The 111,857-nt window shown below is 70.2% G+C and carries 106 protein-coding genes and 2 CRISPR repeat arrays; of the genes, 47 read left to right on the top strand and 59 right to left on the bottom strand.

Features of this window, described 5'->3' with window-relative positions:
- Positions 1-91 precede the first annotated feature (91 nt).
- The 7 genes from ACYVIP_RS02690 to ACYVIP_RS02660 all read left to right on the top strand — a co-directional run bounded on the left by ACYVIP_RS02690 (position 92) and on the right by ACYVIP_RS02660 (position 7,466).
- The gene (locus ACYVIP_RS02690; protein WP_460391569.1) at positions 92-1,630 is read left to right on the top strand and encodes a PucR family transcriptional regulator; all 1,539 of its coding nucleotides are present in this window, start codon (positions 92-94) and stop codon (positions 1,628-1,630) included.
- Between the two features lie 108 nt (positions 1,631-1,738).
- Positions 1,739-2,998 carry an NAD(P)/FAD-dependent oxidoreductase gene (locus ACYVIP_RS02685; protein WP_460391567.1) on the top strand — a complete coding sequence of 420 codons (1,260 nt, stop codon included), beginning with the start codon at positions 1,739-1,741 and terminating at the stop codon, positions 2,996-2,998.
- Between the two features lie 28 nt (positions 2,999-3,026).
- Positions 3,027-3,458: a GreA/GreB family elongation factor gene (locus ACYVIP_RS02680; protein ID WP_460391565.1), complete on the top strand. Its 432-nt coding sequence runs from the start codon at positions 3,027-3,029 to the stop codon at positions 3,456-3,458.
- Between the two features lie 185 nt (positions 3,459-3,643).
- Positions 3,644-5,179 carry an amino acid adenylation domain-containing protein gene (locus ACYVIP_RS02675; protein WP_460391563.1) on the top strand — a complete coding sequence of 512 codons (1,536 nt, stop codon included), beginning with the start codon at positions 3,644-3,646 and terminating at the stop codon, positions 5,177-5,179.
- Positions 5,176-6,420, top strand: coding sequence for a ferredoxin reductase domain-containing protein (locus ACYVIP_RS02670; RefSeq protein ID WP_460391561.1), 1,245 nt, complete (start codon positions 5,176-5,178; stop codon positions 6,418-6,420). The genes ACYVIP_RS02675 and ACYVIP_RS02670 overlap by 4 nt, the downstream gene beginning before the upstream one ends.
- Positions 6,421-6,469: 49 nt before the next feature.
- Positions 6,470-7,237 (top strand): enoyl-CoA hydratase, encoded by a 768-nt coding sequence (locus ACYVIP_RS02665; protein WP_460391559.1) that lies wholly within the window; start codon positions 6,470-6,472, stop codon positions 7,235-7,237.
- 61 nt (positions 7,238-7,298) lie between these two features.
- The gene (locus ACYVIP_RS02660) at positions 7,299-7,466 is read left to right on the top strand and encodes a hypothetical protein (RefSeq protein ID WP_460391557.1); all 168 of its coding nucleotides are present in this window, start codon (positions 7,299-7,301) and stop codon (positions 7,464-7,466) included.
- 39 nt (positions 7,467-7,505) lie between these two features.
- On the opposite strand, the gene ACYVIP_RS02655 is transcribed toward ACYVIP_RS02660, so the two are convergent.
- The gene (locus ACYVIP_RS02655; protein ID WP_460391555.1) at positions 7,506-8,348 is read right to left on the bottom strand and encodes a hypothetical protein; all 843 of its coding nucleotides are present in this window, start codon (positions 8,346-8,348) and stop codon (positions 7,506-7,508) included.
- Between the two features lie 60 nt (positions 8,349-8,408).
- On the opposite strand from ACYVIP_RS02655, the gene ACYVIP_RS02650 reads away from it, so the two are divergent.
- The 5 genes from ACYVIP_RS02650 to ACYVIP_RS02630 all read left to right on the top strand — a co-directional run bounded on the left by ACYVIP_RS02650 (position 8,409) and on the right by ACYVIP_RS02630 (position 12,287).
- On the top strand, positions 8,409-9,233 hold the full coding sequence (locus ACYVIP_RS02650) for an enoyl-CoA hydratase-related protein (protein ID WP_460391553.1): 825 nt from the start codon (positions 8,409-8,411) through the stop codon (positions 9,231-9,233).
- Complete coding sequence (locus tag ACYVIP_RS02645) at positions 9,230-10,954, top strand: CoA-transferase (protein WP_460391551.1); 1,725 nt, start codon at positions 9,230-9,232, stop codon at positions 10,952-10,954. The genes ACYVIP_RS02650 and ACYVIP_RS02645 overlap by 4 nt, the downstream gene beginning before the upstream one ends.
- 16 nt (positions 10,955-10,970) lie before the next feature.
- Positions 10,971-11,270, top strand: a complete 300-nt coding sequence (locus tag ACYVIP_RS02640) for a carboxymuconolactone decarboxylase family protein (RefSeq protein WP_460391549.1) — start codon at positions 10,971-10,973, stop codon at positions 11,268-11,270.
- Between the two features lie 47 nt (positions 11,271-11,317).
- Positions 11,318-12,004 carry a GntR family transcriptional regulator gene (locus tag ACYVIP_RS02635; protein WP_460391547.1) on the top strand — a complete coding sequence of 229 codons (687 nt, stop codon included), beginning with the start codon at positions 11,318-11,320 and terminating at the stop codon, positions 12,002-12,004.
- Positions 12,005-12,131: 127 nt separating this feature from the next.
- Entirely contained in the window at positions 12,132-12,287 is a 156-nt protein-coding gene (locus tag ACYVIP_RS02630) for a DUF397 domain-containing protein (protein WP_460391649.1), read from the top strand.
- Positions 12,288-12,311: 24 nt separating this feature from the next.
- Here the strand turns inward: ACYVIP_RS02630 and ACYVIP_RS02625 are convergent, their stop codons facing one another.
- The 5 genes from ACYVIP_RS02625 to ACYVIP_RS02605 all read right to left on the bottom strand — a co-directional run bounded on the left by ACYVIP_RS02625 (position 12,312) and on the right by ACYVIP_RS02605 (position 17,630).
- On the bottom strand, positions 12,312-12,854 hold the full coding sequence (locus ACYVIP_RS02625; protein ID WP_460391545.1) for an HNH endonuclease signature motif containing protein: 543 nt from the start codon (positions 12,852-12,854) through the stop codon (positions 12,312-12,314).
- Between the two features lie 88 nt (positions 12,855-12,942).
- The gene (locus ACYVIP_RS02620) at positions 12,943-13,431 is read right to left on the bottom strand and encodes a DUF222 domain-containing protein (RefSeq protein ID WP_460391543.1); all 489 of its coding nucleotides are present in this window, start codon (positions 13,429-13,431) and stop codon (positions 12,943-12,945) included.
- Between the two features lie 67 nt (positions 13,432-13,498).
- A complete protein-coding gene (locus tag ACYVIP_RS02615) occupies positions 13,499-15,103 on the bottom strand; it encodes a class I adenylate-forming enzyme family protein (RefSeq protein WP_460391541.1) in 1,605 nt (534 codons plus the stop codon).
- Positions 15,100-16,290 (bottom strand): thiolase C-terminal domain-containing protein, encoded by a 1,191-nt coding sequence (locus ACYVIP_RS02610; protein WP_460391539.1) that lies wholly within the window; start codon positions 16,288-16,290, stop codon positions 15,100-15,102. The genes ACYVIP_RS02615 and ACYVIP_RS02610 overlap by 4 nt, the downstream gene beginning before the upstream one ends.
- Positions 16,287-17,630, bottom strand: coding sequence for a Zn-ribbon domain-containing OB-fold protein (locus ACYVIP_RS02605; protein WP_460391537.1), 1,344 nt, complete (start codon positions 17,628-17,630; stop codon positions 16,287-16,289). The genes ACYVIP_RS02610 and ACYVIP_RS02605 overlap by 4 nt, the downstream gene beginning before the upstream one ends.
- Before the next feature lie 99 nt (positions 17,631-17,729).
- Here ACYVIP_RS02605 and ACYVIP_RS02600 point away from each other — a divergent pair, with 99 nt between their 5' ends.
- Complete coding sequence (locus tag ACYVIP_RS02600) at positions 17,730-18,557, top strand: hypothetical protein (RefSeq protein ID WP_460391535.1); 828 nt, start codon at positions 17,730-17,732, stop codon at positions 18,555-18,557.
- 40 nt (positions 18,558-18,597) lie between these two features.
- A complete protein-coding gene (locus tag ACYVIP_RS02595; protein ID WP_460391533.1) occupies positions 18,598-19,899 on the top strand; it encodes an MFS transporter in 1,302 nt (433 codons plus the stop codon).
- A 56-nt stretch (positions 19,900-19,955) separates the two neighbouring features.
- On the opposite strand, the gene ACYVIP_RS02590 is transcribed toward ACYVIP_RS02595, so the two are convergent.
- The 3 genes from ACYVIP_RS02590 to ACYVIP_RS02580 all read right to left on the bottom strand — a co-directional run bounded on the left by ACYVIP_RS02590 (position 19,956) and on the right by ACYVIP_RS02580 (position 22,030).
- Entirely contained in the window at positions 19,956-20,837 is an 882-nt protein-coding gene (locus ACYVIP_RS02590) for an SAM-dependent methyltransferase (protein ID WP_460391531.1), read from the bottom strand.
- A 66-nt stretch (positions 20,838-20,903) separates the two neighbouring features.
- Positions 20,904-21,737, bottom strand: coding sequence for a Scr1 family TA system antitoxin-like transcriptional regulator (locus tag ACYVIP_RS02585; protein WP_460391529.1), 834 nt, complete (start codon positions 21,735-21,737; stop codon positions 20,904-20,906).
- Between the two features lie 89 nt (positions 21,738-21,826).
- On the bottom strand, positions 21,827-22,030 hold the full coding sequence (locus ACYVIP_RS02580; protein ID WP_460391527.1) for a DUF397 domain-containing protein: 204 nt from the start codon (positions 22,028-22,030) through the stop codon (positions 21,827-21,829).
- Positions 22,031-22,326: 296 nt separating this feature from the next.
- Here ACYVIP_RS02580 and ACYVIP_RS02575 point away from each other — a divergent pair, with 296 nt between their 5' ends.
- Positions 22,327-22,962 (top strand): hypothetical protein, encoded by a 636-nt coding sequence (locus ACYVIP_RS02575; protein ID WP_460391525.1) that lies wholly within the window; start codon positions 22,327-22,329, stop codon positions 22,960-22,962.
- Positions 22,963-23,017: 55 nt separating this feature from the next.
- Here ACYVIP_RS02575 and ACYVIP_RS02570 read toward each other — a convergent pair whose 3' ends face one another.
- Entirely contained in the window at positions 23,018-23,740 is a 723-nt protein-coding gene (locus tag ACYVIP_RS02570; protein WP_460391523.1) for a helix-turn-helix domain-containing protein, read from the bottom strand.
- A 130-nt stretch (positions 23,741-23,870) separates the two neighbouring features.
- On the opposite strand from ACYVIP_RS02570, the gene ACYVIP_RS02565 reads away from it, so the two are divergent.
- Positions 23,871-24,080: a hypothetical protein gene (locus ACYVIP_RS02565; protein ID WP_460391521.1), complete on the top strand. Its 210-nt coding sequence runs from the start codon at positions 23,871-23,873 to the stop codon at positions 24,078-24,080.
- A gap of 6 nt (positions 24,081-24,086) precedes the next feature.
- On the opposite strand, the gene sigJ is transcribed toward ACYVIP_RS02565, so the two are convergent.
- Positions 24,087-24,992, bottom strand: a complete 906-nt coding sequence (sigJ, locus tag ACYVIP_RS02560; protein ID WP_460391519.1) for an RNA polymerase sigma factor SigJ — start codon at positions 24,990-24,992, stop codon at positions 24,087-24,089.
- A gap of 148 nt (positions 24,993-25,140) precedes the next feature.
- Between sigJ and ACYVIP_RS02555 the strand changes: the two genes are divergently transcribed.
- Positions 25,141-25,521, top strand: coding sequence for a DoxX family protein (locus ACYVIP_RS02555; RefSeq protein ID WP_460391517.1), 381 nt, complete (start codon positions 25,141-25,143; stop codon positions 25,519-25,521).
- A 23-nt stretch (positions 25,522-25,544) separates the two neighbouring features.
- Positions 25,545-25,994, top strand: coding sequence for a nuclear transport factor 2 family protein (locus ACYVIP_RS02550; RefSeq protein ID WP_460391515.1), 450 nt, complete (start codon positions 25,545-25,547; stop codon positions 25,992-25,994).
- Positions 25,995-26,052: 58 nt separating this feature from the next.
- Here ACYVIP_RS02550 and ACYVIP_RS02545 read toward each other — a convergent pair whose 3' ends face one another.
- The 4 genes from ACYVIP_RS02545 to ACYVIP_RS02530 all read right to left on the bottom strand — a co-directional run bounded on the left by ACYVIP_RS02545 (position 26,053) and on the right by ACYVIP_RS02530 (position 31,185).
- Complete coding sequence (locus ACYVIP_RS02545) at positions 26,053-27,027, bottom strand: electron transfer flavoprotein subunit alpha/FixB family protein (RefSeq protein ID WP_460391513.1); 975 nt, start codon at positions 27,025-27,027, stop codon at positions 26,053-26,055.
- 2 nt (positions 27,028-27,029) lie between these two features.
- The gene (locus tag ACYVIP_RS02540; RefSeq protein WP_460391511.1) at positions 27,030-27,800 is read right to left on the bottom strand and encodes an electron transfer flavoprotein subunit beta/FixA family protein; all 771 of its coding nucleotides are present in this window, start codon (positions 27,798-27,800) and stop codon (positions 27,030-27,032) included.
- A 143-nt stretch (positions 27,801-27,943) separates the two neighbouring features.
- A complete protein-coding gene (locus ACYVIP_RS02535) occupies positions 27,944-30,463 on the bottom strand; it encodes a GcvT family protein (RefSeq protein WP_460391509.1) in 2,520 nt (839 codons plus the stop codon).
- Positions 30,464-30,483: 20 nt separating this feature from the next.
- Positions 30,484-31,185 carry a GntR family transcriptional regulator gene (locus ACYVIP_RS02530; protein ID WP_460391507.1) on the bottom strand — a complete coding sequence of 234 codons (702 nt, stop codon included), beginning with the start codon at positions 31,183-31,185 and terminating at the stop codon, positions 30,484-30,486.
- A 236-nt stretch (positions 31,186-31,421) separates the two neighbouring features.
- Between ACYVIP_RS02530 and ACYVIP_RS02525 the strand changes: the two genes are divergently transcribed.
- Genes ACYVIP_RS02525 through ACYVIP_RS02515 form a run of 3 tightly spaced genes read left to right on the top strand, consistent with a single transcriptional unit; the run spans position 31,422 to position 34,210 of the window.
- Entirely contained in the window at positions 31,422-31,868 is a 447-nt protein-coding gene (locus tag ACYVIP_RS02525) for a peptidase inhibitor family I36 protein (protein ID WP_460391505.1), read from the top strand.
- Between the two features lie 59 nt (positions 31,869-31,927).
- On the top strand, positions 31,928-32,821 hold the full coding sequence (locus ACYVIP_RS02520; protein WP_460391503.1) for a hypothetical protein: 894 nt from the start codon (positions 31,928-31,930) through the stop codon (positions 32,819-32,821).
- 21 nt (positions 32,822-32,842) lie between these two features.
- Positions 32,843-34,210 carry a BTAD domain-containing putative transcriptional regulator gene (locus ACYVIP_RS02515; protein ID WP_460391501.1) on the top strand — a complete coding sequence of 456 codons (1,368 nt, stop codon included), beginning with the start codon at positions 32,843-32,845 and terminating at the stop codon, positions 34,208-34,210.
- 29 nt (positions 34,211-34,239) lie between these two features.
- Here ACYVIP_RS02515 and ACYVIP_RS02510 read toward each other — a convergent pair whose 3' ends face one another.
- Together ACYVIP_RS02510 and ACYVIP_RS02505 are read right to left on the bottom strand one after the other, a co-directional pair.
- Positions 34,240-34,614 (bottom strand): type II toxin-antitoxin system death-on-curing family toxin, encoded by a 375-nt coding sequence (locus ACYVIP_RS02510; protein ID WP_460391499.1) that lies wholly within the window; start codon positions 34,612-34,614, stop codon positions 34,240-34,242.
- A gap of 26 nt (positions 34,615-34,640) precedes the next feature.
- Positions 34,641-34,814 carry a hypothetical protein gene (locus tag ACYVIP_RS02505; RefSeq protein ID WP_460391497.1) on the bottom strand — a complete coding sequence of 58 codons (174 nt, stop codon included), beginning with the start codon at positions 34,812-34,814 and terminating at the stop codon, positions 34,641-34,643.
- 236 nt (positions 34,815-35,050) lie between these two features.
- On the opposite strand from ACYVIP_RS02505, the gene ACYVIP_RS02500 reads away from it, so the two are divergent.
- From ACYVIP_RS02500 to ACYVIP_RS02480, 5 genes are all read left to right on the top strand, one after another.
- Positions 35,051-35,518 carry a hypothetical protein gene (locus ACYVIP_RS02500; protein ID WP_460391495.1) on the top strand — a complete coding sequence of 156 codons (468 nt, stop codon included), beginning with the start codon at positions 35,051-35,053 and terminating at the stop codon, positions 35,516-35,518.
- A 34-nt stretch (positions 35,519-35,552) separates the two neighbouring features.
- Positions 35,553-38,054: a protein kinase domain-containing protein gene (locus ACYVIP_RS02495; RefSeq protein ID WP_460391493.1), complete on the top strand. Its 2,502-nt coding sequence runs from the start codon at positions 35,553-35,555 to the stop codon at positions 38,052-38,054.
- Between the two features lie 116 nt (positions 38,055-38,170).
- The gene (locus ACYVIP_RS02490; RefSeq protein ID WP_460391491.1) at positions 38,171-38,575 is read left to right on the top strand and encodes a hypothetical protein; all 405 of its coding nucleotides are present in this window, start codon (positions 38,171-38,173) and stop codon (positions 38,573-38,575) included.
- A 99-nt stretch (positions 38,576-38,674) separates the two neighbouring features.
- Entirely contained in the window at positions 38,675-39,295 is a 621-nt protein-coding gene (locus tag ACYVIP_RS02485) for a class I SAM-dependent methyltransferase (protein WP_460391489.1), read from the top strand.
- Positions 39,296-39,611: 316 nt separating this feature from the next.
- Positions 39,612-41,213, top strand: a complete 1,602-nt coding sequence (locus ACYVIP_RS02480) for a carboxylesterase/lipase family protein (RefSeq protein ID WP_460391487.1) — start codon at positions 39,612-39,614, stop codon at positions 41,211-41,213.
- A 247-nt stretch (positions 41,214-41,460) separates the two neighbouring features.
- On the opposite strand, the gene ACYVIP_RS02475 is transcribed toward ACYVIP_RS02480, so the two are convergent.
- From ACYVIP_RS02475 to ACYVIP_RS02465, 3 genes are read right to left on the bottom strand one after another with little or no spacing between them, the layout of a single operon-like run.
- Positions 41,461-42,660, bottom strand: coding sequence for an NAD(P)/FAD-dependent oxidoreductase (locus ACYVIP_RS02475; protein WP_460391485.1), 1,200 nt, complete (start codon positions 42,658-42,660; stop codon positions 41,461-41,463).
- On the bottom strand, positions 42,657-42,851 hold the full coding sequence (locus tag ACYVIP_RS02470) for a ferredoxin (protein WP_460391483.1): 195 nt from the start codon (positions 42,849-42,851) through the stop codon (positions 42,657-42,659). Before ACYVIP_RS02470 ends, ACYVIP_RS02475 begins: the two co-directional genes overlap by 4 nt.
- 36 nt (positions 42,852-42,887) lie before the next feature.
- Positions 42,888-43,661: a DUF2306 domain-containing protein gene (locus tag ACYVIP_RS02465; RefSeq protein WP_460391481.1), complete on the bottom strand. Its 774-nt coding sequence runs from the start codon at positions 43,659-43,661 to the stop codon at positions 42,888-42,890.
- Between the two features lie 111 nt (positions 43,662-43,772).
- Between ACYVIP_RS02465 and ACYVIP_RS02460 the strand changes: the two genes are divergently transcribed.
- Entirely contained in the window at positions 43,773-44,561 is a 789-nt protein-coding gene (locus ACYVIP_RS02460; protein ID WP_460391479.1) for a TetR/AcrR family transcriptional regulator, read from the top strand.
- A 296-nt stretch (positions 44,562-44,857) separates the two neighbouring features.
- Here ACYVIP_RS02460 and ACYVIP_RS02455 read toward each other — a convergent pair whose 3' ends face one another.
- Entirely contained in the window at positions 44,858-45,250 is a 393-nt protein-coding gene (locus ACYVIP_RS02455) for a MerR family transcriptional regulator (RefSeq protein WP_460391477.1), read from the bottom strand.
- 63 nt (positions 45,251-45,313) lie between these two features.
- Between ACYVIP_RS02455 and ACYVIP_RS02450 the strand changes: the two genes are divergently transcribed.
- From ACYVIP_RS02450 to ACYVIP_RS02440, 3 genes are all read left to right on the top strand, one after another.
- Positions 45,314-45,874, top strand: a complete 561-nt coding sequence (locus ACYVIP_RS02450) for an NADPH-dependent FMN reductase (RefSeq protein ID WP_460391475.1) — start codon at positions 45,314-45,316, stop codon at positions 45,872-45,874.
- 12 nt (positions 45,875-45,886) lie between these two features.
- Positions 45,887-47,416: a DHA2 family efflux MFS transporter permease subunit gene (locus tag ACYVIP_RS02445; RefSeq protein ID WP_460391473.1), complete on the top strand. Its 1,530-nt coding sequence runs from the start codon at positions 45,887-45,889 to the stop codon at positions 47,414-47,416.
- Positions 47,417-47,962: 546 nt separating this feature from the next.
- A complete protein-coding gene (locus ACYVIP_RS02440) occupies positions 47,963-48,250 on the top strand; it encodes a hypothetical protein (RefSeq protein ID WP_460391471.1) in 288 nt (95 codons plus the stop codon).
- A 106-nt stretch (positions 48,251-48,356) separates the two neighbouring features.
- On the opposite strand, the gene ACYVIP_RS02435 is transcribed toward ACYVIP_RS02440, so the two are convergent.
- The gene (locus ACYVIP_RS02435; RefSeq protein ID WP_460391469.1) at positions 48,357-48,773 is read right to left on the bottom strand and encodes a hypothetical protein; all 417 of its coding nucleotides are present in this window, start codon (positions 48,771-48,773) and stop codon (positions 48,357-48,359) included.
- 1,217 nt (positions 48,774-49,990) lie between these two features.
- Between ACYVIP_RS02435 and ACYVIP_RS02430 the strand changes: the two genes are divergently transcribed.
- Entirely contained in the window at positions 49,991-51,253 is a 1,263-nt protein-coding gene (locus ACYVIP_RS02430) for a GNAT family N-acetyltransferase (protein ID WP_460391467.1), read from the top strand.
- A gap of 285 nt (positions 51,254-51,538) precedes the next feature.
- Here ACYVIP_RS02430 and ACYVIP_RS02425 read toward each other — a convergent pair whose 3' ends face one another.
- The gene (locus tag ACYVIP_RS02425; RefSeq protein ID WP_460391465.1) at positions 51,539-52,864 is read right to left on the bottom strand and encodes a helix-turn-helix domain-containing protein; all 1,326 of its coding nucleotides are present in this window, start codon (positions 52,862-52,864) and stop codon (positions 51,539-51,541) included.
- 122 nt (positions 52,865-52,986) lie between these two features.
- Here ACYVIP_RS02425 and ACYVIP_RS02420 point away from each other — a divergent pair, with 122 nt between their 5' ends.
- From ACYVIP_RS02420 to ACYVIP_RS02410, 3 genes are read left to right on the top strand one after another with little or no spacing between them, the layout of a single operon-like run.
- Positions 52,987-53,283 (top strand): hypothetical protein, encoded by a 297-nt coding sequence (locus ACYVIP_RS02420; RefSeq protein WP_460391463.1) that lies wholly within the window; start codon positions 52,987-52,989, stop codon positions 53,281-53,283.
- Positions 53,284-53,301: 18 nt separating this feature from the next.
- Positions 53,302-53,940, top strand: a complete 639-nt coding sequence (locus ACYVIP_RS02415; RefSeq protein ID WP_460391461.1) for a hypothetical protein — start codon at positions 53,302-53,304, stop codon at positions 53,938-53,940.
- Positions 53,916-54,167: a hypothetical protein gene (locus ACYVIP_RS02410; protein WP_460391459.1), complete on the top strand. Its 252-nt coding sequence runs from the start codon at positions 53,916-53,918 to the stop codon at positions 54,165-54,167. The genes ACYVIP_RS02415 and ACYVIP_RS02410 overlap by 25 nt, the downstream gene beginning before the upstream one ends.
- Before the next feature lie 228 nt (positions 54,168-54,395).
- Here the strand turns inward: ACYVIP_RS02410 and ACYVIP_RS02405 are convergent, their stop codons facing one another.
- Positions 54,396-55,196: an IclR family transcriptional regulator gene (locus ACYVIP_RS02405; RefSeq protein ID WP_460391457.1), complete on the bottom strand. Its 801-nt coding sequence runs from the start codon at positions 55,194-55,196 to the stop codon at positions 54,396-54,398.
- A gap of 146 nt (positions 55,197-55,342) precedes the next feature.
- Between ACYVIP_RS02405 and ACYVIP_RS02400 the strand changes: the two genes are divergently transcribed.
- Positions 55,343-56,158 (top strand): methylenetetrahydrofolate reductase, encoded by an 816-nt coding sequence (locus ACYVIP_RS02400; RefSeq protein ID WP_460391455.1) that lies wholly within the window; start codon positions 55,343-55,345, stop codon positions 56,156-56,158.
- Here ACYVIP_RS02400 and ACYVIP_RS02395 read toward each other — a convergent pair.
- From ACYVIP_RS02395 to ACYVIP_RS02375, 5 genes are read right to left on the bottom strand one after another with little or no spacing between them, the layout of a single operon-like run.
- Complete coding sequence (locus ACYVIP_RS02395) at positions 56,145-56,720, bottom strand: DUF1638 domain-containing protein (RefSeq protein WP_460391453.1); 576 nt, start codon at positions 56,718-56,720, stop codon at positions 56,145-56,147. The genes ACYVIP_RS02400 and ACYVIP_RS02395 overlap by 14 nt on opposite strands.
- A gap of 10 nt (positions 56,721-56,730) precedes the next feature.
- The gene (locus tag ACYVIP_RS02390) at positions 56,731-58,566 is read right to left on the bottom strand and encodes an ASKHA domain-containing protein (protein WP_460391451.1); all 1,836 of its coding nucleotides are present in this window, start codon (positions 58,564-58,566) and stop codon (positions 56,731-56,733) included.
- On the bottom strand, positions 58,563-59,426 hold the full coding sequence (locus ACYVIP_RS02385) for a dihydropteroate synthase (protein WP_460391449.1): 864 nt from the start codon (positions 59,424-59,426) through the stop codon (positions 58,563-58,565). Before ACYVIP_RS02385 ends, ACYVIP_RS02390 begins: the two co-directional genes overlap by 4 nt.
- 17 nt (positions 59,427-59,443) lie before the next feature.
- Positions 59,444-60,121 (bottom strand): corrinoid protein, encoded by a 678-nt coding sequence (locus tag ACYVIP_RS02380; RefSeq protein ID WP_460391447.1) that lies wholly within the window; start codon positions 60,119-60,121, stop codon positions 59,444-59,446.
- Between the two features lie 13 nt (positions 60,122-60,134).
- On the bottom strand, positions 60,135-60,887 hold the full coding sequence (locus tag ACYVIP_RS02375; protein WP_460391445.1) for an IclR family transcriptional regulator: 753 nt from the start codon (positions 60,885-60,887) through the stop codon (positions 60,135-60,137).
- A 102-nt stretch (positions 60,888-60,989) separates the two neighbouring features.
- On the opposite strand from ACYVIP_RS02375, the gene ACYVIP_RS02370 reads away from it, so the two are divergent.
- Positions 60,990-62,429: a trimethylamine methyltransferase family protein gene (locus tag ACYVIP_RS02370; RefSeq protein WP_460391443.1), complete on the top strand. Its 1,440-nt coding sequence runs from the start codon at positions 60,990-60,992 to the stop codon at positions 62,427-62,429.
- Between the two features lie 3 nt (positions 62,430-62,432).
- Here the strand turns inward: ACYVIP_RS02370 and ACYVIP_RS02365 are convergent, their stop codons facing one another.
- The 10 genes from ACYVIP_RS02365 to ACYVIP_RS02320 form a co-directional block, all read right to left on the bottom strand.
- Positions 62,433-62,837, bottom strand: a complete 405-nt coding sequence (locus ACYVIP_RS02365; RefSeq protein ID WP_460391441.1) for an arsenate reductase ArsC — start codon at positions 62,835-62,837, stop codon at positions 62,433-62,435.
- Between the two features lie 4 nt (positions 62,838-62,841).
- The gene (locus ACYVIP_RS02360; RefSeq protein WP_460391439.1) at positions 62,842-63,543 is read right to left on the bottom strand and encodes an arsenate reductase/protein-tyrosine-phosphatase family protein; all 702 of its coding nucleotides are present in this window, start codon (positions 63,541-63,543) and stop codon (positions 62,842-62,844) included.
- A 103-nt stretch (positions 63,544-63,646) separates the two neighbouring features.
- Entirely contained in the window at positions 63,647-63,910 is a 264-nt protein-coding gene (locus ACYVIP_RS02355) for an HAD family hydrolase (protein WP_460391437.1), read from the bottom strand.
- A 248-nt stretch (positions 63,911-64,158) separates the two neighbouring features.
- Positions 64,159-66,789 (bottom strand): caspase, EACC1-associated type, encoded by a 2,631-nt coding sequence (locus ACYVIP_RS02350; protein WP_460391435.1) that lies wholly within the window; start codon positions 66,787-66,789, stop codon positions 64,159-64,161.
- 1 nt (position 66,790) lies between these two features.
- Positions 66,791-67,123: an effector-associated constant component EACC1 gene (locus ACYVIP_RS02345; protein WP_460391433.1), complete on the bottom strand. Its 333-nt coding sequence runs from the start codon at positions 67,121-67,123 to the stop codon at positions 66,791-66,793.
- A gap of 77 nt (positions 67,124-67,200) precedes the next feature.
- Complete coding sequence (locus ACYVIP_RS02340; RefSeq protein WP_460391431.1) at positions 67,201-67,836, bottom strand: TetR/AcrR family transcriptional regulator; 636 nt, start codon at positions 67,834-67,836, stop codon at positions 67,201-67,203.
- 4 nt (positions 67,837-67,840) lie between these two features.
- On the bottom strand, positions 67,841-68,386 hold the full coding sequence (locus ACYVIP_RS02335) for a D-alanyl-D-alanine carboxypeptidase family protein (RefSeq protein ID WP_460391429.1): 546 nt from the start codon (positions 68,384-68,386) through the stop codon (positions 67,841-67,843).
- Positions 68,387-68,448: 62 nt separating this feature from the next.
- A complete protein-coding gene (locus ACYVIP_RS02330) occupies positions 68,449-69,645 on the bottom strand; it encodes an FAD-dependent monooxygenase (RefSeq protein ID WP_460391427.1) in 1,197 nt (398 codons plus the stop codon).
- Positions 69,642-70,217, bottom strand: a complete 576-nt coding sequence (locus tag ACYVIP_RS02325; RefSeq protein ID WP_460391425.1) for a TetR/AcrR family transcriptional regulator — start codon at positions 70,215-70,217, stop codon at positions 69,642-69,644. The genes ACYVIP_RS02330 and ACYVIP_RS02325 overlap by 4 nt, the downstream gene beginning before the upstream one ends.
- A 59-nt stretch (positions 70,218-70,276) precedes the next feature.
- A complete protein-coding gene (locus ACYVIP_RS02320; RefSeq protein ID WP_460391423.1) occupies positions 70,277-71,023 on the bottom strand; it encodes a VOC family protein in 747 nt (248 codons plus the stop codon).
- 108 nt (positions 71,024-71,131) lie between these two features.
- On the opposite strand from ACYVIP_RS02320, the gene ACYVIP_RS02315 reads away from it, so the two are divergent.
- The gene (locus tag ACYVIP_RS02315) at positions 71,132-71,434 is read left to right on the top strand and encodes an ArsR/SmtB family transcription factor (protein ID WP_460391421.1); all 303 of its coding nucleotides are present in this window, start codon (positions 71,132-71,134) and stop codon (positions 71,432-71,434) included.
- Positions 71,431-71,940, top strand: a complete 510-nt coding sequence (locus ACYVIP_RS02310) for an SRPBCC domain-containing protein (RefSeq protein WP_460391419.1) — start codon at positions 71,431-71,433, stop codon at positions 71,938-71,940. Before ACYVIP_RS02315 ends, ACYVIP_RS02310 begins: the two co-directional genes overlap by 4 nt.
- On the opposite strand, the gene ACYVIP_RS02305 is transcribed toward ACYVIP_RS02310, so the two are convergent.
- The 6 genes from ACYVIP_RS02305 to ACYVIP_RS02280 form a co-directional block, all read right to left on the bottom strand.
- The gene (locus tag ACYVIP_RS02305) at positions 71,937-72,191 is read right to left on the bottom strand and encodes a hypothetical protein (protein WP_460391417.1); all 255 of its coding nucleotides are present in this window, start codon (positions 72,189-72,191) and stop codon (positions 71,937-71,939) included. The two genes, ACYVIP_RS02310 and ACYVIP_RS02305, sit on opposite strands and share 4 nt — an antisense overlap.
- A 33-nt stretch (positions 72,192-72,224) precedes the next feature.
- Positions 72,225-74,591, bottom strand: coding sequence for a caspase family protein (locus tag ACYVIP_RS02300; protein ID WP_460391415.1), 2,367 nt, complete (start codon positions 74,589-74,591; stop codon positions 72,225-72,227).
- 93 nt (positions 74,592-74,684) lie between these two features.
- Positions 74,685-77,528, bottom strand: coding sequence for a helix-turn-helix transcriptional regulator (locus ACYVIP_RS02295; protein ID WP_460391413.1), 2,844 nt, complete (start codon positions 77,526-77,528; stop codon positions 74,685-74,687).
- A gap of 31 nt (positions 77,529-77,559) precedes the next feature.
- Positions 77,560-78,996, bottom strand: a complete 1,437-nt coding sequence (locus ACYVIP_RS02290; protein ID WP_460391411.1) for a hypothetical protein — start codon at positions 78,994-78,996, stop codon at positions 77,560-77,562.
- Positions 78,997-79,032: 36 nt separating this feature from the next.
- Positions 79,033-81,738, bottom strand: a complete 2,706-nt coding sequence (locus ACYVIP_RS02285; protein ID WP_460391409.1) for a CHAT domain-containing protein — start codon at positions 81,736-81,738, stop codon at positions 79,033-79,035.
- 180 nt (positions 81,739-81,918) lie between these two features.
- Positions 81,919-82,884, bottom strand: coding sequence for a hypothetical protein (locus tag ACYVIP_RS02280; protein WP_460391407.1), 966 nt, complete (start codon positions 82,882-82,884; stop codon positions 81,919-81,921).
- Between the two features lie 118 nt (positions 82,885-83,002).
- Between ACYVIP_RS02280 and ACYVIP_RS02275 the strand changes: the two genes are divergently transcribed.
- Both ACYVIP_RS02275 and ACYVIP_RS02270 read left to right on the top strand, forming a co-directional pair.
- Positions 83,003-83,422 (top strand): helix-turn-helix transcriptional regulator, encoded by a 420-nt coding sequence (locus ACYVIP_RS02275; protein WP_460391405.1) that lies wholly within the window; start codon positions 83,003-83,005, stop codon positions 83,420-83,422.
- The gene (locus ACYVIP_RS02270) at positions 83,419-83,604 is read left to right on the top strand and encodes a hypothetical protein (protein WP_460391403.1); all 186 of its coding nucleotides are present in this window, start codon (positions 83,419-83,421) and stop codon (positions 83,602-83,604) included. The genes ACYVIP_RS02275 and ACYVIP_RS02270 overlap by 4 nt, the downstream gene beginning before the upstream one ends.
- 2 nt (positions 83,605-83,606) lie before the next feature.
- On the opposite strand, the gene ACYVIP_RS02265 is transcribed toward ACYVIP_RS02270, so the two are convergent.
- From ACYVIP_RS02265 to ACYVIP_RS02245, 5 genes are read right to left on the bottom strand one after another with little or no spacing between them, the layout of a single operon-like run.
- Complete coding sequence (locus tag ACYVIP_RS02265; protein WP_460391401.1) at positions 83,607-84,554, bottom strand: protein phosphatase 2C domain-containing protein; 948 nt, start codon at positions 84,552-84,554, stop codon at positions 83,607-83,609.
- Positions 84,551-85,261 (bottom strand): vWA domain-containing protein, encoded by a 711-nt coding sequence (locus ACYVIP_RS02260; protein ID WP_460391399.1) that lies wholly within the window; start codon positions 85,259-85,261, stop codon positions 84,551-84,553. The genes ACYVIP_RS02265 and ACYVIP_RS02260 overlap by 4 nt, the downstream gene beginning before the upstream one ends.
- Before the next feature lie 14 nt (positions 85,262-85,275).
- Complete coding sequence (locus tag ACYVIP_RS02255) at positions 85,276-86,667, bottom strand: DUF4407 domain-containing protein (protein ID WP_460391397.1); 1,392 nt, start codon at positions 86,665-86,667, stop codon at positions 85,276-85,278.
- A 41-nt stretch (positions 86,668-86,708) separates the two neighbouring features.
- The gene (locus ACYVIP_RS02250; protein WP_460391395.1) at positions 86,709-88,154 is read right to left on the bottom strand and encodes a hypothetical protein; all 1,446 of its coding nucleotides are present in this window, start codon (positions 88,152-88,154) and stop codon (positions 86,709-86,711) included.
- Complete coding sequence (locus tag ACYVIP_RS02245; protein WP_460391393.1) at positions 88,151-89,572, bottom strand: hypothetical protein; 1,422 nt, start codon at positions 89,570-89,572, stop codon at positions 88,151-88,153. The genes ACYVIP_RS02250 and ACYVIP_RS02245 overlap by 4 nt, the downstream gene beginning before the upstream one ends.
- 149 nt (positions 89,573-89,721) lie before the next feature.
- On the opposite strand from ACYVIP_RS02245, the gene ACYVIP_RS02240 reads away from it, so the two are divergent.
- The 6 genes from ACYVIP_RS02240 to ACYVIP_RS02215 are packed head-to-tail and all read left to right on the top strand — an operon-like array spanning position 89,722 to position 96,955.
- Positions 89,722-91,941, top strand: coding sequence for a serine/threonine-protein kinase (locus tag ACYVIP_RS02240; RefSeq protein ID WP_460391391.1), 2,220 nt, complete (start codon positions 89,722-89,724; stop codon positions 91,939-91,941).
- 13 nt (positions 91,942-91,954) lie between these two features.
- On the top strand, positions 91,955-93,247 hold the full coding sequence (locus ACYVIP_RS02235; RefSeq protein WP_460391389.1) for a hypothetical protein: 1,293 nt from the start codon (positions 91,955-91,957) through the stop codon (positions 93,245-93,247).
- A complete protein-coding gene (locus ACYVIP_RS02230) occupies positions 93,248-95,095 on the top strand; it encodes an AAA family ATPase (protein ID WP_460391387.1) in 1,848 nt (615 codons plus the stop codon).
- A complete protein-coding gene (locus tag ACYVIP_RS02225; RefSeq protein WP_460391385.1) occupies positions 95,092-95,733 on the top strand; it encodes a 4Fe-4S cluster-binding domain-containing protein in 642 nt (213 codons plus the stop codon). The genes ACYVIP_RS02230 and ACYVIP_RS02225 overlap by 4 nt, the downstream gene beginning before the upstream one ends.
- Complete coding sequence (locus ACYVIP_RS02220; protein ID WP_460391383.1) at positions 95,721-96,233, top strand: FHA domain-containing protein; 513 nt, start codon at positions 95,721-95,723, stop codon at positions 96,231-96,233. Before ACYVIP_RS02225 ends, ACYVIP_RS02220 begins: the two co-directional genes overlap by 13 nt.
- Positions 96,230-96,955: a PP2C family protein-serine/threonine phosphatase gene (locus ACYVIP_RS02215; protein WP_460391381.1), complete on the top strand. Its 726-nt coding sequence runs from the start codon at positions 96,230-96,232 to the stop codon at positions 96,953-96,955. The genes ACYVIP_RS02220 and ACYVIP_RS02215 overlap by 4 nt, the downstream gene beginning before the upstream one ends.
- 4 nt (positions 96,956-96,959) lie before the next feature.
- Here the strand turns inward: ACYVIP_RS02215 and ACYVIP_RS02210 are convergent, their stop codons facing one another.
- Positions 96,960-97,487 (bottom strand): pyridoxamine 5'-phosphate oxidase family protein, encoded by a 528-nt coding sequence (locus tag ACYVIP_RS02210; RefSeq protein WP_460391379.1) that lies wholly within the window; start codon positions 97,485-97,487, stop codon positions 96,960-96,962.
- A gap of 128 nt (positions 97,488-97,615) precedes the next feature.
- Between ACYVIP_RS02210 and ACYVIP_RS02205 the strand changes: the two genes are divergently transcribed.
- Entirely contained in the window at positions 97,616-100,909 is a 3,294-nt protein-coding gene (locus tag ACYVIP_RS02205) for a S8 family serine peptidase (RefSeq protein WP_460391377.1), read from the top strand.
- Positions 100,910-101,139: 230 nt separating this feature from the next.
- Positions 101,140-101,788: a CRISPR direct-repeat array (repeat unit 28 nt; unit sequence GTCGTCCCCGCACGCGCGGGGCTGTTCC).
- Positions 101,789-101,864: 76 nt separating this feature from the next.
- Here ACYVIP_RS02205 and cas2e read toward each other — a convergent pair.
- The 8 genes from cas2e to cas3 are packed head-to-tail and all read right to left on the bottom strand — an operon-like array spanning position 101,865 to position 110,514.
- Positions 101,865-102,209, bottom strand: coding sequence for a type I-E CRISPR-associated endoribonuclease Cas2e (gene cas2e, locus ACYVIP_RS02200; protein WP_460391375.1), 345 nt, complete (start codon positions 102,207-102,209; stop codon positions 101,865-101,867).
- Positions 102,206-103,150 (bottom strand): type I-E CRISPR-associated endonuclease Cas1e, encoded by a 945-nt coding sequence (cas1e, locus tag ACYVIP_RS02195; protein WP_460391373.1) that lies wholly within the window; start codon positions 103,148-103,150, stop codon positions 102,206-102,208. Before cas1e ends, cas2e begins: the two co-directional genes overlap by 4 nt.
- Positions 103,150-103,803, bottom strand: a complete 654-nt coding sequence (gene cas6e / locus ACYVIP_RS02190) for a type I-E CRISPR-associated protein Cas6/Cse3/CasE (protein ID WP_460391371.1) — start codon at positions 103,801-103,803, stop codon at positions 103,150-103,152. The genes cas1e and cas6e overlap by 1 nt, the downstream gene beginning before the upstream one ends.
- Positions 103,803-104,507 carry a type I-E CRISPR-associated protein Cas5/CasD gene (gene cas5e / locus ACYVIP_RS02185; protein ID WP_460391369.1) on the bottom strand — a complete coding sequence of 235 codons (705 nt, stop codon included), beginning with the start codon at positions 104,505-104,507 and terminating at the stop codon, positions 103,803-103,805. Before cas5e ends, cas6e begins: the two co-directional genes overlap by 1 nt.
- Complete coding sequence (gene cas7e / locus ACYVIP_RS02180; RefSeq protein ID WP_460391367.1) at positions 104,504-105,628, bottom strand: type I-E CRISPR-associated protein Cas7/Cse4/CasC; 1,125 nt, start codon at positions 105,626-105,628, stop codon at positions 104,504-104,506. Before cas7e ends, cas5e begins: the two co-directional genes overlap by 4 nt.
- Entirely contained in the window at positions 105,625-106,197 is a 573-nt protein-coding gene (gene casB / locus ACYVIP_RS02175; RefSeq protein ID WP_460391365.1) for a type I-E CRISPR-associated protein Cse2/CasB, read from the bottom strand. Before casB ends, cas7e begins: the two co-directional genes overlap by 4 nt.
- Positions 106,194-107,810, bottom strand: a complete 1,617-nt coding sequence (gene casA, locus ACYVIP_RS02170) for a type I-E CRISPR-associated protein Cse1/CasA (RefSeq protein WP_460391363.1) — start codon at positions 107,808-107,810, stop codon at positions 106,194-106,196. Before casA ends, casB begins: the two co-directional genes overlap by 4 nt.
- Positions 107,797-110,514 carry a CRISPR-associated helicase Cas3' gene (cas3, locus tag ACYVIP_RS02165; RefSeq protein WP_460391361.1) on the bottom strand — a complete coding sequence of 906 codons (2,718 nt, stop codon included), beginning with the start codon at positions 110,512-110,514 and terminating at the stop codon, positions 107,797-107,799. Before cas3 ends, casA begins: the two co-directional genes overlap by 14 nt.
- 509 nt (positions 110,515-111,023) lie before the next feature.
- Positions 111,024-111,847: a CRISPR direct-repeat array (repeat unit 28 nt; unit sequence GTCGTCCCCGCGCGAGCGGGGCTGTTCC).
- Positions 111,848-111,857: the final 10 nt, after the last annotated feature.

The raw sequence follows: 111,857 nt of genomic DNA, 5'->3' as shown, positions 1-111,857 counted from the left end.
CCGGGCTGGGATCATCAGTGCCCGTCGCCGACGAAACAACCGGCCGGCCGCTCCCCCGGTGGTCGGCCACCCGGGCTGGGATCATGCGCAGATGGTGACCTTGGACCGGCTGGTGAACGTGCTCGGTGGGTACGGGGTCCGGCTCTGCGGCGGCCGGGTCCCCCGGTCGACCGAGCTGCGCGGCGTGGTGGTGCACGACGCGGTCGACGACCGGGCCGTCGCCGGCGAGGTCCACCTCGCCGTTGGCGCCGGGTCGGCGGCCGAGGCGGTGGGCTGGGCGGTGGCCGCGCGGGCGAGCGTGGTGCTGGTGCGCGGCGACGACGAGCTGGCCGAGCAGGCCGGCGCCCTCGGCGACGCCGAGGGCATCGCGGTGCTGGTCGTGGACCCGAGGGTGGCCTGGAGCGAGCTTGCCGGCGTGGTCTACGGCCTGGTGCTGGAGGGCCGCGAGACCGACTCCGGCCGCGGCCCGACCGACCTGTTCGCGCTGGCCGACAGCCTGGCCGCGGCGATCGGCTGCGCGGTGCTCATCGAGGACCGGTCCTCGTGGCTGCTGGCCTACTCGAGCTTGCGCCAGCACGAGGCCGATCCGGCGCGGGCGGCCACCATCCTGCGCCGGCGGGTGCCCGACGACATCCGGGAGCTGTTCGCGGCCCGGGGCGTGTTCGCCCATCTGGCCGCCGCCGACGAGCCGCTGTTCGTACCGGCCGCCGCCGAGTACGGGCTGGCCGGGCGGATGGTCGTGGCCGTGCGCGCCGGGCGTGAGCTGCGCGGGTCGGTGTGGGTGAGCTGCGACCGCCCGCTGACCGGCGCCCGGCGCGCCGCGCTGGTGGCCGGCGCGCGGACGGTGGCACTGCACCTGCTGCGCTCCCGGGCGAGCGCGGACCTGGAACGTCAGGTCGAGTCCGACCTGGTGATCCGACTGTTGGAGGGCACCCCGGACGCGGCGACGGCGGTCAGCAGGCTCGGCCTGCCGCCGGGACCGATGCGGCTGATCGCGGTCCATCCCCGTCTCGGCGACGAGCCGCACGCGGCGCTGTTGCTGGCCTTCGAGCTGGCCACCACCGGATTCGGCTGGTCGCGCCCCGGCCGCAGCGCGCTGCTCGGCGCCACCCTCTACACCCTGCTGCCCGGCGAGGACGTGACCGCGGCCAGGGAGTGGCTCGCGGCGCTGCGGGCCGCGCTGCCGAGCCAGACCACGGTGTGGGCGGGCATCGCCGCCGCGGCCACGGCCGCCGAGCTGCCCGCCGGGCGCCAGGAGGCCGACGAGTGTCTCGCGCTGCACGAGGCCAGGGACGCCGCCGCGCCCGCCCCGGCCTACGACGACGCGTGGCACGACATCCTGTTGCAGCGGCTGCGGGCCGCGGCCAGTGCCGGGCGGGTGCCGGCGCGCGGTCCGGTCGCCGAGCTGCGCCGGCACGACCGCGACCACGCCACCGACTACATCGCCACGTTGCGGGCGTGGCTGGCGGCCCAGGGGGACCTGGCGGCAGCCGGTGAGCGGCTGGGCGTGCACCAGAACACCGTGCGCAACCGTTTGCGCCGGATGTCCGAGCTGACCGCGCTCGGGCTGGACGACCCCGGCAGGCGGTTCGCCATGACCATCGATCTGGCGACCACCGAGGGCCTGTAGGAAGTCGCCATTTTCCCGCCCGCCGATTGTGCGGTCCGAACAACCGTCCAGGTCTCCGGTCGCGCCATCCTGGCCTTGTCGGTGTTGGTGCGTGGAGGTGGCGGAGAGATGGTCGGCATCGGGCGTGGCGGAAACGCGCCTCGGTCGGCGGTCGTGGTCGGCGCGGGAATCGTCGGCCTGTCGACCGCGTGGTTCCTGCAGGAGCGCGGGGTCGAGGTGACCGTGGTCGACCGCACGGGGGTCGCGGCCGGCGCCTCGTGGGGCAACGCCGGCTGGATCGCCCCCGGGCTCGCGATCCCGCTCAACGAACCCGCCGTGCTGCGCTTCGGCCTGCGGTCGATGTTCAACCCGGCGGCGCCGCTGCACATCCCGCTGCGGCCCGACCCCACGCTGCTGGCCTTCCTGGTGCGCTTCGCCGCGCACTGCCGGTGGCCGGCCTGGACCAGGGCGGTGCGGGCGAACCTGCCGCTCAACGAGGAGAGCGTCGAGGCCTACGACGTGCTCACCGGCAACGGCGTCACCGCACCCACCGTCGCTGCCCCGATCACGGCCGCGTTCGGGAGCCAACGGCAGGCCCAGGGTCTGCTGCGCGAGTTCGGCCGGCTGGCCGACGCCGGCCAGCCGGTCGAGCATCAGCCGGTGACCGGCGAGCAGCTGCGGGAGCTGGTCCCGCTGGCCTCCGGCGCGCTCACCACGGGCGTGCGGGTCGACGGGCAGCGCTACGTCGACCCCGGCGGCTTCGTCCAGGCACTCGGGCGCGCGGTCGTCGGCCGGGGCGCTGGCATGCTCGCCTTCGAGGTGGTCGACGTGCGCGCGGGCGAGCACGGGGTGACCGTGCGCGGCCGCGCCGACCAGGAGGTCACCGCGGACGTCGCGGTGCTGGCCACCGGCGCGTGGCTGTCGCGCCTGGCCGCCAGGTTCGGTGTGCGGACCCCGGTGCGGTCCGGGCGCGGGTACTCGTTCACCGTGCCGGTGGACCGCCCGGTCCCCGGCCCGATCTACCTGCCGGAGGTGCGGGTGGCCTGCACGCCCTACCACGGTGGGCTGCGGGTCGCGGGCACCATGGAGTTCCGCGACCCGGACAGTCCCGGCGTGCCGGCGCGGCTGGCCGCGGTCGTCGACTCGGTGCGGCCGCTGCTGGACGGTGTGCGGTGGACCGAGCGGCGCGACGTCTGGGTCGGGCCGCGCCCGGTCACGCCGGACGGGTGTCCGCTGGTCGGGGCGACCGGCGCGCCCGGGGTGTTCGTCGCGGGCGGGCACGGCATGTGGGGCCTGGCGCACGGGCCGGTCACCGGCCGGCTGCTGGCCGAGCGGATCACCACCGGCAAACAGCAAGACGCCCTGCGCGACCTCGATCCCCTGCGCTGAGCATCCCCTTTCACTGGAGGAAAAGAACATGACCAGCATCGAACGCGTCTGGTTGACGCAGGAGGCCGACCAGCGGCTGCGCGCCGAGCTCGCCGCACTGCAGGCCGCGCGCCCGGTCGGCGAGCCGGAGCGGGACGCGCGCGTGCGGGAGATCCAGGAGCTGCTGCGCACCGCCGTGGTCGGCCAGGACCCGCCGGACGACGGCATGGCCGAGCCGGGCATGGTGCTGACCGTCCGCTACGACGACGACGGCGACACCGAGACGTTCCTGCTCGGCGTGCGCGGCGCGGAACACGGCGAGGACCTGGACATCGAGGTCTACTCCCCCGGCTCCCCGCTGGGCACCGCACTGGCCGGCGCCCGCCGGGGCGAGCGGCGCGCCTACGAGGTGCCAAGCGGAGCCACCGTGCACATCACGCTCATCGACGCGGTGCCCTACAGCCACTACCGCGGCGCCTGAAACCGTTCCCCGCGAACGGGATTCGTCTGGTTGGCCGATCAAGGAGTGTAGAAATCTAACGAACAGATAAACGAGTGAGTTCATTTTGAACCATCCATGATCCGGACGCTTATGTACCTCCGGGCCGCCAGTGGCCCCCGTCACACGCGACGGTGTGGCGGCGACTCACCCGGAGGACTGATCCGATGGACGAGACAAGCAGATCGACATCGCACCGGCTGCCGCCCGCGGACCGGCAGCTGCTCCAGTTGTTCGGCCAGGGACCGCGGCGGCCGGTGCGCCACCGCGCCGTGCACCACGCCATCGAGGAACTGGCCGCGCGCCACCCCGACGCGGTGGCCGTCACCCACCACGACACCCGGCTCACCTACGGCGAGCTGAACCGGCAGGCCAACCAGCTGGCCACGGTGCTCGCGGCCAACGGCGTGGCGCCCGGCGACCACGTCGGCGTGTTCCTGCGCCGGTCGATCCCCATGGTGGTCGGCATCCTCGCCACGCTGAAGGCCGGCGCCGCCTACGTCCCGCAGGACGTGGTGATCGCCCCACCCGCACAGCTGCGGCACGTGCTCGACACGGCCGCGCCGAAGGTGGTTCTCACGCTGTCGGCCCTGGCCAACCGGGTGCCCCCGGGCCGGCCGACCATCGCGGTCGACACGCTCATGGCCACCTCACCCGGCGCGGACAGCTTCACCCCCGCCCGCGCCGCCCGCCCCGGCGACGGGTGCTACGTCCTGTTCACCTCCGGCACCACGGGCAGGCCCAACGGCGTCACCGTCACCCACGGCAACGTCACCAACCTGCTGCTCACCGAACCGGGTGACCTGGGCATCCGCCCCGGCCTGCGCGTCGGCCAACTGCTCAACATCGCCTTCGACATGGCCGCCTGGGAGATCCTCGGCTGTCTGTCCCACGGCGGCACGCTGGTGATCCGCGGCGACGACATCGCCGAGACCGTCCGGCGGGTGCACGTGGTGATCGCCACGCCCACCATCCTCAGCCGCGTCGACCCGGCCGACTGCCCGGACGTGCGGGTGGTGGCGGTCGCCGGCGAGCCGTGCCCCCGTGCCCTGGCCGACCGGTGGGCCAGGCACGCCACCTTCTACAACGGCTGCGGCCCCACCGAGGTCACCATCGTGAACACCATGCGCCGCCACGACCCGGCCGCGGCACTGCTCACCATCGGCCGGCCAACACCCAACAACACGGTCTACGTGCTCGACGAGCGCCTGCGGCCCTGCCGCGTCGGCGAGCCGGGCGAGATGTGGGCGGGCGGGGACTGCGTGTCCGCCGGCTACCTGGCCAACCCGGGGCTGACCGCGCGGCGTTACGCGCCCGACCCGTTCCTCGGCGGCGGGCGGCTCATGTTCCGCACCCGCGACCTCGGCCGGTGGACCCCGGACGGCGAGCTGGAGCACCTCGGGCGCACCGACGACCAGGTGAAGATCCGCGGCTTCCGGGTGGAGCTGGACTCGGTGTCCGCCGTGCTCGAGTCGGTGCCCGGGTGCACGCGCGCGGTCACGTTGAAACTCGACGAGCAGCGGCTGGTGTCGTTCGTGGCCGGCGTGGGGGTCGACCCCGACGAGGCGAAGTTCGCGGTGGCCGCGGCCCTGCCGTACTACTGCGTGCCGGCGGCGGTGCACCCGCTGCCCGTGCTGCCGCAGACCAGCCGCGGCAAGATCGACAAGGCGGCGCTGCTCGAGCTCGCGGAGGTCACCGCGTGACCGCCGTCCTCCCCGGCCCCCAGACGGCCCTGCCCGCGCCGACCGGGCTGGCCCGCCGGCTCGGCAAACACCCCCGGCTCATGCACTACAACCGGCTGATCGCGCTGGTCGTGGTGGTGAACCTGGCATTGCTGCCCGGCCTGACGCTGACGGCGACCACGGCCGCCGAACTCGCGCTCGGCAACTTCGCGCTGGCCGTGGTGATCCGTCAGCAGTACGTGATCAACCTGCTGTTCTGGCTGGCCACCCGGGCGCCGACCAGCTGGCCGCTCAAGCTCAGGTGGACGCTCGCGAAGGTCTACCACTTCGGCGGGCTGCACGTGGGCGGCGCGGTCGTCGGCTCGGTCTGGTTCGTCGTGTCGGTGGTGTCGCTGACCGGCACGGCCGGGCCCGCGGTGCTCGTCGTGTCCTACGCGCTGGTGGCGCTGCTGGCCGGCATGGTGGCGACCGCGCTGCCGGCGGTCCGGGCCAGGCGCCACAACGTGTTCGAGCGGGCGCACCGGTTCGGCGGCTGGGCGGCGCTCGCGCTGCTGTGGGCCCAGACGCTGCTGCTGGACGCGAGCGTGTGGGTGCTCGCGCTGATCACGGTCAGCGTGGCCCTGCCGTGGCTGCGGCTGCGGCGGGTGCGGGTGCGGATCGAGCGGCCGTCGAGTCACGTGGCGCTGGCGCGCTTCGACCACGGCGTCACCCCGTTCCCCGGCTCGTCCACGGCCATCAGCCGCCGCCCGCTCACCGAGTGGCACTCGTTCGCCAACGTGCCGGCACCCGGTCAGCCGGGTTTCCGGCTGACCATCTCCCGGGCGGGCGACTGGACCGGGTCGTTCATCGACGACGCCCCGTCACACGTCTGGGTCAAGGGCATCACCACGGCGGGGGTGGCCAACATCGAGGTGTTGTTCCGCAAGGTGGTCTACGTGGCCACCGGCAGCGGGATCGGGCCGTGCCTGCCGCACCTGCTCGCGCAGAAGGTGCCGGCGCGGCTCGTGTGGGCCACCCGCACGCCGAGGGTCACCTACGGCGACGGGCTGGTCGACGAGATCCTCGCCGTGCAGCCCGAAGCCGTCATCTGGGACACCGGTGCCCACGGCAAGCCGGACATGGTGGCGCTGGCCTACGAGGCCTACCGCGACTTCGGCGCCGAGGCGGTCATCTGCATCTCCAACAAGAAGCTCACCTGGCAGGTGGTGCACGGCCTGGAACGGCGCGGCATCCCTGCCTACGGCGCCATCTGGGACTCCTGAGAAAGGGAGTTTGCCTGATGGCGCACTCCCCCAATCGATAGGACAAGTCATGAGCAACCTGAAGATCGACCGCGACGGCCGCGTCGTCACCGTCACCCTGAACCGGCCGGAGGTGCTCAACGCGCTCAACAGCGAGCTGCTGGCCGAGCTGATCGCCGAGCTCACCCCGCTCGACGCCGACCCCGAGGTCGGCTGTTTCGTGCTCACCGGGTCGGCCAGGGCCTTCGCGGCCGGCGCGGACATCAAGGAGATGGCGCCGAAGTCGGCCATGGAGATGTTCACCGAGAACTTCTTCGCCGGCTGGGACGACTTCGCGGCGCTGCGCACCCCGAAGATCGCGGCGGTGGCCGGGTACGCGCTTGGCGGCGGCTGTGAGCTGGCCATGATGTGCGACTTCGTGATCGCCGCCGACACGGCGAAGTTCGGCCAGCCGGAGATCAAGCTGGGGGTGATTCCCGGCATCGGCGGCACGCAGCGGCTGACCAGCCTGGTCGGCAAGGCCAAGGCGATGGACCTGATCCTCACCGGCCGGCTGATGGACGCCACCGAGGCCGAACGCGCCGGCCTGGTGGCGCGGGTGGTGCCCGCCGAGTCGCTGCTGGCCGAGGCGGCGGCCGCGGCGGCGACCATCGCGTCCTACAGCAAGCCGGTGACCATGGTCGCCCGTGAGGCCGTCGAGCGGGCGCTGGAGGTGGGGCTGACTGAGGGCGTGCTGTTCGAGCGGCGGACCTTCCACGCCCTGTTCGCGGCCGACGACCAGAAGGAGGGCATGGCCGCCTTCCTGGAGAAGCGGCCACCGCGATTCACCGGACGCTGACCGCCGGCGTGCCACCCCGTCCTGGATGGGCGGGGTGGCACGCTGTACCCGGAGGTGCGCGATGCGGGCGGACGACGGGCCGGACAACGAGCGCGAGGTCTCCGGCGGAGACCCGGTGTGCTGGCTGGCCCAGGTGTGTCCGGAGTGTGGCCTGCTCGTCGAGCAGGAACTGCCCGCGGTCTGCGGCCGCTGCGGAGCCACGGTCACCGGCGAGGGTCAACTGCCCTGAATGCCCCATTCGGGACGGTGAACGTCGCGAATGCCCCATTCAGGGCATGACGCGGGCGAGCATGCGTTGGGCGGCTGTCGCGGCTGGCATGCCGGGGGTGATGCCGATGGCCTCGGCGACCTGGTTGACCTCGCTGACCACCCCGGTTTGGTAGGTGCCGCGCCCGTCGCCGACCGCGGCCGTCGTGCCGGCGACCACGGCGGCCGGGATGTCGCGCTCGGCGAGGCGGTCCATGCCGCGCACGGCCGAGCGCTCCAGCGGCTGCCCGGCGTCGTTGGTGATGGTGCCGCGCACCTGGTAGCCCTCCAGGTAGTCGGCCATCGCCACGCCGGAGTGCGACCCCATGCAGATCACCGTGCCGTTGATCCGCTCGTCACCGTGGGCGATGGTGTCCAGGCCGATCACCCGGCCGCTCGGCCCGTCGTGCAGCACGTGCTGCACCCGCTTGACCCCGACCGGCCCCAGCCGCCCGGTGGCCAGCAGCCGGGCGGCCTCCCTGGCCGGCATGCCGGCGACCACGCCGAGCGCGGCGGCACCCTCGTTCACCGCCAGGATCGTGCCGCGCTCGTACATCGCCACGCCGTCGGCGATCGGCGCGCTGCGGCCGTCGACCGCGGCGGCCGGCACGCCGGCGCGGTCGAGCACCGGCAGGCCGGAGATGCCGCCATCGTCGCGCCCTGGGCCGGCGGCGTGGCCGATCAGCCCGCGCAACCGCAGGTGTAGCACCAGTTCCACCGCGCAGACCGCGCTGTGTGAGCCGGCGACCGCCACGTCCAGCGGGGTCAGCCGGTGGTCGGCGTGCCCCATCGAGTCCATACACACGATCCGCGACCCGTCCTGCTCCCACACCACCGTGTGAGAGCTGCCGTCGCTCAACGCCATGTCACACCGCTCCTGACTCGGGCCTCGGTATCCCCGATAATGGTATACGGGATACCGGAGATGTTACGCTCTCTGGAGTACGGAAAGGACGGTGCGGTGGCCTACCAGGACATCATCTACGCGGCTGCGGACCACGTCGCGACGATCACGATCAACCGGCCGGAGAAGCGCAACGCCTTCCGCGAGGAGACGCTCGACGAGCTGATCGACGCGTTCCGCGCGGCGGAGGCGGACACCAGTATCGGCGTCATCGTGCTCACCGGCGCCGGGGACAAGGCCTTCTGCTCGGGCGGGGACATCGAGTGGGAACACGCCTCCACCCCGGCTGGCGCACACCAGCTCGCCCGGCGCACCACCATGCTCGCGATGATCATCCGCGGCTGTGGCAAGCCGGTGATCGCCAGAGTGCACGGCTTCGCCGTCGGTGGCGGCAACGAGCTCCAGCTGCTGTGCGATCTCACAGTGGCCACAGAGGACTCCCGGTTCGGCCAGTCCGGCCCGAAGATGGGCAGTGTGCCGATCTGGTGGGGCACCCAGCTGCTCCCCCGCCTGGTCGGCGAGAAGCGCGCCCGCGAGGTGGTGATGCTGTGCAAGCAGTACAGCGCCAAGGAAGCGCTGGACATGGACTGGATCAACCGCGTGGTGCCGGCAGCGGAGCTCGACGCCGCGGTCGCCGAATGGTGCGACACGTTGCTCAGCATGAGCCCGCAGGCGTTGCGGGTGGCCAAGCTGTCGCTGAACTTCGAGTCCGACCAGCTGTGGCCATCGGTGCTGCACGGCTACCAGATGATCTCGTTCATCCACGGCACCGAGGAGTTCCACGAGGGCACCTCGGCCTTCCTGGAGAAGCGCCCGGCCGACTTCTCCCGCTTCCGCTCGCCATGACGCCAGAGGACGTCCTGGCCAGGCTGACCATCCCGGCCGACGAGGGCCACGACCGGCGCACCACCCTGGCGCGCGCGGTCGCCGAGCACGTCCGTCCACATGACATGGTGCACGTCGCCTATGCCGACGCCCGGCCCAACGCGGCCCTGCACCAGATCGTGCGGCGCTTCGCCGGCACCGATCCCGGGCTGACGATCGTCACCGCGGGCCTGGTCAGCACCCAGCACGCGTTGCTGGAGACCGGCGTGGTGCGCAAGGTGATCGCCTCGTTCGCCGGAGAGAACCTGCCGACCCCACGGCCGAACCGGGCCTTCCAGCGCGCGCTCGCCGAGGGCCGGATCGAGCTGGAGAACTGGTCACTGTGGAGCCTGACCGCGCGGCTGATCGCCGGTGCGCTCGGCGTGCCGCACTTCCCGGTGCGCTCGCTCGCGGGCAGCGGCATGGCCGACGAACTACGGGACACCGCGTACACCGAACTGCCGGACGGCACCGGCATGGTCGCCGCGTTGCGCCCGGATGTCGTGGTGCTCCAGGCACTCGCCGCCGACGCGGCCGGCAACGTCGTGCTCTCCGCGCCCTACGGCGAGGGGCTGTGGGGCGCGCTGGCGGCGAGACGGGGCGTGATCGTGTGCGCGGAACGGGTGGTGTCCACCGCCCAGATCCGGGAGCACGCCTCGATGGTGCGTATCCCGGCGCACGCGGTGCTCGCGGTGTGTGAGGTGCCGTTCGGCTCGCACCCGTACGGGTCCTACAACCCCGGTTTCCCTGGCGTGGCGGACTATGTGGAGGACGAGGAGTTCGTCCGCGACGTGTTCACCGCCTCCCGTACGCCAGAGGGCTTCCGTGCCTGGATCGACGAGTGGCTGCTGGGCACCGCGGACCACGACGAGTACCTGGCCAAGCTCGGCGACGGCCGGCTGGCCGCGTTGCGCGCGGCGGCCGAGCCGTCGGCCTGGCTCGCCGAGCCAGCGCCGGGGCCTGCCGGCCACAACGCGACCGAGGCGATGGTGGTCACCGCCGCGCGCCGGATCGCCGCACGGGTGCGCGCGGGCGGGCACCACGCCGTGCTCGCCGGGGTCGGCCAGGCGAACCTGGCCGCCTGGCTCGCGGTCACCGAGCTCAAGGAGACCGGCGTCGAGGTCGAGCTGATGGCCGAGATCGGCATGTTCGGCTACCGGCCGCGCGCGGGCGAGCCGTTCATCTTCGCCAAGCGCAACCTGCCGACGTGCAAGCTGCTGACCGACGTGATGACCGTGCTCGGCGCGATGGTCGCCGGCCCGAGGACGCGCTCGTTCGGCGCCATCGGGGCCGCCCAGATCGACCAGCACGGCAACACGAACTCGACCTACGGCGACGACGGCCGGTTCCTGGTCGGCTCCGGCGGCGCCAACGACGTCGCGACCGCGGACGAGGTGCTGGTGACCGTCGACCACAAGCGGTCGCGGCTGGTGCGCCAGGTGCCGTTCGTCACCTGCCCCGGTGGCGCGGTGCGCACGGTGGTCACCTCGGCCGCGGTGTTCGAGCGCGACCGCGACCGGTTCGTGCTCACCTCGGTGCTCGGCGAGGGTGCCGAGTCCGACCTGGTCGCGGCGGTGACCGCCGAGTGCGCGTGGGAGTTCGACGTGGCCAGGAACCTGACCAGAGAGCCGGCGCCGAACGGCGAGGAACTGGCCATGCTGCGGGCGTTCGACCCGGCCAGGCGCTTTCTCGGCGCGGTCTAGACGAGTGGAGGACACGATGAACTGGCGGGACGAGGTGGCCCGGCACGACCAGGCCGGCCACGACGCGATGGTGGCCTACATCGGGCACGTGACCGGCAAGGACGACATCCCGGCGAAGTACCGGGAGCTGATCCTGTTCGCGGTGTCGGCGGGGTTGCGGTTCGCGCCGAGCATGCGCTCGCACGGCGCCAAGGCACTGGAGTCCGGTGCCAGCCAGGCGGAGTTGGTGCAGGCCCTGCAGCTGGCCGGCCTGTCCGGCGGGTTCACCTGCCTCATCGAGGGGATGGCGGTGCTGGCCGAGCTTGAGTCGGATTGACGCCGGTATACCGTGGATTCGTACACCAGGCGCGGAACGTGGGGATGATGGACGCTTCGATCGACGACTTCGACAGCTCGGTACGGCTGGAGCGGGCGACCCTCGGCTCCCAAATCGCCGACGTGATCCGCCGGGAGATCATCTTCGGCCGGCTCAAGCCGGGTGAGCGGCTGGGCCAGCGCGATCTGTGCGAGCGGTTCGGCACCAGCCGCATGCCGGTCCGGGATGCGTTGCGGCAGTTGATGTACGAGGGTTTCGTCGCCTCGGACGGCGGCCGGCACCTGGTGGTGCTGCGGATGCGCCGCGAGGACATCCGGGACACCTACGAGATCGAGGGCATGCTGCACGGCCTGGCGACCCGTCGGGTGGCGCTGCACGGGACGCCCGCCCAGCACGTCGAGCTGCGGGAGTTCCACGAGCAGATGACCGCCGCACCCGAGCAGCTGACCGAGATGGCCGACCTGAACTGGCGGTTTCACCGGCGGATCAACCAGCTGGCGGACTCGCAGAAGCTGATCGCCGCGTTGCGGGCGTTGGCGCTGCAGATCCCGCGGGACTACCTGGTGCAGTTCCCGGAGTGGGCCGCGCGCGCGAACACCGAGCACGCCGAGATCCTGGAGGCCATCCGCCGGCGGCGGGGACCGAAGGCCGAGTCGCTCATGCGCGACCACGTGCTCGCCGCGGGCGAGGACCTGATCCGCTTCCTGGAGTCCTCCGGCGTCGACCTCGGCTGAACCCCGGTGCGATGGCGGCGTTCTTCATCGCACCACCCGGCGACGCAACCTCCCGCATGGCGTAGACCAGCTTCTCCGACGCGGAGTCGGCCTCGGCCGAGGCGTCGTCGAATGCCCGGCCGTGTCCATGGCCTGTTGGCCGGCGGTTTCGGCTTTCGCGCAGCTGACCGCGTTACGCGACTCGAAGAGCCCAGCGAGTGGCGCGCTCGTTCTCTCCCCCCGCGTCTGGCACGCCTTCCGTACCGCGACCAAACAAGGCGGATGCGATCTGCCAGGAGCGTGATGTCATCGCGCAACCGAACATCGGTCAGAACGGCGGCGGGTGCGGGTCGGCGATGGGTTCTGGTCGGTGGGGGTAGCGGTAACCCGCCGGGGAGAACCAGACCAGGGCGCGTTCCTGGTTGCGGACTCGCCAGCCGCCAACGGTCTTCGCCCGGTGATGGCGCCGGCACGCGGGGTGGAGGTTGTCCCGATTGGTTGGCCCGTCAGGGAACGGTTGCCGATGATCGAGGTCGCATCTATACGCCGGCCGGACGCACCCGGGCGCCGTACACGTTGGTAGCTCGGCGCGGACCTGGTCACGCAACGCGGCTGGCGGGGTGTACCTACGGCGGCCGACATCAACAGCTTGACCGGTCGCGGGATCGGTGAGAATCCGCCGCCAGGTCGCGTCGGTCTGCCCGGCGAGCACCAATGCCCGCTGCGCGGGAAGGTCCCCGTAACCAGCCAACTGAGCAGGCGCCGTAGTGACGCCGAGTGCGGTGGTGGCGGGCAGGGTGAGTTGCACGGTGACTTTGGCGTGTTCAAAGTCTTTGCCTGCCAACAGATCCAACGCGACATCCGCACGCAACTGATCAAGACTACGACCCTCAGCCGCACCGGTCTCCTTGAGACGATGAGCGATCGCGTTTACCCGCTCATCAACGAGATGAACACGGTCAGCGGGACCGTGGNGCCATCCGCTGCTCGTGCCGGCGTTGGATGACGGAGGCGTCGACCCGGCGAATCACCCTACCCAGCAAACGATTCAACGGTGCCGGCGCCAGATCCTCAGCCTGGGGAACTACTTCCGCTTCGACGGTGGCCGCGTCCTGATCAGACAATGCTGCGACCGCGTCCGCGATCCTACTGGCCCGGTAGCTGTCGAACCGCCCCTGCTTCACCGCCTCCAGCGTCAACGGAAGCCGGGTAGCCAGAGTGACCGCCAGGTCAAGTCGGCGTTGCGCGGCACGAACCGACATCCCATACAGGGCCGCGACTTCCAACGCGGCGAATCTCTCGTCCGCGTTCGCGGCATAGGTCGCCAACTGCTCCAGCGAATGCCCCTCGGCCTGCCACGACACCCGCTGCAACCCAAGCGCCTTCGCCAGGGGCACCGCTTGCGCGGCATCCCCTGGTGGCACCTCGACGACAGCGGGAGCGAACATGCGTCCAGTTTACCCTCGAACTGGAGACTTTTCCTTGCCACAAAAGGGAATCACCTGATCGAGAACTTCATGACCCGGCGTAGTGTTGGGCCAGCTCGGTCAGGTCCGCCACCCGGATCTTGCCCGATGGCGTGCGGGGCAGGTCATCCGTTGCCACCAGCCAGACCCGGCGTGGCTGCTTCTGGCTGGACACCCGCTCCCGCATGAACGCCAGCACCGCGTCCGCGCTCACCTGCCCGTCCGGCACCACGAACGCCACCGGCACACTGCCCAGCCGCTCATCCGGCACGCCGACCACGAATGCCGCCGCAACCCCGGGACACGCCTGCAGATGCCGCTCGACCTCCGCCGGGTACACGTTGAACCCGCCAACGGTGATCATGTTCTTGCTACGACCGACGAAGTACAGATAACCATCGTCGTCGAACCGGCCGAGGTCACCGGAGCGGAACCAGCCAGCGGGGGTGATCGCCGCCGCGGTGGCGTCCGGGCTCGCCAGGTAGCCCTTGCCGACGCACGATCCCGGTGTCACGTCGCCGAACCAGATCTCGCCTACCGCACCGACCGGCTGTTCGTCGCCGGTTTCGGGGTCGACCACGCGTACGTCCGCGCTGGGCAGTGGGCGGCCGACGGAGTCCAGTCTGCGGGCCAACGGATCCCGCGCACTGGACACAGTGGACAGACCACCGCATTCGCTCATGCCGTAGGCCTGCATGGCGTTCGGTGCCAGCTCGTCGATGACCCGGCGCATCAGCTCCGGGTCGACCGCCGAGCCGGCGACGTGTGCGGCACGGACGGTCGACGTGTCCGTCTTCGGGAAGTCCTCGTGGGACAACAACATCCGGAACATCTCGGGCGCGCCGGGAATGTAGGTCACGCCGCGGGAGCCGATCAGGGCCAGGCTGGCACCGGCGTCGAAGGTCCTGGTCACCTCCAGCCGACAACCATTGTACAGCGCGAGTCCGTTGGTGTAGAGGCAGCCGAAGTTGGTGAACATCGGCACCTGCCCCAGAACCACGTCCTCCTGACCGAGGCCGGCGACCTCGCTCCAGTGCGTGATCGTCGCGAGGTTGTTGCTGTGCAAGGAAAGTCCGGCCTTGGGCAGGCCGGTCGTACCGGAGGTGTACATGATGTTCATGACGTCGGTCGGCGCGACGCGGGCGGCGATCCGGTCCAGGCCCGTGTGCTCGACCGGCACGCCGTCGGCGAAGTCGGCCATGGTGCGCACGCCGGGCAGGTCGAGCTGTTCCACCGAGATCACGGTGCGCAGGTCCGGCAGTCCGGCATAGCCGTCCTCGTCGGGCACGAGCAGGTTGCGCAGGATCGGCAGCGGGTCGGTCTTGCCGGCGAAGTCGCTGGTGGCGAACAGCACGCTGGCCCGCGACTCGGTCAGCGCGTGCCGCAGCTCCACCTCCCGGTAGTAGGAGTACAGCGGCAGCAGCGCGCAGCCGACCCGATACGTCGCCCACTGGGCCACCAGGAAATCGACGCTGTTGGTCATCCACACGGCCAGCACCTGACCGGGGCGCACCCCGTCGGCCAGCAGTGCGCTGGCCAGCTCGTCCACCGCGCGGCGCAGTTGGCCGTAGGTCAGCTCGCGCTCCCCCGACGCCGCGTACACCGCGTCCGCGCGTTCCTCTGTCCTGGCAACGAACAGGTCGACCCAGTTCACGCGGCCTCCTCGGCCACCGGGTCGGAGACCACCGCGACGCAGGCCAGCGAACCCGGCCCGCCAAGCGCGTGCGCGAGGCCCTGGCGCGCGCCGGGCACCTGCCGGTCGCCCGCCCGGCCCCACAGCTGGTCGCACACGTCGACCACCATCCGCACCCCGGTCGCGCCGATGGGGTGGCCGCAGGCCTTGAGCCCGCCGGAGGTGTTCACCGGCAGCACGCCACCCGGCCCGGTCGCGCCGGAGAGCACCAGGTCCCGGCCCTCGCCGGCGCCGCAGAAACCGAGGTCCTCGTAGTTGACGATCTCGGTGATGGTGAAGCAGTCGTGCAGTTCGACCACGTCCAGCTGGTCGATCGGCGCGGTCACCCCGGCCTGCGCGTAGGCGGCGGTGGCGGCGTTGCGAGTGGACTCGAAGCCGAGCATGTCGAAGCGGGTGGACAGGTTCGCGGTGAAGTAGCCGAGATCGTTGGACATGGCGATGCCGCTGATCGTGGCCCGCCGCCTGCCGCGCGCGTCCTGCGCGCGCACCAGCACCAGCGCGGCCGCGCCGTCGGTGGTCGGGCACGCGTCGAACAGGCCGATCGGGCCGGCCAGCCTTGGCGCGGCCTCCACCTGCGCGGCGCTCACCTCGGCGCGGAAGTGCGCCCTCGGGTTGTGCGCGCCGAAGGCGTGGTTCTTGGTGGCCACCGCGGTCATCGCCGGGCGCACCTCGCCGTACACCGCGCGGTAGCGCTCGGCGACGATGCCGAAGATCCCTGGCGCGGTGCGGCCCTTGCTGAGCATCGGATGCCCCCGGTCGACGTGCTGCATGACCAGGCTGCCGCGTGGGCCGACATCGCGCATCTTCTCCGCGCCGACCACCAGCGCCACGTCGCAGGTGCGCCCGCGCAGTGCGGCCACGGCCTGGCGGATGGCGTCCAAACCGGACGCGCAGTAGGCCGCGACCCGGCTCACCGGCCGGTTGTGCATGGCCAGCGGCTCGGCCAGCGAGGTGCCGGCGTTGCCGTCGTCGGAGTAGGTGTAGGCGAACGCGGTGCCCAGCCACGCGGCGTCCACATCGTCCAGGCCGATGCCGGCGTCGGCGAGCGCGCCGGCGGTCGCGTTCCTGGCCAGCTCGGCGAAACCGAGGTCGAAGAACTCACCGAACGGGGTACTGGCCGCCCCCAACACCACCACGTCGTCAGTCATGCCAGTTCCGCCTTCCAGAAGTAGTGCGGTAGGTCGCCGCCGTCGTGCAGGCGACGCAGGACGAGGTGGACCCGGTCGTCGACCGCGGCCCAGTGGGGGGCGCCGGCCGCGAGCTGGCCGAAGAACCGGCCGCCGCCGTCGAGGTCGACCACCACCATCTGCACGTCGCGGTCGGGGGCGGCGAACAGGCGGTCGAGGTTGTGGCTCAGCACGGTGCCGGTCCTGGCCAGCGGCACGGGGCGCAGGTCCGCGCCGCCGCACTGGTCGCAGACGAACCTCGGCGGGAACGCCACGTCCGCACAGGACTCACAGCGGGTGCCACCGAGTCCGACCAGCGCGGGCGCCTCCCGCCGCAGCTTGGCCGCCGAGGTCCACATCGCACTGTCCGACGTGGACAATGTGGACGACCACAGCCGGTAGCCGTACTCGTCGTTCGCCGCGGTGGCGCCCAGGCTGACGGCGGCGATGTCCTCGCCCGCGCGCAGCAGCAGGCCGTCGCCACCCCAGCCGAGTTCGAGCACCGCGACCAGCGCGCCCTGGCCGGCGTCGGCCAGGTGCTCGAACGCGGTGCGCAGCGTGGCCGCGGCCAGCCTGCCGGCCGCGTACTCCGGGCCGGCGGTCCACACCGCCGGCACCTGCCAGCGCGTGGCCCAGCGGGCGGCGCGCACCGGCACACAGGCCGACAGCACTACGCCGGCGAGGTCTCCCCTGGTGATGCCGGCGCGCTTGACCAGGCGGTCCAGCAGCTCACCGCCGTCGATGGCCAGCAGGGTCTCCTCGACGAAGCGCGGATCGGGCGGCCCGGTCTCCTCGGTGTCCCGCCACCGGTCGTAGGCCAGCACGGGCAGGGTCTCGGCGGCGAGCACCTCGGCCGCCCTCGGCTCGCCGAGGCGCAGGGCCACCGCGCCGTCCTGGCTCGGCGGGGCCACCGGGCCGGCCGGCCGGCCGTGGTCGGCGAGCACCGCGACGGCGCCGGCGCCGAGACCGGCGGCGGCGACCACCGTCGAGGTGGCGCCGGTGCGCCGGGACAACGGCAGCACGGTGCGTGGTGTCCGAAATGGACCCGCGGTGGCGAGGTGCGCGGCCAGTGCCCGTGGTTCCAGGTCGCCTGCCGGTACCCGGAGCACCAACGGTGAGTCGACTGTGGACTCATCTGTGGACCCATCTGCGGACTCAGTGGGAGTGAGGTGGCGCAGTGCTTCCCAGGCGAGGGTCAGGCCGTCCTCGTCGGGCGCGGCCAACGGCCGATCCGGCGGCACGGCCAGTTCGGCGGCGAGTCCCTGATTCAGCCGGTAACCAGGCGTGTACGCGCTGACCGAGTCGATCCCGATGGTGGGCATGAGCGTCCTCCGAGGTAGCGGGCTCGTCGCCGTAGTATTGCGCATCTCCACAAATACGGTATACCGTAGCCCCAACGTGGACAAGGAGGTGACGTTGCCGTGGAACGACATGTGGTGGTGCGGCACGCGCCGCCCAACCGCGCGATCGCGATGGACTCGATCACGCACGCGAACGACCACTTCGGACCGGGCGACGTCCTCATCGGAGCGAGTTTCGCCGGCATCGTCGCGGTCCAGTTCGCCGCGCGCTACCGCCCCAAGGCGGTGATCGCGCACGACTGCGGCATCGGCCGGGACGGCGCCGGCGTCACCGGCCTGTGGTTCCTCGATGGCGCCGGCATTCCGGCCGCCGCGGTCGACACCATGACCGCGCGCATCGCCGACGGGGTCGACATGTGGGACCGGGGCGTCATCTCGGTCACCAACCACTGGGCCGAAACCCTCGGCGTACGGCAAGGCGACTCGGTCGCCGACGCGGTGACCAAGTTGTTCGCCTGGGACGGATCCCCGTTCGCCGACGACCAACCACGTGAGCGGCGCGCCGTTGTGTCCGAAAAGGACGGACGAACGATCGCCGCGATGGACAGCATCCGCTTCGCACTCCCCGAGGATCGGGGCAACGTCGTCTGTGTCGGCTCGCACGGCGGGCGCACCGCGGCGGGATACGCGCTCGAGGTCGCGCCGGCCGGGTTCATCAGCTCGGACGGCGGCGTCGGCCGCGAGCACAGCGGAGTGGCAGGGCTCGAGATTCTCGAGCGGGCAGGCATTCCCGGAGCCTGTGTTTCGGTGACCAGCGCCCGGATCGGTGACGGCGCGAGCACCTATCACGACGGCGTCGTGTCGTTCGTCAACCAGTCGGCCAGCCGGCTCGGCATCGGCGTTGGCGACCCGGCGACCGCGGCCGCCGCGGCCATGCTGCGCGGCTGATCACACCGTCAGCGATGACATTCCCTCGAGAGGACCCGACATGACGGTGGACGCTGTCTCGTCGACGACCGGCGGTCACAACACCAAACGCGCCCCACTCGCCGCGATCATGGTGGGCAGTGCGATCGAGTGGTACGACTTCTACGTGTTCGGCACGGCGGCCGCACTCGTGTTCAGCAAGGTGTTCTTCCCGTCGGCGACCGACGCGACCGGGATCATGCTGTCCTTCGCCACCTTCGGGGTCGCGTTCGTCGCGCGCCCGTTCGGCGGCATCGTCCTTGGCCACCTCGGCGACCGGATCGGCCGCAAGAACGTCCTGCTCGCCACGCTCATCATGATGGGCACGGCCACCGTGGCGATCGGGTTGATCCCGAGCTACGACGCCATCGGCGTGCTCGCCCCGATCCTGTTGATCCTGTGCCGGTTCGTGCAGGGCATCGGGGCCAGCGGCGAGTGGGCCGGGGCGGCACTGATCGCGCTGGAGAGCGCGACGAACAAGAAACGGGCCTGGTACGGCAGTCTGCCCAACGTCGGCGTGCCGATCGGGTTGCTGCTCTCGTCGTTGGTGTCGCTGATCTTCTACGCGCTGCCGGAGGACCAGCTGCTGTCCTGGGGCTGGCGGGTGCCGTTCCTGATCAGCTTCGTGTTCGTGTTCGTCGGCGTCTACATCCGCCGTGGCCTGGCCGAGACCGAGGACTTCACGCAGGTTCGGTCGGAGAACGAGGTGCACAAGTTCCCGCTCGGCGAGGTGCTGCGCAAGTACTGGAAGCAGTCGCTGATCGTGTTCTTCGCGCAGGGCAGCCTGACCGTGGTCTTCTTCGTCGGCGCGACCTACATGCTCAGCTACGCCACGAAGGTCGCCGGGTTCACCCAGACCGAGGCGCTGCTCGCGGTCATCATGGCCGCCGCGGTGATGATCGTGACCATCCCGACCGTCGGCCGCTGGGCGGACAAGTTCGGCTACCGCAACGCCTTCCTGGTGTCGTGTGTCATCTCCATCCCGGTGTTCGCGGTCATCTTCCCCATGGTCGACTCGGGCAGCGTGGTACTGCTGCTGCTCGGCCTCGGTGTCCTCTTCGGACTCACCGCCGGTCTCGGCTTCGGCGCCCAGGCGTCGTTCTTCGGCGTGCTGTTCCCCACCAACGTCCGCTACACCGGCATGACGTTCGGCTTCCAGCTCTCCGGCGCGGTGTTCGGCGGCCCGCTGCCGCTGGTGGCCACCGCGCTGGTCACCTCCAACGGCGACAGCCCGTGGGTGCTGGTGCTGTGCATCGGGCTGGTCGCCGTCGTCGGCACCGGCGCCACGCTGTGCGCCCCGCGTCGGGAGGTCGACGCCTGGTAAGGCCCCGCCCTCCCGGCGTTGTCGGGAGGGCGGTTCAGGCGGCCCGGATCACCGAATCAGGCTTTTCGCGCGACACCCGCCCAGATGACCGCCTTGCTCGCGGCCGGCAGCGCGATGTGCGGCGCGTGCGGCCCGGTGTCCTCTGGGTGCCAGTCGACCGCCGAGGTCCAGCCGGGAGCGACGTCGCGCCAGTCGCCGAGCAGCGCCTGGACCTGCGCCCGGGACCGCCAGCTCACCGGTGCGCCGGTCTGGTCGTAGAGCCGTTTGAGACCGGTGAGCGTCCGCGCCACGGCGACCGGCACGCCGTCGTCGGTGACGTGCGAGACCGCGGCGTAGGAGCCGAAGGGCATCAGCTGGCACAGTTTCGCCACCGAGCTCGTGCCGACCTCGTTGCCGCACGCGTCGCGTTGCTCCAGGTGCAGCAGGCCGACCAACAGCAGGCCGACCGGCTGGTTGCGGTCGAGCAGGTCGGTATCCAGCGCCTGGGCCCACAGGTCCTCCGGGGCGCGCAGGTCGGCCTCGATCATGGCGTGCCGCCGCCGGTCGCCCTCCTCGGCCAGCAGCAGCTGCCCGTAGGCCGCGGCCAGCGGGTCGTGGTCGACGTAGACCACGCGCGCGTAGGGGCGCTGGTGGGCGTGGATCGCCCAGTTGTCGGCGGCCTCGTGGGTCGCGCCGGAGCTGGGCATCCCGGCGCCGATGTCGAGGAACTGGTTGATCCCCCGGCGCATGAGGTGACCGACGACCCGGTTGAGGAACAGCCGGTGGGCGAAGGCGATCCGCCGCACGATGGGGAACTGGTCGAGCACCTGGTCACCGAAGGTGCGGTCGACCTCCCAGTTGGTCGAGCCGCCGAGGTAGTAGTCGTAGACCCGCGCGACGCTGGGCGTCTCCAGCGCGACGACGACCGGAGGCAGTAATCCGGACGACCGTTGCGACACGATGTTGCGCCTCCCCGACTCGCCGAGTGACTACGCGGAAGGCTACCGCAATGACCTCGACGGATTTCAGCGAGTTTGCCCTGACCGGGCGATCTCGTGAATAAATTTCTGACTTTCCTCTTCGCTGAGCGCGACCCTGCGCATCTTCTCCCACTGGATCTCGACCTTGTCCGCCGTCGGCTGCCGGTGCAGTTTTCCGTAGCGGTCGTTCGGTAGATAGACGACATTCCGTCGGCGGTCGGCGAAGGACAACACGGTCATGTTGTTGAAATGCGCGAGGTCGGCGTCGAAGGTGACCACCTGAAGACAGAGCTGCTGATATTTCTCGACCAGGGACAACAGGTGGCGCGCCTGCTCCCGCCGCAGCTCCGGGGTTCCCCCTGGCACCCGGTAGAGCGACGACTCGCTCAGCAGCTGGAAGTACCTCGGCGGCTGGTCGCGGCTGAGCAGCCGTTCGCGTTGGCGCTTCTCGGCCAGCAGCCGGGCCTCGCTGGTCACGATCCCCGCCTTCGCGCTCTGTACGAGCATGTACTGGTCGGCCTGCAGCTGGCGCGGGATGCCCTCGCCGTAGGCCGACCGGATCTCCAGCGCGTCCTGCTCGGCCTGCTTCAGCGCCATGAAGTCCCGGTTGGGCGACGGGTGGTCGGTATCGTCCACGTCCGGCGGCGTGGCCAGCGACTCCAGCTCGGCCAACAGGTCGGGGGCCGGCCGGTAGAGGTCGACCAGCTCCTCCATCCGGAAGCGGGGGATCTCCTGGCGTGCCGTCTCGAAGCGGGACACCTTCGCCTGGCTGAGCCCGAGCCGCTCGGCCACCTGCTCCTGGTTCAGGCCGGCGGCGGTGCGTGCCGCCCGGAGCGCGGCACCAAGGTTGAGGTCACGCTGAGTAGGCTGGAACGCCACGAGCTGGCTCCTCTTCCTCACTCGTTAGGGTGGTCTTCGTCCCGCTGAGACTATGGCAAGCCTGCCAGGCCAGGTCATCGAGATCACTCTCAGTGGTGGAGTCCCCTCAGCAGCAGCTCCCAGGTCTCCTGCCGAAACCGCAGCTCAGTGCCTTTCCGATCTTTTGAGTCACGCACGCGGACACCGTCTCCCCGACGCCAGATCTCGACACATTCGTCGTCGGGCACCGAGGCGCTGGACCGACGCCAGCCCGCGCCGACCTGACCGCCAGGAGACGCCTGCAGAGTTCTCATATCAGCTCACTCATTCCGGGCGACAATGACAGGAATATGCTGACCGGTTGAATATTCGCCTCGCAAGGCCTGGCAATTGCCAGAAGCCGGCTGGTACCGGCCATCACGAAAATGATAGTCAGCGCCCATATCCTTTCACCCGACACGCGGTGGACTCAGACACAAATCCGGCGCGAATGTCACAGTCGGCCAGACGTGACCCGCGCCTCTTTCCGTGCCTCGAGGCTTGAGTATGCCGCTACGGCACAGTGTGCACTGGTAGCAGATGACACCCGAGCTACCTGGAGCGAGCGACCATGAACCGTGTGGACGACCGGCCGGAAGGGACCACCGGCAAGCGACTGTCACCCCTGCGCCGCCACGAGATCCTCCACCGGCTCATCTACACCATCGACCACCCGGACCGGCACGGTGAACTGGTCAACCACACCGTCCAGGTCGACGTCAGCCGCGACGACGGGCACGCCGAGCTGTACGTCGACGGCCGGCAGCTGGCGACGATGGAGATGCCGGCCGCCTTCCCCGTCGCCGGCGGCGTGATCGAGGTCGCCAGCACGCCCTACGGGGTGCGCCGGGTGCACCTGGTCATGGACAACGGCACGGAACGGCGCCTCGACCCGCTGCCCGGCACGCTCGAGCACCGGCGTGGCCGCCTGCACCGTCGCCATCCCCGGCTCAGCCGGGCCATCGGGTGGGCGGCGATCGCGATCCTGGTGACCAGCCTCGTGCTGGCCGTGCCGCAGGCCATCGAGCTGCTCACCCGGCTCGACCGGGTCGAGGAGTGGGTCGGCACCTTCACCTCACCGATCCAGCTGCCGGCCTGGCTCAACGCCTCGCTGACCGTCGCCGGCGTGCTCGCCGCGACCGAACGGACGCTGACGTTGCGGCGCAACCGGGTACTCGACATCGAGACCCTGTGGACCAACCTGTGAAGCCTGGCGCAGTGCCCTGAATGCCCCATTCAGGACGGTGAACGTCGCCAATGCCTCATTCAGGGCTGTTGATCAGGCGCTCCACGCGGACCATGACATCGATCTGGGCGGAGTTGTAGAGGTCCTTGATGGCCACGCCGATCGACTGCCTGGCGAAGCGCATCTCGGCCGGTGAGCCGGCCTTCAGCTCCCCCATCGCCGGGTTCTCGGTGCGCAGGTCGCGCACGTAGGGGGCGAGGCGTCGGGCCAGGGCCTCCCTGGTCTGCTCGTCGGCGTCGGCGAGCAGGTCGTCGAACTCGGTGAGGGTGGGCTCCGGGTCGCCGGCGTCCATCATCTCCTTGTAGGCGGTCATCGCCGACGGGCTGGACAGCCTGCTCAACACGACCATCATCGAGCGGTCGGCGTCGGACATCTTCCGGCCGGCCGCGGCCAGGTCCGTCGGCAGGTCGGTCCGGGCGGAGTGGCGCAGGATCACGCTCAGCTCGCCCCGGACCCGTTGCAGCCGTTCGATGGTCGCGGCCAGCTCGGCGTCCAGCCGCCGCAGCGCCTCCTCCGGGTGCTCGTCCTCCTCGCCCATCTCCGAGATCTGCGTGAGGGAGAACCCCAGGTCGGTCAGTCGCCTGATGTGCAGCAGGCGCACCAGGTGCGCGACGCCGTAGCTCTTGTAGCCGTTGGACCGTCGCTCCGGCTCGGCCAGCAGGCCAACCTCGTGATAGTGCCGCACCGTCCGCAGGCTGGTGCCGGCCAGGTCGGCGAGTTGACGGGTGCTCCAGGCCACGGCCAGCCCCTCCTCGGTTCGCGAGCTCTCCGCACCAGTAGAAACCGTGCCGCTACGGCAGGGTCAACTTCGGTGAAGCGAGTCACAGCACCCTTGAGTGTGCCGTAACGGCCACGTGTGTGCTGATCCCATGAAAACCGAACAGCGCCGCGCCGACGGCCCGACGCCGCTCGACCGCCTTGGCGGCCACGCCGGCGCGCCGATGGTGGTTTTCGCGATCGCCAACGGCGTGCTCTGGCTGTCGGCCGGACTCTGGAGCGTCGACGCGCTCATCCTGGTACTGCTGGTGGTCGTCCTGACGATCCGCCGCTCGACCGCGCGACACAGGGTGGTCGCCTGAGCCGGCTCAGTCCCGGGGAGGCGGACCAACCCACGGGCGGAGCTTGTTCGGGTTCAGTACCGCCCACAGGTGCCTGATCCGGCCGTCGACGACGTCCACGGCCATCACCCCCGCGGTCACCCCGTCCTGCTGGGTGATCAGGCCCGGCTGCCCGTTGACCGTGCGCTCCAGCACGATCAGGTCGGGCATCCTGCCGGCGATCTCGATCAGCGACCGCGCGACCAGCTCCCGGCCATGGACCGGCTGAAGCTTGGCGTTGACCAGGCCGCCGCCGTCGCTGATCGCGGTGACCTCGGGGTCGAGCAGGCCGATCAGCGCCTCGATGTCCCTGGCCTGCCAGGCGAGTTTGAAGTCCCGGACGATGCCCGCCTGCCCGGCGCTCGGCGCCCCCGGCGTCCGCGCCGCGCGCACCCGCCGCCGCGCGGAGGACGCGAGCTGGCGGCACGCCGCCGGGGTCCGGCCGACGATCTCGGCGACCTCGGCGAACGGATAGCGGAAGACGTCGTGCAGCACGAACGCGACCCGCTCGGCCGGGGTCATCGACTCGAGCACCACGAGGAAGGCCATGTTGACCGACTCGTCGAGGGTCACCCGGTCGGCCGGGTCGACGGTCAGCACGCCGGCCAACTCGGTCCGTTCCGGCAGCGGCTCTGGCACCCACTCGCCGACGTAGCGCTCCCGCCGGGCCCTGGCCGAGCCCAGCAGGTCCAGGCAGATCCGGCTGGCCACCGTCGTCAGCCAGGCGCCGGGGGACTCGATGGCCTGGCGCCTGGTCTCGGACAGGGTGTACCAGCGGGCGTAGGTCTCCTGCACCACGTCCTCGGCCTCGGACAGCGAGCCGAGCAGCCGGTAGGCCACGTTGATCAGCTGACGCCGCTCGCCCATGATCGCGTCCAGGCTCGGATCCTCCATGGCTACGTCTCCCCCTGTTCGCGTCCCCGGTCACCGGTCCTGACGACGTAGCCCGCCGGAATGTGACGTCCGCGCGGCACCTCACAGTCCGCGCGGCGGTTTCGTCGGACAGCTCGGGGACACACCATCGAGCGAAACGGGGAAGCCCATGAACCTCACGCTGTGGATCGTCGCGGGGCTGCTGGCCGCGATCTTCCTGGCCAGCGGCCTGCAGAAGTTGTTCCAGCCAACGGAGAAGCTGGTCGCCGGGGGCTACGGCTGGGTCGAGGACCTCGGCGGCGGCACGGTCAAGGTCATCGGGGTGCTGGAGGTCATGGCGGCGGTGGGCCTGATCCTGCCGGCCGCGCTCGACATCGTCCCGGTGCTGGTTCCGCTGGCCGCCGCGGGGGTCGTGCTGCTGATGGCCGGCGCGGTCGTCGTCCACGTCCGCCGGCACGAGACCCGCACGGTCGCGGTGCCGCTGACCCTGCTCGCCATGGCCGCACTCGTGGCCTGGGGCCGGTTCGGGCCGCAGTCCTTCGCCAGTTGATCATAAAACCCAAGGGAGACAACATGAACGACCTCATCATCATGGCCGACCGGCTGGCGATCGCCGCGTTGGTCGGCGAGTTCACCGACGCGGGGATGCAGCGCGACTACGACCGGTGGGGGGCACTGTTCACTCAGGACGGTGTGTGGCGGATCCCGGCCGGGGGCATCGAGTTCACCGGCCGGGAGGAGGTCCGGGCCGGCATAGAGCGGCTGCAGGGCACCTGGGAGTTCTTCGTGCAGAACACCCATCCCGGGTGGCTCGAGCTCGACGGCGACACCGGGGTCGGCCGGGTGTACATCCAGGAGCTCGGGCGCTTCCGCGACGGCAGCTCACACGCGAACTTCGCGATCTACCACGACCGCTACCGGCGCACGCCGGAGGGCTGGAAGTTCGCCGAGCGCACCTACGAGCTCCGCTACCAGGACGACTCCCCCCTGACCGGCACCGCGGCCAAGCGCCAACTGCCCTGAATGCCCCATTCAGGGCGTTGAACGTCTCCAATGCCTCATTCAGGGCATCGCTGTACCGCTAGGCGTCGCTCGCGCGTCGGCGGATCTCGTCTATGACGGCGGGCAGGATCTGGTGGACGTCGCCGATCACGGCGTAGGCGGCTCTGGTCACCATCGGGGCGTCGGGATCGGTGTTGATCGCGAGGATCCGTTTGGCGTCCATACAACCGACCCAGTGCTGGGTCGCGCCGCTGATCCCGCAGGCGATGTAGAGCTCCGGGGTGATCCGCGTGCCGGTCAGGCCGACCTGGTCGCTGTGCGGTCGCCAGCCGTTGTTGGTGGCCACCCGCGAGCAGCCGACGGCCCCACCGACCAGCTCGGCGAGCTGTTCCAGCACGGCGAAACCCTGCGCGCTGCCGACCCCGCGGCCGCCGGAGACGACCACCCGGGCACTGGTCAGGGTGACCCCTCCGGCGGCCGCGGTCCGCTCGACGAGCCTGCCGTGCGCCGGCACCGGGGCGAAGACGGGCGTGAACGTGGCGACCTCGACCCGCTCGACCGGCGCGGCCGCTGGCCGGCGGGCGGCCGCCGGGGTCACCGTGACCAGCTTGACCGAGGCGCTCAGCTCCGCGTCCTCGAGCAGCACCCCGCCGCCCCTGGTCCTGGTGAGCGTCCACGGCTCCCCCGCGCCGACCGCGACGCAGTTGGTGGCCAACGGCAACCCCGCCCTGGCCGCCGCGTGCGCCATCAGCTCGTTGCCGCGCTCGGTGGCCGCGGCGAGCACGCCGACCGGGGCGAGGTGGCCGAGCAGCTGCGCCAACGCTTCGCCCCAGCATTCCGGCGCGTACTCGCCGAGCAGGTCGTGCTCGACCACCCGCAGCCGGGGCACCCCCAGCTCGCCGATGGCGTCGGCGACCTCGGCCGTCCCGAAGGACACCGCCGCCACCGCGACCCCGAGCCGCGCGGCCAACTCACCGGCGAAGCCCAGCGCAGCGACCGACTCGGCGGCGATCGCGCCGTCCTCGACCTCGACGACAGTCAGCAGCACAGACACCGTCACACCACCCCCAGCTCAGCCAGCACGTCCACGACCCGTTCGGCCGCGGCGGGCCCCCGGCCGAGCACGACGGTCTCCCGCTCGGCCTCTGGTGGGGGTCGCAGCCGGACCTTGCGCAGCCCACCGGCCACCAGCTCCGGGCGGATGGTGCGGACGGGGGTCTTCTTGGCCCGCAGCCTGCCCTTGATGCTCGGATACCGAGGCAGGTTGAGCCCCTCCTTGACCGCGACCGCGCAGGGCAGCGCCACCTCGTACACCTCGACCCCGGCCGGCACCGCGCGCCGCAACGTGGCCCGGCCGGCGTCGGGATCCAGCTCGATGCCCTTGACCCCGCCGACGATCGCCAGCCCGAGCGCGTAGGCGACCCGGATGCCGACCTGGTAGTTGCCGGCGTCGGCGGACTCGTTGCCGAACATGATCAGGTCGGGTCCGCGGTCCTCGGACTCGAGCACCCGGAGCGCGTCGGTGATCGCCGCCGCGCAGGCCTGCGGGTCGACCTCACTCGGTCCGGTCTCCACCAGCACCGCGTGGTCGGCGCCGAGGGACAGCGCGTACCGCAACTGCTCCTGCGCCTCGGGCGGTCCGGCGGTGAGCACGGTGACACTGCCGCCCACCCGCTCGACGATGCGCACCGCCTCCTCCACCGCGCACTCCTCGTGCGGCCCGATGGTGAACCCGAGATGACGGGTGTCCACCTCCGTACCGTCCTCGGTCAACGGCACCGCGGACCCGGTCGCCGGCACCCGCTTCACACACACCACAACCCGCATGCCCGTCTCCCCGGATTCAGAAGTTTCCGTTGCGTTGGGTTGACGTGCTCCGGTTCTGTGCTTGTCGGTGGCTGGATTGCGTTCCGTTCCCCTTGGGTGCGGTTGGGTGCCACTCGGCTCAGGTGGGGTGGCTGGAAGGTTGCTCATGCCCTCATCCGTTGGTCGTCGGGGTCGAACAGGGGGCGGCGGCCGACGCGGGCCACGGTGACCGGATAACGGAAACCCATGTACTCCACCAGCAACGCCGTGCCCTCCACCGCGTGCTCCGGCGGGAGGTAGGCCAGCAGCAGGTAGGCACCGACCGACGGGCCGGCACCGGCACTGGTCACATAGGACGGTCGGGACTCGCGGTCGGTGATCCGCTCCCCCGCGAGGGTCAGGATCGGCTCGCCGCCCTGGGGATAGCGGCGAACGCCGTCCGGCCCGACGTGGTCGTCGACGGTCAGCGTGCACATCACCGCCGCCCGCTCCTCGGCCCGCGCCCGCAGGTAGGCGTCCTTGCCGATGAAGTCCTGGGACTTGACCCTCGGCAGCGCCAGGTCGGCCTCCACCGGGCCGTACTCGGCGTCCAGCTCGGCGCCCATCAGCCGGTAGCCCTTCTCCAGGCGGCCGGTGGTGCCGTAGACGCCGATGCCGGCGGGCACCACGCCAAGGGGCTGCCCGGCCTCCCACAGCGTGTCCCACAGCCGCAGGCCCTGCTCGAACGGCGCGTGCAGCTCCCAGCCCAGCTCACCGACGTAGGACAGCCGCAACGCCAGCACCGGCACGCCGCCGATGGTGAGCCATCGCCCGGTGCCGAACGGGAAACCCGCGTCGGACACGTCGTCGGCGGTGGCCGCGGCCAGCAGGTCCCGCGCGCGGGGGCCCCACACGCCGACCGTGCACACCGAGGAGGTCAGGTCGGCGAAGGTCACCCCGGCCGGCAGGTGGTCGGTGAACCACTTGCGGTCGCGGGCGCCGTCGGCCCCGCCGGTCACCACCCGGAACCGGTCCGGCGCCAGGCGAACGAACGTCAGGTCGCCCCGGAAACCGCCGTCCGGCCCGAGAATCGGCGTGTACATCAACCTGCCGACCGGGCGGTCCAGCTGCGCCACGGCCATCCGCTGCACGTAGTCCAGCGCGCCCGGACCGGAGATCTCGAACTGCGCGAACGCGGTCAGGTCGATCATCGCGACCCGCTCGCGCATCGCCAGGTGCTCGGCGTTGGTGATCGGCGACCACCAGCGGGCGTCCCACTCGTGTGGCCGGTCGTCGATCCGGTCGGCGAACTCGGTCAGCAGCGGGCGGTTCGACTCGTACCACTGCGGCCGTTCCCAGCCGCCGACCTCGAAGAACTCCGCGCCGAGGGTCACTTCCCGTTGGTGGAACGGGGAAAGCCGCTGGCCGCGGTTGGCCGTCCACTGCTCGCGCGGGTGCACGATGCCGTAGGTCTTGTTGAAGCCCTCGGCGGCCCGGGCGCGCACGTGGTGGGTGGTGCGCTGGTGGGGGTAGAACCGGGCGATGTCCGCGCCGTGCAGGTCGATCTCGGTGTGGCCGTTGGTCATCCACTGCGCGAGCATCCGGCCGACGCCGGGGCCTTCCTTGATCCACACCGCGGCCGACGACCACAGGCCGCGGACCTCCGGGGTCTCGCCGAGCAGCGGGCTGCCGTCCGGGGTCAGCGACAGCAGACCGTTGATCGCGTGCCGGACGCCGGCGCCGGGTGTGCTGAGGATGTCGGGGAACAGGTCGAGCGCGTCCTGCATCTGCTGGTCGAAGTCGTCGGCGGTGAACGGCAGCTGGGTCGGGGAGAGCTGGGCGGCGGCGATCGACGGGATGTCGTCCGGGTCGTGCAGGATCGGCCGGTGGGCGTAGGAGCCGACCTCCAGGTCCGCGCCGCTCTGCCGTTCGTACATCAGGGTGTCCATGTCGCGCACGATCGGGAAGGCGATCTCGGTGTTGGTGGCGGCGAGTTCGGGGATCGGGCCGACGTCGATCATCTGATGTACCGCTGGGGTCAGCGGAATGCTCGCACCTGCCATCCGCGCGATGCGCGGACTCCAGACGCCACAGGCGATCACCACGGTGTCGGTCTCGATGTCGCCGCGGTCGGTGCGGACCTTCGACACCCGCCCGCCGGTGGTCTCGATGGCCAGTACCTCGGTGTTCGCCGAGATGGTCAGCGCGCCGAGCGCGGTGGCGTGCTCGCGCATCAGCGCGCCGGTGCGCAGCGAGTCGACCACCGCCGCGGACGGGGTCCAGAAACCGCTCAACAGCAGGCTTTTGTCCAGATACGGGACCAGCTCGGCGATCCGGTCGGGGGTGATGATCTCCGCCGGCACGCCCCAGGAGGTCGCCGACGCCATGCGGCGGCCGAACTCCTCGACCCTGGCCTGCTCGCGGGCGACCTCGATGCCGCCGCAGGTGGTGAGCGTGCCGAACTTCTCGTACTGGGCCATGGAATCCAGCGTCAGCGCGGTCAGTTCCCGGGAGTGGTCGACGGGAAAGATGAAGTTGGACGCGTGTCCGGTCGAACCGCCGGGGTCGGGCAGCGGTCCCTTGTCCAGCAGGACGATGTCGCGCCATCCCAACTCGGCGAGGTGATAGCTCACCGAGTTCCCCACGATCCCGGCGCCGATCACGAGAACATCCGCACGGGCGGGCACGGGCTGAGCTGAGGTCATGGCTCCTCCGGGGCTGGGGTTTAGAGGGCTATGCGGATCTTTTCTTCGAAGTCGGCGACGTGACGGCGGGCGAGTCGTTCGGCGGTCGGTGCGTCGCGGTCGTGGATCGCGGTCAGCAGTTCGACGTGCTCGCTGACGGCGTGTTCGAGGTGGGGCAGGTGGTCCAGGACCAGGAACCACAGCCGCAGGCTGTGGACGTAGTACTCCTCCAGCGTGGCGACCAGGAACGCGTTGTGCGTCGCCCGGTGCACCAGGCGGTGCACGCGCTGGTCGAGGCGGATCAGTTCCCGTGGGGCGGCGGGGTTCGCGCGCAGTTCGGCCAGCAACGTCGTGGCCGCGGCCAGGTCGGTGGCTCGTGCTCTGGTCGCGGCGATCCTGGCCGCGTAGCCCTCCAGTTGGGCGCGGACCTCGCTGATGGCGCGCAGGTCGCCGAGATGGACGTGGCTGGCGAACATTCCCCGGCGGGGCACGACCTCCACCAGCCGGGCGTCGGCCAGCCGGCGCAGGGCCTCGCGGATCGGGGTGCGGCCCATGCCGAGCTCGTCCTGCAGGGCGCGCTCGTCGATCGTCGCGCCGGGCGGGAGGTCAAGGGTGATCAGCCGGTCGCGCAGCAGGTAGTAGGCCTTCTCGCTGAGGCTGGCGACCACGCGGGTCTCCGGCTCGACAGTGACCAGATCCGGCAGGGCGTACCCGCCGTCCGTTCGGCCTGTCGTGGTGACCACTGGTACATCGTAGATATATCAGCGCCGTACGCAACACCCATCACGTAGCGCAACAACCGGCGCACTCCGCACGCGTCCGCGACCCGAAGTCGGCGGGTCACCTGAAGGTGTGATTGAAAAAATTCCCCACCGGTAGGCATGATAGAGCTGGAAAATATGGGGGCCGGAAAATTCGACGCGTTTCTCATCGCAGCATCCGCTGCCCGAAAACATTGTCATTGAAAAAGGAGTCCCGCATGCACCTTAAACGAATGCTGATCGGCTTCGCGACGGTCGTCGCCGCGCTCACCGGGATCGTCGTCACCGCCCCAGCCGCCGCCGCGGCGCCGATCAAGGGATGCCCGGACGCCTACTTCTGCTTCTATTTCAACAGCAACCACGCGGGCGCCCGCGCCGATTTCCTCTACTCGGACGGCAACCTCGACAACGAGTTGTTCAACAAAGGCGGCACCAACGGCCGCAATGTCCAGGTGAAGAACAACGCCGCCTCGGTGGTCAACAACTGGTCCTACGCCGCGACGGTCTACTACAACAGCGGCTGCAACGGCAGCGTCGCCTCCCAGTCGTTCGGCGCGTACGCCGCCAGCAATTTCAACGCCACCATGAAGAACGAGAACGCGAGCTTCAAGTGGCCGGGGAGCTTCGGCGCCTACGCCGACTGCGCCAACCGCGACCAGTCCTAGCCGAGGATCGGGGTCGCGCCGGCGCGGCGCGACCCCGACCGCGAATCGGAGGTCGCGCCATGGTCACTCCCGGTCACCGGCCGCACCGCGCGGCCACCGTCGTCGCGGGCGCCGTCGCGGCGGTCGTGCTCGCCGGCTGCTCGACGCCATCCGCCACGCCGGGCTTCGACGCGGCCGATCTCGACGCGGCGCTCACGAAGGTCCCCACCGACGTGTCGACGGTGCACGGCCTTGACCTGCCGCTCGACCGCTCGCTGCTGACGCCGGTCGAGGAGATGGAGGTCATCAGGGCACGCAACACGCTGATCGAGCGATGCCTCGCCGACCACGGGCTCACGTACGCCTTCCCCCCGGTCGACCCCGTGCGCGACGCCGCCACACAGCGACGGCACGGTCTCGTCGACGCGGGCGAGGCCGCGGTCCACGGCTACCGCGACCCCGCGGTGTTCGCCACGCGCGACGCCGAGGCGCCCGCGCAGCCGTCGCCGGAGGTCCTCGCGGTCATCACCGGCACCCGCGACGGCCAGTCCGTACCGGCAGACGGGTGCGCGGGCGAGGCGGACCGGACGCTGGCCGCCGACGGGCAGCCTGGCCAGGAGGTGACGAGCTTCGCGCTGAGCCGCCGCAGCCACGACGTCACCCGGACCACCCCGCCGGTGATCGAGGCCGCCGCGGTCTGGTCGCGGTGCATGGCCACGGCGGGTTTCCAGTACGACGATCCGGACGCCGCGATCACCGATCCCGCCTTCAGCGCCGGCCGGCCCTCCGCGCACGAGATCACCGTCGCCACCCTGGACGTGCGGTGCAAGGAACGCGCCGAGTGGGTCCGGACCTGGGTCGGCGTCGAACGGGCCGTGCAGGAGGTGCTCATCCAGCAGCATGCCGCCGACGTGGCCCGCGAGCAGCGGCACAAGGAGCAGCAGCTCGCGGTGGCGCGCGAGGTCAACGGCTGATCCGGTCGTTATTCTCAGCGGGTGTGGTTCGGTCTGCTTGGCCCGCTGGAGATCGTCGCGGACGGTCGCCGCGTGCGGCTCGGTGGGCCACGGCAGGAGAAGATCCTCGCCGCGCTGCTGCTGGCGGCCGGCCGGGTGGTGTCGGTGGACCGGCTCGTCGGCGTGGTGTGGGCCGAGGACGCGCCGGCGACCGCGGCCAGGCAGATCCGCAACGTCACCAACACGCTGCGCCGCCAACTGCTTGACGACGGGGCGCCGCCGCACGTGATCACCGCGTCCGGCCCGGGTTTCGTGGCCAACCTCGACGGCAGCCGCTGCGATCTGCGCGAGTTCGAACTGCACCTGTCGCGCGCCGAGTTCGCCGAGCGGATGTCGCGCACCACCGACGCGGTGTCCGAACTACGCGCCGCACTGGCGCTGTGGCGCGGTCCGGTGCTGTCCGGACTGGACAGCGCGGCACTCGCGCCGGCCGCGACCGGACTGGACGAGCGCCGGCTCGCCGTGCTGGATCGGCGCTATACGTTGGAGTTGGCCGCCGCGCCGGACGGGGTGGACGTCACCGAGCTGGCCGAGCTGGTTGGCCGGCATCCGCTGCACGCGGCGTTCGTCGGCCACCTGATGACGGCAAGGTACCGGGCGGGCCGCCACGCCGAGGCGCTGTCCGAATACCGCCAGCTGTATGCCAGGCTCGACGCGCAGGGCATGCACCCACCGGCCGAGTTGCACACGCTCTACCAGCGGATCCTGCGCCAGGACCCGGCACTGCGCAACGCCGGCGCCGAGCACCCGCGCCCGTCCCCGGACGAGCAGTTCGCCGCCTTCGCCGACGCGCTGTCGGTGACCCTGCCGCGCGACGATCCCGCGTTCCGGAGCCGGGCGCTGTTCGAGTTCGCCGACCGGCACCGCAAGTCCGGCAGACTCGCGGAGGCCCGCGCGGACCTGGCGCAGGCACTGACGATCACCAGAGCCGCGAACGACACCTACGGCGTGTCCAGAGCGGCCGGCAAACTCGCCGCGATCCACGCCCAGCTCGGCGAGCACCGGCTGGCCATCGACTACGCCACCGAGGCACTGGCCGCCGCGCGGCGCTGCGACGTCCCCCGCGCGACCGCGGACGCGCTGCTCGCGCTGGCCACCGCGCACACGGCCGCCGGCGACCACCCACCGGCGATCGGCTACCTGGAGCGAGCCGTGGCCGCCGCGGCCGAGTCCGGCGCCCGCGACGTGCAGGCCGCCGCGCTCAACGCCCTCGGCCGGGCCAACGCCGCCCGCGGCGACCACACCCGCGCCCGCGACTGCTTCCAGCACGCACTCCGCCTGGCCCGGGAAATCGACTCCATGAGCCAGGAAATCCGCGCCGACCACGGCCTACACAAATACCCGGAATAGCCCGCGTCTGGCCAACAACGCTGACGCTGCTACGTCATCCTGACGCGCAAGAACGCAGCCAGATCCGCGTGGCTCATGTCGCCCCGTGCCACGAGCATGATCACGGCCACGAGGTCGGACTGCGTCAACATGGGTACGAAACTGTTCATGTAGCACGTTGTCAGTAGCGCGACAGCCGCCGCCCTCTTGTTGCCATCGATGAACGGGTGATAAGTCTTGGCGATATTGAAGCAAACGATTGCGGCTTTATCGGAGATGTCGGGATACAGCTCCTGACCACCAAACGTATGCCCTGGCGAAGCCATGCATGCTGCTAAAGCACCGTGATCTCGTACCGGCCCCACACCAATCGGGTGAGTCTCGGCGATCAGCTCAGCTTTCGTGAGGTAGGCCCAGTCGGACACCCGTGGAGCCTACAGTCCCAAACTGCTCAGAGCCTGCCAAGCAGGTCCAGCGCCTCGCCGTACTCGACCTTGACCTTGTTCATGGCGTCAGCGAGTGACATGGGACGGGGCCCTGGCTTCGTGAAGTCACGGGCAGGCAGGAGATGCTGCGTAGCTTCGCGGGCCTCGCGGACCTCGTCCTCGATTGCCTTGATCGTCACGCTGCCCTCCCAACCTGTGCATGTGTTGCACGCATGCCACCCATGTTGCACGCATGCAACACCCAGACTAGCCGACCTTGTTCGGTTCGTCTTCCGCGATCGCATCACAGGAGCCGTGTCATGGCCGGTGCATCGTTTCTGCATCATGTTGGTTGGCCGGTCGGCTCGCGACCTCGACAGTGGAGCCACACCGCCGCACCCACCCTCACGGTGCGGCCCGTCGATGGGGAGTGACCATGACTTACGGGACCAGTGGACCGGTCTGGGGCCGGCCGATGCCGGCGGTCCGGCGGCCGGGCACGTTGACCGCGGCCGGCGTCCTCGGGTTCGTCGCGGCCGGTATCGAGATCATCGGCGGCATCATCTGGCTGGCCGGCGGCGCGATGATCAGCTCGGTCGAGGACACCGCGGCCGGCCTCGGTGGCGAAACCAGCGGCACCGGCGGGGTCATCGTGCTGCTCGGGGTGCTCTCGTTGGCCGTCGGCGGCTGCTACATCTGGGGCGGGGTGTCCGCGCAGAGCGGCCGCAACAGCCAGGTGCTGACCGTCGTCGCGGCGATCGCGCTGGGGATCAACCTGATCGCGTTGGTCTTCGCCGCGCCGACCGGGTTGCTCGGCTTCCTGCTGGCGGCGGTGACGATCGGTCTCGTGCTGGCCCCGGCGAACCGGGCATTTGTTCGCTCCGTCGGCGGTAAGACGTTCTGACCTGGCACAATCGTCCGGAATCGAGGGAATGGTGATGGGCGGGCACTGGACACTGCCGGGCTATGCCGAGGTCACGCAGCTGGGGGTTGGCGGCTTCGGACGGGTCGTGCTGGCCAAGCACGAGATCAGCGGCGTGCTGGTCGCCATCAAGTACCTGAAGGCGGAGTTCCTCACCCAACCGGACATCGTGGCCGGCTTCCAGCGGGAGGCCTGGCTGCTGTCGGGCGTGCGCAGCCCGTACGTCGTCGGCATCCGCGACTTCGTGATCACCCAGGACGGCGCGGCGCTGGTGATGGAGGCGGTGCCCGGGGTCTCCCTGCAGGCGCTGCTCAAGGCCGAGCCGGTGCTGGCGCCGGAGTCGGCGCTCGCCCTCCTCAAGGGCTCGCTGCTCGGGCTGGCCGCCGCGCACTCGGTCGGCGTGGTGCACCGCGACTACAAGCCGGGCAACGTGCTGGTCTCCCAGGAGCGGGTGTCGAAGCTGGTGGACTTCGGGCTGGCCACGCTGGACGGGTACGCCGGCCTGGCCGCCGGCTCGCCCGCGTACATGGCGCCCGAGCAGTGGGCCGGCCAGCCGGGCACCCCGGCCACCGACGTCTACGCGGCGACCTGCGTGTTCTACGAGTGCGTCACCGGCAGGCGGCCGTTCGACACGACGGCCGAGCACGTCAAGGCCATGCACGAGTCCGCGCCGGTGCCGCTGGACAACGTGCCGGAGCCGCTGCGCGATCTGGTCGCCAGGGGGATGGCCAAGGACACCCGGGCGCGGCCGGCCAGCGCGGGCGCGTTCGTCGCCGAACTGGAGCAGCGGGCCGTCGCCGCCTACGGGAAGAAGTGGGAGGAGCGCGGCTGGCAGCGGCTGGTCGCGAGCGTCGCCACGCTGGTGGCCATGTCCCCGCTGGCGCTGCTGACCACGACCACCTCGGTCGGCGCGAGCACGTTGCAGGCGGCCGGCTGGTGGACCGCCGCGAAGTTGAAGATCGCCGCGGCGGCCGCCGGGACCGCGGTGGTCGCCGGCGTCGGCATCGTCATCTACCAGGGCGGGGACGAGGACGCGACCGCCGCGCCGCCGAGCATCGACCAGACCTACGTGTACACCACCGACAACGCCATCACCGTCATGCGCGGCACCGAGGTGGTGCGCACCGTCGAGGCGCCAGGCGACGACGGCGGGTTCTACGCCGCGTCGTTCACCGCCGACGGCCGGTACGCCTACGCGGTCGAGTCCGGGCGGAGCACCCGCACGATCACCGCCATCGACACCGCGACCGGGTCGGCCAGCACGGTGGCCTGCCACGACTGTGAGCGCGCGGTCCCGATCGGCGGCAGTGAGGTCGCGTGGCTCACCACCGACGAGGAGTTCCTGCGGGTCGACCTGGCCGCGGCCGACCCCCAGCCGACGTCGTGGCCGGTGCGCGGGCCGAGGGCCGAGCCCGACGGCCACGGGCTGGCGCTGGTGACCGGCACCTCCGGCGTGGCGCTGACCGCGGACACGGCCGCGACCGGCGGCGACTTCATCGACGCGCACCTCGTCCGGCCGGGCCGGGACCCGCGGCCGGTGGGGGCCGCCGGCTTCGATCCGCTGGTCGACGCCGCGTTCAGCGCGGACGGTTCGCGGCTCGCGATCGTCAACGCCTACGTGAAGACCCAGGAATGTCCGGACAACGCGCGGGTGACGGTGGTCGACGTCGCGTCCGGCAGGTCGTCGCCGAGCACGGTGATCGACCCGTTGCCCGTCATGGGCGACGCCGGGCGCGGGCACATCGACGAGGTGTGGTGGAGCGCCGACAACACGCTGCACGCCAGCTTCATGCTGTGCCGGGAAACCGATGGCGGCGGCGTCGAGTACGCCGTCCAGCCTGGTGTCTGGCGCCTGGACGGCCAGGTGTGGCGGCAGACCACGCCCGACCCGGTGCGCGCGGTCCGGCCGCTCGGCGAGGACACGCGGCTCGTGCTGGCCGCGGACGGGCCGGAAGGCAGGTTGGAGACCGGCACCCTGTACCTCGAACGCGACGGGCGGCGGACCAGGATCGCGGCGAACGTCCGGACCCTCGACGCGGCCCGGCCGACCGCGATGACCGGCACCGTCTCGACGTCGGCCCCGCCGCCGGCGGACACCACCTACAGCAACGCGCGCTACGGCTACACCAGCCTGGTGCCCGCCGGGTTCGCCGAGCGGGACAGCGGCCAGAACGGCGACGGCGCGACGTTCACCGACGCCGACCAGTCCGCGACCATGGCCGTGTGGGGTGCGAACAACGTGTCCGGCTCGTCGGTCGCGGAGACGTTGGCGGAGCGCGTCTCCGCGATCGAGGCGGCCGGCGGCACCGTGACGTATGAGAACGCGGGCGCGGACCGGTACGCGGTGTCCGGCTATCTCGCGAACGGGAACATCTACTACGAGAGCGTCCACGTCGGCCCGGGTTCGGTGGCCGGACTTCGCTGGGAATACCCGAAAGCGGAAAAAGAGGCGATGGACGCACCGGTGACCGCCACGGTGGCGGCATTCCTCCCCGGCGATCTGAGCCAGCCACACTGACCAGCTGGATTGTTCGATTGGTCGAGTTTTGTCGCGCACCAATCGGCTGACCTGGCCAGGTGGATTTTCCTGGAGTTACGTTCGGCTGACCTTCTCCCGGACAGGAGTGCTGCCGAATGACTCGATTTCGCGCGATTTCCGGTGTGCTCGCGGCTCTCGCGTGCGTCGCCGCCACGACCCAGCCCGCCGACACGACGGTGTGGGACGGCGACTGGGGTGTCCACGACTGGGAGATCCGCGCGGGCGAGGACTGGGGCGACAGCAGTGTCGAGCCGGTGCCGGCGCCCGGCGGCCGGGACGGGGTCGCCGGCCGGTTCACCGTGCGCCCGGACGGCGACGACGATGACGAGCGCGCCGAGGCGAGTGCGACCCAGCGGGACACCGGCGGCTACCCAGGCCAGGAGTGGTACTACGAGTGGTCGACCTATCTGGAGCAGGCGTTCTACCGAAACGACCGAACCGGAACCGGCCTGGTTTACCACGCGGGAATGCGCCGCCACACCGACCACATCAGCCGATGAGTTCGAACAAGAGCGTGTTCGCGCGGGGGTTGCTGTGCTGGCAACTCAACTTGTCTGGTCCGCGCGGGTCGGCGAACACTGCGGTTGGAGGTGATCGACGTGGTGTTCGACCAGGACTCCTGGGAGCGGCGGTGGGCGCGGGCGCTGGATGCGCACGCGGACGTGGTCGCGACCCGTCCGCCGAGCACCCACCTGCTCACCGTGGCCGGCGACCTGCCACCGGGGGTGGCGCTCGACGCGGGCTGCGGGCACGGGGCCGAGACGCTCTGGCTCGCCGCGCGTGGCTGGCGGGTCACGGCGGTCGACTTCGCCGAGACCGCGCTGGACCACGCCCGGTCACGGGCCGAGACCATCGGGACAGCGGTCGCCGAGCGCGTCGACTGGGTGCACGGTGACCTCACGACCTGGACGCCGCCGCCGGGCCGCCACGACCTCGTCACCTGCCTGTATGTCCACCTGGCCGGCGGGGTGACCGAGACGGTGCGGCGACTCGCGGCCGGGGTCGCCCCTGGTGGGACCCTGCTGCTCGTCGGTCACCGACCGGTCGACCCGGCCACCGGCAACCCCACGGCCGCGGCCGACCAGGTCCAGGTCTCCGTCGACGCCGCGGTCGCCGCCCTCGACCCGCGCGAGTGGGCGGTGATCGTCGCCGAGGACCGCCCCCGGGCCACGGCCGGCACCGGCGTCGACGCGGTGGTACAGGCACGCCGGCAGCGGTGACTCTGGCCGGGCCGGCGACGACATCGTGCGCACCGACCCCGGTCGACCAGCGCCACCCGCAACACGCCGGCCGGCACCTCGAGCGGTCCCCACGTCACCCAGTCCCCCGCGTCCACAGGCCGTTTCCGGATTGTTCGGTTGATCGAGTTTTGTTGCCTACCAGCCATTCCCCGGTCGCGAGCGGGCGCAGCCGAAGGGTTTCGTGGGTATCGACTTTGGTAGGGGTCGCTCGCCGCCTTGGCCGCTGGCGAGGACCGCGTCGATCGTCTCAACTGGACACCGACACAGTCGGAAACCGAATGATCGGGGACATGAGATGGCAAGTTGGCGAATACCGGCGCTGGTGACGGCGGTGGCCGCGGTCGCGGCGGGAGTGTTGTGGGGCACGACGAGTCAGGCGGCGGAGCTGACCTCGGAGACCGACCCGGCGCTCGTGGCGACCGAGTCCGGCGCGGTGCGCGGCACCGTGTCCGACACGACCCGCGCGTTCCAGTCGATCCCCTACGCCGCGCCGCCGGTTGGCGACCTGCGTTGGCGGGACCCGCGACCGCCCGCGCCGTGGGAGGGTGAGCGGGACGCGACGAACCCGGCCCCCGCGTGCGCGCAGGCCCCTGGCGAGGTGCCCGACGGCAGCCGCGACGAGGACTGCCTGTACCTGAACGTGACCACACCGGCGAAGAAGTCGAAGAAGAAGCCGGTCATCGTCTGGGTGCACGGCGGCGGCTTCTACATGGGCGCCAGCAGCAACTACCCCGCGCAGCGCGTGGTGGAGGGCGGCGACGTGGTCGTCGTGACGGTCAACTACCGGCTCGGGGTGTTCGGCTTCTTCGGCCACCCGGGGCTCGACGGGTCCGGCACGTTCGGGCTGGCCGACCAGCAGGCGGCCTTCGGCTGGGTGCAGCGCAACATCGCGAAGTTCGGCGGCGACCCGGACAACGTCACCATCGCCGGCCAGTCCGCCGGCGCGATCAGCAACTGCGCGCACCTGACCTCCCCGGCCGCCGCCGGGCTGTTCGACAAGGTGATCATGCAGAGCGGCGCGTGTGACCTCGACTGGGTCCGCAACGCCGAGTTCCGCGGCCAACCGGCGGACGCGATCTACGAGCCGCTCGACCGGCTCGAGCGCCAGGGTGCGCAGACCGCGGCCGACCTCGGCTGCCAGCGGGCCGACACCGACGCCACCGTCGAGTGCCTGCGCGCGCTGCCGGTGGACACGCTGACACCGGTGCTGCAGAAGTACATCCAGCCCGCCTACGGCACCTCGATACTGCCGAAGAACCCGGCGGACGCGATCCACACCGGGCGGTTCCACCGGGTGCCGGTGCTGACCGGCCAGACCCGCGACGAGACCCGGCTGCCCACCTCGATGTACGACAACTTCCAGTACCCGATGAGCGAGGAGACCTACGACGCGGTCCTCACCGACACCTTCGGTGACGACCGCCAGGAGATCGAGGCCAAGTACCCGAGGGCGGCCTACGACTCGGCGGCACTGGCGTGGAGCGCGATCACCACGGACAGCAAGTGGACCTGCAACCAGTACCAGACGTCCAAGGGGCTCGCGAAGCACGTTCCGGTCTATCACTACGAGTTCGCCGACCCGGCCGCGCCGCCGCTGTCCCCGCTGCCACCGGCGATGCCCATGGGGTCATACCACTCGTCGGAGTTGTGGTCGCTGTTCAACCTCGCCAACATCGAGCCGAAGCTGACCGACGAGCAGCGGCACCTGTCCGACCAGATGATCGACTACTGGTCGAGCTTCGCCAGGAAGGGCAACCCGAACGCGGCGCCGGGACCGCGCTGGCCCGAGTTCGGCTCGACGGACAGGTCCTCGCGCGTGCTGTCGCTCGCTCCTGAGGGCATCGCCCCGATGGACCTGGCAGCCGAACACCAGTGCCGGTTCTGGGAATCCCGCTAGCCAACAACAACCGCACGGCACAGCGTTGGCCGCCTCCCCGAGTTGGGGAGGCGGCCAACGTGTTTGTCCGGTGGTGGATCTGGTGACCAGCCGAGGCAACCCCGATACAAACCGTTGGGCACCTCCCCCGGTCCGGAGAAGCGGGTGACGTATCGAGGTAACCCCAACACAAAAGCGTTGGCCGCCTCCCCGGTCTGGAGAGGCGGCCAACGTTTCCTGTGGGATCCCTGGTCCCATTCGCCCGGCGTCAAGCCGGGACGGTCAACTCCTCGCGGTGAGGCAACGGCGCGCGGTCGACCACCAGTTGGCGAAGCGCGCGCAGCTCACGCGGGCAGTTCCAGCCGAGCACCCCGACCACGGTGTCGTGCTCGACGTAGGCGGCGGCGAACCGGCCGTCGGCCACCTCGCCGTGCACCACGGTCATCGACGCGTGCTCGGGAAAGATCCCGTAGGCGCCGAGGCGCAGGTCGTACTGATCGCTCCAGAAGTACGGCACCGGGGCGAACGGCCGGTCCGCCCCGAGCAGGTTCGCCGCCACCGCCATCCCCTGCTCGGTGGCGTTGAGCCGGTGCTCAACGCGCATCCGCCTGCCGAACAACGGGTTGTGCCAGGACGCCACGTCACCCGCGGCGTAGATCCCCGGCGCGGCACGGCACATCGCGTCACATTCGACGCCATCCCCTGTGGACAAACCAGAATCCGCGAGCCACGCGGTCGCCGGGACCGCGCCGACCGCGACCACGACCACGTCGGCGTCCAGCACCGTGCCGTCGGCCAGTTCGACCCCCGTCACGCTGCCGTTGACCGACACGAACCCCGAAACACCCGTGTTCATCCGCAGCCGGACACCGTGGTCACGATGCGTCCGGCCGACCAGTTCCCCGATCCGGGCGCCGAACGGGCGCCGCAGCGGCGCGGACTGGGCGCCGACCAGCGTGACGTCCAGACCCATCCCCTTGGCGACCGCCGCGATCTCGGAGCCGAGGAACCCGGCGCCGACGACGACCACCTTCGGGCGGCCGAGCAGGGCCGCCCGAAGGGACACGGCGTCGTCCATGGTCCGCACGGTGTGCACGCCAGCAAGGTCATCGCCCGGCAGGCGGCGCGCACGGACACCGGTGGCGATCACCAGGGCGTCGAACGAAAGCCGGTCGTCGTCGACCAGCAGCTCGCGCGCGGCCGGGTCCAGCCCGGCCGCGGTGTGTCCCAGCCGGAGATCGACGTCGAGCCGGCCGATCGCCCGCTCGTCGCGCAGCAGGACCCGGTCTGGCTCCCACGTCCCGGAAAGGACCTGTTTGGACAGTGGCGGCCGGTCGTACGGCGGGTGCCACTCCTTGCCGACCAGCGTCAGCTTCCCGTCGTATCCCTTGGCACGCAATGCTTCCGCTGTGGACAGTCCGGCGGCTGACGCGCCGACGACCACGACGTGGCCGAGCACGGCGGTCACGCCTGGAACGAGATCGCCAGCGAGGGGCAGCTCGCCGCCGCGTACTCCACGTCGCCCAGCCGGTCGGGGTGCGGGCTGTCGTGGTGCAGCGTCACGACCCCGTCCTCGGCCCGCTGGTCGAACACGTCGGCGGCGGCGAGCACACACTGCCCTGACCCGACGCACCTTTCCTGGTCGACGAACACCTTCATCGTTGTCTCCTTCGGTTGATGTCGTTCACTGACAGGTCAGAGCGTTCCCGCGCGGACACCGGTGTGCATGCCGGGCGGCGGCGGTGCCTGCTGGGGCGGCGGGACGGGCCTGCGGGCAGCGGGCTTGCGGCGGCGTTCCAGCAGGTAGTCGGTGAGCACCAGCAGCAGCAGCGGGCTGAGCCAGACGCCGATGCTCGTCGCGGTGTTAGCCATCAGTTCCTTGTTTCCGTCGAAGGCGGAGTCCACCTGTGGCGTGAGCACGATCATGGCCGGGATGTTGATCACCCGGCTGAGCGCGATCGACATGGCGAGGGCGAAGCTGCGCGACATCCACCTGCGGTGCTCGTCGTAGCGCCGCTGGCGGGCCATCCGCCACGCGGCGATCGTGAAGACGAGCCACAACGCGCAGCCGACGAGGTTGGCCACCCGCACGGAGGGGCCGGCCGCGGTGTTCCAGCCGATGTAGAACCCGACCGTGGCGGCGGGCAACACCGCGTAGACGTAGAGCCGGCCGGTGAGCCGGTGCCCGCGCCGGTGCCGTGCGCGGAACGCGGGCCAGATCTGGAAGCAGCCGGTCGTCATGGCGACCGCGCCGAGCAGGACGTGCGCGACCAGCAAGGGGTAGTAGAGGTCGTCGCCGGTCGGCGGTTCCAGCCGGGACATGCTCGGGTCGAAGGTCAGGTAGGGCGGCACGGAGAACGCCATGAATGCCGCGGCCGCCAGCATCAGCGGCGCGATCCATGGGCGGCGCCACCAGGACGGCCCACGGCGAGGTGGGGCCATGGTCGGCGCGTTCGGGGGTGAGGTCATGACGATCCGTTCGTGGTGAGGTCCGGACAGAAACTATGTAGACTATACATAGAAACGTACGTCATACATAGTTTTAGGATAGACGTGCTGACGACACAGACGGGATGGCGGATGACGACACGAGGCGACAAGGGCGGCGACCAGGGCTCGGAGCTGCCGCGCAGCCTCACGCTGTTGTGGGCGGGGCGGCCCAAGGGCCAGCGCGGGCCGCGACCCAAGCTCAGCGTGGAGCGGATCGCGCAGGCGGCGGTGCAGATCGCCGACGCCGACGGGCTCGAGGCGCTGTCCATGCAGCGGATCGCCGCCGAGCTCGGCTACTCGACGATGTCGCTCTACAACCACATCCCGAGCAAGGAGCTCCTGCTGGAGGTGGTCGCCGACATCGGCGCGGACGCGCCCCCGGACCTCGACGACGCCGAGGACTTCCGGCAGGCGGTCCGGCGCTGGGTCGGCGCGCTGTGGGCCGGCTTTCAGCAGCGGCCATGGATGCTGCGGGTCCCGCTGGACAACGCGCACCTCGGGCCGACCCAGCTCGCCTGGCTGGAGCGCCTGCTGCGGCCGCTGCTGGCGGCCGGGCTGGCCGGCGGGGAGGCCAGGGTGGCCGCCCTGCACCTGACCGCGGTCGTCCGGGGCACCGCGCAGATCAGCATGAACATGACCAGCGCGCACAAGGACGGCGACGGCATCCCCGACAGCGACGCCGACCTGGCGCACGTGGTGGCCGAGTTCCTCGACGAAAAGGACTACCCGGCGCTGACCGCCGTCTTCGCCACCGAGAACACCGAGGGCCGCGCGGAGCCAGAGGCCGGCGGGGACGCGCTGCCGTTCGAACTCAGCTTCGGCGTTGACCGCTTCCTGGACGGCATCGAAGGCTGGGTAGCGACCCGCCGCACCGACTGACGGTCATCCGGCGTCACACGAATGAAAGCTGAGGAGAGTCCTGGGAACAACCTGCGCCCGGAGAGGAACCGCACTTGTTCAGCGAACCTCGCCCTGTGCTCTCCCGACCGCGGTCACGCAGAGCGCGACGTTCGTCCTGGTCTTCGGCTCGCGTGGCGGCCAGCTTGACATCGCCCGCCTCGAGCGCCTGCTCGCGTAGAGCCTCCGCTCCAGCTCTGATCAGCGTCCGCAATCATGCCGGCGCAGCGCTACCGGAGCACTTCTCCGCACGCACCGGCGCGCCGGGCGAGTTCGGCTCAGCTGTCGATGGCCGCGCCGAGCTCACAGAGGCGCGCGCCGGAGGACAGCGAGGACAGGTGTGCCCGCAGGTCGTCGACCCGCCGTTCGGCCTCGGTGACGAGTCGGTCGGCGATCACTCCCCAGTCCTCGGGCGCGGGGTCGCTCGGCAGCGCGGCGAATAGGTCCGCGATCTCCCGAACCGTCAGCCCCACCTGCTGGGCGAGCCGGGCGATCTGGATGCGGCACACGGCCGAGCCGTCGAACCGCCGCTGGTTCCCGCCGGTGCGCACGGCATCGACGATGCCGTGCTTCTCGTAGAACCGCACGGCCGACGGGGCGACCTTGCTGCCGGCCGCGACATCACTCACCGTGAGCATCGCGGGGCTGGTCGGTTCGGTGGTGATGGTCATGACTCGACCGTAGGCGCGACCGAGCTTGACTTCAACATATGTTCAACCCGCACCGTTGTCGGCATGACCAGAACAATGATCATCTCGGCGAGCGTGCGCTCGAGCCGGATGAACCCGATCGTCACCGACTGGGTGACCGCGTCCCTCGACCAGCCGGACGTCGAGATCGACCAGCTCGACCTCGCCAAGATCACCCTCCCCGACGACAGCCGCCTCGAACCCGGCGGATACGGCGAGAAGTCCGAAGTGGCCCACCGGATCGCCGCGGCCGAGTCGTTCGTGTTCGTGACCCCGGAGTACAACCACTCCTATCCGGCCTCCCTCAAACGCCTCATCGACTGGCACTACGGCGAGTGGATGTTCAAGCCGGCCACCATCGTCGCCTACGGCGTGCACGGCGGGCACGCGGCGATCGAGCACCTGCGGGGGGTGCTGGCCGAGCTCAACATGGTCACCACCCGCCGCGTCCTCGGCCTTGGCGCCCCGTGGACGGCCATGGACGAGACCGGCCGCTACCGGCCGGACGACAGCGTCGCCACCGGCCTGGCCGGGGCGCTGGCCGAACTGCGGTGGTGGGCCCGGCTGCTCACCGATGCCCGCGCCAACCAGCCGTTCACCGGCTGACCAGGGATTCCGATGGACGCCACCGCGCGCCGAACCGGCCTGGTGCTGGCCTTCGGCGGACTGCTCGTCATCGTCGACACCATCGCGACCATCGTCGCGCTGCCCGCCATCGTCACCGACCTGGACACGACCCTCCCCCGGGGCGCGTGGACCACCACTGCCTACGTCCTCGGCGTGATCACGGTCATTCCGCTCACCAGCTGGCTGCCCGGCCGGTTCGGCGACCGCCGGGTCTACGTGACCGGACTGGTGGTGTTCACCCTCGCCGGGTTCGCCGCCGGCGCGTCGCCGACGATCGAGACGCTGATCGCGCTACGGGTGCTCCAGGGCGTCGGCGGCGGGGTGCTCAACCCGATCGGCACCGTCATCGCCCTGCGTTCGGTGCCCCACGACCGGCGCGGCGCGGTCATGAGCCTGCTCGGCCTGCCGCTGCTCATCGGTCCGGTGCTCGGTCCGCCGCTGATCGGGTTGCTCGTCGACGCGGGCTCGTGGCGGTGGCTGTTCTGGATCAACCTGCCGTTGGGTGTGCTCGCGCTGGTCCTGTGTCGCCGGTTTCTCCCACCGTCGCACCACGGCGCCGCACGACCGATGGACTGGCTCGGGCTCGTCCTGGTCACGCCGGGATGTGTCGGCCTGGTGCTGGCCTGCGTCAGCATCGGCGACGCCGGCCGGCCGACGGTGACCACAGGTGTCGCCGTGCTCGGCGGGGTCGGGTTGCTCGCGCTGTTCGTCCGCCGTTGTCTGCGGGTCGCGCACCCGCTCATCGGGATCGGGTTGCTGAGGCGGCGCGGTATCGCCGTGCCCGCGGTGATCCTCGGCTGTTTCACCGCGGGCTACTTCGGTGCCTCCACGATCCTCCCGGCGTTCGTCCAGGGGGTCCGCGGCGATCCGGTGTCGGTCGCCGGGCTGCTGGCGGTGCCGACCGGCCTGGCGGTCGGCCTCACCGTCCAGATCGCGACCCGCCTGGTCGACCGGGTCAATCCCCGTCGAGTGATCCTGGTCGGCACCGCGACGGCGTTCACCGGGGCCGTCGCGCTCGGGGTGGCGCTCAGTGTGGATATGCCGTATCCGGTCATCGGCGCGGTGAGCGTGCTCGTCGGCATCGGCTCCGGCGCGACCCTGATGCCGACCATGGTCACCGCCTCCCGTGGTCTGGACGGTGCCGACCTCACCGCGGCCGCGCCGCTGCTGTTCCTGATCCAGCAGCTCGGCACCGCGCTGGGGACCGCGCTGGTCGCCTCCACCATCACCCTGCTGACCCCCACCGGCCTCAGCGGACTGGCCGCCATGGTCACCCTCGACCCGGACCGACGAGCCGACCTCGCCGACCGACTCGCCCCCGCGGTCGGCCTGAGCTACCTCACCCCCGCCACGCTCATGCTCGCCGCACTGCTCGCCGCCGCCTGGGGCCTACGCGTGGTCCGCTGGCGGCGACCGTCGAGGACGTCGCTTGGTGTTCAATCTCGGGAAGATGTTCAGGACAACACACGTCAACGCGGTGGCCAGCATGAAGACCGCAGTGACCAACGCGGTCGGCACTGAGCCCATCGCGATGGCAACGACGCAGACAGACGCCAGGCCCGCGGTGAGGGTGAGCCCGACCCACAGTACGGTCCGATGCTGCAGTTTTCGGTCAGGTTCTCCGATGTAGAGCGGGGTGTCGGTTAACTCGACGTCCTCATGCACCGTCCGCGCGGTCGTTCGACGGCCGTTGGTAGCTGCGCGGCCCGGACGCTTCGAGGGCTGCCTCTGGGGCTTGTTCGAGTCAGCCTTGTTCATTCTCGACACAATGTTGTGTCCCTCTCGGGATGTTGGACTTGGGTCAGTCGAAGAACGACCGGCCAGCGACGTGCGCCCCTTCGCCGCTGGATCAGGTCGGGTCTGGACGCCGGAGTCAAGGCACTGGTGTCACCACATACCAGCACCCAGACATACACACTTTCTGGTCATGGTTGACGTTCATCACATGCATAATCACGCAGTGCATGCGACACTGAAGGGACAGAACCGTTCAGACCCTGTGTCACATCTACACATACAGATTGTCACCACTGGACAGCGTGATTATGGGAGAGAGGAGTTGATCGCATGGACACATCGGTCGATCACCCGGCCACCACCAAGAACGACACACCGGACCACAGGGAGTCCCCTGACGCGAGCGCGAAGCCAAAGCTGGGTCGCATCAGCGTCAACGTCACGCCGGCGACTCAAGCGGCGCTGGACCGACTTGTCGAGCGGGAGGGCGTCACGGTTACCGAGGCGTTGCGTCGTCTGGTCGGGTACGGCGACCTGGTATACGAGACCACCCAGGTGGACGGTGACGATCTTCTGATCAGGCGAGATGGCGCCCTTGAACGCATCAGGCTCATCTAAGTCATTCATATCCGTTCCGTTCATATAGATAAAGGGCAGATGTAACCCAGGCTCTGACGAGGGTGGATAACGCGCGGGAAGCGCCACCGGGGAGCGTCATGGCCTGTCAAGCGGGGCAGAACCTCCGTGGCCTTCCGTCCACGCGATGCCGGCCAGGCGTTCGCCAACTCCGCCAACTCTGCCGAACTCGCCGAATCAACGCGTGCCAGCCGCACTGCGCGACGAGATAACCGAGCACGACGGTGACGAACGTTGCGAACGTTCCATAGGCGATACAGACGCCGACAGCCACCATTACCACCATGATCTCCCCGAAGTCCACACCGCGCCACCAAATGCGGGGCTCTACGTCTTCATGGGCCGGCAGCGCGACCCCTTGCTCCCACTTATCGACCGGCCGATCGTGCCAGCCGTGCAGTACGACCTCCCGACGTCGACGACCGATGGCGATGTCCACGGGGTACCAATGCCTCGAGTCGTCCAGTTGCCTGACCGGGCACTCGCTGATCATCTCCATGCTCATGGGTGCACTCCTGGTTCTGATGCGTCTTCGGACGTCGCGAACGGGGCCATGAGTAGAGCGTCTCCCTGCAGGACCAGGAGGCGACCCTTACTCCAAAATTGCCAACATTTCTCCCGATGGATACAAGCATCGCACGCCTCTCATACGTGAATCTGATGCAGATATCCCACATCGACAACTGGGGCGGATCTTGCGATGAACGGTCGACGAACTACGGCACCACCAGAGCAACGGGCCCTTCGCCGATTTCACCCAATCGAGTGGCATTTCCTGCTGGGGTGAGTCCAGTCCGTCTGGTATTGCGTGCCCGCTCTCTCCTGGGCGGACCTGCAGAGATGGCCAGTTCTCCCGCGGCATCGGCGGTCTCCGGACCGGATAGAACGCAACCCAAGATTGTTGATCTAGTCCGGGTGGCCATCGTTTGCGAGGAGCCCTGCGATCGACGAAGGTTGTCGAAATGGATCATCTCGTCAGGGATCCCGACCTCGACCGCGCTGAGACTCGAACCTGCGAACCAGGGCTTAGATGGCACCGATGGTCATTGATATCTTCGGTTGTTCAGGTAGAGGTCTGATCCCAAATCCGCGATCCGGAGCCGACCAGAAGGCTTACTGGGCCTCGTTGCGGATGCGTTGGCGGTAGTGCGCGGGCGCCTCGCCGACGACGCGTTTGAACGCCGTGCTGAAGGCGCTCTCGGAGGCGTAGCCGAGCCAGGAGGCCAGGGAGCGGGCCGGTGTCGTCGTCGCGCAGTGCTTGTTGGGCTAGGAGCATCCGCCAGCGGCCGAGGTAGACCAGGGGCGGCATGCCGCGGCCGCGGTCCGGAACCGCTGGGCGAAGGAGGTCCGGGACATCGCCGCAGCGGCGGCCAGCTCCTCGAGGCCCACGGCCGGCCGGGGTCGGCGCGCACCCCGGACAGGGCGGGGCCGGAGCCGGTCGTCGGCCAGGAGCCGCAGCCATCCGGGCGGCTGACCGAGCACTGTTTTCCTGGAGCCGGCTGTCAGGCTTGAGCTGACCACGAGGTGCTACCTTGGCGTGGTCGGACAAAGTGTCCGCACCGTCGAGTTGTTGAAGGTCGTGAGTTGATGTCCGCCCCGCAGGCCGCTGCGTTCCGCAGTGGCGCCCGGACCATCCTCACCGTCCGGACTCCTGTCTAGCCGAGCTTCCCGCTGTTGAGCGACTCGGTTCGACCGAGTCCGCAACCAGCAAAGGCTCGACAATTGTCATCCGACATCATCATGCCCGACCACATCGCACTACTGAATCTGCACCACAACCTCCCGCGCCAGAGCCCGGGCTCCGACGAGACCACCAGCAGGTTGCTCGCGCTGGCCGGTGCCCTGCCGCCACGGCCCCGCATCCTGGATCTTGGCTGTGGGCCGGGCAGGTCATCGCTCGTGCTGGCCGGCGCGACCGGCGGCCAGGTCATCGGGCTCGACCTGCACCAGCCCTACCTCGACCAGCTCCTCGACGCCGCTGATCGTCGCGGCGTTGGCGACCAGGTCTCGGTCATCAGGTGCTCGATGGACACGCTTCCGTTCGCGGACTCCTCGTTCGACCTGATCTGGTGCGAGGGCGCGGTGTACAACATCGGGTTCCACGCCGCGCTCGCCGGCTGGCGCAGGCTGCTCGCACCGGGCGGGGCGCTGGTGGTGACCGAGATCGAGCTCACCGGCCCAACGCCATCGCGGGCCACCGTCGAGTTCTGGGCGGAGCGCTACCCACTACGGGATTCCGCTGCGAACCGCGAGCTCGCCACGGCGGCCGGCTACACCGTCGAGGCGCACCACCCACTCCCGGAGTCGGACTGGTGGGACGAGTACTACCACCCGCTCCTGGAACGCCTGCGCGGTTTCGACATGACCCAGCCGGGAGCCGACGGCGCGGCCGCCGAACTGCTCGCCGAGGTCGACCTCCGCCGCCAGCACGGCGCCGACTACGACTACGCGGGCTACGTCCTGCGCCCAACGGAAAGGACCAGGTGGACCACACACGCGGAGACTCCGGACGACATCGCGGCCATTCACGCGGTCAACGCCGCGGCCTTCCCGACCGCCGAGGAGGCTGACCTGGTCGACGCGCTGCGCGTCGACCCCCAGGCCTGGATCGAGGGCCTCTCGATCGTGACCGAGAACGAGGACGGCGAGGTCGTCGGATACGCCCTGCTCACCCGATGCCAGGTCGGCGGCGAACCGGCGCTCGCGCTCGGACCGTGCGCCGTCCTGCCCGACCACCAGAGCACGGGCGTGGGATCGGCCGCCATTCGCACGGGACTCGACGCCGCTCGCCGCCTCGGCGAGAACCTCGTCGTGGTCCTGGGGCACGCCGACTACTACCCACGGTTCGGGTTCACTCCGGCCTCCGGGTTCGGCATTCACGCCCCGTTCGACGCGCCAGCTGAGAATTTCCTGGCACTGGCGCTCGACGCGGCACGACCAACACCGACCGGCCTCATCCAGTACCCGCCGGCCTTCGGTGTCTAGGCAGCCAACTGTTCGCTGATGGTGGGCGGCACCCGGCATTTCCGATGCCAGGTGCCGCCCACGAATATCGTCACCGCTTTTGGTCAATCCGTTTACCAGGCGTGACAACGGGTATGACCGTGGTGTCCGGTCCCCACGAGAAAGGTAATTCGATGGCTAAACCAGTCCGTCGAGGTGGCAGTGCGCTCAGTGCCGTCCTCGACACCATTGTCAGCGTGATCACGTTGCCCTTCCGGGCGCTGGGCCGACTGTTCGGCCGCGGCGGCAATCGCCGTCCCCGCTGAGTTAGGCGTTGTTCGGACAGCTCCCGAGCGATCCCAACTCGGCCTCGCCCCGGCGAAGCGCCTCGAAGGCCTCCCGGAGATCACGCGCCTCCGGCAGCCGGCGCGCCTCGACCGCGGACACGACCTCGGCGGCCCGCCAGTGGTTGGACGGCACCACCCGCCCGGACAGGATCGCCTGCTGCGCGGAGTCACAGGCTTCGTCGAGCCGGTCGGTGACCAGGAGGGCGAGCGCGAGGTCGAGCTTGGCGGCCGCCACCCGACGAGGCCACGTGCCGTCAACGGGCTGGAGCCGGGCGATGATCTCGCGGGCGTAGGTCTCCGCGGCCGGGTCGCCGACCCACGCCAGCGTGGTGGCGACATAGGCCACCGACTTGTCCGGGTCGTACCGGTAGTGGTGCTCGGCCCGGTCCGGTCGTTTGCGGGGTGAGACCAGCCTGTTGACGCGCTCGATCGCGTCGTAGGTTTCCCGGGGTTGGTGCAGCCGCGCCAGGGCACGACCTTCCTGAGCGGTGGCCTGGATGGCGACAGAACTACCGACCGGGGCAAGTCCCTGGGCGGCGCGTGACAGTTCCAGCGCCCGCGGATAGTCGCCATCGGTCAGCACCCGCCACGCCTCGGTCTCCAAGCACCACGCCCGGATCTCGTCGTGTCCCGCGTGCTTGGCGAGACTCGCCGCGGTCCGCAGCCGGGCCGTCGCCGCGACCGACTGGTTCAGGTCGACGTGCACCGTGGCGGCCAGCAGCGACAACCACCCACCGATCACGACGAGCCGCTTCCGCTCGTCGAGCGTCATCCGACTGTCCAACAGCGTCCCGACGTAGGTCAGATGCCGGCGCAGCCGGACCAGCAACTCGGCCGGCGGCGTCACCGGGTAAGCCATCGCGAGTTCGTCGAAAGCCAGTTCGAGGCTCGTCAACGTCTCCTCACCGACATCACTGGCCGCGACCCGACGAGCCAGCTCGACCGCGGCCAACTCGTCGTCAACAGCAGACCGACCGAGTGGCGCCTTCTGGAACTCGTCCGCCTTCGCCCGCGCGACGGCCAGTTCACGCGATCGGACGTCCGCCTCGTACTCCCGCCTGGCCGCGTCCAACTCCCGGAAGCCGGCTACCAGCCCACCGCCGGCTCGGCTGACCTCGTCGGCCAACCGCCAGAACGCGTCGTCAGCCCGAGTCCGCCCCTTCTCGATGTGCGACACGGTCGTGCGGTCGACAAAGGCGAGAGCGGCGAGTTGTCCCTGAGTCACCCCAGCCGCTTTCCGGAAAGCGGCAAGTCGTTCCCCCAACGCACGCCGAAGATCAGCGATCTCCGCTGGTTCCCTCGCCATACCTCCAGGGTAACCGCAGGTGATGACCAGTGTGGCAAGCACGCACACGTGGTTCCGCACATCCGTTGTTCCCCAGTTAACTGATCATCAACGACCCCGAGAACGGTAAGGAACGACGAACAATGCCCAGCTTCGCCGCCGCCAACCCCATCACCTGCACCCGCTCCAACGAGAAGCGCCGAATCCACGAGACCGCTCACCAGGACGGCGCCCTCATGCACGAAGTGACCGTAATCAACAACCTGCTCGGCCACTACGTCCTGCGCTTCCTCGACGCCGACTCCGGCCGCATGACCCCCATGAGCCCCGAGGACGAACGCACCCTGGCAACCCACCTGGCCACCCTCGCCACCGACATCCACACCCGCGCCAACCGCCGAGACCGCGACGGCGACGCCCCGCTCCTCGCCGCCCGCTGACCGCGTCCGAAGAGCCCGATGTCCACAGTGACCACCAACAACCGCACCATCGCGCCGTACATCACCAGTTGGTCGGCAGAGCAGCTGCCCGCCAGCCGCCTGGTCGAGCATCCGGGCCGCGGCCTCGCCTACACCGACGAGATCATCGCTGATCGGGACGACAAAGGCGTCCTCTGGCGCCGCTCAGTGTCACGTCCACGGCAGGGTCGGCCGGAGTTCGGCACCGTGCACCCGCTACGCCAGCGCCGAGCCATGCGCCGGCTCCTCTGTCAGGTCTGTGGCCAACCCGCGAACAGGACCGAGGCGGGCGTGCTGTGGCTCCTCAAGGACCATCGCACCGACTGGCCCGCCTGGCCGGAGAACATGGCCGTCACCGAACCACCGGTCTGCATCCCCTGCGTCGGCGTCGCCACCCGCCTGTGCCCAGCCCTACGGGCGGGCACCGCCCTCATCCGTGTCCGCCAACATCCGATCATCGGCGTCCGCGCGATCCTCCACCGCCAAAGCCCTTACGGCCCCATCCCGATCGACGAGGACCTCGTCCGCTACGACAACCCCGCCATCCGCTGGGCCTGCGCCACCAACCTCATCCGCGAACTCCACGACTGCACCATCATCAACCCGGACGACCTGTGCCCAAACTCAACCGCACCCTGATTCGCGACTGGCTCGAACACCACAACTGGTCCATCCGCCGCCTCGCCGAGGAATGCAGCGCCATCGGCGAAGACACCTTCGCGGAGGGCACGATGCGAAACGTGGTCAACGGCATCGACCCCATGCGCCCCGGTCGCATCCGAGTCATCTGCAAAGTCCTAGCCAAGTACGGAGACGGCATCCCGTACACGCGACTCGTTGATCATGATACGAACGAAACCACGTGACCGCGGCCCGCTGGCCGCCACTCGACCGACAGGGAATACACCCTGTATACCGGCATGTCGTATCGCATCGGAACCTTCTCGGCCGAAATCGCCAGGTGCTGGCCGAGACACTGATGTTCTCGGGGTCCGCGCCTGGCTGGCGATCGAATACGAGTGGCTCGTCGCCGTCAATGTCTGTGGACCCTGATCAGACTCTCGCCGGTGATAGTGAGCAGTTCCTCCAGGTGCTTACTCGTCGGTGCCGTAGTAGCCGACTCGGGAGCTGATCTCGTACGCGCCGGCGCAGACCTTCTCCGCCACCGCGGGAAACGACCCGGCGGCCAACCGGTACACCGGACCGGACACGCTGACCGCGGCGACCACCTCGCCGTCACCGCCACGAACCGGTGCCGCGACCGCGTTCAGGCCGATCTCCAGCTCCTCGTTGGTACACGCCCAACCGCGCTCCCGGACCAGCTCCAGCTCGGCGATCAACCGGGACCGGCTCGTGATCGTGCTCGGGGTGAACCGCTCGAGGACATCCAGGCCCGCGGCCAGGTCGTCCTCGCCCGCCCACGCGAGCAACACCTTTCCGCTGGACGTCGCGTGCAGCGGGGTGCGTTGGCCGATCCAGTTTCTGGCCGCCACGGCGGAATCGCCGTATTCCTGGGCGATGTTGGTCGCCTGTCCGGAATCCAGGATCGCGACGTTGAGGGTCGCGTCCAGTTCGGTGGCCAGTTTTCGGCATACGGGTTGGCTTTCCCTCGGCAGGTCGAGTGCGGCGGTGGTCGCGCCGGCCAGGCGGACGATGCCGAAGCCGAGGCGGTACTTGCCGCGTTCGGCGACCTGCTCCACGAGTTGGCGGCTCTCCAACGCGCCAACCAGCCGGAACGCGGTGGACTTGTGGACCTCGAGTTCGGCGGCCAGTTCGGTCACGCCGGCGACCCCGCGTCTCGCCAGGATGTCCAGGATCTCCAGCGCCCGGTCCACCGACTGGACCTGAACTGTCGGCGCCGTCTTGCCTGTCCGCCTCTCCCGTTCGTTCCGCATCACGCAATCGTACTCATCCGCGTCGGCCGAGCCGGGCAGCGGCGGCCCGGTGCACCACATATCCGCTTGTCAACGTCTTGTTTGCGGCGTGGCGGCGTAGTTACACTTCTCTTGGCTGAATTGCGTATAACGAATCGAGTTGTGTCATGCGCAACGATGAGCTGGCAGCCCTGCTGCGGCAACCTCGCTACGAGGTCATCCCCACGAAGTCCGTCGAGGACCGGATCCTCGCCATCGTCCCCCACGAGGTGACGATCACGGTCACCGCGTCCCCGGCCAAGGGGCTCGAACCGACTTTCGCGCTGGCCGAGCAGCTGGCCGCGCACGGCTACCGCGCCGTGCCGCACGTCTCCGCCCGGCTGGTCCGCGACGAGATCCATCTCAAGGAGCTGGTGGACCGGCTGGTCTGCGCCGGGATCGAGGACATCTTCGTCCCGGCCGGTGATTCGGCTTCGCCCGCTGGCAAATACGACGGCGCACTGGCTCTGTTGCGCGATCTCGCCGCGCTCGGCCGGCCGTTCGCGAATGTCGGCATCACCGGTTACCCGGAAAGCCATCCGCGAATCAACGACGACATCGTCGTTCAGGCCATGTGGGACAAACGCGCGCACGCCACCTACATCGTGAGCAACCTGTGTTTCGCCCCCAAGGTGCTCAACGCGTGGGTCGACCGGGTCCGCCGGCGCGGTGTCACGCTGCCGATCCTGCTCGGCCTCGCCGGGCCGGTCGAACGCGCGAAGCTGCTGTCCATGGCCACCAAGATCGGCGTCGGCGAGTCGACCAGGTTCCTGCTGCGGCACGGTTCCTGGTTCCTGCGCATGGCCACGCCCGGCGCGTACTCACCGGAACGGCTGCTCACCAGGACCCCACCGGACACCACCATCGCCGGCCTGCACGTCTACACCTTCAACCAGGTCGCGGAAACCGAGCAGTGGCGCGGAAACCTGCTCAGCGCACGGTGAGCAGACCGCGAAGTTCCAGCTCCAGCCCCAGATCGCCGACCGGCACCACCGCCAGCGGCAGACCGAGCACCGCCGCCGCCTCCCCCGCCATGGCGCGCAACGGCTCGGTCGGGCGCTGCGCCAGCCAGACCACGCGGCGGTAGTGACGGAAGTAGTCCTCCCGCAGCTCCGGGAACCGGTCAAGGCCCAGCTCCACCACCACCGAGCGGCGAAACGACAACACGAGGAAGTCGGTCAGTACATAGGTTCCCGGCTCGGCCGCGAACAGCGCGCGCATCCGCTCGACACCGGCGAACACGTCGTAACAGTGCGCCCCGCCAAGGCGCGGCACGCCCAGGCGACCGCAGACCTCGTCCAGCGCGCCATAAGTACCGCAGTCGGCGAACGCCACCCCGACCGTCGGATACCGGGCGCGCAGCGCCAGCACCTCGGCCTCGACCGCGGCGGCGATGCGGTCAGGATGGTTGTGCAGCAACGGTGGCAGCGGCCGCACGTGCAGCGGCCAGCCCCGGCGCGCGGCGATCTCCGTGACGTGCCAGGCGATCGCGCCGCAGGCGACCACGGCGGCCCGGTCAGTCGGGGAAGGCGAGCTGCTCGATGAACCGGTCGTTGAAGTCCTGGCGGTCGGAGAGTTCGACGTAGCGCACCTCCTCCAGCAACGTGCGCACCTCGGCGCGTTCGCGCATGGACAGCAGGGTCATCTTCGCGCCCTCACCGGCGACGTTGCCCGCGCTGACGATGCGCAGCACGGAAATGTCCGGCACCAGGCCAATCCGCACCGCGCTCGCCGGCGACAGGTAGCTACCGAACGACCCGGCGAGCAGCACCTGCTGGATGTCGCCGACCTCGACGCCCAGCTCCGCCACCAGCAGTCGCCAGCCGGTGGCGATCGCGGCCTTGGCGAACTGCAGCTCGCGTACGTCCCGTTGGGACAGATACACCGCGCCGGTCAGGTCGCCGGGATTTCCCTGCCAGTGCAGCACGAACACCCGCTCCGCGCCGACCTGGCACACCCGGTCGGCCAGGCCAGGCAATCGCCGCGCGGCCACGTCCGCGTCGGCGAGCCTGCCGGAGGAGTCCAGCAGGCCGACCTCGACCAACGCCGCCACCGCGTCCACCAACCCCGACCCGCACAGCCCGGTCGGCTCGACGTCGCCGATCACCTGCAACCGCACGTCATCCGGGGTGATCTTGACGACCTCGATCGCGCCGTCGGTGGCCCGCATCCCGCACCGGATCGCCGCGCCCTCGAAGGCCGGGCCGGCGGGTGCGGCGGTGGCCAGCAGGCGATGGCCGTCGCCGAGCACGATCTCGCAGTTGGTGCCGACATCGACGAACAGCCGCAGCCGCCGGTCCCGGTCCATGCCGGCGGCCAGCATGCCGGCGATGATGTCCCCGCCGACATAGGCGCCGAGCGCGGGGTGCACGTAGGCCGGGGCGCGCGGGTGCACCGCGACGCCCAGATCGCGCGCGAGCACCTCGGGCAGCGACCGGGTGGCCATCACGAACGGCGCCACCCCCAACGGCTCCGGGTCGATGCCGAGCACCAGCTGGGTCATGGTCGCGTTGCCCGCCAACGCGACCTCGTAGACCAGCGCCGGGTCGACGACCGCCTCCGCGCACACCTCCTCGGTCAGCTGCGCGAGGGTTTCCTTGGCCAGCTCGGTGAGTTTGGCCAATGCCGCCGGGTCCAGCATGGTGGCGCTGATCCGGGTGATCACGTCCGCGCCGAATGGCTGCTGCTTGTTCAGCATCGACCGCACCGCGGCCGGCGTGCCGGTGGCCAGGTCGAGCAGCGTGGCCACGACCGTGGTGGTGCCGAGGTCGAACGCGAGCCCGTACCGGTGCTCGCTGGTGTCCCCCGGCTCCACGTCGACCAGCCGGTTGTCCACGACCACCGCGGTGACCATGAAGTCGTTGTCCCGTAACGCCTTGGGCAGCGTGCGCAGGGCGTGCAGGTCGACGGTCAGCTCGAGGTCGTCCAGCGCGGCGAGCAGGCGTTCCAGGTCGCTGCGCTGGTCGGCGAGCGTCGGCTCGGTCAGCTCGACGAAGCGTTTCTGCACCGCGGGCCGCAGGATGACCTGCCGCCCGACGCCGACGGTCGCCGCCTTGGGCCGGGTGGCCAGCGGCGGCACGTCGACCGCGACGTCCGCCGCCGCCCTGGCCAGGCAGGCCAGCCGCCACCCGGCGGCCAGCTCAGCACCGGTGAACGCCCGCTCATCCATTGTGGACACCGGGATGTCGCCGGCGGTGACCTGGATCCGGCACTTCCTGCACGTGCCGTGCCCGCCGCAGGTCGAGTCGATGGCGATCCCGTTCCAGCTGGCCGCGTCGAACACCGCGACGCCCGGCGGGACGCGGATCTCCCGCCCGCTCGGCGAGAACGCGATCCGGACCCGCTCGGTCACGGCGCGGCCGCGGACTGCTGTGCCCGATAGGCCGCGATCCACCGACCGCCCCAGGCATCGTTGCCCAGCAACAGATCCGCCGCCCGCACCGACTCGACCAGTGCCGGTGTCCTGGCGTCCATGATCGCCGCGGTCAGCCCGCAGTGCATGGCCATCGGCAGGAAGGTCGAGCCGAGCGCGGCCCGGCCAGGCATGCCGAACGAGACGTTCGACGCGCCGACCACCATGTTGACGCCGAACTCCTCACGGATCAGCCAGATCGTCTCGAGGGTCTTGCGCACCAACGTGGTGTCCGCGCCGACCGGCATGGCCAGCGGGTCGATCACGATGTCGGCCAACGGAATGTCGTAGCGCCCGGTGGCCACGTCAATGATCTTCCTGGTGATCTCCAACCGCTTGCGCGGGTCGTCGGGGATCTCGTCCTCCTCGTTGGGCAACGCGATCACCGCCGCGCCGTGCCGCTGCACCAGCGGCAGGATGGCGTCGAGCCGGTCCTGCTCGCCGGTGACCGAGTTGACCAGCGCTTTGCCCTGGTACACCGACAATGCCGCGTCGAGGGCCTCGACCACCGAGGAGTCGATCACCAACGGCAGGTCGGTAAGGCTCTGCACGAGCCTGATCGCGCCGGCGAGCAGCTCGGCCTCGTCGGTGAGCGGCACCCCCATGTTGACGTCGAGCATCGTCGCCCCGCCGTCGACCTGCTGGCGCACGTCGACCTCGATGCGGGACAGGTCGCCCGCACGGAGTTGCTCGGAGAACTTCGACCGGCCGGTCGGGTTGATCCGTTCGCCGATCACGCAGAACGGCTCGTCCGGTCCGATCACGACCTTCCTGGTCGCGGAGGACAGAATGGTCTGCATGGCGCTCCTCAGGCTCCTCAGACGGGCATGGCGGATCTACGGCGCTGGATGAGCTCCTTGGCTCGCTTCACCGCCGCGGACGCGTCCGCGGCGTAGCCGTCGGCCCCGACGGCGTCGGCGTACTCCTGGGTGACCGGGGCGCCACCGACCATCACGATCACCTGGTCGCGCAGCCCGGCCTTCTGCAGCGCGTTGATGTTGGCCTTGAACATCGGCATGGTCGTGGTCAGAAACGCGGAGAAGCCAACGACATCCGGCCGGTACTCCTGGATCGCGGCGACGAACTTCTCCGGCGCGACCTGCACCCCGAGGTCGATCACGTGGAAACCCGCGCCCTCCAACATGATGTTGACCAGGTTCTTGCCGATGTCGTGCACGTCGCCCTTGACCGTGCCCATCAGGAACGTGCCAACCGACTCCGCGCCGGTCTCGGCCAGCAGCGGGCGCAGCACGTCCAGCGCGCCGCTCATCGCGCGGCCGGCGATCAGCATCTCCGGCACGAAGAAGTCGCCGCGCTCGAACCGGGCGCCGACCTCCTCCAGTGACGGGATCAGCGCGTCGAACAGCAACGACTCGGGGGTCATCCCGGAGTCCAGCCCGATCCTGGTCAGCTCCAGGACTCGCGGCGCGTTGCCGACCAGGGTCTCGTCGTAGAGAGCTCGAAGAATCTCCTGTGGCGTCGAAGGATCACTCACCTGGCACGTCCTCTCATGGCTTGTGACCGAGCAGCTGGGAGACCACTCGGGACTGTTCGACGAGCGTGGCGCCGATGCCCGGCACCTCGGTCTTGGTGATCCGGGTCGTCGACCCGGACACCGAGATCGCCGCCACCACCGAGCCGTCGGAGGCGTGCACCGGGGCGGCGATCGCGGCCAGGCCCTCCTCGAGTTCGTCCCAGGCAAGCGCCCAGCCGCGGCGGACGACCTCGGCCAGCTCACGCTCGAGCCGCGCGCGGGTCATCGACCGGTCGGTCGGCCACCGCAGCTCGCCCTTCTGCAACGCCATCACCCGGTTGGCGTAGAAGACCTTGCCGAGCGCGGTGCAGTGCGGGGGAACGGAGACGCCGAGCCAGTTGGTGGCGCCGAGCAGGAAGCTGGAGTCCACTTGGGCCACTTGGACCAGTTCGCCAGCGCGGGGCACGGCCAGGTTGACCGTCTCGCCGGTGAGCTCGCTGAGCCGGTCCATGGTCGGGCGGGCCAGCTCCACCAGGTCGCCGGTGGTGTCGTGGCGGGCGGCGTAGACCGCGAACAGCGGGCCCGGCCGGAACGAGCCGTCGCGGTCGCGGCGCACCAACCGGTTGCGCTCCAAGGCCTGTAACAGCCGGGAGGTCGTCGACTTGGCCAGGCCGAGGTCGTCGACCAGCGAGGTGAAACTGCGCGGATCGCTGGACTCGACGACCAACGCCAACAAAGCCGCCGCCCGATCCACCGCCTGACTACCGACCTGAGTCGTGACCGCCATAAGAGATCCACTTCTGGCGAAGTTCCATATTATGGAACCTGTGTTCCATAGGTTAAGCGTAGGATTCTGCTCGGCGCACAGTCAAGGTTCTGGAGGCCCGCGATGTTCCGGAATTCGTTGCCCCACTACGAGATCCTCTCGGGCGACGCGTTGGCGACCCTGGAGGCAGGCTGGCGAAGGCTGGTCTCCGAGATCGGGGTCGAGTTTCTTTCCGACCGCGCACTGGAACTGTTCCGGCAGGCCGGGCAGAAGGTCGACGGCAACAATGTCCGGTTCGATCCGGAATTCCTGCTCGAGCAGGTCGGCAGGGCGCCGGCGGAGTTCGACGTGCGGGCCCGCAACCCGGCGCACACCGTCCACATCGGTGGGGACGCCATGGCGTTCGGCGGCGTGTACGGTCCGCCGTTCGTCCGCGACGGCGAGGTCCGCCGGGACGCGACGATGGCCGATTTTCGCGATTTCGCCCGACTGGCACAGAGTTTCCCGGTGCTCGACTCGGCCGGCGGGGTGATCTGCGAGCCGAACGACGCGCCGCTGGACTCCCGGCACCTGTACATGACGTACGCGCTGCAGACGCTCACCGACAAGATCTACATGGGCAACGTGGTGTCCGGGGTCAACGCCGAGGACACCATCCGGATGACCGAGATCCTGTTCGGCGGCCGGGAGGAGATCGAGCGCACGCCGGCGACCATCTCCCTGATCAACTGCAACTCGCCGCTGCGCTGGGACGACCGGATGCTGGAGGCGCAGTTCGCGTACAGCTCGGCCAACCAGCCGGTGGTGCTCACCCCGTTCCTGTTGATGGGCGCCATGTCACCGGTGTCCATCCCGGCGGCCCTGGCCCAGCAGATCGCCGAGGCGCTGACCGGAATCGCGCTGTCCCAACTGATCCGACCGGGCGCGCCGGTGATCTTCGGATCGTTCCTGTCCAATATCGACATGCAGTCGGGTTCGCCGTGCTTCGGCACCCCGGAGTCCGCGATCGGGCTGCTGTGCACCGGGCAGATCGCCCGGCGGTTCGGCCTGCCGGTGCGGTCGGGTGGTGGGCTGACCTCCAGCCAGGTGCCGGACGCGCAGGCGGGCTACGAGGGCCTGATGACGATGCTGCCGACGTTCCTCGCCGGGATCAACTGGGTCATGCACACCGCCGGCTGGCTGGACGGCGGACTGGTGGCCTCCTACGAGAAGTTCGTGATCGACGTGCAGGTGTTGGAGATGCTGCAGAGCGAGTTCCGGCCGCTGGAGATCAGCGAGGAGTCGCTGGCGTTCGACGCGCACGCCGAGGTCGGCCACGGTGGCCATTTCCTTGGCGCGGCACACACTCTGGAACGATTCCGGGACTGTTTCTACCGCCCGTTCCTGTCCAGTTCGGACAACTACGACCGGTGGCTGCGCGGCGGCGCGAAGGACGCCGCGACCCGGGCCGGGGAGGTCGCCAAGCGCAAACTCGCGGAGTACGAGCAGCCACCGCTGGACGACGCGATCGAGGCCGAGCTCGCCGACTACGTCGCGCGCCGCCGCCACGAGCTCGGGGACTGAGGGTCAGTGCGCGACACCGAGTTCGGTGAGCAGGCCAAGGACGCGGCGCTCGATCTCGTCGCGGATCGGGCGGGTGTCCTCGACGGTTCTGCCGGCCGGGTCGTCGACGGTCCAGTCCAGGTAGCGCTTGCCGGGAAACACCGGGCAGGTGTCGCCACAGCCCATGGTGATCACCACGTCGGCGGCGCGCACGATGTCGTCGGTCCACGGTGTCGGGCGCTCGGCGGAGATGTCGATGCCACGTTCGGCCATCACGGCGACCGCGGCCGGGTTGAGCTCCGGTTTCGGCGCGGAGCCGCCCGACCACGCCCGTGCCCGGTCGCCGGCGAGGTGGCGGAAGAACCCCAGCGCCATCTGGGATCGGCCGGCATTGTGCACGCACAGGAACAACACGGTCGGTGTGGTCATGCTTTCATGCCTTTCTTCCCGAGAACCGGACCGCGGTCGTCAGCCGGTCGATCCGGTCGGTGAGGTCGCGGTAGGTGAGGTCGAACGCGGCCGGGGTGCCGGCGGCGGCCGGGTCGGGTACCGACCAGTGCAGCCGGGTGCCTGGTTCGACGAGCCGTTCGTGGGCGTTGTCGCACACCGCGACCACGAGGTCCTTGGGGCGCAGCACGTCGTCGAGGTGCGCGGTGCGGGCTCTGGCGAGGGGCAGACCGTGGGCGCGGGCGGTGGCCACGGCCAGCGGGTGCACGCGCGTGGCCGGCTCGGTGCCGGCGGAGGCGGCCGGCACCGTGCTGCGGCGTCGCCAGATGGCGCAGGCGAGTGGGGAGCGCGCGGAGTTCTGGGTGCAGACGAACACCACTCGTGGGGTGCGCAGCATGCCGGTGGGTGGGCTGGCGAGTGCGGTCGGGCGCAGGCGTAGGTAGGTGCGGCGGTGGTCGCCCGTCGAGCGGGAGCGTTCGACGATGCCGACCTGTTCGAGGAGCTTCACGTGGTGGGCCAACAGGTTGCTGGCCAGACCGAGCGCGCGGCCGAGCTCGCTGGGGCTGGCGTCGCCGAGCAGCAGGCGGTCCACGATCGCCAACCGCGCCGGCTCGCCGAGCGCCGCGTGCAGCCGCGCCCGCGCCACCACCTCGGCACTCCACTCAACGCCCATTGACTCAATACTCATTGACCAACCCGCCCGCGTCAACCCCCCGCCCGGACACCCGGTGCAGCGAAGGGTCCCTTCGCTGCGCTGGACGCAGTGAAGGGACCCTTCACTGCGGTTGGGCTCACATCGAGGTGAGGACGTTTCCGGCTTGCGTTGGGTTGGTGACCGCCCAGGTCGCGCCGGCGTCGCGTAGCTGCGCGGTGCTCACCTTGCCGGTCGCCACGCCGATGACCCGCACGCCGGCCACCAAGCCGGCCTTGACGTCGTTGAGGGTGTCGCCGACGAGCACGGTGGTGTCGTTGCCGAACAGGGCTTCCCCACGCCGGTTGGCTCGTCGGTGGGCGACCGGGCACCAACTCTGCGCGCTCGTGGTGGTCGTCGCCATAGGCGCCGGCCTCGAGGTCGAAGGCCCGCCAACTTGATCTGGGCCACCGCGCGCAGGTTGCCGGTGAGCACGAATTGGTGGATCGCCACCGAGTCGTCAGCCGGTGAGATCCCGTTGATCCGCAACGTCTCGTGCAGGACGGCGAGTTCCGTCTGGCCGGCGACGCCGGCCAGTTCTGTGAGCGGCCGGTCAGTGGCGGCCGAATAGGGTGTGGTCGATGTCCCAGAGCACCAACAGGGACGGTGGCATCACGTGTCCTTTCGACGTCGCCTGAACAAGCCGCGGCGACTGGTGTACGCGTCCAGCCCGATCTGCCGAAGAATCCCGTCGACGTTGGCCGCGCCGAGGCTGCTGTAGGTCGCTCGTGCCCATTCTGCCGCCGCCGCGAGGGACTCGGGCTGGTCGTGTTGCCGGAGCGCACCGATCATGTTCTTGAGCTCGGAGTTGGATCGCCCCTTCAGCGACCCGAACACCACAAGTTTCGCGGCGTGCGATTCGCCGGCACCGAACAGGAACGCGACGTCGCGCGCGATGGCCTGGACACCTCGCTGGGGCGCCGTCACGCTGCCGAGTACCGCCCGGGCATACGCCTCGAAATGAGCTGCGCGCAGACCGTCCAGCAGGGTCGTGAGCCGATCCACGGGCTGGTCGAGCAGAAAGCGAAGTGCCGGATCGCCACTGCTGTCCGGTGCTGACCCCAACGCGTCGATGATCGACGCGAAGGTTGGATTACCCGCTCGTACCGCGAGGAACATCAGCAGTTTGGCATCGTCGACGGGCAGGTGTCGCAGCGACCTGGCGATATCCCCACCGTGACCGGTGTGGACGATGTCGGCGAACACCTTCTCCTTGGTTTTCGGATTCATGTACTGGATGCTGATGGGCAACAACTTGCCCCGGAGGGTGTCCGAGCTCGCGATCAAGTTCCTGAGTTGACCCGCGACGACCGAACGCCCGGCCACCAATGCGTCCAGCACTTCGGCGACCTCGTTCGCCGTACGCTGAATCACCTTTCGGAGAACGCGTTGGTGATCAGCCTCCGCACAGAGGTCGAGCAGGTCCAGCACCGTCCGCGGCGGTACCCGACCTGCGACCTCGTCAAGCAGTTTCCCAGCGTCGACCGGCCGGCCTTCTTCACGGAGCGCTGTGATGATCTCCTGAATGGCAGCCGCGGGCCGAGCCACCATGGCACGTAAGCACAGTGCGTACGCCGCCTCGTCATGATCTCGGGCCCGCAGTTCGGCGGCGAGGAAGACCACGTCGGCGACCGGCAGGACCGCCGCCGCCCGGGTCAGGCCAAGGTCAGCGTGCGACCCCTGGTCGGTGTCCCAGAACGCGGACACGATCTCGAGTAGTAACCCGACGTCCTCGGCGCCCTCGATCACGGCCCCGGCGAGCCGACCGCTGTCCTCTCCCCGACCCGCGTCGGCCATCGCCTGGCAAAGTTGCGCGACGACGACCGGTGGGCGGGTAGCCACGGTCCTCGCCGACGCGGCGTAGAGCCCGAACGCGGTCTCCTGCCGACCGACCGCGCGGAGTTCGTCGGCCAGGGCCACGACGGCCGGCCCGGGCAGTTTGCTCACCGCCCGGTCGATCAGACCGTCCACCTCTTCGCGTAGTCCAGCCACCCACAGCGCGTTGACCAGCCCGATCAACGATGACCTGGCCTGTGCGGTGTCGAGCGCGGCGTCCAGCAGTTCGATGAGTTCGTCGCCGCGTCTGCCGGCCTGCAGCAGGTGAGCCAGAGTCGCCACATCGGCCACTCGACCGGTACCGACGGCCCGCACCAGGTCGACGGCCTCGGTCGGCAGGCCGATCTCGTGCAACGCGTCGATGATCCGCAGCACCTCCACCGCCGGGCGCTGAGCGGCGGCCGTGATCACGACCCGGATGTCGGCAGGCCCCTGTCGGCGGAGCAGTTCGATGATGGCCGCGACCTCCTGGTCGGCCCGCAGCGCCGCCGATGCGGCCAGGACCTGCTTGGCGAACCGCTCCTGCCCGTTGGCCCGCAGTGCCCGTACCTCGGCGTACATGTCGGCCGGGCGGCGGCGGAGCAGTGGCTCCAGACCGACCGGTGGTCGGGGCAGTTCCCGCGTGGGCACGTCCGCGGCTTCCTCGGTACGGCGGCCGGACCCTCTGCGGTTGCGCACCAGCGCGATCGCCTTGCCGTCGTTGCGGGTCCGCTGCTGAGGTACGGGGAAACGCCTGGCCTGCAGGTCTGCCCGTACGTGGTAGAACAGCGTCTCCATGTCCAGCAGGTCCGGCCCGTCCGGCACGCCGTGAGCCAGCTTGTCGACCAACGCGCCGGTGAACGCGGTGTAGTCCTCGCCGACCGGGGCAAGCGCCAGACTCGTCTCCGCCGAAGCAGTCATGAGGTAGGTGCCGTCGACTCGGGCGTGGTCGGCCAGATCGACCGGGCCGCTCATGCCGCCCTGCAGTGCGCGACCGCTGTAGCAGCAGTCCAGGATCACCACCTTGCCGTAACAGGCGCGTGCGGTACTGACGACCTCACGACGGATGTCGTCGTAGCGCACCGCCCGGTACAACCGGTCCTGGTCCGATTCCGGCAGAGCGAGGAACAGGTCGGACCGGTCGTCGAGCAGGCCGTGTCCGGCGAAGTAGAACAGCAACGCGTCCGAGGCCGCCGACGCCGCGGTGTGTACGGCGTCCATTACCTCTTCGAAGGCGGTGGGATTGAGCAGGACCGTGCAGTGCTCGTCCGGCAGCCCCCACAGATCGACGTCGGTGATCACCTGTCGCAGCGTCGCCAGGTTGTTGCCCACCGCCGGCAACTGTTCGAGCGAGCGGTATTCCGAAACTCCGACCAGGACCGCACGCGACGCTTCGGGATGGGGCAGCCCGGACCGCGGCGCGGACACCTCAGGCGCCGTCTTCCGTGGTGGTCAGTGGCAGGTTCAGCTTCTTGAGCAGGTCGAGTTGCTCAGCCGACACCGCGCCGACGACGTTGATCGTGAACGATGGGCTGTCTTTTCTGCTTCGCTGGAAGTTCGCCAGGGCGAGGCCGAGATTGCCAAGACCCGTCAATGTGCTGAAAGACAGGCAGATGACCTCGAACGCACCCATGTGACCGGCACCGGGCGACCCGGCCGTACTGAGCTTCGTGGAGCGCACGACATCGACGTCCTCGCGAAGCCAGTGATAGAACTGCTCCAACGCCTGTTCGTCTCCCCCGGCACTGATCGTCAGCTCCACCGAACCTCCATTCAACGGTGATGTCTCCATCATCGCGCCATGCGCCACGACGTAACAGAATTCCCGCTGCGGGTTCTTTACCGGGCGTTGGTGGCCGTTCTGCGGAGTTTGCCGCGGAGGGCTCGGCGGGCGACTGGGCCGAGGTCGTCCAGGACCTCGACGAGGATGGCGAGTCGGTCGAGGGCGTCCAGGGCGGCGGTGGCGCCCTGGGGGTCTACGCCTTCGTACAGTTCCAGGCCGATGAAGGCGGCGCTCACGGCGCGGGCCAGGCCGGGGGTGTCGATCGCCTCGGCTGCCGGGGAGTCGGCGAGCAGGCGGGTGAGGGCCTGTTCGATCGGGGTGATCCACAGGTGCAGGGCGGCGGAGGTGGCTTCGGCGAGGGTGGGGTCGGACTGGGCGCCGGCGAGCATCTGGGCCAGCACGGTGACGTTGCCTACTGCGCGTTCCTCGGTGTGCAGGGTGCGGCCGAGAGCGAGGAGTTGGCGTAGGTCGGTGATCTGGTTCAGGCGCTCGGTGAACGGGGTGACTATGGCGCTGGTCGCGGCCAGGCACGCGGCCCTGAGCAGGTCGTGCACGCTGCCGAAGTGGTAAAAGACCAGTGCCTGGTTGACCCCGGCGGTGGCCGCGATGCTCCTGGCCGACGTGCCGGCGAAACCATGGGTGCGGATGGTCTCGATCGCGCCGTCGATCAGGCGCTGTCTGGTGTCGGCCACGGGGTCACGGTAGAGGCTCCTCGGTGGTGGTGAGCGACGCGGCGGGGTGGGGGCGCCGGTCGGGTGGGGCGTCGGGGCAGTACTCGAAATGCCACCACTCGTTGTCGTAGACGCGATAGAGGTGATACGGCTGGCCGTGTTCCTCCAGCCAGCGGGCGCCCTCGACCGGGCGGATGTCGAGGGCGGTGCCCAGGACATGGTGGGACTCCTGTGGGGGCAGGGCCCGTCGTCTGGCCGCCGCTGGTGATCCGCTGCGGCGGACCTCGTCGGCGAACAGTCGTGCCTGGATGGCTGGGGGCCGGTAGCCGGATGTCAGGCCGATCACCACGCCGTCACGCCACAGGGCCTTGGCTCGCGCCGCGGTGAACGCGGCTCGGGTGGCCGGGGTCAGGCCGGTGAGGTTCTCGGCGGGGAACCGTGCGGCCAGGGCCCAGTGGCCGGCCAGTTCTCGAGCTCGGTTGGGGGCGATCACCGTGGCCATCGGTAACAGCGCCAGCGCCAGCATCCGGGTGATCACCCGGTAGCCACGGTCCCGAAGACGATCGGGCATGACTCCTCCTGCCTTTTGAGCACTCGCTCAAAAGGCAGGTTAGTGGATGTTTGAGCAGTCGCTCAAGTGCCCGTGTGTTGGGGTTGTCGGCGGAGTTGGGTGATGACCGTGGTCTGTTTGCCGGCGAGGGAGGTGGCGAGTAGGCGGCTGAAGCCCGGCAGGTGGGACAGCGCCAGCATGGTGCGGCGTAACCGGACCTGCGTGGACGAGTTCGGCAGGAACCAGCGGACCGCCTTGCGGCCGACCAGCTGCTTCTCCTCGACCACCGGGCGCCACACCTGCTCGTAGGCATCCAGGCCGGCCTCGATCGAGTCGGCACGGTGTAACCGCTCGGCCAACACGAAGGCGCCGGCGATGGCCAGTGACGCACCCTGGCCGGCCAGCAGTGACACGGCCTGGCAGGCGTCGCCGACAAGCACCACCCGGCCACGGCGCCAGCGCGGCAGCTCGACCTGCGCGACCTGGTCGTAGTACAGCTCGCTGGCCGGCGGGCAGTGGGCCAGCACGCGGGGCACCACCCAGCCCAGCGAGCCGTACTCGGCCTGCAGCGTGGCCCGGGGGTCGGCGGGTAACACCGGGTCGGTGGCGCGGTGCACGGCGAACGCCGCCACGCGTCCGTCGCGCAGGCAGTAGAGGCCCAGTTGCCGGTCGACGGAGTCGGTGAGGCAGAAGCGGTCGCCGACCTCGGCGTGGATCTCGGGGTCGTCGAAGGTGAACGCGGCGGTGTGGAAGCCGAGGTGGCGCAGGTAGTCCGACTCGGGCCCGAACACCAGGCCGCGCACGGTCGAATGGATGCCGTCGGCCCCGACGAGCAGGTCGGCGTGCAGGACCTCGCCGTCGGTCAGGGTGATCGTCACGCCGTCGCCGTGGTCGTCTAGCTGGGTGAGGCTGCTGGAAAACCGCAGGTCCACGTTGTCGGGTAGGTGTTCACGCAGCGCGAGTTCGAGGTCTGGGCGCATGATGCTCGTCAGCCGGCCGGCCACGGACCGGGAGAAGTCCGCGTAGCTGATCCGCGCGCGACGCCGGCCGGTCGGGTCGATGAACGACACCTCGTCGACGCGGTGGCCGAGCTCCCTTATCCGGGGTAGGACTCCGGCCGCTTCGGCGGCGTCGAACCCGGCGCCGAAGAAGTCGATCATGTAGCCCTGGGCGCGGGGCCCTGGCGCCTTCTCCAGCACCACGACGTGCCAGCCGAGCACCGACAATCGTTGCGCGATGGCCAGACCGGCGATGCCGGCACCGCAGATCACCGCCTTCACAGGTCTTCTCCTTCCACGGGCGTGAGTCTGGTCAGGACGAGCGTGATGGCCTCGGCGGTCAGGGTGTGGTCCAGCGCGCGTTGGATCACCAGGCCGTCGATGGCCGAGCCCAGCACCGCGGCGGTGGCCGAGGGCGCGGGCACCCCGTGTTCGCCGAGCCAGGCACCGAGTTGGTCGCGGAACTCGACCGTGATGTCGGCGATCGCGTCGCGCAGTTGCCGGTCGCGGGTGGCGGCCAGGTAAGTCTCCATGAACACCACCGAGGTCGGGTCGCTGCCGGTGTAGCCGTCGAGCCAGCCGGCCAGTAGGCGCACGGCGTCGGCGGGGGTGCCCGCCTGCGCCAACAGCGGGCCGAGGGCGTCGGCGGTCTCGCGCATCACGCCGACCGCGGCCTCAGTCAGCAATGCCGCCACCGACGAGAAGTGGTAGTGCACCAAGCCGGCGGCCACACCCGCCCGTTCGGCCACCATCCGGGTGCTGACCGCGGCCCAGCCCCGTTCGGCGATCAGCTCCGCGGCCGCGCTGACTAATCGGCGCCGAACGTCCCTGCCTCGCTCCGCCGCCGTCGGCATGGCATCACCTCCGTCTTGGTCGATCGCCCTGGGCGAATGCCCAAACTGTAGCACGGGGGTCAGGGGCGTGCGATCAGGGAGAACTCGGTGCCGAACGGGTCGGTGACCAGGGCCGACCGGCCGTACGGGGCGTCCTCCGGGTCGGCGGCCGAGCCCCCGGCGTCCCGGACCAAGGCCACGGTCGCGTCCGTGTCGGCCACCTCGAACACGGTCGCCCAGGCGGAAACCGGGGCGTCGGCCAGGCCCAGGATGCCCCCGATCTCCTTGCCGTCCGGCCGGCGCAGGAAGGTGAAGTCCATCCCGGGAAGGTCCTCGTTGCCGTCCAGCGTGAAGTCGAAGACGCCGGTGTAGAACGCCCGCGCGGCCGGCGCCGCCGCCGTCACGAGGTCGTTGCGGACCAGCGTGTCGGGCTCGTTCACCAGGCGGCACCCCGGCTGCGCGCGCCCCTGCCACAGCCCGAACCGCGCACCGGTGGGATCGACGACCATGGCCACGCGCGCGCGGTCGCCGACCTCCCTCGGCTCGTCGACCACCGTGCCACCGGCGGCGGCGACCCGTTTGGCGGTGGCGTCACAGTCGTCGGTGGCGAGGTGGACGGTCCAGCCGTGACCGGCCGCCGAGTCGGCGACCGGACGCAGACCCGCGACCGGCAGGCCGCGCACCAGACAGTCGAGGCCACTCGCGGACGCACCGAACTCCCAGCCAAACACCGCCCCGTAGAACTCGGTCGCGGCGCGCGGATCGACGACCGCGAGGTCGATCCAGGTCGGCGTACCGAGCGGCTGATTGCGGTCGATCTGACTCATCGGATGCTCCCTTGCTGGCTGAGTTGCTGACTCGGCCGACGCTAGGTCCCATCTAGGTCAACGAACGTCCTACTTGTGTTCATATTTCCAATGAGTAATATGATCGGCATGAGCGCGTACGCGGCACTGGCCGAGCCTCACCGCCGGCAGATCCTCGATCTGCTGCGCACCAGCGAACGACCGGCCGGCGAGTTGGTGGAGCGCATCGACCTCAGCCAGCCCGGCGTGTCCAAACACCTGAAGGTGTTACGCGAGGCCGGACTCGTCGTCGTGCGCGCGGACGGCAAGCAGCGGCTCTACACCCTGCGCCCAGAACCCCTCGTCGAGGTCGACCAGTGGCTGGCGCCCTACCGCCGGTTCTGGTCCCAACGCCTCGACGCCCTCGAACAACATCTCAAGGAGAACCCATGACTGACGGCACACTGGAAACGATCGAGGGCCGCCCCGCACTGCGCTTCGAACGCACGCTCGCGCACTCGGTCGAGCGCGTGTGGCGGGCGATCAGCACGCCGGCGGAACTCGCCGCCTGGTTTCCCGCCGCCGCCGAATGGACGCCGGCGCCGGGCGAGACCATCGAGGCCTACGGGTCCACCGGTCAGGTGACCGAGGTCGACCCACCGCACCGGCTGGCGTGGACCTTCGGCGGCGAGCGCTTCAGCTTCGACCTGGCCGCCGAGGAGGAGGGCTGCCGGTTGGTCTTCACCCACGTCTTCGACGACCGTACGCTCGCGGCGCAGACCGCGGCCGGCTGGGAGACCTACCTCGCCCGACTCGAGCCCCACCTCGCCGGCGACCAACTGTCCGAACAGGACGCACACGCGGACTGGGCGGAGATCCACGAGCGCTACGCCGAGCGGTTCGGCGTCGACCCCGGTCCTGGCCGGCGGTTCATCGCGGCCCAGCGGGCCGTCGACTAATCGCCTACCGAGCCGGAGATCTCGGTCGGGCGGGGCTCGTTGGGCACGCCGCCGAAATCGATGGCGGCCGTCGACGTGGCGCCGCCGTTGAAATGCACCGTGACCTCGCGGCCGGCGCTGTTCAGCAGATGCAGCGTGATCACCAGGCCGCTATCCATCGCCGCCTTGATTTTGGCGTCGATCTCACGGGCCCGGCTTTTCGCGATACCGAATTCGACACCATCCAGGACGACACTGTTGACTTCACTCATGGGCTGGTCCTTTCGTCGACGACTGCTTTTCTGCTACTCCCTGACGGACAGCACGGCGGGCTCGACCGCGATGTCGAAGGTCAACGAGAAATCCCGGGCCCGCACGGTACTGGTCCCGCCCTGCTCGCCGGCCAACAGCGTTGTCCGGTACACGCCAACGGTTTCCCGGAACGCCGAACGCAGCCACTCCCCCGTTTCGCCGATCGCCGGGGGAAGCGGATCAGCCAGTGAATGACCGGTCCGCGCGCCGGCCGAGATCCAGACCGCGAGGTCCAGCCGGTCGACGATCGGGCCGTGGTACACCACGGGATCCGGCACGGTGCGGCGCTGGCCGTCGGCCACGGCGGTGAGGCAGGCCGTCGTGGTCCGGCGGTCGTCACCGGTGACCGTCACCAGGTCGAGCCGGAGGTCGGCGCCGAGGAACGTCCGACCGTGGTGCGCGACGAGCGCGTCCAGCCGCAGGGTCACTGTGGGCGGTGTCGCCGGGCCACGGTGCCAGAGCACGGTCGCCGCCGACGGTCGATCGTCCACTTGGAACGGTATGGTCTCCGCCGTCGCCGGTGGACTGGGCATCAGGTCGAAGTCGATGGTGTGTACGGCGAACCGCGTCGACTGGTGCCGGCTCGGCGCCAGGTCTCGGGAATCGCCGGTACGCAGTTGGGTCAGGAAGCGCGCCAGGAACGAGTCGGTACCGCCGCGCACGCCCTGTTGTTCGAGCACCCTGGCGTCCACCGGTTCGGACGTCACCAGCACCATGATCGTCTCCGGCCGGGGGGTGTCGGCCGGCAGCTCGGCCGGCCAGCTCAACGACACCCCGGGCAACGCGCCGGTCAGGTCGTTGCCACCGAAGACGTAGCCCTCCCCCTGCGCGAGCCGTTCCCCGCCTGGGGAAGACGGGTTGAGCAGCGTGATCCGGGCGGCCACCCCGATGTCCAGCAACGACACGTACACGACCTGCGCGCCGTCGTTGCGCACGCGCACATAGATCGGCTGGTCCACATGCAACACGGCGCCGGCGGGCGACAGTGGCCTTGGCTGTCCACTGTCGACCAACCCGAACTCGACCGCGATCGGGGAGTCGAGCGCGGCGAGCTGCCGTTCGGCCAGCCCGCGCAGCGCGTGCGCCCTGGCCAGTCTGGTCAGATCCCGCACCACCGTGTCGATGCCGGCCGCGTCGGCCGGTCGCGCCGCCCGCAGCGGGCCGAACCGGTCGCCGACGACCAGCTCACCGGCGCCGTCGACGGTCACCGCCACCTCGCCGCGTTCCGCCGGCTCGGCGGCGCGCACCAGCGGGGCGGCCTCGACCGCCCTGGTCAACGCGGCGACGTCCGGTAACCCGACCGGCAGCGTGGGGGCCGCGGTGCGCACCAGGTGCGCGCGGGCGTCGATCGGCATGGTCGCCACCCGCCCCACCGGCCGTAGCCTGCCCCACGCGGCGGTCGTGTCGACCTTGGTGACCACGACATCGCCGATGCGGCGCGCGGGCACCGGTTCCGGTGCGTCGCCCGGCATGATGACGAACTCGTCCCCCGGCCGCACACCGAGCAGCGGGGCGCCGCCGATGCGGACGATGTCGGCGGTCATGGTCACCGGCAGGGTGGCCACCGGGTCGGCCTCACGGACGTCGAACAGCAGCCGCTGGGCCGGGCCCTCGGCCTCCGGGCGTTGTCGCGGCTCGACGGTGAGCACCCGCTGTCTGATCCGGTCGATCACCGAGGCCCAGGAGATCCGCGACTCGCCGTCGCGGGCCTCGGTCAACGCGGCGGTCAGCGCGTCGGTGAACAGTCCCATGTGGACACCGGCGTCGTTGTCGCGCTCGTAGGCCGGCTGCTCCGGCGCGCACGCGACGACCCGAACGGCGTGCCGGTTGCCTTGCGGGGTCAGCAGATCGAGACCCGGCTCGTGGCGGCGCAGGTGGTCGAGGTGGTTGGCGATGACGTGATGGGACACCGGGCGGGTGATCGCCCTGACGATCAGGTCCTGGTCCCGCGACAGGTGCGCGGAATGGCAGCAGTCGAGGGTCACGGTGACGTTGGTCGTCTTCTCGGTGAGCCTGGCGAGCAGCACCGACAACTCGACCGCCATGATTCCCCGGAAATCGCCCGGCGTCGACGCCGCGTAATCGGTCGGCACGATGAACTGAACCGCCGACCGGCCGTCCTGGGTACGACTGTAGCCGCCATGTCCGCTGTAGTGGACGACGACCGCGTCGCCGGGCACGGTCTCGGCGATCAGCCGCTCGTAGGCGTCGATGATCCCCGCCCGGCTCGCGTTCTCCGCCTGACAGCGGACGCTGCTGAACTCCCACCGGTCAAGGGCTTTCGACAACGCCACGATGTCGTTGTCCACACCGATAAGCCCACCGGTCTGCGACCCGATCAGCAATGCCCTGCGCGCCATCGAAAACCTTTCTCCACCTTCGCGTTCACCCGCCAGCAAAGCCTAATCGGCACGCCGCGCCACTGTCATGTGAACTACGTCGAACAACGTAACCTAGTCATCGAGCAGGCCACTTCGCCGTGCCTTGTCGATGGCCTCGACCCGAGAGTGCACCGCCAGTTTCCGGAAAAGGTTGTACAGGTGCACGCCCACCGTCTTGTCCGAGATGGACAGTTGTTTGCCGACCTCCCGGTTGCTGGCGCCGCCGCTGGCCGCGCGCAGCACCGCCAACTCCTGGATGGTCAGTCCGTGCGGTCGCTCGCGCTGTTCGGTAGTGGTGAGCCGCAGCCGGTTTCGCTTGGCCAGCAGGGTGATCCTGGCCAGCAGGGGCTGCGCGTCCAGGTCGGTCGCGATCGCGTGCGCCGCCCTGGCCGCGCTCGCAGCCGCCGGCCGTCGGCCCACTACCAGAGCCGCTTCGGCCGCCCGGCATTCGGCGTAGGCCAACGGATACGGCCGGTCGAGCGCGCGCCAGGCAGCGGCGACCGCCCGCCAGCGCGCCGCTGGCTCGTCGCCGGCCGGCCCGGGGTACTCGGCCGCGCACTGCGCGACGAGCGCCGTCGTCTCCCCCGGCCGGTCCTCCTCCACCGTGGCCATGGCGAGCAACTCCGCCGCGCGCCGGCCGTCGGCCACCCGCAGGCCGACCGCGCACAACGCCACCACCGCACGGGTGTCCTCGGTGCCGGCGACGGCCGCGAGCCCGTGCTCGACGGCCGCCCGCGCACCGGCCGGGTCGTCCCGCCAGGTCGCCAGCTCGGCCAGGCAGCAGTACAGCGCGGCGACGAACCTCGGGTCGGTGTTGGGCTGGCTGCGCAGACCGTCCAACGCGGCCGCCGCCGCGTCGAACCTGCCCCTGGCCACGTCGATCTCGGCCATGGTCAGCCGGGGGTAGCTGCTCTCGCCGAGCGGTCGGTGGGCCACCGCGTCGCCGAGCCGCTCGGTCGCCTCGTCCCACCGGCCGAGGCGGAACAACGCGACCCCGGCGTTGTTGCCCAACACCCCGGCCTGCCTGGTGTGCGGCACCCCGAGGGCACGCGCCTGGTCCAGACCCGTGGTCATGGCGTCCACCGCGCGCGCGAGCTCGCCGGCGTGGTCGAGGCAGACACCGAGGTTGCCGTAGGCACGCAGCATGTCCTCGAGATGGCCGGCCTCGGTCGCGATGCGCACCGACGCGCGCAGCGCCGCCTCGCCGTCGGCCACCGCGTCCAGCATGGTGGCGGCCAGGCCGACGCTGTTCAGCGCCCGGCCCTCCTCCGCCACGGCACCGAGTTGCCGTGCCTGGTCGACGGCCTGTTCGGCGATGCGCAGGGCCTCGGTGTACCGGCCGGCGCGGACCTCGGCGGTGGCCAGCGCGGAGCGCACGCGCACGCTGACCGTGGTCGGCGGGCGGCCGGCGAGCAGTTCGTCGGCGGTGCGGTACGCGGCCGCGGACTCGGCGACCTGCCCGGCCTCCCACAGGTAGCTGCCGAGCCGCTCGTACAACTCACCTCGCCCAGCCTGGTCGGTGTCGGTCGCGCCGATCGCCTGTCGGGCAAGGTCGACGGCCGAGGTCAGCCTGCCCGCCCAGCGCGCCGCGTCGGCCGCCAGGGACAGCACGTGCACGTGACGGACACCGGCGACCTCCTCGGCGTCGGGTACCTCCGGCCACAGGGTCAGCGCGTGCTGGTACTGGGTGTCGGCCTCCTTGAACGCGCGCAGTGCGCCGGCCAGCACGCCCGCCCGCACCGCCGCGTCGAGCGCCTCACGCACGCGGCCGGCGGCGAACCAGTGGTGGGCCAGTTCCGGCAGCAACCGGGGATCGCCGTCCAGGCCGGGGGTCGTGGTGATCGTCTCGGCCATCGCGGCGTGCAGCCTGCGCCGCTCGCGGGGCGAGGCGGTGGCGTAGGCGGCCTCGCGCAGCAGCGCGTGTTGGAAGACGTAGGTCTCGGCCAGGTCCTGGTCGACCAGCAACACCCGCCGGTCAAGACATTCCCGTAGCGCGTCGTCGAGTTCCTGTTCGTCGCCGAGCACACCGGCCAGCAGCCCGTCGTTCACCCGCCGCCCGGCCACCGCGGCCACTCTGGCCAGGCGCATCGCGGGCGCGCTGAGCCGGGCGAGCCGCAACCGCATGATCTCGTTGAGGGACTCCGGGATGCGGGCCGCCGGGTCGTCGGCGACCGCGAGTTGCTCGGCGAAGTACGGGTTGCCCTCGGCCAGCTCGACGTAGCGCGCGACCCGTTCCCGAGGGGCGTGCTCGGTGACCAGGCCGGCGAACAGCCGCCACGACTCGGCGTCACTGAGCGGCCGCAGGCTGAGCCGGACGCTCCCGCGCATGAACTCCGGCTCGGCCAACAGACCGCGCAGCGGATGGTCGACGGGCAGGCCGGCGCGGTAGCTGCCAACCAACAACAGCCGTTCGGTGCCACGCATTCTGGTCAGGTAGGCCACCATGTCCACAGTGGATGGATCCGTCCACTGTAGATCCTCGAGGACCAGCACGACCGGGGCACTGGCGCCGAGCCTGGCCAACAGTCGGGAGACCGCGCCGAACACCCGGTGCTGGGAGTCCGGGCGGTCCACGGGCTCGCCGGCGAGGTCCGCGACCATCCCGGCCAGGTCGGGCCAGCCGGGGCCGGCGAGCTCCCGGACCCGCTGGTCGCCCTCCTGGCGCACGAGCGCGCGCAACGCCTCGATCAGCGGCCCGTACGGGATGGCCACCGCGCCGAGCGGGACACAGCCGCCGGCGAGGACCTGGGCCCCGGTACGCCGGGCGTGCGCGGTGAACTCGCGCAGCAGTCTGGTCTTGCCCAGCCCGGCGTCGCCGTCGACCAGCACCGTGGCCGGCCTGCCGGCGCGCGCGCCGGCGAGCAGCGTGTTCAGCCGCGCCAGCTCCGCGACGCGCCCGACGAAGTCCGCGACCATCCCTCCATCATCGCGGGTGGTGGCTGATCCGCTACACCTCGGTGATCCTGGCGGCGGCCAGCAGCGCGCCCCGCCATGGATACTCGACCGGCACCGGCGCGCGTTGGAACTCGGCCAGCGCGCCGGCCGTCCGGCACAGACAGCGCAGCGCGTGCAGGGTGGCCAGTTCGCCGGCGTCGGTGGTCGTGCCCGCGGCGAGCACGGCGTCGATCCGGTCGGCGAACTCCTCGGCCACCTCGTCGAGCGGGTCGTCGAACGGGCGGTCCTCGGTGAGGAACGCGCCGAGGGTGCTGAGCATCGCGGCGGTCGCGGGGTGGCCCGGCGGCAGGGTGCGCACCGCGGTGCGCAGGCCGGCCATGCCGGCGACGCGGTCGACGTCGTCGCCCTCGTCGTCGAGCCGGTGGCGCAGGCCGAGCACGACGGCCAGGACGAACCAGTCCTCATGGGTGGCACCTGGTTCCTCGTCGAGGTCGACGACCGTTCTGGCCAGCGCGACCGCCTCGTCGACGGTGTCCACCTCGAGCGCGGGCGCGTCCGGGGCGAGCAACGCGGCCACCTCGGCCGGTGTCGGGGTGGCGTCGTCCGTGCCGAACAGCGCGGCCAGCACCAGCGCGCGCAACCGCGCACGGTCGGGCGGGATCTCCGGCGCGACGGGCTCGGCTTCGGGCTCGACCACGCCGTCGACCACCGCCGGCGCCTCCTCCCGCAGCACGACCGGTGGCCGGTCCAGGACGTCACTGCGCAGGAGGTCGCGGAGCGCCCCGAAGTCGAGAAAGGACGGACTGGCGGCCGGCGCGGTGCTCGGACGGAACCTGTCCTGGAACTTCTGCATCATCGTCATGGCATCCGTCAGTCGCCGCAGGTCCATGCCGGCTCCCCGGCCGCGCAACATGGTCCGCAGGAGTTCGACCACCGCGAGCATGCTCTCGACGCCCTCGACGAGCTCGGCACTGGCCGACCCGGACTCGACCGCCTCGCGCAGGCATTCGGCGGCCCGGTCGGCGTGCCCGACGGCGTCGGGCGGCACCTGGCCGGACATCAGGTTCATCATCGCGCCCGGCGACTGCAGGTAGCCCGCGACTCTGCCGAAGTACAGCTGGCCGGCCCAGACCAGGCTCATCGTGCGCAGCATCGGGGGCACGGTGGGGGTGGCCAGCGCCACCTCCAGCATGCGCAGGCCGACCTCCCGGTCGTCCGCCGACTCGCCGTGCGCGGCGTACCGTCCACACCGGAACCAGCCGGCATACGCGGCGATGGTGCCCCGGTAGGCGTCGCCCTCCCGCGCGTAGCCGTAGGCCTCCTCCATCACCTCGATCGCCGCGTTCAGGTCGGGCAACCCCTCGGCGCGGCCGATGCCACCCCGCCAGTACCGGTCCATCAACGCCTGGCCGAGCCGGACGAGCGGACCGAGTCTGCTCCCACCGGTCAGCCCGGTCAGCTCCGCGCGCAGCTTCTCGATGTCGACCACCGTGGTCACTCCCTTGTGCGGTCAGCGAAACCGATCTTATTGTCCATAGTGGACGAACCCGGCCCAGGCGAGCACCGCCGCCTGCTCCCGTTCCGGCACCGAGGAAATCAGGCGCGCCGGCATGCCGGCGGGCGGCTGCCGGTGCTTGTCCAGCAGCCACCGCTGTGCCTGGCGCAGCGCCTGCCTGGCCGGCAGCCGGTCGGCGACGCGGTAGTGGTGGAACATGTACATCAACGCGGAGGTCTCCTCGTCCGGGACGCTCCACTGGGTCGAGAGCACCGAGCGGACGCGGCCGGCCAGGAACGCCGTGCCAAGGCTGTAGGCCTCGTCGTAGCCGTGCACCGATCGCGCGGAATGGCAGGCAGCCAGCACGACCAACCCGATCCGCCGCTCCGCCGCGTCCGCGAGCAGCACCACGATCTCCTCCGCGGTCAGCCTGCTCGCCCGCGCGCTCTCCTGCTCCGGCGCCAACAACAGGTAGGCGCGGGTGCCGGTCGGCTCGACCTCGTAGCACCCGTGGCAGGCCAGGTGCAGCATGCCGCCGGCGGCCGGGCCGAGGTCGGTGAGCCACTGCCGGACCTGCGTGGCGGTGCCGGCGCCGGACGGGCTGGTGCTCCCGTTGGGCCGGCGCCCGATGTAGCGCGCGCCCTGGTACGGACCGCGGCGCAGGGCGTGTGCCTCGGTGCGGGCCTCGACCAGCTCGCTGCCCTCCGCCGCGGTGTCCGGGTCGGCGACGATCAGGCCGGTCGCCGTCGGCGCCACCGCGCTCTGTGCCGCGTTGGCGCACAGCATCCTGGCCGAGACCGCGTAGGAGAACTCGGCCAGTTCGGTCGCGTAGGTGCCGTCCGCGCGCCGCGCGGCCTGCCACGGGATGCGGGCCAGGTCGCCCATCGGCACCAGCACGATCCTCGGCTCCCGGCGCCGTTCCCCGATGTCGAAGTACCGCTCAAGCAACGGGCCGATCGCCGCCCGCCACGCCCAGTCGCACAGTTCGGCCAGGCTGTCGGTCAGCGGGGCGTCGTCGTACTGGGCGGCCAGGTCACGGGAGCTGGCGACCAGCGCGGTGAGGTAGCGCTCGACCTCGACCCGCACGTCGAGGTTCACCAACGGCAGCCAGGCCGGCGGCCCGTCCACCGGGGCGATCACCGCCAGCCCCGCCTGCGTCTCCTCGGCCGGCACCAGGTACACCAAGGCATCCGCGGCCACCGCGGCGAGCGCGGTCTGGATCTCGGTCAGGCTCGGCGGATCCGCCAGCAGGTTCGCATCCGGCTGCTCGGCCAGCACGGCGAACGCCGCGCGGCGGACCTCCGCACTCGCGCCGCCGTCCGCCACCCATCGCCGGGCCAGGTCGTCGTGGCCGGCGGCGCGCAGTCGCGCCGGCACCTTGGGCAGCTCGGTCGCGGCGTACAGCAACAGCCCGCGGCCGGTGTCCAACGCGCGCACCGCATCGGTGACGTTGTTGACCTGAAGACACTTGCGGGCGGCGGCGATCGCGGACCCGGCCGCGTCCCGGACCGCGTCGCGCGCGCTGGCGACGTTCGACTCGCGCAGCACCCGCCAGACGTAGCCGCGCTGCGCGAGCAGCCCCAGCTCCCCGGCCGCGCGTGCCTGTCCGGTGCGCTGCCGGACGTTGGCCAGCAGGTCGGTCACCTCGGTCCACTGTGGATGGTGCGGACCGCCGAGCCCGTCGCGGGCGCTTTCCAACAGCGACACCGCCTCGTCCAGCCCGTCGGACGAGCCGGCGGCCTCCGACCACAGGTACAGCCCGAGCGCGACGGAGTACTCACAGAACGAGCGGTGCGCGTCTCCCGGCTCGGTCAGGGCCAAGGCGGCGCGATGGCTGGCGATCCCCTGCGCGATGCGGTCCGGGTCGACGCCGATGCCGTCGCCGATGTAGGCGCCGCCGAGGCTGAGGTAATCCAGGACCCGTTGGGCGGCCGGGGCGTCCTGGCTCCGCGCCGCCTCGGCCGCCGCCGCCAGCTGGTCCTCGGTCAGCCGCACACCGTCCTCGGCGAAGACCTGCCACAGGTTGGCGGTCTGCTTGGCGAAGTCGTCGACGGTCGAGCGCAGGATGTTGCCCTCCGGCAGGTCCCTGGTCGCCTCGGTGAGCCGGGTGACCGAGTCCCGCATGGTGTCCAGGTCGTTGCGCCGGTTGGCGGCGGCGAACCGGCCCATCTCGACCAGTTGCGCCCTGATCCCGCTCACCCGCGGATCGTTGCCGAACCTCTCGTCGATCATGGCGGGCAGCGCGGCCGACACCCGGTCCAGCTCGCTGAGGTTGCCCTCGTCCACGGCGTGCAGGAAATCGCTCATCAGGTCGCCGAACACGCTGAACTTCGCCGCCTCGGGGTGCGCGCCGACGGTCTCCAGCAGGCTGGCGAGCTGCTTCTTCAGCACGTCCGGATCGTTCTGCTGGCCGGTGGCTCCGGCATAGAGCATGGCCTTGGTGTGCGCGGTCATCCGTGTTTTCGGCCAGTGCGGGGTCGACGGCGGATCGGAGTCCGCGATCGCCAGCAGGTTCGCCAGCTCACGCAGATAGTCGAGGGCCAGGTCGGTCTCGTTGAGTTCGAGCACCATGATCAGTCCGGCGGCGAGTCCGCCGCGCGCCGGATGGTCGGCCGGCAACCGGGAAATCTCGGTGACGAACTCCGCGACCACGCGTTCTCCGCGATCGGCGGTCAGCGCGTGCACGATCAACGCCTGACAACGCGCCACGGTGTCCGCTGCCGATGTGCCGACCACGTTTCCTCCCTCACGCGATTCCGTGCTGACATTCATTCTCTGACGGATCGATGCCGACCGGAGGCGGAACGGCGTTTTCCGTACCGGGTGTCGCTGTCCGTCAGAGAGGTGATGGCGGGGGCCACGTCCACGAAAGCGGCGAGCATGATCCGAACACGACGAAAACACCGCCGGCCCGGCTCAGCCACCCGGCCGCGCCAGGATGTCCAGCACCTCGGCCACCAGCCGGTCGATCGACGAGGAGTCGGTGAGCAACGCGCCGACGACCTCGTCCGCGGTGGCCGAGAAGCCGGCCGGGCGGTCCAGTTCGGCCACCACCGGATCCGCGCCGAACACCGTGGTCAGCACCTCGACGAGCACGACCTTCGGCTCCTCGCCCCGGCCGAGCCGGGCCTCGATGGCCGCGATCGCGAGTGCGGCCAACTCGACCAGCCTGGTCTGTTCGGTCTCCTCGGTCGCGATGGGCGGCGGCGATTCGGTGCGCGGCGCGGGCATCAGCGGAATCCGCTTACGACCGAGCGGTCGCTCGACATAGTCGGCATACCACTTCGGCCGGGCGCGCATCGCGGTGAGCACGGTGGCGATGTCGCGCAACACGGCTCGCCGGGCGGTGTCGTAGTCACTGTCGTCGGCGGCGCGCCGCGCGGCCCACGCGTCGATCGGCCAGATCTCCAGGCCGGCGGCCCGCTCGACCCCGACGAATTCCAGCATCGACACGGCCAGTTCCCGCAGCCGGGTGTCGGCGCCGAGCCGGTCGGCGAGCCAACCGGGAAGCCGAGGGCGCTGCTGGGCTCCGCGTTCGCCACGCCGGCGGCGGTAGGCATTGACGGTGGCCGCCAGCAACCGTTTCCGCACCCAGCCCTCCAGATTGTGAATCGGCGTGCGCGCGTGTGCGAACAGGTCATCGAGCACGGCCTCCATGTCGTCGTGGAAATGGTCAAGACAGTCGTCGGCGAGCAGATACACCGAAACCGCGCATCGCAGGTGTCCGCGCCTGGTCTCCACCTTTCTGGTTATCTGGTCGAATACCAGCTGGTGCAGCAGTTCGTAGGCCTCGATCCGCAACTGTCGCCGGTCATTTTCGGTCGCGGCCGCTACAACGTCGGCCAACGAGCCATTACCGGCGAGTTCTCGAACGGTGGACATTTCGCCATGCTATGCACGCAATTCCGGCAAACGAGCGATCGACCGCGAATCTAGGGCGAAGTCATTAGGCCGAACCGCCGCCCAAGGCGGGGTAACACGCCGAACTAAGGGAGTTGTCATGTCCGGTCCGTCAACGCCCGTCGCCACGGTCGCCGACGTGCGCAGGCGGCTACGGGCCGCCGACACCGCCGGTGCCGTCGACCGGCTGGTGGCCTTCTCCGACGGCGACCCGGTGCTGTTGTGCGCGCTGGCGTTCACCGCGCTCGGCCTCGACGAGCCGACCAGGGACCGGCTGCTGATCGAGGCACTGGCGCAACCGAGGCCGCCGAGCGGCCCGGCGCTGACCCCACGCCAGCAGCAGATCCTCGAACTGCTCGGCGACGGGTTGACCGTGGTGGCCATCGCCCGCAGGCTGCGCCTGTCGCCCCGCACGGTCGGCAAACACCTGGAGCTGCTCTACCGCAGGCTCGGCACGTCCGACCGGCTGATGACCGTCATCCACGCCCAGCGGCACGGGCTGCTCGGGGCGACGCGGTGACCCCGGTGCCGCTCGACCCGGTCACCAGGCACTGCCTGCTGCTGCTCGTGCACGACGAGCTGGTGGCGGCCACCGCCGCCCGCCTGGCCGACGGCGCGCCGCCGAGGGCGCTGGCCGAGCTGGTCGCGCGCCGGGCGGCGGCGCTGACCGAACAGCTCGGCCAGGCCACCGCCGACCGGTGAGCTCACCCCACGCCCGGCCAGATGGCCACCGCGGTGCGGTCGTCGTCGTGCGACTTCCTGGCGAAGTCGACCTGCGCGGCGAATGCCAACGGCTCGGGCGGACGCCGCCAGTGCTGCGCGAGGAACGCGCCGACCGTGCCGGTGCCGTTGCCCAGTGGGTCGCCGATGCCGTCGCTGACCAGCAGCAGCATGTCCGCCGGGGCGATCGTGGTGTGCACCGGCACCGGCGGGTGCGGTGGCAGGTTGGGCAACGCGACGGTGGCCGAGGACGCGATGTCCACGCCGTCGTTCTTGACCGCCTGCTGCGGCTCCCAGTGCTGGCCGCCGCGCAGGATCCAGGCCGACGAGTCGCCGTAGGCGAGCAGGTGCACCGGATGGCAGCCGTCTACCGGCTCCAGCCCGACCACCGCGAACAGCACCGTCGCGGCCAACTGGGCGGCCACGTCGTGCTCGGTCAGGTCCGGAGTCGCCAACTGACGGCGTCCCTCGGTGACCACCTTGGCGGCCAGCACCCGCAACACCCACGTCCAGTTGAGGGCCGAGGGCGGCGTGGTCGCCAACTGTTTGAGGATCTCGTAACAGCCGTGCCTGGTGGCCACGAGCGCGGCGAAGTGGGACAGCGGCGCGTTGCCGATCCCGTCGGCGATCGCCAGGACGGCGTAGCGCCTGTCGGCGCGGAACGCGTAGGCGTCCTGGCGCACCTTGCCGTAGAACCGGTGCGCCCGGCCGCGCACACTGGCCGCGCGCAACACCATCGGCGGCGTGGCACCGTCGCCGCGGAGCAGGAAACCGTCGAGCACGGTGTCCGGGCAGTCCCAGAACTCCGTGTCGGGGTAGGCCGGCGCGTTGGCCGCCCGCCCCGGATCGCCGACCTGGTAAGGGGTGAACCGGAACTCCCCGCGCCAGTCCTGGTCACCGGCTGTGCCGAGAGCCGGCCGCTGCGCGGTCACACCCAGTCCGATGCGGTGTGCGCGGTCACGCCCTGACCGAGATCGTCCTTGTCCGGGAACAGGATTCCGGTCTCGCCCTGCGAGATGCTGCGCCCGGAGCTGATCACGCTGGACACCATGATCTCGGCCATGGTGTTGATCGCCTGCGCCGGATCCTGCCCGTTCTCCATCAGGTACATCCGCATCTGCTTGGCCCCGGTCGACGGGTGCACCAGGCGGGCGAGCGTGGCGCCGTCGGCCTTGTCCACACCGAACGGGATGACGTTGGGGTAGGCGGCAACGCCGGTCAGCGTGGCGAACGCGGCCTGCCACTCCGGGTCGGTCTCGTTCGGCTCGCCGTCGGACAGGAAGAACACCGCCGGCCGGTGTACCTGGAAGCCGTCCGCCTTGAGCTGCTTGATGTTCGTCGCGATCTCGGTGTGCAGCAGGGAGAACGCGGCGACGTAGGAGGTGCCGTCACGCACGCTGAGCCTGGGCAGCGTCAGGCCTGGGTCTAGCAGGTCACACAGCGGCAGCCGCACCTGCGCGTCGCTGGAGAAGTCGATCAGTCCAATGCGGACCTTGTCGGACAGGATGGGGTTCTCCGCGAGCGCGTCCCGGACCCGGGGCAGGATCTGGTTCGCCGACGCGAGCTTCTTTCCGGACATCGAGTACGAGACATCGACGACCACGTAGAACGGCAGCAGTTTGGCGCCGGTGGCATCCATCGGTGTGCTTTCTCCTAACTGTTGGGGTGGTGACCGTTGTCCGGCGGCCCGAACGAGTCCCTGAACTCCTGGTAGCTCTGACCGGGGACCATCAGCGGCACGGTGATCGAGCTCGGCACCGGCGGTTGCGCCTGCGGTGCCTGTGCTTGTTCCGGTTCACCGGCGTGTTTGGCGTACCAGCGCGCCAACTCGGCGTCGCTGCGGCTCTTCGCGATCCGGCCCCAGGTCTCGATGGCCTTCTCCGCGATCGCGAACTGTTGGTCGGCGAGCAGCGCGTTGGCGTCCTTGCCGCGCTTGAGTTGCTGGTTGCGCAGGTCCTGCGCGTTGTCCAGCGCGGTCTTGTTCGTCCTGCTCGCCATCTTCTCGATCGCGTTCTCGTCGTCGTCGAGCACGCGCTCGTAGAGCGTCGGCTTGCCGATCATCATCAGCAGCTTGCCCACCACCGGCAGCACCTCGATGAGCAGGAACAGCGCGGCCAGCGCGTAGTTCGCGGCCTGCATGTTCGGGTGCCCGTCGGTCAGCCGGTCCAGCGCCTCCAACTGCGCGAGCATGCCCTCGCTCTCGATCTCGCCGGAGTCCAGCCGCCGCTGGGCCTCGTCCCGGTCCGCGCTGCGCTCCTCCAGCCGGGGAACCAGGGTCTCCAGGTCCTGCCTGGCCTTCGCGCGGTTGCTCGCGACACTGCCGGAGATCTTCCGCTGCGCCGCGGCGGTGGCGTCGTTGAGCTTGGCGGTCTCGGCGTCCAATGTGGCCTTCGCGGCGTCGGCCTTCGCCTCGGCCTCCCGGTAGGCGGTGCCGACGCCCTGCTCGCCGGTGCCACAGGTGCCGTTCAGCTCGCACTGGGCGTTGGCGTCGGCCTTGTCGTAGGCGGCCTGCGCGGCGTTGACCCGCTCCTGGGCGGCTTTGACGTCCTGGTCGTTGCTCACGCTCGGCTGGCTCTCGCCGGAGGCGACCGCCTGCAGTTCGGTCACCCTGGCCTGCATCACCGGGATGTCGGCGAACTGCTCGTCGAGCTTCTTCTGTGCCTCGGTCAGGTTCTCCGAGTGCATGAGCTGCATCTCGTTGCGGATCTCCGGCTCGAAGATGCGCAGCACCAACGGAACCGAGACCACGGTGCCGATGACGACGGCGAGCAACAACCGGGGCACCGCGGCGAGTATGTTGCGCGCCCAACCGGACTGCCTGGTGATGCTGACGATCAGCATCCGGTCCAGGTTGAAGATCGCGAACGCCCACAGCACGCCCGCCACCACCGCGACGACCGGCGACAGACCCACCGCGCTGTGCAACGCGAACGCCGCGGACACGCCGGCCACCCCGGCGGTGGTGAGCAGCACGGCACCCATCGCGGTGTACTTGGCCCGGTCCGTGCGCGCCTTGGCGAGGACCTCGGCATTGGCGCCCGCCATCCGCGCAAGCCGGTGCGGTGTGGCAAACCACGAGTAAAGGCTCACGAGTCCCCCTCAGGATCGGTCGCCGGTTGTGCGAAGAAGTGTTGGGTCAGGTCGATCGGGGCGGCCGAACGTCCGGTGCCGAAGGCGGGTGGTGGTCCGGCCAGCCGTACCGGTTCCGGCGGGACGATCACGGTGGGGTCGGCCATCACGTCCACGACGCTGGCCATCGGCGGCACCGCGACCGGCTGGCTGGTCGGGAACGACGGCAGCGACCGGCCGACGTCTGGCAGGTCGAGCGCGAGCAGGTTGGGCATCGGCAGGGTCGGCATGGGCACCGGGAAGTCGGCGAAGGACGGCACGTCGTACACCGCGACCGGCCCGGTCTCCCGGCGATCGACGCCGAGGTTGTTCACCACGGTGACCACGAGCCGGCCCGTCCGTGCCGGATGGACGGTCAGCGTGCCCGATCCGGCGGCGCCCGAGGTCGACACGTCCTGGATGCCGACGCCGGACACGGTCACCGTGTCCGCCTCGGTCGCCGACCAGCGCACCGTGAGCGGCTCGCCGGCGGCCACGATCGTCCGGTCCAGCTCGAGCTGCTCAAGCTGTGGCGGGGCAAGGGATTCGCCGAGCGCGCGGCGCAGGTAGCGGTGCCATTCCTCGGCCGACGGCCGGTTCTGCGCCACACCGCCCACCGCCGCAGCCAACAGATCGAGGCCGGCGATGTCCAGCACGCCACGCGCCCCGTTCGGGTCACGGTTGATCGAGCAGCCCTCGCCGGGAGTGAGACAGCGCAGTACGAACAGCCCGAGCTTGTACAGGTCGCTGGCCTTGCTCAGCACGTCCGCGTCCCGCGGCGGGTCCCAGTCCGGGGCGTTGAGCTGTGGGCTGGCGGCGATCTCGCTGACCACCCGGACCGCGTCGCAGTCGACGAACATCACCGTCGGCTCGGCGACCAGCCGGAACACCGCGTTGCGCGCGTTGATGTCGCCGAACACCACGTTGAGGGTGTTGTGCAGGAAGGCGAGCGTGGCGGCGAAGTCGCGGCAGATGGTCAGCCGCTCGGTCGGCGTCGGGGTCGGCAGCCGCCCCTGCAACGCGCGATCCGGTGGGATGAACAGGAACTGGACCTCCCTCGGCCGGTTGCGGGCGATCTTCCCGCTGGGCAACCGCAGATCGTGCAGGAACTCGTCGGGGATGCGGCGCAACACCACGCCGAGCAGCGCGTCGTCCTCGTCGACCACCTGGCGCACCGGCCACGCGGTCGCGTTGTCCAATGTGGCCAGTGCGGCCGGGTCGGCGCGCAGCCGGGTCCGCAGGTCGATGATCCGGCCCATGCCGTTGCCCGGGGCTCTGCCCGGCCGATACTGCTTGTACACCAACGAACCCGGCACGTCCGACAGCTGGAGTGCCGGTAGCTCGAACACTCTGGCCTGGCCGCCGGCACCGAGCTCGTCCCCGAGCCCGCCGAGCTGGCCGACGGTGAGGGTGGGCGTGGTCACCGCAACTCACCGGCGGCCCACCAGCCAAGCACGATCCCCACCGCCAGGATGACCAGGACCACCGTCACCCGCGCGATCATCGGGGTGACCGGCAGGCCGGCCCGCCGCCAGAACCGGGCGATCGGCCCGAGTCCGGCCAGCGGGTCCGGCGCGACCGGCTCGTGTTCGCGCAGCCAGCGCTCGGCGAGCAGGGCCGACACCCCGGTCTCCTGGCTGACCAGGGCGACGGCCCGGACCAGGTCGGCCGACCGGGCGTCGGTGACCAGTCGCCTGGCGTCCTCCCGGGCGCCCGGCGTCACCCGGCCGGGACCGGTCGCGCAGAACGCGATGGTGGCCGCCCGCACGTACACCGCCTCCCGCTGGGCGAACGGGACGTGCCGGCGGATGGCGCGCTCGGCCCAGCCCTCGTTGGCCAGCGCGCGCCGCACGGTGTCCCGGTCGTCGATCCTGGAGACCGCGTACTCCAGCTCGACCAGCGCGCCGTTCACCTCGGTGGCGCTGGTGGCGCCGGCCAGGTCGCGCGCCAGCGCGGTCGCCCGCCACGGCGGGACCACGGCGGTCGACGCCACGGCCTGCGGCACCGGCAGCGGCTGGAGCGGCTCCGGCACGGGTGGCGGCACGGAGAGCTGGGCGGGTGCGGCGGCGGCGTTGGGCGGGTCGACGCCGTACTCGTACCGGTAGACCAGCGCGTTGGCCCGGTACTCGTTCTGCGGGCTGGCCCCCTGGCCGCGGCGGGTGTCGATGAGCAACCGGCCGGCGGCGTCAGCGGGCGCGTCGGCGAAGAACGCGATCTCGGGCGTCGTGCCGTCGGTGGCCGCGTCCGGCTGGGTGGCGAAGGTCCAGGTGCGAGCGGGCAGCAGCGGCGCGGCGAGCTGGGCGAGCGCCAGGACCAGCGCTGGCCGGTCCTGCTCGGCGCAGCCGAGGATGCCGATCGACGCGGCCGGCGCCTGCAACAGCCAGGCCAGCACCCTGGCGAGCTGGTTGCCCTGGACGATCGCGCGCTGCCGCAGGCGACCGGTGGTGCTCGGCGCCCCGACGTCGTCCACCCGCAGCCGGGTAAGCCGGGTGCTCGCCGGCATGGCCAGCCAGCCCGACCAGTCCACAGTAGACAGAGCGACGGGTGCGGTCAGCTCGTCGGCCCGGCCGAGCAACCCGTGGGCGACGGTCGCGCCGGTCGACTCGCGGACGCGATACAGCACGGCCGCGAATCCCGCCGGAAAGACCAGATAGCTCACGGCCGGGCCGGCGGCCGGCGGAAAGTCACCGGGAAAGCCGATGTGCGGGCCGACAAGATCCAGCCAGCCGCGTTCGGCGTGCTCGTCGCCGAATGAGGACGCCACCGTGGTAATAGTCCCGTCCACGCCGAGCCGGAACCACGCCTGCTCGACCGCGGTGGTAACGGAGACCGGGCGCGTCATGATTCCTCCAGGTAGCTGGTCGGACGACCACCTTTTCTCTGACGGACGAGAACCGAGTTTCGCTCCATCGCGTCGTAACAACGGCGGTACTGTCCGTCAGGTACCACCGGGGACGACCACCGCCGCGCCCCTGTCGAGGGGAGGAAAACATGACCGAACCCAACCGGACACGCCGGGAGAACAGCCGAACCGCTGGCACGACCCGGCGCGAGTCCCCTGCTGGGGGCACGCCGGCGACCAGGCGGGAGTCCGGCGAGGATTCGGTCGACACGACGTATCATTCGCTACTCGCCCCGGAACTGTTTCCCCAACACCTGCGATCCGAGGTGCGCGACGCGACGCTGTGGAAAACCAGCGGCGAGGCGCAACTGTTCCTGCCGCACGCCACCGACCAACCACGCGTACTGAAAGTTTACTTCCCCCATATCGCCCCCGACCCTACCGTGTCCGCACAGCTGCCGACATTGAGATCGAAGCACATCGTCGAGGTCTGGGAAACCGGAACGTTGACCGACGGCCGGGCATTCGAATTGATGAAACATGTCCCGGCCGGGACGCTGCGGGAAACCGGCGCCGGTAGCCGGGTCTTCGCCGCGGCGAAGGTCACCGAAATCGTGCGCCAGCTGACCGACGGTCTGTGCGCGCTGCACGGGCGCGGGATCATCCACCGCGATCTCAAGCCGGAAAACGTGCTCGTCCGCACCGCCGAGCCGAACCTCGACCTGGTGCTGTCGGACTTCGGGCTCAGCCGGAAACTCACCGGCACCGCGCATTTCACCACCGTCGGCCAGACCCCGGTCTACGCCGCCCCGGAGTCCTGGTCGGGTCATGTCTCACCCGCGCTGGACTGGTGGGCGCTGGGCATGATGGCGCTGGAACTGGCCACCGGCCAGCAACCGTTCGCCGGCCTGGACGTGCTCATGGTGCAGAAGACGGTGACCACCAGGCCGGTGCCGGTCGACGCGGTCACCGACGCGCGGCTCCACCGGTTGTGCGCCGGCCTGCTGGTCGCCGACGAAACCCTGCGGTGGACCGAGGTCCAGGTGCGCGACTGGCTTGGCGGCGCCAACCCGGCGGTGCCGGACCGGCGGGCGCCGGTCGAGGTGAGCGAGTTCGAGTTCGCCAACCGGCGGTTTCGGGACATCGCCACGCTCACCGAGGCGATGGCGCGCGACTGGCGACTCGCCGCCCGACGCTTCGGTGTCGCACATGGACCGTCGTGGCGGGCGTTCACCGCGTGGCTCGACCAGTTCAACGACCCGGACCGCAACGATCACGGCGTGGTCGAGGCGCGGCTGGACCTGCTCGACCGGCTGGAGCGCGGCAAGGAGGTCCCCGACGTCAAGTTGCTCACGCTGTTGGCCGGGCTCAACCCGACGCTGCCGCCGGTCTACCGGCAGGCGCATGTGGACCGGCCGAAGCTGCGCGCGCTGGCCAGAGACGCCCAGCGCGACGATCAGACACCGGAGACCACCCGTGCCCGCGAGATCGTCACGCAACTGCACGACGGCACGCTCGCCGTACTCGCGCGGTTCGCCGGCGCGGGCGAACTCGGTGTGGTGGCCACGGACTGGGCGGCGAGGCTGGGCGAGCTGAACACCGCGGTCGCGACGTTGCGCAAACACCGCCAACTCGCCACCGCCTTCCCCAAGAAACAGCGCCCGACCGCGCGCGCGGCGATGCTGGAGCTGGCCGCGGGCGGACAGTGCGGCCAGGACTGGCTGCGGCAGTTCACCGACCAGGCCGCCGCGCTGGCCCAACCGGTCGGCTGGTTCGACGACGTCCGCCGCTGGGTCGGCACCAACCAGGTGCGCGCCTACGCCGGTCTGTACGCGGTCGGGATCGCGCAGGCGGAGGCGGCGGCCGCCGTGCGCGCCAGGCAGGTGGCCGACCAGGCAGGCCAGGCCCGCGAACAGGCCTGGGCCGACCACGAACGCGCCCGGCTGGCCGGCAGGCCGCGCGCGTTGGGCCGCGCGGTCGCCGGTCCGGCGGTGCTGAGCGTGCTGTGGCTGCTGGTCGCGACCGCCGCGCCGCCAGACGCGCTCGGGATCCTGCTCCTGGCCGCGAGCACGCACTGGGCAGTGGAGTTGGTCCTTGCCTCGACCATGGCCGCCGACTACCACCCGACGTACTCGTTGTGGCAGAACATGCTCGTCACGGCCGGCAGGCTCGGCGGGCGGATGCGGGCCAGCCCGCGCCGGGCGACCATCGGCATCGTCGTGGTGGTGCTGCTGGTCGCGTTCCTCGGCTGGCTCGCGCCGTTGGCCGCCGTGCTGGCGGGCGCGGCGCACATCGGGTGGGGAGTGCGCCGGCACCGGAAATGGTCGGCCGGCCACCAACAGAGACGACAGCGGGAGCTGGGGCGATGAACAGGGGAATGCGATGAGCAGTATGGGCATCGGGCAGGTCGCGGTCGGCGCGGTGGTCGGCGGCGCGGTCGTGGTCGGCGGCGCCGCGTGGTTGGCGGCCAAGGGAGTGCGGGTCGGCGCGCTGGTCGCGGTCCGGTCCGTCGGGGCGCTCGGCGCCGGGTTGAGCAAGGTCGGCGACCAGGCGGAGCTCCGGGCGGCACAGTGGGCAGCGGACAACGCCGCGCAGCTGGCCTGGGAAACGGCCGCACGTCAGGTGATCGACGTCAACGCCCGGCTCGACGTGCTCGCCCGGCACGCGCCGGAACTGGCCGCCCGGCTGCCGGCCACGCTCGACCCGTGCGCCCAGTCGCCGGCCGAGCTGACCGCGTGGTGCGCGACCACGAGCGCGACGATCACCGCGCTCGAGCAGGAACTCGCCGCCCGCGCGGCGGCCGCGACGGTGTCGGTACTGCGGCACACGGTCGACCTGGACCGGCCGGTCACCGCAGCCGAGGCGTTCGACCAGTACCACCAGGCCCTCGCCGCCAAGGCGAGCGCGGTGCGCGCGCCGGGGGTCGACGAGGACATCGCGCGCGTGCTCGGCCGGCTGTCCCCCACCGTGACCGCCGCCGACCGGGCCGAGGTGCTCGCGGCCGCGTCCCAGGTCACCGTGCCCCGGCCGGATGTCGACCAGCACACGCTGCTCGACCAGCTGCGGCTGAGCGTGCAGCGGGCCAACCAGCGCGCCAGGGTCCGCCAGGAGGACGCGATCACCGCGGCTACCATGCTCGCCGCCATCCCGGCCGAGCCGGCCGACGCCGAACGCACCCGGCTACGCACCGACCTTGCCGACGTCCTCGCCGCGCGGCGGGCGTTCGACGAGCCGCTGCGGACCAGGTCAGCACGGGCCGCCGCCGTGGTCCGGGAGGAGTTGGAACAGCAGTACGTGCTGGCCGCCATGACCGACTCGCTCGACGCGCTCGGCTACCAGCTCGACACCGACTACTCCACGACCGTGCAACGGGTCCGGCTGGTCCGGCCCGACTGGCCCGAACACGCGGTCCAGTTGGTGCTCGACGGCGACCAGGTCCGGGACGCGGTCATCCGGCGGACCGCGAGCGCGGGCACCAACGCCCGCCGCGAGGACTACGAACACGAGCAACAGTGGTGCGCGGACAAGGAAACTCTCCAGTCCATAATGGACGATCACGGCCTGCGGATGGACCGCACCGAGCTGGCCGAACCCGGCGAGCGACTGCTGCCGGTCGCCACCCGCGCGCACCGGCCGGCCACCGCCGACCGGCCGGAGACCAGGGAGCTGTCGTAAATGGACAGTGCACCGGAACTGCCGGCCTTCGCCAGGGAGATCGACTCCACGCTGGCCGTGCACTCCCAGTATGTGTTGCACGGCAACATCTGGGACGTGTTCCCCCGCCGCGCGCCGCAGCGGCCCCAGCTCATGCCGCTGCGGCACCTGCTGTGGCACGTGCTCGAGCGCAGCGGCTACCAGTTCCTGTTGACCTACGACCAGGTCGACGGGCTCGCGATCTACCCGGCGACCGAGGACGAGGCCGGCAGGCGGGCCGCGGACGCCGCGAAACAGGTGCTCGGCGAGGACGTCGCCAGGGCGAAACCCCCGTCGCTGGACCGGTTGCGGCAGTACCTGACCTCGGTCACCAACACCGAGACCGGCCGTGCGGCCTGCCTGATCGACTACGCCTCCCGACTGTCGGTCGACGTGGCCCGGCTGGACGCGACCGAGCGCGACTTCTTCCTGTTCTGCGCCAAGCTGTCCAGGACCGCGCTGCCCGGCGCGGGCACCGAACGCCGGCCGAACCCGTTGTACAACCCCATTTTCTGGCTGGTCGAACGCGAGCTCGACCTGCCGGTCTGGTTCACCGCGGACAACGAGCGGTTCCGGGTGATCGGGCTGCCCCGGCCGGACCTGCGCGACCGCGAGGACACCGCCCGGCTGCTCGCCCGGTCGTTGCCCGGCGGGGAAACCGATCCCGACGCGGACAAGCACTGCCACGAGTTCGCCGAGCAGGCAGAGGGGTTGACGCTGCGGGACATGACCGGGGTGACCTGGCTTGCCCGCGACCGGGAGCTCACCCTGGCCGGCCTGCCCTACGCGGTCCGGGTCTACAAGCTCGGCGTGCTCGACGACCCGTGGCGGCAGAGCTTCCTGCGCAAGCGGATCGTCGACGGCGAGCGCGCGGTGCCGGCGAAGGTGATCGGCCAGCCGCACGCGGTCACCAAGACCCTGGACATCCTCAAACGGGCCGCGCTGGGCCTGTCCGGGGCGCAGGCCAGGGTGTCATCGAACCGGCCGCGCGGCGTGCTGTTCTTCGCCGGGCCGACCGGGGTCGGCAAGACCGAGCTGGCGAAGGCGGTGGCCGCGCTGGTGTTCGGCAACGAGAACGCCTTCCTTCGCTTCGACATGAGCGAGTTCTCCGCCGAGCACTCCGGGGACCGGCTGATCGGCGCGCCGCCGGGCTATGTCGGCTACGAGGTGGGCGGCGAGCTGACCAACGCGGTGCGCCAGCAACCGTTCCGGGTCATCCTGTTCGACGAGATCGAGAAGGCACACCCGCGCATCCTCGACAAGTTCCTGCAGATCCTGGAGGACGGCAGGCTGACCGACGGGCGCGGCGCGACCACCTACTTCTCCGGCTGTGTACTGATCTTCACCTCGAACCTCGGGGTGACCGTCACGGATCCGGAGACCAACGCCCGGGTGCCCAACATCGGCCAGCAGGACGCCTACGAGGTGATCGAGGCGAAGGTCAAGGCGGCCATCGCCGACCACTTCACCACCACGCTGGCCCGTCCCGAGCTGCTCAACCGATTCGGCGACAACATCGTGGTCTTCGACTTCATCTCCCGGGAGGCCGCCGAGCAGATCTTCGCCGGGCAGCTGGCCAACATCCTGCGCAACGTGGTGCGCGAGCAGGACATCACCGTCGAGCTGGCGCCGGCGGCGCGCGACCAACTGTGCGGATGGTGCACCGCCGACCTGAGCAACGGCGGCCGGGGAATCGGCACCGCGCTGGAGTCGTTGCTGATCAACCCGCTGTCCAGAGAGCTGTTCGACCGCGACCTGACCAACGGCGCCACCGTGCGCATCGCGACCATCGAACGCCTCGGCCCCGACATCCGCCTGGACCTGGCATGACGGCGCTCAGGATCAACCGCAGGCATCATCCGGTCACCGTGCTCGGGCACGGGGTGCGCGCCGGGATCTGGTTACAGGGCTGCACGATCGGCTGCGCGGGCTGCGCGTCCACGGACACCTGGGACCAGGCCGGCGGCACCCCGGTCGAGCCGGCCGAGCTGGTCGGCTGGCTCGACGGGCTGGCCGAGCCACTCGACGGGGTCACCATCTCCGGCGGCGAGCCGTTCCAGCAGCCGGCCGCACTCGGCGAGCTGCTGGCCGCGCTGGCCGCCTGGCGCGGGGACCGGCCGATCGACCTGCTCGTGTTCTCCGGCTACGCCTGGTCGCGGCTGGGTGGGCGCGCCGAGTACGCCACCGCGCTCGCCCACTGCGACGCCGTGGTCGCCGGCCCGTATGTCGAGCGCCGCAACACCGGCAACGCGCTGCGCGGCTCGGACAACCAGCGGATCGTCCCCAGGACCGCGCTCGGCGAGGCCCGCTACGGCGGCGACCCGGCCCGTTCGCCCGCCCTGCAGGTGTTCCTGGAGGGCGCGGCCGTGCGGCTGATCGGCATCCCCCGCCGCGGCGACCTCGACCGGCTGCGTGCCGGGCTGGCCGCGCGCGGCGTCCACACGGAGAACGTGACATGGCTCGGGTGATCTGCTCGGTCTGCGGGCACGGCAACGACGCCGGCGCGGCGGACTGCGCGATCTGCGGCAATCCGCTGGCCGCCGCACCGAAGCCGGCGACGACCGACACCGCCGACCCCACCTGCCCGACCTGCGGCGCCGCGGTCCCCAACCCGGCGAACCTGGTGTGCGTCGACTGTCTCGCACCCCTGGCCGGCACGCCCCGCCTGCGGTTCCCCGGCCGCGAGATCGACATCCCCAGCCCGGGATCGGTGCTGCTCGGCCGGGACCCGGAGCAGTCTCCGGTAGCCGAGTACTTCGCCGCGCACGACAATGTGTCCCGCCGGCACGCCAGCGTCGGCGTGTCGACGGACGGCGGTGTGTGGGTGCGCGACGAGTACTCGGCCAACGGCACGTTCGTCAACGACCGGCAGGTGCCCGGCGGGCAGACCGTGCCGTTGACCCCCGGCGACCAGCTGCGCCTGGCGTCGGACCTGGTGGCGAGAGTCGAACCGGGCAGGCCGGCATGACACCCGAGGTGCTGCGCGCCACCGTGCTCACCCACCGGGGGGCGGTCCGGGAGAACAACGAGGACGCCCTGGTGGTCGGCGCGGCGACCATCTGCGGGCTGAGCATGGACACGCCGCTGGTCTGCGAGCTCCCGCTGTCCGCGCCGGTGCTGGTCGCGATCGCCGACGGCATGGGCGGCCACGCGGCGGGCGAGGTCGCCGCCGCGCACACCGTGCACGCGCTGGCGGCCGCGCCGCCCGCCGACAGCGCCGGCCTGACCGCGACCCTGCACCGGGTGGACGAGGAGCTGCTGGCCATGACAGCGGCCGATCCGCTGGTCGCCGGTCTTGGCACCACGGCCGCGGGGGTGCTGCTCACCGACGACGGCGGGGTGCACTTCGGGGTCGGGGACTCCCGGGTGTACGTCGAGCACGGTGGCTATCTCGCTCAGGTGTCCACAGACGATAGAGGGTTCGGTGGCGGGCTGACCCAGTGCCTCGGTGGCCGGGCAGGCCGGGCGCCGCTGCGGGTGCGGATCGAGGAGCTGCCCGCCGCGGACCGGTGGCTGCTGTGCTCGGACGGTTTGAGCGACGTGGTGCCGCTGGAAGCGCTGGAAGCGCTGATGGTCAGCGCAACCGAGCCACGTCGTGCGGTGACGTCGTTGTTGGCCGCCGCGATGAACGCCACCGGCCGGGACAACATCACCATCGCCGTCGTCGAACGAGTCCGAAGTGGAGCGTGACTCGCTAGCCGGAGTGGACGAAGTTCCAGCGGGTCGCGCCGTGCGGTTCGGCTGACGCCACGCCGAACGCGGTGTGCAGGGTCAGGCGGTACAGCTGCCACGGCGGCGGGCCGGCGCTCGGCGCGCTGAACGGGGCGGTGAGCGCGTCGCCGGCCACGACCGCCGGCCAGCCGCCAGAGCGGTAGACCGCCGCCACCCGCTCCAGCGTTGGCTGGTTGGTGACCCGGACGGCCTCTCCCTCCAGTACCAGGTCGACGCCACGCAGGCGCACCGACACACTGCACGCCGGGTTGGCCGCCAGGTTGCGTGCGCGGCGCGTGCCCGGCCCGCCGGTGAAGTACAGCGCGTCGTCCACCCACACGGCGCCGACGCCGGCCGAGTGCGGCCGGCCGTCGGGGCGCACGGTCGCCACGAAGAACGTGAGGTCGGCGGTGGGCGTGTCGCTGGCGAGGACGTCACGCGCCCGGCTCCACGGCAGTGCCGGGGAGCCGTACCGGTCGAGGTTGCTGGTCGAGGTCGGCTCGGTGCTCATGGTGTCGTTCATACCGGTGCGTCGAACAGGCCGCCGGGCAATCGACACCTGGCTGAAAATAGACACGGCGACAAGTCGCCACCCCGCGCGCGTTCCATTCCGGGAGGCTCGCGGGTAGGTGTTCTGGCATGGACTCGCGCTGGTCACCCCGCTTCGCCCTGATCACCGCCGTCGCGACCGCGGCGACGCTGACGGCGCTGACCGGGCCGGTCGCCGCCGAGCCCGCGCCGACCGCCCCGCCGGCCATCGCCGGCACGGTCACGCTGGTCACCGGCGACCGGGTCACCCTCGACACGTCCAGCGGCCGCCCGGTCACCGTCATCGAGCCCGCTGGCGGCGAGGACGTGGGCGCCACGTTCACCACGCTCACCCAGGACGGTGACGCCTACGTCATCCCCGACGACGTCGCCCACCTGGTGCCCGACGTGCTCGAGCTGGACCTGTTCAACGTGAGCGCGCTGGTCGAGATGGGGTACACCGACGAGCGGACCGACACGCTGCCGCTGATCGTGCGCGGCGCGACCCAGGCACTCAGCGCCGCCGAGGACGTCCGCGCGCTGCCCAGCATCGACGCCACCGCCGTCGCGTTACCCAAGAACGCCGCCGACGCCTTCGCCGACACCCTCACCACCGCCAGGGCGGCCGGCGTGCGCAAGGTGTGGCTCGACCGCCCGGTCAAGGCGGCCGAGCTGGACTGGAACCTGGACGCGATCGGCACGCCGACCGCCTGGGAGTCCGGCCTGACCGGCGCGGGCGTGGACGTCGCCGTCCTCGACACCGGGGTGGATGCCGGCCACCCCGACCTCGCCGGCAAGGTCGCCGAGGAGGCCAACTTCACCGACGACCCGACCGCCGAGGACGGCAACGGACACGGCACACACGTCGCGTCGATCGTCGGCGGCACGGGTGCGGTGGCCGACGGCGCGCGCAAGGGCGTCGCGTTCGACGCCCGGCTGCTGTCCGGCAAGGTGCTCAACGCCGAGGGCCGAGGCCAGCAGTCGTGGGTGATCAACGGCATGGAGTGGGCCTCGGCCAAGGGCGCGGACGTGGTCAACCTGAGCCTCGGCGCGACCGCACAGGCAGGCGACGACCCGGTAGTCGAGTCCCTCGAGCGGCTGACCAACGAGCACGGCACGCTGTTCGTGGTGGCGGCCGGCAACTTCGGCCCCGGTCCCGGCACCGTCGACTCGCCGGGGGTCGCCGAGAGCGCGCTGACCGTCGGCAACGCCAACGCCAACGGCACGCCGGTGTACAACTCGGCCAACGGCCCGACCAGAGGCGCCAGCCGCACCAAGCCCGACCTGACCGCGCCCGGCGTCGGCATCATCGCCGCCAGGGCGGGCGGCGGCAGTGCCGACCCGTACGTGGCGATGACCGGCACCTCGATGGCGGCCCCGCACGTCGCCGGTGCCGCGGCGCTGCTGCGCCAGCAACACCCGGACTGGAACTGGCGGGACATCAAGAACACCCTGATGACCACGGCCGACGCGAAGGTCGCGTTCCCCGCGCCCAACGCCGAAGGCGCCGGCCTGCTCGATCTCCCGGACGCGACGACCGAGACGCTGCGCTACGACCGGTCCAATGTGGACTTCCAGTTCCGTCGGTGGCCGGAGGGTCAGCAGCGGGCGAGCCAGCAGGTGACGATCACCAACACCGGTGCCGCGCCGGAGTCGCTGACGTTCACCGACACGGCCAAGAACCACTGGAACGAGCAGGCCCCGGAGACGATGTTCACCGTCGAGCCGGCTGAGCTGACCATCGCCCCCGGCGCGAGCGGGACCATCACCGTGACCGTCGACCCGGCCGTTGGCACGCCGGGGATCTACGGCGGTCTGGTCACCGTTACCAGGCAGGGCAAGGAGAACACGACACTGCCGCTGAACGCGACGGTCGAGGCGCCGCGCCGGGATGTGCGGTTGACGGTGCTGGACCGCAGGGGCCAGCCGTGGGCCGGTGGCACCGTGGTTCTCGGCAACGTCGACCAACTGGCCCAACGCTACGGCGGCGGCATCGTCACCGTGCAGCTGGACGAGAACGGCCAGGCCACCGCCCGGGTGGCGCCCGGCGCGGTCAGCATGATCGCGCGTGTGGAGACCCCCGCCCATGGCGACGAGCCGGCGTCGGTGTCGCTCACCGGGTATTCGGAGGTCACCGTGACCTCGGACGTCGAGGTCACCATCGACGCGCGGAAAGCGCTACCGGTGAAACCGGCGACAGTGGCCGGCGCGTCGACGGAGGTGCAGCGGTTGGCCGTGCACTACGCCCATCGCGACGCCGTCGACAACGGGACGATCGGCAGCATCATCTACGCGCCGGGCGCTGATGTGGAGAACGGTGGCGTGTTCGTCGAGCCGACCGACCCGGTGCGGGCTGGCAGAACGTTGTTCCAGACCCATTGGCGACTGGTGGCTGACGAGGGCCGGCGGCCGGGCCAGGCGGACGCGTACGAGGTGCTGCTCGACTCGCCGACGATTCCGTCGCCGCCGACGTTCCAGGTCAGTGCCAAGCAGGTGCGGCAGATGGCCACGTTGGTCCAGGACTATCGGACGGTGGGGCGGGATCGGGCGGACTTCCTCGAGCTGCGGTACGCCTCGACGCCGTTGGTCAGTTCGCCGTTGGGGTTCTGGCGGGAGCGTCCGGCGCCGGGGAAGATCGTCGAGCTGGTGACGGCGCGACCGGATGTGCAGTGGAGTCATCGGGTTGTCGGGCAGGTGGAGCTGAGTACCGCGCAGAACGTGTACCAGCCGGGGCAGCGGGTGGTGCGGTCGTGGTTCGTCGGGTTGGCGCCGGCGGTGCGCAACGCCACTCAGAGCCGGCAGTCCCTGCACGTGCCGGTCGCCCTGAGCGATGGACAACACCTGGGCAATGCGGCGCCGGGGGCGTCGTCGGTCCGGTTGTTCCGTGAGGGAGTCGAGGTGGCGCCGCGGGCGGGGAACTACTTCGATGTTCCGGTGGCGGCGGCTGGTTATCGGTTGGAGCACACGGTCGCGCCCGATCGGGAGGTGCTGCCGTTCGCCGCGCGGGTGGATACGAGTTGGACGTTCAGGTCGGCGGCGCCGGTGGATTCGGGGACGTTCAGCCAGCCGGCGAAGTTGCTCAACATCGGCTATGAGCCGAACACTGATGGGAGTGGGCATCTTCGGGCGTGGCATCCGTTGACTGTCGACGTGCGACTGTCGACGACGGTGGGGACTTCTGGGCCGCTTGTCGGGGAGCGTGGGACGTTGCGTTTCTGGACCTCGGTTGACGGGGGTAAGCGGTGGCTGCCCGCGTTGGTGCTTCCGAGAGCGGATGGCACGTTCTCGGTGATCTCGCTGGCGTTGCCGCGTCCGGGTGAGGTGGTCTCGGTTCGCGCGACCGCGACTGGGGCGGAGGGTCGGGCCACTACGCAGGCGCTCATCGACGCGTATCCGGTGCGGTGATCACGTTCCTGTCGCTGGGATCGGACGCGGGCCGACGGACCGGCGGGTGCTGTTGTGCCTGCGGCATCGTGGCATCGTGCTTGATAATGGCTCCTGCGACGTTGATGAGCAGCCTGAATGGCTATCGGTTGCAAAGGAGCGGCGCACACCGATAATTCAACATATGTAGAAAAAATGACAAAGTGAAGCTAAAACCGGAGCAGCGCGGGTATCATCGCAGCTCAGGAAGTGTCGTCCCCGCACGCGCGGGGCTGTTCCCCACGCGTGCGGACGCACGGCGACCCGAGCAACGTCGTCCCCGCACGCGCGGGGCTGTTCCGCCCAACTCCAAGCCCTGCCGGAACATGTTGGAGTCGTCCCCGAACGCGCGGGGCTGTTCCGACCGGCTTCTCCCACGCCGCCCGCCAGGTCGCCGGGCCGATCAGTCGTCCCCGCACGCGCGGGGCTGTTCCCCCATGCCTGTCAACCTTGCGCAGGCGCAGGTCGTCGTCCCCGCACGCGCGGGGCTGTTCCCTCCGAGTGGACGCAGAAGTCCACGGAGTGGCTGTCGTCCCCGCACGCGCGGGGCTGTTCCGAAAGAGAGTGCGGACAGACTGCCCGCACGAGAGTCGTCCCCGCACGCGCGGGGCTGTTCCCCGCTGCGGCCCGACCACGCGACACCGTCGGGTGTCGTCCCCGCACGCGCGGGGCTGTTCCGGTGCCGGTGTACTCGCGGAGAGCGTTCTCTTCGTCGTCCCCGCACGAGCGGGGCTGTTCCGACCATAGAGTCCGTGATGGAGATCGTCACCGCGTCGTCCCCGCGCGTGCGGGGCTGATCCGGTCTTGAGGATGTTCATCAGCCGGTTGTGACGGTCGTCCCCGCGCGTGCGGGGCAGTTGCTGTCCGGGGAGAGCGAACCTGATATAGCTGACGCAATTAATCTGGCACCACCGCGCTTCAACAACTGCGTTTGCGGTCAGGTTTTGCCATAGCGGCGACGCTGAGCGGCCTTGCTCCAACCCGACTTCTGGTTCGTGGGTGCGCTGCTCGGGTTCGGTCGCAGCATGAGGTGTAGGCCCTCGAAGTCCACCGGGACCCAGTCATGGCCGTGAACGGCGAAATCGAGGCCCTGCTCGTTGTCCGCGGCGAACACCATGATCGCCCGACCGGTCTTGGCCATCTCCGTGACACGTGTCCAGACGAGAGCTCGGACACGAGCAGTGATCTTGCCAACGAATACGCCAGGCGAGATCTCCATGAGCCACCGGGTGAGATGCCCACGCAACCCGACAGGGCAAGCGGTAACGACGATGACGGTCATTCCTCGTAGGACACCCCGCCCGAGACGTTACGACCGTTGTAGTCCCACAACATCACGACATCGTCGAAAGCCTCCGGGCCGTATTCCACCACCTCGTCATCCTGTGCGAGCAACAGCTGGATATCCCGCACGCAGGTTTCGAGAAATTTTCCGTCCTTCATCATGTCACGGACAGCGCGCCGTGTGTCGGCGCCAATATCGGAGGAACCACGGGCGGCGATGTCGAACGCAACCGGAAGGGAGATATCCGCCTTGTACAGATCAGCGATATCATAGACAAACGACCGAATATGACCGGTGTGGACAAATCCAAGACCCGGCGCGCAACCGAGAGCGACGACCACCGCGTGCACCACACCGTAGAGGCTGGTGTTGGCCGCCGACAACGCTTGATTGACCGGAGTACCGTCGTCGAAGCTGGTGGGGTCATAGTCCCGACGTTCCCAGACCACACCCGTGCGTTGTGCGTGAGCGCGATAGAGGCGCCGGACTCGCGCGCCCTCCCGGCCACGAAGTTGTTGCATGGTCAGTCCACTGACGTCTTCGCCAGGAAAACGCATGGCATACATCTGGCGAGCAACGCGCAGGCGGGAGTTCTGCTTGGAGACGAACTCGGCTTGTCGTTCCAGCAGCCGTGATGACTGGGTCAGGGTGCGACCATGGGCGTAGTAACGAACCCCGTGCTCACCTACCCACACCGCGGTGGAGCCGCTCTCGGCAAGCAGCACCATCGCCTGCTGGCTGACATTGGTGCCCGGGCCGAGCAGCAGCGCGCCAAGGGTCGCGGCGGGAATGTGCACGGTGCCGCGAGCGTCTCGGGCAGTGATCGCGTTCGCGTCGCGATGTACGACGCAGTGTTCCAGATAGACGAAGCTCAGCCGGTCAGCTGCTCTGGTCAATTGTCCGAGTGGAACAGGCTTGGCGCCAGGGATCTCGGGCATCAGCGCGCCAGGGTGATTAGCCCGCAGCCGTACCCCTTGGCGGGGCCGACTCCACAGGCAAGCGCCGCACGCAGAGCATCGACATCGGTCACCGTAAGGCGCCCGTCGAACGTCGCGGTCGCCAACGTGACCTGCCGGCCCGCACGCGTGAACCGCTGGATGCGGCGATCACGCACAACGAGGTCACGTTCCTTGTGTTCACCGACGTTCACGACGAAACCATGGCGCTCAGTGCGAGACAGCAACCAGGTCTCCTGCTGCGCCGCGGTGACATGACCGAGCCGTTGGGACCGGACACCGTCACCTTTGCGTCCATTATGGACAGGGTTGGCGGTGAGCCGGAACGCCCACTCGTCCCCCACGGCAAGCCCGTCGAGTAGGCGCCGGTAGTCGCCGATGCGCCAGGTCTGCTTGGTGGGCCAGCCCGCCTGCTCGGCGAGGTTGGTCAGGTCCGGACGGTGCGGACTTGCCAGGTAGAGCAGCGTCTGGCTACCAGCCTGGTCGGCCCGCCACAGGATCCGCCCAGTCGCGGTGGGCTCACGTTCCGCCGAGGTGAACGCCGAGAGAACGGCGGCATGCATGCGTTGTGGCGAGGCCAGCAAGTGGCGGGCGCCTCGCCGAGCGGCATTGATCTCGAACTGGGTCAGATACATCAGGCAGGCTCTCCGAGCAGTTCCATCGGATCATGCGGGTCGACGATCCGCCGTGCCGACGGGTTCGGGACAGTCACCGGATAGCGCGTCACCGACCGCCAGCCCCACTGGCGGTGGGCCGGATCGAACGACACGGGGTCATCACGAACGACCTCGCAGCCTGGGGTATTCGGCGCGCAGTCACGATGAATGGTCAGCACGACGGTGCTCCCGGCGGCCTGCTGCACCGCGGGCGAAGCCAGCCACGGCAACGACTCCAGGACGGTGGCGACGTCGCCGTTGTGCAGACCATGGTCGAGCACGCCTGCGGGCGGGCAGGACCGACGACCGAGATAGACGGGGAACACCGGTCTGCGCAACGCTTCCCGCAGTCCGTCCAGCAGTTCCGCTGGCCCCTCGACGGCGACGGCGAACACGGCGTCGGCGAGGTAGTACCGGTAGGACAGTGGCATGGCCGCCGATCCGTCGCGGGTCCGCGCGGTCTGGAAGTCCCGCTCGACCCGGCCCGGCTGCTCGGTGCGCACGCCGATCCGCAGTTGCAGAAGGTCTTCCAGCGGATCGGTTCGGCGCAACCCCTTGGCAGCCGCGAACAGGCCGATGACGCCGCTACGGCTGGGAGCACGATCCGTACTCCGACGCACGAATCGGCTGTCGGTGCCCCACGACTGCAGCGGCGCCGCCAACCGCAGCACCAACGCGGTCACCGCACCGACCGCTCTGCGACAAGATTCCCCACACCGCTCACCAGTCCGTCGAGCGACACCTGGGTGGCGACCTCGGTCAACAGTTCGGCCCGCTCCCCGACCCCGACCGCCCAGGCCGCGACCGGGGTCTCGTCGTAGGCAGCGTGTAGTTCCGCGGCATGACGCGCCAGTCGCGCCACCGCGCCGGCGACCCGACCGCCCTTCTCGCCCTCCCGGATGGCCTCCTCGTAGGCGCCGACGAGGTTGATCGGCTGCGTCTCCCGAACCACGACCAGCACCGCGTCGGGCAGGGTGCGGTTGGCGAAGGTGTTCTGCTTGCCCGTCGGCATACTCGTGACGAACGCGCGCACGAACGCCTCCACCGCGCGGCGAGTCGCCGCCGGGTCGCCGAGCGTGGCGCGAAGCCGGTCGACATCCACGTTGGCGTAGCGGTAAAGGGTGGCGGAGTTGAACTCCACGGTGCCGATCATGCCCGCGCCGGCGTCCTCGTTCTCGTCGGCTGCCTTGTGGTCGTCCACTGCGGTGAAGTAGTCGTACTCGTTCGCCACGGAGTGCACGCTGATCGCGTGTGCCACCTGGGAGGCGGCCTCGACGTTGAGGTCGGGCAGGTTGGCGACCATCCGCCCGAACAGTGCCACGTCGACCGAGTGCGCCTGGTCCGCGCGGGCTTTCGCCGCCGACTTGTCGATCTGCGGCTTGTCGCCCGCGGCGGCGGCTTCGACAGCCAGTTCGGCGAGTCCGTCGATCTGATGGTTACTCAGGAACAGCAGGAACTCCGACTCCTCCAACGCCTCCTTGTTGCGTGGCGTCTTCAGCGTCACTCCGGCAGCCTTCAGCACGGCGGTGGCCAGCTCGACACCGCGCTCAACCAGATCCGGGGAGCGTTCGCCGATGCGCTCGGCGAGCAGTTCCACCACCTGCTTGGTGCGCACCCCCAACTCGCCACGCTCGAGCAGATCGTCGAACGCGTCGCGGGTGGCGCGTTTCCACGACTGGCTGGACACCCGTGCCCGCCGCACCCCACCATATACGGCGCTTTTGGGGCTACCGGTGTCATCGCGGTTGATGTTGCTCGGCGGCACGGTCTGGATGACGTGGATGTCGACGATCGTTCGGTTCACTGCTCGGTGTCCTCTGCATCCTTGTTCGGGAAGTGGAAGTCACGGCCCCAACGGAGCCGGACCTGCGGTGCACGACCGGGCAACTGCCACAGCCACAGATCACGGGCCAGCTGCCCGTAGTCGAGCCGGACCGTGCCAGAGCGCATCAACTGCACCAGCCCGCGAAGGTGATGGCTCAGCTCGGTGAAGCTGTCGGCGGTGCCGAGCGCGGCGAACCGGCGCATCACCGGTCCGTCCGGCCGCTGCTCGGGCGAGAGACGACGGACCGCGGTGCCAAACCGACGCCCGGGCACGTGCACCGCCTTGCGTTGTGACTGTTGGTGCAGCGCGAAAAGCGTCATCGCGACATGGGCGGCGTTCTCGGCGTAGCTCGGCGCGTCGTCGTCCCAGCCGCGGACGAACTCCTCGGCGTGGGTGTGTTCGATGATGTCCAGCACGCTGCCGGCCGGCTTGCCGGCACCGCGCCGCAACCGCGCCAGCGCGGCGACGGCCTCGGACCGGTCGGCCAGGTAGCCGCCCTGCAGTTTGCCGATCCGCGCGCCGACGATGGTGGCGATCTCGTTGGTCACGACGTACTCCCAGCGGTTTGGTAGGCATGGTTGAAGGCGGCGCGCAGCGCGTCGTCACACCACTTCCTGGCATGGTTTGAGGTGACCAGCCTGCCGAGCCGGTTCGGTCGACCGACCCAGGCCGCCGGTGACGCGTCGGCTACCAACTCGTCGGCCAGTGCGCGCAATGCGCGATCGGCGCTGCGGTGCCACTCGGTCAGGGAATCCTGCGGGACGGCATCCGGGTCGAGAGCCGCGAGCCAGGACCGGAACACCGGATCCAGCGCGCTGTAGGCGTACTCACGGGCGCGAGCGCGGGGTCCCGCCGGATCCCGCGAACCGGAAGCGACGGCGAGGTTCTCCGCGAGCCTGCCGATCGCGGTGGCGCCGGCCTCACTGTCCTCAACCGCCTGTTTGGCCGCCCCCACCAGGTCCGCCGCGTCCTGGGCGAACAGGATCGCCCGCAGGTTCAACGCGTCATCCACGATCTCGGTGACCACCGAACTGTTGCTGCCGTAGGTCATGCCGATCGTGCGGATCGCCAGCGGGTAGCGGCGGTCGACGATGTGCATCGTCGTGAGCCTGCCGATCCACTCCAGCACGGTCGCCGTCAGCCGCTCCGCCCCGGCGGGCTTGTCGGCTTCCGGCAGCATCGACTGCAGGCCCCGCCAGATGGTCCGCTCCGGATCGTGTTCCAGTGGCATGTAGACCGGCACGCTGGACCGCAGTTTCTTCTCCTGCGCCTGGCTTCGCCGCCACCCGGTGTGCGGTTCGAACGGGTGCATGTTCTGTGGCTTCCGCCGATCACCGTTGGCGATCAGCACGCCGGTGACCACACCGTCCTCCCACGCGAGCCGGACCCGACGGGACTGCCAGGTGAACAGGTCGATCGGCCCGGTGGGCGTGCGGTCTTCCTCCTCCTCCGTGATCCCGAGCTGTGGCCGTTCCCACGGTGGAAGGTCGTTGTCGGGCGAGCCGTCGGTGGCGTCCTGGGGGATGAGGTTGAGCAGCAACGTCTCCCGCAGTGTGCGGCCCTCGACGAGCACACCGCCCAGATGGCCCGACCACCCGACGCCGATCGGATACCCCTTGCCATTCTTGGTGCGCGGGTCACGGGGATCACCGGACTTGATCCCGGACGGGTCGAACGCCTGGCAGTGCACCAACCACCGTGCGGCCTCGGCTGGCTCAAGTGGCTTCGGGGAGCCGATCCGATTGGTGAAGAACGGATGTCCATTCGGGACGTCAGCGATCAGCTTGTTCAGCTCGGAGATCGAACCGTCTTTTGTGGACAATGTGGCGACCTGAAAGAACGGCTCACCAGGGTTTGTTATATCGAACCGTTCCGTGTGTGCCCGCAGGTAAACGTCGATAGCGCCTGCCGGCAGTGTGTCGGCATGCCACAACGTCTGCCAGTCGGTGATGTCCCGAGGTCCGTCCGTGGCACGGTGCAGGATCGCCAGCAGCAGCCGGGTGTGTGCGAATACCTGGGTCGGCACGTCACCGACCAACCCCAGCAGTCGGTGGGCGGAGCGGAACACTTCAACCAATGACATCTGCACAACCGCACCCTCAACAGTGCGGACCATCAACCACGGCCGGTCGATCAGTGAGAATCGGTCAGATGCGCTCATGCAGGAGGCCTCGGGTGATGTCGTAGGTGAGCCGGTAGCCGTGAAGTTCAGCCTGGCGTCCGCCATCGAGAGCGAGCACCAGCTGACCCTCAAGCACACGGGTCTGTTGAAAACTAGCGACCTTGGTCTTTTCCAGCTCGTTGATGACGGCGTCGATCACGCCCGCGTGACACAGCGCGAACGGCAGACGCAGCGAGCACACCGAGATGATCCGTGCCAGCTGCCACGGCAGCTCCCCCATCAACGGGATCTGCTGACCACCGCCGTCGACCCAGTCCGGTGTCCGCAGCCCGCCATCGGTATCACATTGCACGACAATGACTTCCAGTGACTCAGCACCGTCGCGAACCTGAGCCATCCCTTGTGGACTGTCGTCATGCGCCTCGCCAGCATGCGCGTGCAACCAACCCACGAGGTCGCCGCCACCGGGCGGCGGCACCAAGTAGGTGCGTGCGGCGTCCTTCCGTCTCCGGGAACGCTGTTCAGCATCGCGACGCGCGTCTGCCATCGCAGGCTGCCATTCCGGCGGCCCCAACGGGTCGTCACCGTAGCCGGCCTGAACAAGAGTGGCGATGTCATGCGGCAGGGCCACGGTGTCGCGCGTCAGGAGCGCGGCGGCCCGCAACAGGTGGTGCGTGCCGTACACCCTGGTGGACCCGCGCACCGGCGAGACCGGCGCCGTTTCCCAGTCCGCGCCCGTTACCGCGCACCTCGGCCGCACGACCCGATCCGGACGATGATGCCGGTGCAGCCGACCCATCCGCTGCAGCACCAGGTCGATCGGCGCCAGATCGGTCACCATCAGGTCGAAGTCAATGTCGAGTGACTGCTCGACAACCTGCGAAGCAACGACCACGTGCCGAGCCGGACGATCGTCAGCTTTGTCCGGCGGGCCGAACCGCCGCAGCAGATCCCGGTCATTGGCCGCGCGATCGCAGGCAAGGAACCGCGCATGGTTGATCGTGACGTCGAACTCATCGGCGAGATGAGCGGCGGTCTCCTGAACCCGGCCGACCGTGTTGCGCACCACCACCGCACAACCCCCGTCCCGCAGGTGCTCACGCAGATAGGCCGACAAAGTGTCCAGGTCGTCGTCAAGGCGATCGATGACGACCGGCACCGACTTGTCCGGCAACGGGAACGTCCGCGCGGCCAGACCCGTCGCGGTGATCACCGGATAGCCGGGATGCGCGTCAGGCACGACAGCGACACTATCGTAGGCGCGCAACAACTCCGCCCGACGAGCGTCCGGCAACGTTGCCGACAACAGGATCACCGGAACCCGATAGGCCCCCAGCCATTCCAACACCCGGTGCAGGTAGCGCGACATGTAGACGTCGTAGGCATGTACCTCATCGATGATCACCACCTTGCCCGCCAACGCGAGGTGACGCAGCATCACGTGCCGCGACTTCAAGCCGGCGAACAACACCTGGTCGATTGTCCCGACAACGAAACTCGCCAGGCCAGCCTTCTTCCGGCCTCTTAGCCAATCGTGTGCCACGGCGCCGCACTCGGTCGCGAACCGGCCACGCCGCGCAAGGCCCCGGTATTCGTCGTTCAGGTGCGCCTTCCCGTGCGCCAACGTCAGGGTCGCCCCGCCAGGGACATGGTCCAACCAGGACCGCACCCGGCCGAACATCGCATCCGTCGTCGCCTGCGTCGGCAACGCCACAAAACAGCCGTTCGCACCGGAGTCATGCGCCAACACCTCGGCGGCCAACAATGCCGCTTCCGTCTTCCCCCAACCCATCGGCGCCTCAAGAACCAACAGTCCAGCACCACGCATCGCCCGGGCCGCGTCCACCACCCCCGCCTGCACGTCCCGGATCTTTTCCGGCGCCATTCCGAACCGCGCGGCGAACGTGGCGCCCGCCTCTCCTGGTTCCGGCGCGACCCACCGCTGTGGCAGATCCAGTTCCGACCAGCCGGCCTTCAACCGGCGCTCGGTCCGAGCCTCGTCGGGCTCCCCCACCTCACCGAATCCCCACAACGGGAAGTAATCCGGGTTCGACGCGATCCAGTCGGCAACGATCACCAATGCCGTCAACAACACCAAACTCGGAGTCGTCAGCCGGTCGACGGAAAAGCTCGGCGCGCACCGCTCACCAGCCCGCGCGAGCACGACATCACGAACCCGCGCCCACACGCCATCGCCGGCGTAGCTGGTCTGCTCGGCGACCTCCGTCAGCCGCGACCACTCTGGAGTCACCCCGTGATGTGACCCCACGACAGACGCCAGCCGAGAGGCATCAACCGCTGGCACACCCCGGCCGACCAGCCAGTCCAGAACAGCTGTGTGGCCGACCAACGCGTGATTGACCCGTGACCGGACCTCGTCGTCTGACAACCGGGAATCAACCGGAAAGCCGGCGTCGATCATCCGATCACGCAACCGCTTCACCTGCACGGCAAAAGCCGGGCTGACCTTACCGACGTCATGCACCGCGGCGAGCCAGGAAAACAATGCCCTAGCAGGCTTTTCTCCCCCAACGTCGTCGACGATTCTCCGGATCACAGGCGCAGGAGCCCAATGATCGAACAGTAATTCCGCAACACCCTGGGTGTCATCAAGGTGCTGGTGCAGCGGTAGCCACTGCTCCAACTCCTGCGGTGGATACGGCCAGGATTTCGCCCAAACCGCCGACCACGAACACACGCCCCTCATCACCAGTTTCATCAATCCGCCGAACGTAATGCCCATGACATCGAAGATCTCGAACTTGTGTTTCGGTCACGAGCAGAAGTCACCCGAACGGCCCAACATGCACTACTCGCCATGGACTATCAATGTTGTCCCACCGGCACGTAAACCCAGACATGGTGGCGGCTGGCGCAGAGTTCCGTTGAGGCCGGTAACCTGCGCCAGCATCGAAACGGGCGTTGGGTAAGCAAGAAGGAGGCAGACGTTGACCAACTGGATGGAGGCAGTGGGCTGACAATTGGCCCTGCCCGGTCCTGGGTGACACCAAGATCGATCGCCGGCTGTGTCGCCACGGTCGCCAAGCGCTGCCATTAGCGGACCACCTGAGGCGCTGGCGACCCGCGACCATCACGCCAGCCGTCGCAACCATGCTCAATACGGCCGTCCCGCCCTGCGCTATTCCCAGCCCTCCGCCACCGGTTCTCCAACTATATTTCAACAGTCGTAGATAAAATGCCAAAGTGATGCTAGAACTGAGGTACAGCCGACATCATCGCAGGTCAGGAAGTGTCGTCCCCGCGCGAGCGGGGCTGTTCCCGGCTCACCAGCCGGCTGCCCGAACAGGTGCTTGTCGTCCCCGCGCGAGCGGGGCTGTTCCCACAACGACCAGCTGGAGTGGTCGGTCGTGGCCGAGTCGTCCCCGCGCGAGCGGGGCTGTTCCGCGGTGCTCATCGACGACGAGGACATCACCAAGGTCGTCCCCGCGCGAGCGGGGCTGTTCCCGCAGCATCACGAGCAGGGTGGTGAGCGCCTTGGTCGTCCCCGCGCGAGCGGGGCTGTTCCGACCTGCCCCGTGAAACCGAGCTTTTTCTGGCGGTCGTCCCCGCGCGAGCGGGGCTGTTCCGCCGGCCTGGCCCGCGAGGACACGTTCGGCGAGGTCGTCCCCGCGCGAGCGGGGCTGTTCCCCAGACCTCCACCTGGTGGTCCCGCCGTATCGAGTCGTCCCCGCGCGAGCGGGGCTGTTCCCGACGGACCCAGCGGTTCGCCCGTAGTGGTGTGGTCGTCCCCGCGCGAGCGGGGCTGTTCCCGCGCGGCCCTGGCAGCGTGCATCTCCCGGGCCGTCGTCCCCGCGCGAGCGGGGCTGTTCCGTACCTGGGGTTCCAGGGGCTCACCGAACAGGAGGTCGTCCCCGCGCGAGCGGGGCTGTTCCCCACCGTGCTGACGGGCTCGCACTGCTGAGCACGTCGTCCCCGCGCGAGCGGGGCTGTTCCCTCGGTGGGGTCGTCGTCGGTGATCAGCCGCTGGTCGTCCCCGCGCGAGCGGGGCTGTTCCGCAGCATCGAACAGCGGTGGACGTGGTGAAGGTGTCGTCCCCGCGCGAGCGGGGCTGTTCCGGCGACGCAC

Source organism: Actinophytocola sediminis, from assembly GCF_054779715.1.
Note: the sequence above shows the minus strand (reverse complement) of the source record. Positions and strands in the feature narration are given on the sequence as shown.

Excerpts from the sequence above, each read along its gene's own strand:
- ACYVIP_RS02260 (WP_460391399.1), bottom strand. The coding sequence starts at position 85,261 with ATGGATGCCACCGGCGCCAAACTGCTGCCGTTCTACGTGGTCGTCGAT.
- ACYVIP_RS02520 (WP_460391503.1), top strand. The coding sequence starts at position 31,928 with ATGGTCACTCCCGGTCACCGGCCGCACCGCGCGGCCACCGTCGTCGCG.
- ACYVIP_RS02645 (WP_460391551.1), top strand. The coding sequence starts at position 9,230 with ATGACGCCAGAGGACGTCCTGGCCAGGCTGACCATCCCGGCCGACGAG.
- ACYVIP_RS02445 (WP_460391473.1), top strand. The coding sequence starts at position 45,887 with ATGGACGCCACCGCGCGCCGAACCGGCCTGGTGCTGGCCTTCGGCGGA.
- ACYVIP_RS02595 (WP_460391533.1), top strand. The coding sequence starts at position 18,598 with ATGACGGTGGACGCTGTCTCGTCGACGACCGGCGGTCACAACACCAAA.
- ACYVIP_RS02565 (WP_460391521.1), top strand. The coding sequence starts at position 23,871 with ATGAAAACCGAACAGCGCCGCGCCGACGGCCCGACGCCGCTCGACCGC.
- ACYVIP_RS02355 (WP_460391437.1), bottom strand. The coding sequence starts at position 63,910 with ATGGCGACGACCACCACGAGCGCGCAGAGTTGGTGCCCGGTCGCCCAC.
- ACYVIP_RS02610 (WP_460391539.1), bottom strand. The coding sequence starts at position 16,290 with ATGACTGACGACGTGGTGGTGTTGGGGGCGGCCAGTACCCCGTTCGGT.
- ACYVIP_RS02605 (WP_460391537.1), bottom strand. The coding sequence starts at position 17,630 with ATGCCCACCATCGGGATCGACTCGGTCAGCGCGTACACGCCTGGTTAC.
- ACYVIP_RS02425 (WP_460391465.1), bottom strand. The coding sequence starts at position 52,864 with ATGGCGAGGGAACCAGCGGAGATCGCTGATCTTCGGCGTGCGTTGGGG.
- ACYVIP_RS02400 (WP_460391455.1), top strand. The coding sequence starts at position 55,343 with ATGCGCAACGATGAGCTGGCAGCCCTGCTGCGGCAACCTCGCTACGAG.
- ACYVIP_RS02450 (WP_460391475.1), top strand. The coding sequence starts at position 45,314 with ATGACCAGAACAATGATCATCTCGGCGAGCGTGCGCTCGAGCCGGATG.
- ACYVIP_RS02525 (WP_460391505.1), top strand. The coding sequence starts at position 31,422 with ATGCACCTTAAACGAATGCTGATCGGCTTCGCGACGGTCGTCGCCGCG.
- ACYVIP_RS02320 (WP_460391423.1), bottom strand. The coding sequence starts at position 71,023 with ATGAGTCAGATCGACCGCAATCAGCCGCTCGGTACGCCGACCTGGATC.
- ACYVIP_RS02460 (WP_460391479.1), top strand. The coding sequence starts at position 43,773 with ATGACGACACGAGGCGACAAGGGCGGCGACCAGGGCTCGGAGCTGCCG.
- ACYVIP_RS02630 (WP_460391649.1), top strand. The coding sequence starts at position 12,132 with ATGGCCTGTTGGCCGGCGGTTTCGGCTTTCGCGCAGCTGACCGCGTTA.
- ACYVIP_RS02215 (WP_460391381.1), top strand. The coding sequence starts at position 96,230 with ATGACACCCGAGGTGCTGCGCGCCACCGTGCTCACCCACCGGGGGGCG.
- ACYVIP_RS02640 (WP_460391549.1), top strand. The coding sequence starts at position 10,971 with ATGAACTGGCGGGACGAGGTGGCCCGGCACGACCAGGCCGGCCACGAC.
- ACYVIP_RS02490 (WP_460391491.1), top strand. The coding sequence starts at position 38,171 with ATGACTCGATTTCGCGCGATTTCCGGTGTGCTCGCGGCTCTCGCGTGC.
- ACYVIP_RS02580 (WP_460391527.1), bottom strand. The coding sequence starts at position 22,030 with ATGAGAACTCTGCAGGCGTCTCCTGGCGGTCAGGTCGGCGCGGGCTGG.
- cas1e (WP_460391373.1), bottom strand. The coding sequence starts at position 103,150 with ATGCCCGAGATCCCTGGCGCCAAGCCTGTTCCACTCGGACAATTGACC.
- ACYVIP_RS02315 (WP_460391421.1), top strand. The coding sequence starts at position 71,132 with ATGAGCGCGTACGCGGCACTGGCCGAGCCTCACCGCCGGCAGATCCTC.
- ACYVIP_RS02235 (WP_460391389.1), top strand. The coding sequence starts at position 91,955 with ATGAGCAGTATGGGCATCGGGCAGGTCGCGGTCGGCGCGGTGGTCGGC.
- ACYVIP_RS02480 (WP_460391487.1), top strand. The coding sequence starts at position 39,612 with ATGGCAAGTTGGCGAATACCGGCGCTGGTGACGGCGGTGGCCGCGGTC.
- ACYVIP_RS02540 (WP_460391511.1), bottom strand. The coding sequence starts at position 27,800 with ATGCGGGTTGTGGTGTGTGTGAAGCGGGTGCCGGCGACCGGGTCCGCG.
- ACYVIP_RS02310 (WP_460391419.1), top strand. The coding sequence starts at position 71,431 with ATGACTGACGGCACACTGGAAACGATCGAGGGCCGCCCCGCACTGCGC.
- ACYVIP_RS02240 (WP_460391391.1), top strand. The coding sequence starts at position 89,722 with ATGACCGAACCCAACCGGACACGCCGGGAGAACAGCCGAACCGCTGGC.
- ACYVIP_RS02690 (WP_460391569.1), top strand. The coding sequence starts at position 92 with ATGGTGACCTTGGACCGGCTGGTGAACGTGCTCGGTGGGTACGGGGTC.
- ACYVIP_RS02675 (WP_460391563.1), top strand. The coding sequence starts at position 3,644 with ATGGACGAGACAAGCAGATCGACATCGCACCGGCTGCCGCCCGCGGAC.
- ACYVIP_RS02385 (WP_460391449.1), bottom strand. The coding sequence starts at position 59,426 with ATGCAGACCATTCTGTCCTCCGCGACCAGGAAGGTCGTGATCGGACCG.
- sigJ (WP_460391519.1), bottom strand. The coding sequence starts at position 24,992 with ATGGAGGATCCGAGCCTGGACGCGATCATGGGCGAGCGGCGTCAGCTG.
- ACYVIP_RS02465 (WP_460391481.1), bottom strand. The coding sequence starts at position 43,661 with ATGACCTCACCCCCGAACGCGCCGACCATGGCCCCACCTCGCCGTGGG.
- ACYVIP_RS02415 (WP_460391461.1), top strand. The coding sequence starts at position 53,302 with ATGTCCACAGTGACCACCAACAACCGCACCATCGCGCCGTACATCACC.
- ACYVIP_RS02245 (WP_460391393.1), bottom strand. The coding sequence starts at position 89,572 with ATGACGCGCCCGGTCTCCGTTACCACCGCGGTCGAGCAGGCGTGGTTC.
- ACYVIP_RS02230 (WP_460391387.1), top strand. The coding sequence starts at position 93,248 with ATGGACAGTGCACCGGAACTGCCGGCCTTCGCCAGGGAGATCGACTCC.
- ACYVIP_RS02470 (WP_460391483.1), bottom strand. The coding sequence starts at position 42,851 with ATGAAGGTGTTCGTCGACCAGGAAAGGTGCGTCGGGTCAGGGCAGTGT.
- ACYVIP_RS02650 (WP_460391553.1), top strand. The coding sequence starts at position 8,409 with ATGTTACGCTCTCTGGAGTACGGAAAGGACGGTGCGGTGGCCTACCAG.
- ACYVIP_RS02435 (WP_460391469.1), bottom strand. The coding sequence starts at position 48,773 with ATGAGCATGGAGATGATCAGCGAGTGCCCGGTCAGGCAACTGGACGAC.
- ACYVIP_RS02660 (WP_460391557.1), top strand. The coding sequence starts at position 7,299 with ATGCGGGCGGACGACGGGCCGGACAACGAGCGCGAGGTCTCCGGCGGA.
- ACYVIP_RS02255 (WP_460391397.1), bottom strand. The coding sequence starts at position 86,667 with ATGGCGGGCGCCAATGCCGAGGTCCTCGCCAAGGCGCGCACGGACCGG.
- ACYVIP_RS02420 (WP_460391463.1), top strand. The coding sequence starts at position 52,987 with ATGCCCAGCTTCGCCGCCGCCAACCCCATCACCTGCACCCGCTCCAAC.
- ACYVIP_RS02665 (WP_460391559.1), top strand. The coding sequence starts at position 6,470 with ATGAGCAACCTGAAGATCGACCGCGACGGCCGCGTCGTCACCGTCACC.
- ACYVIP_RS02280 (WP_460391407.1), bottom strand. The coding sequence starts at position 82,884 with ATGTCCACCGTTCGAGAACTCGCCGGTAATGGCTCGTTGGCCGACGTT.
- ACYVIP_RS02575 (WP_460391525.1), top strand. The coding sequence starts at position 22,327 with ATGAACCGTGTGGACGACCGGCCGGAAGGGACCACCGGCAAGCGACTG.
- ACYVIP_RS02455 (WP_460391477.1), bottom strand. The coding sequence starts at position 45,250 with ATGACCATCACCACCGAACCGACCAGCCCCGCGATGCTCACGGTGAGT.
- ACYVIP_RS02205 (WP_460391377.1), top strand. The coding sequence starts at position 97,616 with ATGGACTCGCGCTGGTCACCCCGCTTCGCCCTGATCACCGCCGTCGCG.
- ACYVIP_RS02335 (WP_460391429.1), bottom strand. The coding sequence starts at position 68,386 with ATGCCCGATCGTCTTCGGGACCGTGGCTACCGGGTGATCACCCGGATG.
- ACYVIP_RS02360 (WP_460391439.1), bottom strand. The coding sequence starts at position 63,543 with ATGAGTATTGAGTCAATGGGCGTTGAGTGGAGTGCCGAGGTGGTGGCG.
- ACYVIP_RS02500 (WP_460391495.1), top strand. The coding sequence starts at position 35,051 with ATGACTTACGGGACCAGTGGACCGGTCTGGGGCCGGCCGATGCCGGCG.
- ACYVIP_RS02405 (WP_460391457.1), bottom strand. The coding sequence starts at position 55,196 with ATGCGGAACGAACGGGAGAGGCGGACAGGCAAGACGGCGCCGACAGTT.
- ACYVIP_RS02555 (WP_460391517.1), top strand. The coding sequence starts at position 25,141 with ATGAACCTCACGCTGTGGATCGTCGCGGGGCTGCTGGCCGCGATCTTC.
- casA (WP_460391363.1), bottom strand. The coding sequence starts at position 107,810 with ATGAGCGCATCTGACCGATTCTCACTGATCGACCGGCCGTGGTTGATG.
- ACYVIP_RS02365 (WP_460391441.1), bottom strand. The coding sequence starts at position 62,837 with ATGACCACACCGACCGTGTTGTTCCTGTGCGTGCACAATGCCGGCCGA.
- ACYVIP_RS02210 (WP_460391379.1), bottom strand. The coding sequence starts at position 97,487 with ATGAGCACCGAGCCGACCTCGACCAGCAACCTCGACCGGTACGGCTCC.
- ACYVIP_RS02300 (WP_460391415.1), bottom strand. The coding sequence starts at position 74,591 with ATGGCGCGCAGGGCATTGCTGATCGGGTCGCAGACCGGTGGGCTTATC.
- ACYVIP_RS02375 (WP_460391445.1), bottom strand. The coding sequence starts at position 60,887 with ATGGCGGTCACGACTCAGGTCGGTAGTCAGGCGGTGGATCGGGCGGCG.
- ACYVIP_RS02225 (WP_460391385.1), top strand. The coding sequence starts at position 95,092 with ATGACGGCGCTCAGGATCAACCGCAGGCATCATCCGGTCACCGTGCTC.
- cas6e (WP_460391371.1), bottom strand. The coding sequence starts at position 103,803 with ATGTATCTGACCCAGTTCGAGATCAATGCCGCTCGGCGAGGCGCCCGC.
- ACYVIP_RS02275 (WP_460391405.1), top strand. The coding sequence starts at position 83,003 with ATGTCCGGTCCGTCAACGCCCGTCGCCACGGTCGCCGACGTGCGCAGG.
- ACYVIP_RS02220 (WP_460391383.1), top strand. The coding sequence starts at position 95,721 with ATGGCTCGGGTGATCTGCTCGGTCTGCGGGCACGGCAACGACGCCGGC.
- ACYVIP_RS02370 (WP_460391443.1), top strand. The coding sequence starts at position 60,990 with ATGTTCCGGAATTCGTTGCCCCACTACGAGATCCTCTCGGGCGACGCG.
- cas3 (WP_460391361.1), bottom strand. The coding sequence starts at position 110,514 with ATGGGCATTACGTTCGGCGGATTGATGAAACTGGTGATGAGGGGCGTG.
- ACYVIP_RS02685 (WP_460391567.1), top strand. The coding sequence starts at position 1,739 with ATGGTCGGCATCGGGCGTGGCGGAAACGCGCCTCGGTCGGCGGTCGTG.
- ACYVIP_RS02655 (WP_460391555.1), bottom strand. The coding sequence starts at position 8,348 with ATGGCGTTGAGCGACGGCAGCTCTCACACGGTGGTGTGGGAGCAGGAC.
- ACYVIP_RS02305 (WP_460391417.1), bottom strand. The coding sequence starts at position 72,191 with ATGAGTGAAGTCAACAGTGTCGTCCTGGATGGTGTCGAATTCGGTATC.
- ACYVIP_RS02535 (WP_460391509.1), bottom strand. The coding sequence starts at position 30,463 with ATGACCTCAGCTCAGCCCGTGCCCGCCCGTGCGGATGTTCTCGTGATC.
- ACYVIP_RS02680 (WP_460391565.1), top strand. The coding sequence starts at position 3,027 with ATGACCAGCATCGAACGCGTCTGGTTGACGCAGGAGGCCGACCAGCGG.
- ACYVIP_RS02325 (WP_460391425.1), bottom strand. The coding sequence starts at position 70,217 with ATGCCGACGGCGGCGGAGCGAGGCAGGGACGTTCGGCGCCGATTAGTC.
- ACYVIP_RS02440 (WP_460391471.1), top strand. The coding sequence starts at position 47,963 with ATGGACACATCGGTCGATCACCCGGCCACCACCAAGAACGACACACCG.
- cas2e (WP_460391375.1), bottom strand. The coding sequence starts at position 102,209 with ATGACCGTCATCGTCGTTACCGCTTGCCCTGTCGGGTTGCGTGGGCAT.
- ACYVIP_RS02635 (WP_460391547.1), top strand. The coding sequence starts at position 11,318 with ATGGACGCTTCGATCGACGACTTCGACAGCTCGGTACGGCTGGAGCGG.
- ACYVIP_RS02550 (WP_460391515.1), top strand. The coding sequence starts at position 25,545 with ATGAACGACCTCATCATCATGGCCGACCGGCTGGCGATCGCCGCGTTG.
- ACYVIP_RS02495 (WP_460391493.1), top strand. The coding sequence starts at position 35,553 with ATGGGCGGGCACTGGACACTGCCGGGCTATGCCGAGGTCACGCAGCTG.
- ACYVIP_RS02295 (WP_460391413.1), bottom strand. The coding sequence starts at position 77,528 with ATGGTCGCGGACTTCGTCGGGCGCGTCGCGGAGCTGGCGCGGCTGAAC.